This is a genomic window from Lacrimispora sp. YZC11 (assembly GCF_057543815.1).
The window spans coordinates 1-115343 of the sequence record NZ_BAAJYQ010000002.1 but is presented as its reverse complement, the minus strand read 5'-3'; the positions used below and the strand labels follow the sequence as shown (position 1 = coordinate 115343).

The window sequence follows — 115343 nt, the reverse complement described above, 5'->3', positions numbered from 1 at the left end:
TCCTGGTAGGTGGTTTTTGTTAGATCCTCTTCCTTGGCCTGAAGGCCGTCCCTGGTGATTGTAAAGGCTTCAAACTGTCCGGTCCTTCTTCCTTCCTGATCGGAAAGTATCACTTGTTCTGATTCCTTACATATGGGTGTTCCTGCCGGGACAGTTCCCCTCCAGGCATTCCCTTCCAGGGTAATATTTTTGGCTCCCATAGCTTCTAAAAATTCTTTTGATCCTTCGATTCGGGTATCCGTTTCATAAAACTTCACCAGGCCGTCCGCATTTTCCCCATCCTCCCTGGATGCTGCATAAAGGGCAAACAAAGCACCGTCATGGAGAAGGTTTTCCCCTGTTTCTGAATCCAGCTTTTCAATCCTCAGCTTTGCTTTGTAAAAACTGTTTCGAAACTTCGTATACCCAAAGCCTTTATATGAACTCTCTCCATTTGGTGAAAGGGCGCTGTCTGCTATCTCTGTAACTGCATTGTCAGAGGCCACGACCGTCCACGGCACAAGCATAGGGGCATATTTTCCATCATACGCAATCTGTACACCTTGCATGGTCGTCACATTATCTTTGTACTGGATTCCAGCATCATTGCTCTCTGTAATGGTTCCCCCTGGGAATGGAACATCATTTGCAATACCTTTGTTTTCTGTCACGGAACTGTAACGGTAGTATTTTGATACCGCTTCTCTTCCGCTTAAGCCCTCAGACAGGTAATAGGGAACATTTCCAGTGGTCCGGTTGTCCTGCTCATTGTAGTAGTTTTTATATGGCTTGAATCCGTTCTGGCTCAGTGCAAAATAGTCTCCTGATCCTGTCCCCGTTGCACCGTTTCTGATGTTGTCAATGTCCATGCCATACTTATAAACTTCAAAGTCACCCTCCGCATTCCTGCCCTTGATTATGTTTATACTCTCCTCATTGAAACGGATCTTGAATTTACTCTCCATATCTGGCTGTGTTATGCTGGCAGAATAATTGTAATAATTATTAGTCACCTCCGGTGTAGCCTGGGAGCCATCATAATCCGCATATACCGACGGGAGAAAGACTTCTCTTGGCTTATCAATCTGGTAATGTTTGTTCTTTAAATCCCCCAGATTACTGAACTTCGGCTGCTGTTCTGCCACTACATAGGTTCCGTATGGCAGATATTTCGATGTGGCGAAATAATAACCGTCGCTGCTTCCGGAAACGTCTCCGTAAAGCGTATCAGCTGAAAGTGTTGTGAGATCTGTATCTGAGCCACCGTCCTGTGCACTGTCCCATTCAATGGAATAAATCCGGTCAAGGTCATGTGCAAAGAAGGGTTTTAAATAGTTTTCTGCCTTTCGTATAGCTTCTGAAAGGGCTTTGTCGTAAACTTCATCGGAATAAGCATTGCCATCTGTGGCGCTTTCCGTTTCTCCGGCCTGATTTTTTTTCACCATCTTTGCCACTTCGTCATCCAGATACCAAGTAATTGCAAACTGGCGAACGTTATCAGAACGTAGGGCATTATCTGCAGCTATATCCGATGTGTTGCTATGATTCATAATTTCTGGATTATTGTGTACCGCTGGATACTGCTTTTCTGCCCCGCTTGTTCCGAATAGGAGCTTCTTTAGTAAGGCAAAGGGCTTAAAGGATGAGCTGCCGTTTTCTGTACGGTCCCACTTATCATCATTGGCCACAATTATGGCATCGAAGAACTTGTCATAATTGTAAAAAGAAACGATTCTTGCACCAGCACTGCTATCCGCCTTTGCCGATATAGTTTCCAGTACGGAAGTATAGCCGTTATTCTGGTTTCCGATAATAAAACCATTCGTATAACTGTACAAGGTGTTATTACTTACGATTGCATCCTCTGAGTCTTTATATAAAGGAGAGGTGACGTGCTGCACTTTTGTGAAAACCTTGTTTACCAGAGCCGGGAATTTCTCATTTTGATCAATCACATTAATTTCATTCCCCAGCCTGTCCTGCCAGATTACATTTCCATCATTGTCACGGTAAAGTCGTTCCAGGTTTGATTTTAGGTACACCTTAAAGCGGAAGTTATCCATCTTCTTGGCCACTGTGTCCCTTCCAAGTCGCCCGCCAAAGGTTCTGGTAAACCAGTCATCATGGACTTCAGCATAGGAGTTGGTGTTGTCGTATGTTTTTTCATCAATGGTCTTTGTTACCTTAATCTGCTGTCCGATGATACGTTCCAGCACAGGGGTTGGTGTTTCTCTTGTATTTCCGTCCTCAAGCAGATCTTGATATCCATTGCAAATCAAATGCTGATTCTTAATGAAAGTCTTATTCGAATCAAATTCTACGGAAGTAGAGACTCCTGCACCTGCTCCGGAAACACGGATTACATATTCTGCATTGGATATGCTGGCCCCGGCCGTATACCCCCACACATTATTTGAACCGATCTTACTTATATCTTCATTTGTTACAACGGTCTTTCCATTATTAAGTGCGATTGTAAAGTTACCTGATTTTACTCCGGTAAGGTCCATATCTTTTGAGCCAACATGAATGATGTACTGCTTTGCAACCTTGTCATAGTAATAATAGGTGCTGCCCACCCGGTCAGCCACTTCTTCCATGGAATTAACCTTTGGTATTTTAGAAGAGCTTACATTCTCCTCATTTACAATGACCTCTTTGTAATTCGGCTCCCAGACTTTCCTGGTTACGGGAGTATGGCCTAAGTAAGTGTCGCCATTTAAATACCAGTAATCGTAAAGGGTTTCTCCTGCAGCATAACGGAGGTATCTCTCGATATCTGTCGGGTACATGGTTTTGTCCGTTGGGATTCCATCATCACCCACTTCATAATCTGGTGTCACGTTGATTATATATTTGCCTGTATTACCAACTTCTGCGGCATTTAATTCATTCCCTGTATACTTTCTAATGACATATCTTCCGTAGGTTGTATTCAGCTTTGTTAAGTAAGCAGCAACAATGTCACCTCTGGAATTTGTCTGATACAGTAAGGTTCTCCCCGGATTCATTTCTACAACGACCGTTACAATGGCTTTTCCGCCACTGTATTCAATTTTTTGAAGTCCGCCATAGGTGAATACCTTTTCGTTGATGTAATAGTTTAAAATTGCTTCGATAATTGACTTATTAGTCGTGACATTATCGATCTCAAGAACCATCTCCGGTTTGCCATAAACAGTTTTACCATTCACAGTCCGGTTCTCATCATAGATAGGGGCATCTACCGTGGAATAATCACCATCTTTCGGAGTTTCCATATGGAGAGAGTTACGCATCATCTGCTCCAATTCGGCTTTTACATATTTCACGTTGCTATCTGAGCTCGTAAAAGTGCTGGTAAACTTTGCAGGATCACTGGCCGTAGCTGTTCCTTCCGTAGGAAGTTTATCTGCTTCAGTTCCGACTGCTTCGTATGGAATTTTTATACTTGCAGTAACCCCTGGTTTCTCAATCATGTATCCATTGATGTCACGCTTATAAACAGAGTCTGATTCTGCCGTCAGATAAAAAGGTGCTTCCTCTGCATCAACATACGTTCCTCCATCTACTTGCTGGATCACTACAGGTTTCAATGTAACGTTATTGAGATAAACATCTGCTCCTTCCGGAATCCCGTCAAGCACTACATTATAGCCATTTGTGGCATCCTTTGATTTTGTTTCAAGAAGAAGTAAGTTCTCCTTATTTCCATAAGCCTCATTTCCCTCCGGGAAAGTAACTGCATTATATAGCTGCTTTGATATCCATGCAGATCCTACCGGAGCTACCTTTGCATCAGCCGTGTCACCATAGGACCCACGGGTACTTTTTTCTGCATTCGTAACCTCCATATCCTTTCCGGTAATGGAAAGTTCATATCCTTCGGAACGGGAAAGCTCTTTGATATAGTAATTACCAAGAAGCAAAGGTCTTCCGATCCAGCTGTCCCCATTCATGGTCTTATTATCTTTGTAGATACGGCCCTTTTCTTCCTGCGGCTGAGCCTTTTCATATCCGTCCTTTACATACAGGTTCTCCGGATACCCTTTTCCGGTGTACTGGATCTTTCCTGCTTTATAATTATAGATACTATGAGGTCTTTCCGTTATCGTTAAGAAGGAACCTTCCCCATTTTTATCTGTGGCTGCGACTGCGACAAGATCATTTGCATCAAATACCACTCCGATACCGGATGTTACATTTCCACTGTCATCCCGTTGTGTATCTGGTCCGTAAATAGGATCTGCCACAAACAAACCGTATACCGCACCTTCTAAGGTTACATCTCCCTGGGAATCTCCATAGGAATCATAATTTCCAGACTCCCCAGCCTTTAATTCCATATCTTTCTTATTGAAATGAACCTGTCCTGGTACACGGTGATCGTATACTTTAAAGGTATGGGCCGTATTATTACTCGGTCCTTTTACTACTTCCGGTTGGCTGTCCTCTTCTCCTTCTTCAATCCCCTTGGAAGCTCTGCTGAGAGCACTGGTACCAAGTATTGTTGTCATAACTAGTTCTTCATCAGTATTTTCTGCCAAAAGACTAATTTGCCTTATTCCTCTTTCTTCCTTAGGAATAGATGCTTCAGAGTCTGTTGCCAGGTTATTATTTTTTTTTGCTAATGCAGAGCTTAATGAAAGGTTCATAAAGTTTTTCCTAGCCTGTGATGGAGTAGCATCATCATCGAAATACTCATCCGGAAATTCTTCTTCCTCTTCCGCATCAAACTCCTCATCATATAATTCTTCATCATCCTTAGCAGTAAGTTTAACGGTTATCTCCTTTTCCTCTGCAAAGGCAGTAGGAAGCCCTATAAACTTAAGTAATTTGTTGATGATTCTATCTCCCAATGGGAGGTCATAGGTTTCTTTCATGATTAAATCTCCGCTTTCCTCAGGAGCTTCAGCATATGTAGACGGACTTGCGACATTGGTATCATTATCATCAAGTAAGAATTCACTTTCATCTAACAGGTTGGAATCCTCTAATCCAGGAATTTCCACGTTAGCTGCAAAGCTCCGCATTGCTAATCCTGAAAAGCCCTCGATGTCACTTGAGCCGCCCTTTGTCAGGTTACGGACATATCCACTAACTCTGATATCTGCATTACTGGCACTTTTCCACTTTTTAGCCTTTCCGGATTCAGATGCCGCTGTCGTGATGATTTCAATCGGAACATCATCCGGATGTCCCGGATCATGAATGATATAGCCATCCCTTGGCTTGGTTTCCCTGAACGTGTAGTCATACTCAAGATTAATAAAGGTTTGATAAGCATTATCTCTTGCATCTTTACAGCCTGATGCTTCAAAAGCTTCATCCTCAGACGGCTCCTCTTCACTACCGCATTCCCAGTGATGGAATGTTCCTCCACTGGCTGTCGCACGTGCTTCACATTCGTCTACTGCCGCTTGCCATACCTCCATTAATCTTTCATACTCTTCTGCCGCTTCATCGGCTTCACCGCTCCCTTCCTCTCCTTCTCCACCTTCCGATTCATCAATTTGCGGTTCCGGGGGAATTGGATGGCCATTGCAATAGGCATGACCAAAATCGTAAAAGCGGGTATCTTTATGTGAAACTCGCCCACTGGCATCAGTTACCAGGTCATCGTCAAACACCAGCCAATCCTGCCAGGTTGTTGGGTCTTCTCTCATGTTATCTTCGATGATTCCACCATCTGATTCATCATCATTTAACTGACTATCATCGAAATGTTCCAAAACCTGCCATGTAGAACCCTGTAAAGGATTACCTGTTTCGTAATCTCTTTTTTCCAGTTCAACTTTATAATTAGATTCAAAGGTTTCGTTGTGCTGGTAAACTTTTAATGATATCTCTCCAACATCGCCAGGTGTCGGATTAGGTGCATTTGCGCTGTATTTTGTCGTGAGATAAAATTCACAGTTTTTCTCTAATACATTTCCTTTTGCCCGATAAAGCTGCTGGGAACCTGGAACATTACATTGAAAATACTCCAAGGTGCCTGTAACTTCCAGTACCCTAAAAATTGTTGGATTATAACTAATCTTCATAACAGCTTCGGTTGGTTTTTGCCCAGCTGGAGCGTTAGGATAGCTCCAGGTAAGATTCTGTCCTTCCGTGTTAATGACCAGACCTGGAGTTACAGCGTCAATACTGCAATATTTCTTAAATGTTTCCCAATCTGTAAGGCCAGTTAATTCATACAACTTTGTTGTATCTATCTGCCCGGGTCCACTCCTCAAATCATTGATATACATGGCCTTACTCTCGGAATTATATTTACCGACCAACTCAAGGATATCCTTTGGGTTTTTACAACCAGCGGGGATGTTTTCCAACGACATAAAACCGTCATTTGCATAGCTTTCTACCTTGTCCGACCCACCATTACTCTTTCCTTTCGACCATGCTACATCTCTTGCTTCTTCCGGGCTAATATGACCAAATTTATCAGTAAGAGAAAGATTTCCATCATGACTATCAAACCCAAATATATATGCCCAGAATAGCCTTTTTTGTTCTATGGTTCCTTTGTAATAATCAATATCTGCGTCAATCTTAGAATAATCGTAATTGCTATACGCCGAGGCTCCTGGGTTCATACATAAAAACCATTTATCCCTATTATCACCGGGAGCCCTTCCCATAAGATACGGATGTCCAGCTTGTCCTAAACTGACAAACTTCAAACTAAAGCCCCAGGAATTAAAGATACCAGGCGGTAAATAGGTAAATATAGGTGTCAACAATAAGACTATTGCAAGTAGCGTAGCAATTTTCTGATTTAATTTTGTACCTCTCTTCCAACTTCTGATCATCTATTCTCCTTATTATTATTATTTCTAATTGTTTTGAACAAAAAAAAGCTACCGATTATGATTAACCGATAGCTTTTCTTTGTAATGTAATATTCAATACTTATTTAAATTTGATAAACGGAGCACGTTCCCCATAAATGTATCCATAAGTGACATTAGGGAACTTTCCTTCCACACTTGATGGGATTTCGTAGCCAGTAGCCTCACAGTACTCCCCTAATTTTGCTAATTGCGGTTCACCACTTAAATAAATAGTTGGTGAATAGACATCTGCTACAGTAAAGTAATTATCTTTACTGGTTGGCTCATAAGCTAACCACACACCATCCACTAAAAACGCAGGATAAATATGATTGCCTGGACCAAGTCCACTTACAGGCAATCCGACACAGGCAGCTAGTAAACGAGCCGCATTTGTATATCCATCACAATTTGCTTTTCCGTCCACTAAACAACTGTAAGAATACTGTGTTCCGTCCTGATTTACATAATCCGCCTTTGTAATTCTCTTTGCAATCTGTACCACCTTTTCATAATCAGAGGAATTTCTCCAGTCAAAGCTATTCAAAAAGTTTCGAATTTCTGTTGTTAGACGTTCTAACTTTTCTTGGTCTACGCCATCCAATCCCGTGGCAGGATAATCTGTTAGTTTTGCAATAGCAGCTAATTCCATACCATCTCTAAAATAGGTTAGAGAATAAGGATCTCTGTTTCTTATGGCTAGATCCATAGCATACTGAAAACGATTATTGGATACGAAGAAGAAGTTATCCGGGTCACTCTTCCATGCAGTTGTACCAGTAACTGGACTCTGGACAAACCAAGATTCCATATGGCCTTTTAAGGGGTATTGCGGATCATACGTATCCGCAAAGGATGTTATTGCTATTCCAATCATTAACACTGCTGACATCGCTGCCACTAATAATTTCTTTTTCATACTCATATCCTCCTTTAAATCTATTTTAAAATCTCCGATTTGACAACTTTAAAAATTCGTGTTATTCTAAAGGTACAAAGGGTAGCCAACTCCACAGAGTGGCTTCCAATTATTGATTAATTATTTTAAAAATAATCACCCAAGGCTTTGGACGGCAGGGTGGTTATTTTTTTGTACCTTTGTCATTGCGTTTCACGTATGTAAGTATTGCAACGATTAACGCTGCAACATTTATGATCACCATAAATTCCTCATAAGTGTTCACAATCACCACCCCCTTTCGGAGATGGAAACCACCCAGCAGATTGACTACCACAATAATTATACCATTTCATGGTAGTTTTTACAATTTTTACTTATAACTCCATTCCTCTGTCTCTGCCAGGTATAAAACGTTCTTTCAGGACAAGGTCACGATTTCTTAATTGAAGCCCTTCGCCCGAAAGCAGATTTTTATAGAAATTTTCAAGGTATTGGTAGGTTTCTGTAATTCCATTCTTGTAGTCAGCAAAGTTTGCTCTCACAAGTGCATTTCGGAAATATTGACTGTAATCTTTAAATATAGTGTTGTCTACCTGGAAGCCCATATTATTTAGGTAGCAGTCCATAAATACTGCTGTTGTTCTGGTATTTCCCTCCATAAATGGATGTGCCTGCCAGATGGAGGAAGTAAATGAGGCAATTCTTTTTATCATCTTCTCCACAGTAAGTCCGGTATAACTTTTGCTTTTTTCAGTATCAAAATCGTACTCCAGCGTATCATCCAAAGCGGTATAATTGGTATACTTTACGGTATCCCCATTTAAGACCGGCTCTGGCTTATAAATATTAACTCTTCTAAATTGACCGGCATGATCATAGATATCTTTAAAAAGTTCCCTATGAATTGCCTTAAGTGAAGCAATTTTTAATGGATAACCTGGGCTGTCAAGAATACGTGCAATTCTGGCAGCTACAAGATCAGCCTCTTTGTTACGATTCTGGATGTCCTCTGCGGTTTCACTTTCATACCGTTTATATAGCAAATTTTCAATTTGCTGATATGTTAATTCACCTTCAATATTCGCTTCTGCCAGTTCAGACAGATACTTTGTAGGCTTAAGGCCATCAACTTGTTGGAGTCCTTTTGCGGCATCCCAATAGCTCCTTTTTGCTACTTTGTTTGTTGTCTCACTATAAACTTGGTATTCTTCAGCCAAAATATCACCCGCCTTTCTTTCAGCTATCTTTAAACTTGGATTTTTCGATTGTCCTCAAAGCCTTGGCATCCTTTCAGACGTTTTTGGGCTTTCTATATACTGTTCAATAACATTTAGCGGAGCGTTACCAACAGTGGACACAAAATAACTGTTAGTCCAAAGAGAAGGGAGCCGGGTTGTTAGTTCTTTAAATTCTTTGCGTAAAGCAGACGATGTATATCCTTTAATGCTACGAACCGCTTTATTAATTCCGAATTGAGGGTCTACTTCCATCTGTAAATGCACATGGTCAGACATAATTTCCATTTCCATTATATCAACTTTAATTTCTGAACATTTTGCTCTATCAGCTCCTTTAACCGTTCAGAGATTGCACCCACAAGTACCTTCCGCCGATATTTAGGACACCAGACCACATGGTATTTGCATGAGTAGACTACATTATTATTACTTCTATACTCCATACATGTATTATGCCACACCATTAAATCTAATGCAACAGACTAAATTCTTGTTCCATAGCCATGTGATACATCTGGTAATTTGTCAGGACACATTGGGTCTAAGTGATTTTACGGAATTACTTAAATCATTATATCTCTCTCCCAAGAGTTCAACACTAAATTCTATGGCTTGGATACTGGACTGTGTATCATCAAGCTTTTTGCATAATTTCTTGACTTCTTTTCTCTTTCTTCTTAATCCATCAAGAAATAATAAGCTAAAGGCTATACATATATCTATCAAAATATGGAAAAATAATTTGTTTTTCATAAAACATTCCTCTCATTACTTTAAGACTTTTATTCTATCGGTTAAACATATGCGGTTTTCAATGTACTGTTTGCTACGAAGTATGCACTATGTAGCTGATTTAGCTATTAAATGGACCTGATCCTCTACCCCTTCAGGGATATTCACAAAACCGTCACCTGTCGAACTAGAAGGATCTGGTCTGGAATTATCAGAAGAAGTATTTTTGCTGTCAGCAAATTCTTGATCATTCACAACAATATTAAAGGTATAAACTCTAACTCCATCTTTGTTTGTATAGCTTCCGGTCTGAATTCTTCCGGATACCAGAACTCTCATACCCTGACGAAAATACTTTTCTGCAAACTCTCCGGTTCTGTCAAATGCAACGCAATTGATAAAATCAGCTGTCTGCTCGTTACTGTCCTGATTCCTACGGCCTCTGCGATCAACTGCAAGAGTATACTTTGCAACCGCCATAGGCTTTTCTACCTCAGAATACTTTACTTCTGGATCACGGGTTAATCTTCCCATGATAAATACATGATTCATATCTTCCTCCTCTCCTCCTCTGCCTTTTTAGCAGAGGAGGTGTGTTTTCATAATGTTTTACTGTACCCACTGGCCTTTCTCATTTACTGAATAACCATCTGGTGTAATAGTATTGATCAAAAGCTTTCCTCTTGTTCCATCGGAAGCCGGGTTAAAGAAATACCATGCTGCCTGCCCCGCTTCATCAGGTATGTACTGCCACCCTGTAAGCATCTGGCCTTGGGTTCCGTCCATCGCAGTTTTTAAGTAAAAGGTATTTCCGTCCGGATCTGACTGCCAGCCTGTTACCATAAATCCCTCCTTGTCAAATCGAAACCATGAGGCTTTTTCCTGCTTTCCGGTTGCATAGGGATTACTGATATATGCCCATTCATCTGTATATGTCCGATTTGACGCAAAGATCCAATTCCCATTTGCCATCTGTGTCCAGGTTCCAGTTACGGCTCCTGCCGGAGCTGCCGGACCTTGGGTATTTCCTGTGGTCGTTACTCCCACGGAACGGGAACCTCCTCCACCGCCCGAAGAACCTTTACCTCCTCCGCCTCCGGAGGAACTACCAGAAGTGGTGTTATCCACTACTTTGAAATTAAGGGTTACAGTGACCGGATCGAACACCTTTCCGTCACTGATGGCTGCATAAACCGTAGCCGTTATGGTTCCAGTGTATGGGGATCTTCCCATAGCATCCTTGATCCAGCTGGCCATAATCTCTTGTTTCTCATTGAAAACTACAGGAGCCACGTTTCCTTCCTGATTCACCGTAAGAATTTTGGTATCAGAGGAGCGCCATAGAACATTCTTTTTCTCTTGGTTTCCTGAATATATGGAAGCATTGAACTTCTTACTTTCAAGTCCTTGCCATGAAATAACGGGATTGTTTGATTTTCCTGTCTTTGTAAGCACCAGATCGAATTTCTCGCTCTCCCGGTCTGCCTCGATGCATTCCGCTTGGAAGGTTAGTGTGATCTTACAGGAAGCAACCTTCTGGCCGTCTTTTGTTACGGCGGAGATCTCCACGCTCTTTTCTGCCCGGTACGGTGCTTTTGAAAGTGCTTCTTTGATCCAGGGTGCTGCGTCAACCGGAGTCACATTTCCTTCCTGATCAACCGTAACCGCTTCCGGATCAGAGGAGATCCAGTTAACGCTGCGGTCATAAGGCTTATGCTCTGCGGCATTCTCCACTTCCGGAACAACATTTGCGGTCACCTTTCTTGTCTCAAAGCCTTTCTTTTTAACTGTTTCAGAGTGGATATCCCCAGCCTTCTGAAAACCGAGATTATAAGAAAGTACCGTCTTATCCAGGGTGATCCCTTCCGGAATGATCCGTGTTTGGTCGTTGGTAACAAACTTTACTGTTACCTGGCATGTGGCTGTAGCTTGATTTCCCAGCTTATCCTTTCCATATACCGTAACATTTACGTCCCGGCTTCCGGTCCCGGATATCTTTGCGTACTTATCAGTCTCCCGGATACCGTTATCCGTTGCCATGACATTCCTGATCCAAGCAGAATCCTTCAAAGCTGAAACTGATGCTTCCCGGTATTCTTGGTTGTCCTGGGATACTAAAATCACCGCCGGGTCCGAACTTGTCCAGGTTACTTCATACCTGGAGAAAAAGTCCGGTGTAAAGGTTGCCGTTAATGATTGAGGAGCCGTTACCGTCACCGTTTCCTGCGGGTTAATCCGGTCCCCGGTTAAGGTCCTTGTTACCGTATAAGTAAGGGCCTGCTTATCAAGTGACGCCCCTTCCGTTGCCACTAAGGTATTATCCAGGATCTGGAATGTAACATTGATCCGGCTATTTGCCGTACAGGGCTTTCCTTCAAAGGAAGCGGAGGGCCTGGTTTGCGCTGTTAAGACCGCTATGCCGCCGTTCTGGTGACCGGCTCCATAAATCGTATTAGGGATCTTATACTGATAATTTTTATCTGCCTGGATTCTCTCTGCCTCTTCTATGATACTTGTGAAGAAGGAAGAAGAGAGATTCACGGAAAAGCTGGCCGATTTGACGGTATAGCCATCGGTTCCCTCATCATCGTTTTTCGCCAGATTTATAAGCTGGGAATCATCAATGCTCCATTTAACCCGGCCATCTTCCACATCATTATTAGCATCAATAATGGCTTTGATGTTCACCGGCTGAACTTCGGTTCCCTGCTCTAAGATTCCGTTGATATAACGGACAATGAGTTTTCCTTCCTTGTTCCGGATCTCCGTGGTCTTTACCGGATTCTTCCGGTTTCCAGTCCTCGTCTGTGTTACCGCAAAGGTATAGTTTTCCGGATCTACCTTGATTGACACGGCCACTTTTTTATAGACCGCTGATACGGATATATCTTCCTGCGGCATGGAAAAGGTATAGGCATGGCTGCCGTCTGAATAGGTAGTATTCTTCTTTATCCCTTTACCGTTGGTGTAGGTTGGAGTTCCTTCCATCTGGAACTTTTCTGTATCCGTATTCTTGGGAGCCGTTGTTACGTTTACCGTTGTCCCAGCTGCAATGGCCCCCCGGTGTTCCTTATCAAGTGGCTTGGAATACTGGGAGTTTCCCCTTACTTCCAAGGCAGCGATATCGTAAAAGTTCTGACCATTAGCCACCGTGTCGATCTGATTTATGTTCAGCAGATACCCTCTCACGGGACGGCCCAGGGAATTAGGGGCAAAATGATCCAGAATGTAATCTCCGCTTTCCTCATCCATGACGGTCAGGATGCCGTTTTCTAATTCTTCGTAAAAATACCGGTCTGATATGGTCTTTTTAGCCCCGCCTTGCACCAGAGTATAATAAAGGTCCCCGGTATGCCAGTACCCTACATGAGCAGCATAGGTATAGTCATTATCATCGTTGATCTCTGATCCGCATACATTGGCGCTGATCTTACTCTCGGAATCCGCAAACAGATAGGCCACATCCTCTATGTAATTAAAGTTTGTTGCGGCTCCCTTTCTGGTTCCAATGAAAGTCCCCTCTCTTGCCAAGGACCCAAGCTGAGAGTTTCCGATGCTCCCTTCAAACCGTGCCACTTTTATCTTCCCGGCTGCATATCTTCCGGTGATCCCTCCGATGGCTGTTGAATGATATCCGCCGATGGTTCCGCTGACATGGGTGTTGTAAATATTAGCTGCGTTCTGGTATCCAACGATCCCGCCGATGTAGCCGATTCCCTGAATTCTGGCCGTGGTACCGTCCCCGGTAGAAACATCTGAGTCTACGATATAGGAATCCGATGCGATCCCGGCAATTCCTCCGACATAAATCACATCCGTTCCGCCGGTGGCATCAATCATCACCTTTTCACAGGTTGCATTTTCAATAACGGTACCACTGACCTCTCCTGCAATTCCCCCGGAAATGCCAGTGGAACGGATATAGGCGTTTTTTACAGTTACATTCCGGATCTGGGAATTTTCTGCATATCCTGCCACAACTCCGGTCCGGTCTTTTCCCCTGATCTGGCTGCCATCCGGTATGATGATCACGTCATGGATTCCTGCGTCAATGATTGCCCCGAAGAGCCCCACGTTGTTATATGCAGCAAAGGAGGTAAGCTTTAAGTTCTTTATGGTATAGCCGTTTCCATCAAACTGGCCACTAAAGGGGTAAGGGACCGCACCGGAATTTTCTGAGGAATCCCGATAAAAGCCGATGGGGATCCAGTCTACCCCCTGTAAGTCAATATTTCCTCCAAGTGCAAAATAGCATCCGGAATAGTCACCGGCATACTTTACTCCTTCGGCTTCCGGGACCACCATTCCCATAGCAGCTAATTCTGAAAGGCCCATGAGCTGTTCCCTGTTTTTTATGAGATAGGGCTTTTCTCTCGTTCCCTCTCCCTGGCTTCCGCTTAAGAACTCAAAGCTGGTCTTTCCCGCCCAGAAATCCCAGATATCACCCAGGGAGCTGGAAGCTATGGCCTTTACCGCCATTTTAGCAGCAGGGAAGGCTGTTGCTGGAGACTCTTTCGGTATCTCCTCTGCTTCTGAAGAGGTGGCTTCTCTTAATTCCTCATCCACCATTTCATTAATTCTTAAGCCGGATTCCGGTTCTTTGCTGGCTTCTTTCTCTTCCTCCACCTTCTCATTAGCTCCTGTATCCCGATCCACCTCCGAAGGGGTGGCTGTCTGAACTGTTTTTACTGCAGTATCCCCGTTCTCCGCATATACCGCCCAGGGCGATACTGCAGTTATTACCAGGGCGGCACACACAGCGTATGCCAACCCTCTTATCAGTCTTTTTCCCATTCTTCCTCCTAATCTAGCCGATTCATACAGCCTTAAACTTGTCTTCTGATTCCTTGTTAAGCCTATACAGCTCCCGCCGCTGGTGGCCCAGCCCCGCAGATGTTATTATAATTGCGGCTGCAAGGCGCAAACTAATGATTCCTTTAACTTTTAACCTCATATTCCTTTCTCCTGCTTTATCCCGTACAATTTGTCTTCTGGTATCTTCTCAGCCAGTAATCTACCCTTTATCCACCAACTCCTTCCGCATGGGATTTACCACAAGAACATGGCCAAAGAAGAAACCGGATAATGCCAATATGGCAATTTAAAATAAAATAATAACGATACCAATAAATCCCTCCTATCCCTGCAGAACTGCCATGGCTGGCCTGATGCCAAAACCCGTCTCTTTTACGTTTACTGGCTGAATATTCCCATCGACCAGGCTGACCGCATAGATTCCCTCCCCATAAAGAAAGTCTTCCAATCCAACATCCTGCGGAGTGCGCAGATAATATCCTTTTGAATAAGCAGAAATCTGGGATTCCGGATTGTTTGTATCGCTTCCATAAAACTTCCAGAGAACATCCCGGTACTTAAGCGCCTCATCCACTGACAAAATAAATACCTTATCCTGCAAAAATTGAAACACCTCCTTCCTAGCCATAAGGCTATTGTCATCTAACTGCTCATAGCTTCCCTTCCATGTAGTCCCTATGTATGACCTGGTAATCCCAATATAGGTTTCATGAGCAAAAACATCAGAAGCATGATCCTGAAGCCATTCCCTAATATAAGAGTCTTTATAATTATTATTAAACCCAAAACTCAGTTTCTTTGCCGCACCATCCACGTCCGACCGGATCACGCTGTCACAAAGAAACAGAGCCGTCCGCTGACTGTTACCCATAGCATCCTCATAGTCCTCATCGATACAGCGGAACAGATAAATCATGCTTTCAAAGATACGGGCCTGTACATCGCCGATTCGGTAATGCACGGGTTCCGGCATTTCACTGGCCGATTTATAACAGATATCACAAATTCCGTCATGATCTGCATCCACATGTCCGGCCGCAGGTAGTATCACGATTTCTTCCTTACCGCATTTCCGGCACAGGACCATTTCATGGCCGTTTGACATACATGTGGTATTGACTTTATCTGTAACCTGATAATCATGATTGCAACTGTTTTCGTCATAGGATCTTTCAAATCCCACTCTCATAATCGTGTATTTCTCATAAGCTATAGTGAACTCGTCCATAATCAGGTCAGACAGATTTTTAACGTTCCGGAATGTCCGGCTTATGATCACGGTATTTGGTACATGCTTCTTTGCAATGAGATAGACCTCCTTCCGTTCTGTACCATCTGTCATTGACACCAAATTAAGAAGCCTGTCATTGCTTTCCTCTATACTCGTAGTAATGATTTGCTGGTCTGATGGCTCTCGGCCGCTAAGCCTAATATCCGCATCCTTTGCAATCTCCAGCCATCTCTTTAGCCTGTCTTTGGCCTCCTGGTCTGGATCAGCCTCTTCTGGAAGTCGATCCCCTCTCTCAAATTCAATGAAGTATTTCTGAGTTCCATTGCCGCTTACAATGACGCTCCATGGACTTGAAACAAGGGAATGATAATAATATCGGTCCGCACCTAAAATGGTTTCCGGAAAATCAATGATAAGTGACTTTCCTTCTTCTGTCCGTCCTTGCTGGGTTTTCAATATCTCGTTGCCATGATTTTCCCTTTCAACAAAATAAAGATTCCAATCTACTTTCCGGGCTTCCGATGGAGATGTCACGCTTTTTCTCTCGTAATAAATGCTAAGGACCATATGATCACTGCTCAGCTTAAAGCTTTCCTTCTGCCCTTCGCACAGCTCATATCCATCAATAACAGGCTGTATAATAGCAATTGTTCTCCCTTCCACCCCCACACCAGCTATAGCCTGTAATATGGTTTTATCTTTAACATCTATATACCTCACTGTGTAACTGCACTGTTTTCCTTCCACCTCCGGTTCTCTAATTCCCTCCGAGGGTTCTTCAAGTTCCGTAATCTCTGGCTCATTTTCTGCTTCTCCTTCTCCTGGTGCCGGATCCTTTGAATCACGGTCAGTCATAGTACCCTTATCTGGTTCTGCGTTGCTACCCCTGCTGCCTGATCCAGAACCGCCGGAACCTCCTCCAGAAAATTTACTTGACGATGCTGCCTTTTTAACAATGACTGTCTGTATCCCTTTTCCAGGTACATACTGCACCGTGCCGTTTTCATCAGTCCAGGCCCCAGAGGAATCTACTAAGTATCCATCAGGCGACTTTTCACTTAAGTACATAGCCCCTTCGGAATGATTATTTACAGATCGCTCAGCCAGGTAATAGCAGCGTCCATCTATCCATTGCCAGCCGATGAGCATCTTTCCCTTTGTCCCGTCAGAGACAGGATTTAAAAAATACCATTTGCCGTCAATCAACCTCCAACCAGTAGCCATATAGCCAGTATCATCAAAGTAATACCAGGCCCCACCTATCAGCTTCCAGGAACTCTTTTCATAAATTTGATTTTCCTCATATATCCAATGGTTTTCCTTTTGCATCCATGCGCCGTAGCTTGGAATTGGAACACTCGTTACCATTAGAACTGCACTTAATAAAGCAAAATATTTTTTTCTATTCATTGAAATCTATCATCACTCCTTACTATTTGTTTTTTTCTCCTGCCCATCTTACCTTTTCTTTGGCAAATCTCTTAGTTACTCATTTAACATCTTTCAACCACTGCGACTTTTCCATATTAAATAGAGCAGAAAGATATTCGGCAATGCTTTCGGTCTGCTTGCAAAGGAATGAATATATGGCTTCTGTAGGGTTTAATACTTTAGATATTCCTGGAAAAAGAATTTTTAGGAAAAAAGTTATATAATATTTTTAGTCTGGATTTATTAATAAAATTATGGAAAGTAAATGGAGAAGTAAATAAAAATCTAAAGAAAAAGAATTTGAATTGCCGGACTGGAAGATAAGCTTGATACGCTAAAGTTCACACCTTTTTATAGAGAAAAACTACGATGTTCTTTAGATCCACATAATTATCTTTTACGTAAATACCCAAAATACCTAATCAATTAATCGATAAACTTAATCCTATTGCTTATCCGTAAATTAATTTCATAGAAAAAGAGTATTTTCTTATAGCAGTATTTAAAGATAAGACTCTTTTCACTTAATATAACCATGCAAACTAGTCAGCCGCAAACCACAAAATACACTTATAAAGGAATAAAACGAAAACAGAATGTAAGTATGAGTAATAGTTCAGAAATGCAATTAAGAAAGTTATGTAAGCTTAGAAGTCATAATTTTCCGCAATCAATACGTTCCATGAGACTTATTGAAAATTCTCAAAAGAAAAAAATACACCACTCCTTTCAGACGGATATTTTACATAAAATAAAAGTAGAAAAATTGATTTTTAAAAATTTTGCAGCCACTAAACAGCAAGCTATTTAACGATTACTACGTGTAAATATAATGATAATAAAAACATTAGTTTTATGCGACAGTAATAAAGTGCTGCATTAAAGAGCACTAACATATTACTCTCCATATAGAAGAAACAATGAAATACACGGAATAAGCCTATTATCACCTCTGCAACAATAAACCGGAATAAATAAAACTTGCTAAATACAATTATTAAAAATGGAAAATTACGAAATAGACTTAGATATGGGAAAAGAATCTCCTGCTTTATCAGGCAATGATATAGTGTGGATTTGATAGGATTTTGTTCAAAGAAAACGGGAATATTTGTCGATACTGACTTGAAAAATAAAAGATCACTGTAATACTGTTTTTAAAAAATTCAACTGCATGCTTACATAATTCAAGAATAAAAATAAAAATCAACCAGGCCTTTTCTACTTTGCAAATCCGCTTTTAGCAATTGGACACCCCATCTAAAGAAAAAACTCCCTGCAATGCAAGGAACCTTCTAACCGTACATTTATCACATCTAACGGTAAAAGGAAACACCCTAACTGCTTATTTATCACCCAGCGATGAAATACCAAGCAAGCGGCTCACGACTTACATTAGCAGTATACAACAAACTGAGCTGAAAATCAACATGCTCATGAAGAATATATACAAGCTATATTCTAAAACAATATGTACTCCTTCCATAAAATAACACAGTTATCCCCAATGATCCATAACTATAGAAAACTTTTAAACTCCTCCCATCACGACCATTTTACAGTTTCCTATCCAAATTCTTTATTAAATAAATACCTGACATCCTCTGAAAGAAAAATTACCGACTAGCCAGAACTCTCAATATTCAAAGCCCCGGTTATCTCTTCTTTAGGAATCATCACACACTCCTCAATATTTCCCAAGCTCACTGACATAGCATCTGAATCCTGTCAATCAATCAGCAACTCATCGGCCGTAACAAAGGTATATCCCTGCTTTGTCAAAGTATCAATCACCTCCAGGGCTGCTTCCACCGAAGTCGGGTACGCATCATGAAGGAGGATAATATCCCCATATAAAAGAAGAGCTTGCTCCGGAGTCTCATTATGAAACTCCGGAGCAAGCCTTATCAATCCCATTCTGCACAAAAATCTACTTATGGGCTATCTTTTCAATTCTAAGTTTCAGAATCCCTTAATAAGTTCTCCATTCTTTGGTTCAAAGCGCCCGGTGAAGAAGCGCAGAACTTCTGGCTCATATACCCATGTAAGACCGCTGATGTCATGTCTCACCTGATACAACTGGATGATTGCATCAGCAACATAGTCCAGATGTGCATATGTATAAACCCTTCTCGGAATGGTCAGGCGGATTGTTTCCAGCTTCGGCACATGGTTCTCTCCTGTCTTATTGTCTCTTCCTGCGGAGATAATGCCCCGTTCCATGGTTCTAACGCCGGAGTACTCATAAACAGCTGCTGCCAGAGCCTGTGCCGGGAAGTCCGTTTTCTGATCCAAATGATCTAAGAATGCACGGGCATCTACGAAGATTGCATGACCGCCGCTCGGCTTAACCATAGGAACTCCTGCTGCGTCCAGCTTCTCTCCAAGGTAACGGATCTGATTTACGCGGTGACTGATGTAGTTGAATTCCATTGACTCTCTAAGACCAATTGCCATCGCTTCCATATCTCTTCCTGCCATTCCACCGTAGGTAGGCATACCTTCATACTGTACGACCATTCCAGTTGCACGGATATATAAATCTTTGTCATTCATGCATAGGAATCCGCCGATATTGGTCAGACAGTCCTTCTTTCCGGACATGGTGCAGCCATCGCCGTAGGAGAACAATTCGTGAACAATCTCCTTGATGGTCTTATCCTCATAGCCTTTTTCTCTTGTCTTGATGAAATATGCGTTCTCCACGCATCTGGTGGCATCAAACATTACCTTAATGCCATATTTATGGGCCATCTCGGATACAGCCTTTATGTTAGCCATGGAAACGGGCTGCCCGCCTGCTAAGTTTACAGTAACTGCAAGGCAGATATATGGGATCCTGTCTGCGCCGACTTCATCAATGAGAGCCTGGAACTTATTTAAGTCTACATTGCCCTTGAAGTCCAGGATTGCATTTGGATCATGGGCTTCGTCAATAACCACGTCGCGGAAGGTAGCTCCATTGTGTTCCTGATGGAAGCGGGTTGTGGTGAAGTACATATTTCCTGGCACATAGTCTCCTGGCTTAATGGTAAGAGAAGACAGGATGTTCTCTGCGCCGCGTCCCTGATGAGTAGGAACTACATATTTGAATCCAAACAATTCTTGCACAGTCTCTTCTAGATGGTAAAAGTTCCTGGAGCCGCCGTAGGCTTCATCACCCAACATCAGTCCTGCCCATTGTCTGTCGCTCATTGCATTTGTTCCTGAATCTGTCAGAAGGTCAATAAAACATTCCTCTGATTTTAGCAGGAAAGTATTGTATCCTGCTGTCTTGATAGCTTCTTTTCGCTCTTCTTTGTTAAGGTTGCCCATAGGCTCCACCATCTTAATTTTAAAAGGCTCTGGTGCAAATTTCATCATATCCATTATTATTCCTCCTTTAAAATAATTTTATTTTTCTTTTTAATTGAAAAATTCTTTTCATAATCTTTAAGCGATGCAATGGCCTGGCCTGACAACGGAATGATTGCCAGCATATTGAAAATGGTCATCAGCCCTACTCCGAGATCTCCTAAATCCCACACAAAGCTGTATGCAGCGATTCCGCCGATAAATAGCATCACCAGTGCAAAAATCTTGTATCCTGTCTGAGCAGCCCATGTATCCTTAAAGATATAAGCTACATTGCTGCGCGCATAGTATAGAATGCCAATAAATGTAGAAAAGCTGAACAGGAACAGGATAACTGCGATAAAAATAACTCCGAATCTACCCAAGTGATAGTTCATAGCTCCCTGTAAAAGATCCATTCCCTCTAATCCTTCGATAACCTCAGCTGGTGCCAAAAGCATCAGGAATGCAGTACAGCTGCAGATTGCCAGGGTATCGATGAAAACGCCCAGAGACTGAATCAATCCCTGTGTTACCGGGTGATCCACCTCGGCAGCCGCTGCTGCACAGGGAGCGGAGCCGCTTCCGGCTTCATTCGAAAAAAGTCCGCGCTTTACTCCATTCATAACAACGGCTCCCAACCCACCGCCTACCAGAGGCTTAAGTCCAAATGCATGAGAAAAGATGCTGCCAAACACAGCCGGAAGCTGAGTAATGTTCTTGGCAATGATGAAAAACGTAATTGCGATATAGGCACATGCCATAATTGGCACAACCATGTCGAGCACCTTCACCGAAGCATTCTTGCGGAGCACGATACATGCGGAAACTGCAACCAGAACCACAGTAGTAGTTATCTGTGGAATGCCAAATGCGTTTTTAAACGCAGTTGAAACTGAGTTTCCGATTACCTGGCTAATACCTGCCCAGCAAAGCAAACCTGAAAGCGCAAATGCAATTCCAAGGAATGTGCACTTGCAACCCTTTATGTAATACGTGTTGCCGTCCATTGCCACATATTCTGCTTCCTTCTGTACATCCTGTACAAAGATATCTTCACGCTTCACCTTTGTAATAAACCGGATTCTGTCCATGAAGTAGGCAGGTCCACCTCTGTACCCTCCATAGAGTGGATCCTTTTCTTTGTAAATCTGCGCCAGTGTTGATTCAATGAATGAGGTAGACGAACCTATAATAGCAGTCACCCACATCCAGAATACTGCACCTGCTCCACCAAATGAAATAGCCGCTACCACACCTGCAAGGTTCCCCATACCTACGCGGGTGGCCGTAGCGATAATCAGTGCCTGAAGACCGGAAATTGAATTCTGATCCTCTCCTGTTTTTTTCCTCAAAGTCGCTCGAATCATTTCAGGAAAAAGCCGGAATGGCAGGAATCTCGTTATTATAGTGAAATATAGTCCTGCGGGAATCAACAGGATTACCAGCAATGATATGCCGAACTTGGTTTCACCATTTGAAAATTCCAGAATGAACATGTCGCCCCACAACAGGTTATTTAGTGCCATTACAATCTTTACGATGCAATGCACTAGCCATTCAAATAGTTGCATATCCCCATCCTCCTTCTCTTATTTAATTTTCTGTAATTCACTATCAGCCCGCTCTATTGATGTGTGATGCGTGATGCATCATGCATCGTTGTGTTTATTATACATTAATATGCAAATATGTCAATATTTATTTTAAAATTTTCAATATATTTATATTCCTAAAGTTCTGGGAATTATATAGACATATCAGAGCAACAATTGTCCCTTTTATTGCTTTTAAGATAGATTTATAGTAAACTGTAAAATACAAACAATTAAGACAATCAGGAAGGAGAGGAAGATGAAGAATACTCTTGTGAAAACGACCCTAAGCGAACAGTTATACGACATTCTAAAAAATGAAATCATGAGCGGAACCATACCTCTGGGAAGCAAAATTACAAACAGAGAACTGCAGGAGCGTTTTTTAGTTTCCTCCACACCGGTGCGAGATACGATCAACAAGCTTTATCAGGACGGCCTCGTAAAAGAGGTTACAAAAACAGGTGCCCAGGTAATCAGCTTTGACTATGGATATGCGGCAGAAATCAATGAATTCATTGCGGCTATTTCATGTGTAGCCCTCACTATGACCACTACTAGGGGTGCAGACAAGGAAGTGACAAAGCATCTGAAAAAATATCTGAAAAAGCAGGCAATTGCACCGGATGACGATGCCTACTTTGAGGCAGACTTCCATTTTCATAAGTCGTTTTTTGACTTCTGCGGCAACCAGTTTTTGAAAGAAACCTACAAGAGATACAATCTTATCCGTTTCCTTCTGATAAAGTTTGCTATCCGCACAGCTGAGGACCGGTCCTGTTCCACCAAGCAGCACGGAGAAATTGTCGATGCCTACAGCTCCGGTAATTTTGACCTTGCGTCCGAGCTTCTTGAGCAGCACTATATCCACGGCCTTTCACTGATTAAAGGATACAATCCATAGAAAAAATCATCAGACGAAAGACTGTGCCCTTGCAGAAAAGCATTGATCTCATTAAAGGTTAGCCAGAATTTCACCTTTCCCTTATACATTTTGAACATGGTTTCCACATATTACAATCGAGAAGGAAGTAGCTGATTATCAGCTACTTCCTTCTATCTTTTTTCTATTCAGGCAGCATGTCCTCATATCTGTACAGCAACTATACTCTGTAAGATTTAACAACACCAATCATATCATCGGTGCTGATGATACTGAACTAAAAAACTGCCGGCAATGCTAGGCTTATCCGAACCGTCATCTAATATGAGATATTATTTCTCTAAATCCGTTATAGTAAAATTGAGTTTTTGATATTTTACCCTACATATATCATTCTCTTTTTCATGTTTTTTACGAGACGATAAAAAGTTGCCTGTTAAATTTTCAATACTCATTTCTAAATCTAAATTACAATCTAAAAAATCTCTGATACTGCATCATAAAGTGCGAACTGTCTCGCTATCTGACTTCCGTTTGTATTTTATAACGATAACCACACGGCCTCATTCACCACATTTTGACAATCCAGTTAACCAGCTATTACGTGGTCCAACATTAGAGGATACCTTCTGATTATTATTAAGCTTTCAGATTCTGGAATTCAGGCCTATGAATGACATTCTTACCTGATATTCCTCTATCTATGTATAGCCTTGGCTCACCCTTCACTTGTGTTTCAATGGAGAGACTGTCTTTTTTGTCAATAGACTGCCTAGCATAAATAGCATCCATATCTTTTCGATTAATTTCCATTCCTAAAATCAATGATTTGCTCATTATTTGAAAGAGCGCTACTCTTTTTTCTATCTTTATTATAGAAAATTAATTGAAGTTCTGTATATGCCTTCCCAAAACTTGCATAGAATCTGATTTCGGTCAATCTATCAGCAATTCATCGACCGTTACAAAGGTATATCCCTGCTTTGTCAAAGTATCAATCACCTCCAGGGCTGCTTCCACCGAAGTCGGATACGCATCATGAAGGAGGATAATATCCCCAGGTTCCACACGCTTTACAATATAACGCACCACTTTTTTGGTACTCTTTGTCTTCCAATCAAGAGGATCCAAATTCCAAAGAACCACCGTCATGTCGGTGGTACACTCTAGTTCATCATTCCAGGAACCATAAGGCGGCCGCAGATACTCAGGCCTTGTACCGGTGATCTCTTCAATCTGCCGGTTATTCTGTTCAATCTGCTCACATGCAGTGCCCACTGACTCCTTGCTCATTTGTACATGAGTATATCCATGATTCCCGATTAAATGCCCATCTTCTTTCATCTGTTTTAATATGGCCTCTTTCCCCTCCACATTTTCTCCAAGTATAAAAAAGGTGGCATGGACTCCTCTTTTGCGAAGTCCATCAAGAAGCTTAGGCGTATAAACAGAATGAGGGCCATCATCAAAAGTCAACGCGATCTGCTTATCACCGGAAAATTGTCTCCTGACCTCATCCTTTGCCTCAGCGTCCGCACCTACGGGAAGAAACAGGGTATCCTTCGCCTCTGTATATGATTGGTGCATGGCTTTTGTAAAAATAATATCCAATATAAAGACAACCAGTAAACAGGCCGCTTTCCATTTCATTTTCATAATCCCATAAGCCCAGCTTTCTGCCATTATTAATAAATCTATGGAGTACTTCAGAAAAATAAAACCAAAACATTTCTTTCTTTTTCTATCTTTTCTCTTAAATGACCCTATTATCAGGTTATCTCCGCGATACAAAAGAGGTTTTTATACACAATCTTATAGCATCATATCAGCAGATATCAAGATATAACCTCGGATAAACGCCTCTGCTTTCAACGTGGCCAAACACACCCTAAAACCTCAAGCCGACAAAAAAGGCTGTTCCCATTTTAAATGGGAACAGCCTTAAAGCTTACATATATATCGAAGCTTTTCTTAAGCCATGCAAACGTTAACTGCCTGCAGACCACGGTTTCCTTCTGTTGTTTCATAAGTTACTTTCTGGCCTTCTTCCAGAGTCTTGTAACCATCAGAAACGATGCCGGAGAAATGTACGAAAACTTCCTCGCCTGTTGCGTCATTTACGATGAAACCATATCCCTTAGCACCATTAAACCATTTTACTGTACCGTTGTTCATAACGTGTACCTCCTATAAAATAAAAAATATTTGATATATCGCCTGAAACAAAAAATCACATATTTTTGTAAATCATCATCCGAAAATAATGACTTACAAAAATATGTGAAATCATAACTCCATTCGATAATACACGTACATTCTAACCTGAATTTACAAAATTGTCAAGACTATTCTGTTATTTTAAACTAGAAAAAGACAGGGTCCTGTCCCTTTTTTAAAAGGTACAAACCCTGTCCAAAATAGCCATAAAATAAAATTACTTTAAGGTTACTTTTGCGCCTTCAGCCTCTAAGGAAGCCTTGATCTGCTCAGACTCTTCCTTGGAAGCGCCAGCCTTTATTACCTTAGGAGCGCCATCAACTACGTCTTTAGCTTCCTTTAAGCCTAAGCCTGTAGCTTCACGAACAACCTTGATAACCTTAACCTTGTTAGGACCAACTTCAGTTAATTCAACGTCGAATTCAGTCTTCTCTTCTTCTGCTGCTGCTGGACCTGCTGCTGCAACTACTACGCCTGCTGCTGCAGATACACCAAATTCTTCCTCACATGCCTTTACTAATTCATTTAATTCTAATACAGATAATTCTTTGATTGCTTCGATAAATTCAGCTGTTGTTAACTTTGCCATTATAATATACCTCCGTATTTAATATGTTTTTTAAGGAAGTTCGATTCGCCTGATAGCTCATCGAACGGCTAATCTTCTAAATTCAGGTGCGCTGTGCTTACCTTCATTAAGAATTTTACGCTTCTGCTGCTTCTCCGCCCTGAGCATCTGCAATCTGCTTGAGAACGCGAGCAAAGTTTGTGATAGGAGACTGGATACTTCCAAGCAACCTTCCAAGAAGGATATCTCTGGAAGGAATACCGGAGATCTTCTCCATACCCTTTGCATCATAATAATTGCCTTCTACAACGCCGCCTTTGATTTCCAAAGCCGGAGCAGTCTTAGCAAACTCAGCCAGGATTCTTGCCGGAGCTGTTGCATCTGTCTTGGATACAGCGATTGCTGTAGGTCCTTCCAGATTTGGATCCAGGGCTTCAAATGCTGTACCCTTAGCAGCGAAACGGATCATAGTATTTTTATATACTTTGTAGGAAATACCAGCCTCTCTTAATTTCTTACGAAGCTCTGTATCCTGAGCAACTGAGATACCACGGTAATCTACAACTACCGCTGACTCAGCGCCATCAAGTAATTCCTTGATCTCGCTTACAACTGGTTGCTTTAATTCAACTTTTGCCATTATGGTTTACCTCCTGTTTAGTCTGAGCCTCCCGGTTGCCCGTAAGGCCCGCTCGTATAAACCGCAAAGAAAAACCTCTCCGCCGGATGGACAGAGAGGTCTACAATTCATTTAAATAAAATGATTCTTGTACATTCCTCGGCAGGCGTTAACACCTTATGCCTTGCGGCACCTGCTGTCTTCGGCAGTCAATACTTGAGTAGTATAACATTATTTATAATTAATGTCAATCACAAAACAAAATTAGTTCATTAACTTTGCTACGTTAAGCTTTACGCCAGGTCCCATAGTGGAAGCCAGTGTAACACTCTTTAAGTAGGCACCCTTAACTGTACTTGGTCTTGCTTTGACGATTGCATCAATAAGCGTCTGGAAGTTGTCCGCTAACTGATCTTCTGCGAAAGAAGCTTTTCCAACTGGCACGTGGATAATATTTGTCTTATCAAGTCTGTACTCAACCTTACCAGCTTTGATATCGTTGATTGCTTTTGTTACATCCATGGTAACAGTACCAGCTTTTGGGTTTGGCATTAAGCCCTTTGGTCCCAGGACACGTCCCAGACGGCCAACAACACCCATCATATCTGGTGTAGCAACAACTACATCAAACTCCAACCAGCCTTCGTTCTGGATCTTCGGAATCAGTTCCTCAGCTCCAACATAATCTGCGCCTGCGGCCTGTGCTTCATCAGCCTTTGGACCTTTAGCGAAAACTAAAATACGAACAGTCTTACCTGTACCGTGGGGAAGTACAACCGCACCACGGATCTGCTGGTCTGCGTGACGTCCATCACAACCGGTTCTGATATGAGCTTCAATGGTTTCATCAAATTTAGCACTTGCATTCTGCTTAACTAAAGAGATTGCTGCTGGTGCATCGTAGAGAACAGAACGATCTACTGTTTTAGCTGCCTCTGCGTATCTTTTTCCTCTTTTCATTCTATATAACCTCCTAGTGGTATTGTCGGGGATTTTCCCTCCCACGTTCTAAAACTTTGTTAACTGCGATATTATAAGGAAGTTCGATTCGCCCAACGGCTCGTCGAACGGCTGTTTTTCTAAAATCAAGCTTCGCTCACGTACGCTTTCATTAAGAAAAATTTGCCAAGAAAATTATGCTTCTACTACCGTAATACCCATACTTCTTGCGGTACCGGCGATCATACTCATAGCCGTTTCAACGGATGCAGCATTTAAGTCTGGCATCTTCAGTTCAGCAATCTTCTGTAATTCAGCCTTGGTAATCGTAGCTACCTTAGTCTTATTAGGAACTGCAGATCCGGATTTGATCTTGCAGGCCTTCTTTAATAATACAGCAGCCGGTGGAGTTTTGGTTATGAAGCTGAAGCTTCTGTCAGCATAAACAGTGATAACTACCGGGATGATCAAGTCTCCCTGATCAGCTGTTCTTGCGTTGAATTCCTTTGTAAACTGTACGATGTTTACACCATGCTGTCCAAGTGCCGGACCTACAGGAGGAGCTGGTGTAGCCTTTCCTGCTAGAATCTGCAATTTGATATATCCTGTTACTTTCTTTGCCATAATTAGGCACCTCCTAAATAAATGTGGTATTGTCGGGGATTTCCCTCCCACGAGCCTATACACCGGTATAAGCCGCTTTTACTTGTTACATCTTTTTCACTTCGCTGAAGTTTAATTCTACCGGAGTCTCCCGGCCGAACATTTCAACGCTCATGGTGATGGTTTTCTTACCTTCGTTGATGGACTTGATAGCACCAACCGTATCCTTCCATGCACCGGAAGTTACCACAACGGTATCTCCCACTTCAAAGCCAATAATGACCTCTTCGTTCTTGAACCCAAGTTTCTCCATCTCTTCTTCTGTCAGAGGAACCGGTTTTGATCCAGGACCTACAAAGCCTGTCACTCCACGGGTATTACGCACCACATACCATGTATCGTCATTCATGACCATGTGAATCAGTACGTAGCCGGGAAACATCTTTTTATCGGCCTTCTTTTCGACGCCGTTCTTCAATTCGATGACGGATTCTAACGGTACCGATACTTCCAGAATCTGATCCTGTAAGTTTCTGTTTTCGATTGTTTTCTCAATGTCAACCTTTACTTTATTCTCATAACCTGAATAGGTATGAACTACATACCAATGTGCTTCTGACATAAACTCACCTTAACCCTTACGAATTATAAGATAAAACTGAGACCAAACTTGATGATCAGATCAAGAATTCCGATAATCAGTCCTAAAGCAATCGCTGCAGACATAACAGCGATCGTCTGTTTCGTTACGGTTTCTTTGTCAGGCCAAACGATTTTTACAAACTCAGATTTCAGACCCTTAAAAAAGTTCTTCTTCTGAGCACCCTCGTTATTCACTGTATCTCCCATAATTTCACGTCCTTTACAAACTGATTACTTTGTTTCCTTGTGCATTGTATGGCTCTTACAGAATTTGCAGTACTTTTTAGTTTCCATTCTGTCCGGATGAGTCTTCTTATCCTTGGTCATGTTGTAATTACGCTGTTTGCATTCAGTACATGCCAGTGTGATTTTTGTGCGCACGACTTCCACCTCCACTTAAATTTTCATTGTTGTGTTTTAAGTCCCTTTTTCTGCCGCAAGTAATTTTGAGCATAAAAAAAAGACCTAAGCTCTTCCATTCGCCCAATTACTATAACACACAGGCCAGGATTCGTCAATCTTTTTTTATGTAAAACAATGATATTTACGGTATTTCGCCATTATATCATGTAAGCAGAGAAATTGCAAGTCCGGTTAGTAGAATTTTATGGTTTTTTAAATCGGTTCCAGCCGGACCTGCTTCTTTAGTAATATGTATTCTGTATTTTTTTGCTATGGTCTTACAGGTGTTCCGTCGGGAAGCCTTGAAAAGAGCCAGCCATGATCCATATCAACCGCAGGATATTTTTCCGCTGCTTTTTCATCAAAACCGACTCCAATTCCCGGCTTGCCGTTTACGTAGGCATATCCTTCTCGGATCACCGGACAGCCCGGGAATACCTCCTGCTCCGCTTCGCTGAAGCCTGAAAATTCCTGTATTCCGAAATTGTGGCTGTTTAAATCCAGATGCATCTGCACTGCCATTCCAATAGGAGATAAGTCATTTGGCCCATGCCAGGCTGTCCGCACTCCATAAGCCTCACAAAAATGTGCCAGCTTTCTGGCAGGGGTGAGTCCTCCGATATCACTTAAATGAACTCTCATATAATCGATCCACTGGTTCTGTACGATGGACTTCCATTCATTGGGATTGGTAAACAGCTCTCCCATGGCCAGAGGAAGGATGGTATGATGCCGCAGGGTCTTAAAGAACTCCACATGCTCCGGTGCAAGAGAATCCTCCAGGAAAAACAGCTTGTACTGCTCCATCTCCCGGGCAAATTCCAGTGTCTCGGCAAAGCTTAAACGTTCATGAACATCATGCATGAGCTCCACTTCCCAGCCAATATCCCTGCGAACCCGGTCAAACAGCTTATAAACGCTTTGCATATACATTCTCGGATGGAAATATGCTCCCTCCGGTGCATTGTCAGGCTTTACGATTCTCTGTATTTTTCCGTCGAAGTTTCCGCCATAGGTGCCCATATGGCACCTGATGTAACGGTATCCTTCCGCCATATACCCACGGATGCATTCTTCCACCTCTTCGATGGAGCTTCCATCCGCATGTCTGTAAACTGCGATTCCTTCCCGGCACTTTCCGCCCAGCAGGCTGTAAAGCGGCATATTGGCCCGCTTTGCCTTAATGTCCCACAATGCCTCATCAACACCGGAAATGGCATTGTTTAGAACAGGTCCGTTTCTCCAGTAAGAGCTTCCCATCATGGTCTGCCAGATTCCTTCGATGTCATCCACAGGCATTCCCTTGAGCATGGGCCGCAGATATTCTTCAATGGCTGTCACAACCGCCTTATGCCTCCACGTAAATGTGGCGCACCCATATCCGTACAGCTCCGGCTCCGTTGTTTCCACCTTTACCACAACCAGGTTGATATTTCTTGGAGCTGTTACAAAAACTTTAATGTCATGGATTTTTATATGATCCATTTTTAGTACCTCCGTAAGTCATATTCTCTGCATATCAGCTCTTTACAGCTCCTCCGGTCATTCCAGCAATAAAATACTTCTGGAAGCTTACAAAAAGAATTACCAAAGGAAGACTGGATATGCTGGATGCTGCCATTAAGTCATTCCATTTAATTTGATATTGGGAATTTAATGAAATGATCCCAACAGTGAGCGTTTTTAATTCATCCTTGGATACCAGGACAGAAGAAAACATATATTCATTCCAGCCGTTAAACAGCACGAACATGGCTACAGCCGCAATTCCCGGAACGATCAGCGGAAGGATAATATTCCAAAAGATCCGGAAGCTGGAAGCCCCATCCACCCGCGCCGCCTCATCAAGCTCCAGGGGAATGGTCTTAAAGTAAGATACGATCATCCATGTACTGAAAGCAATATTTGTAGCCGCATATACGACGACCAGGCCAAACAGGGAGTTGACAAGATTATACCTGGAAAGCACCGCATAAAAAGGAACCACCAGCATGACTCCCGGAAACATCTGTGTAATAAGAAGAAAGCTCATCAGCTGTTTCCTTCCTTTAAACCGGAATCTGGTCACCCCATATCCTGCCAGGCAGGCACAGGCCACGCAGATCACCATGGCGGAAAGGCAGACCACCAGACTGTTCAAGGTCATGCGTCCAAAATTATAAGTGTTGAAGAATTTCCGGAAGGAATCCAGGGAAAACGGATCCGGGATCCATTTGGGCTGAGGATAATACGTCTGCGGCTCCGTTTTAAAAGCAGTGGATATCATCCATAAAACCGGGATCACGATAAAAGAAGCCATAAAAATTAATACGGCATAAGTAGCAGCCAATTTATTTTTTTTCTTTTTTGATCTACTCATTCTCTTTTGTCACCACCTTACTCACCAGACTGATCAAATAGCAAATGAAGAATACCAGGATACCCCAGGCAGACGCCTTTCCAAATCTTAAATCATTAAACGCCGTTCCATAGATGCTTAAGCTGATTAAATTGGTAGCAGTTCCAGGACCGCCTGCTGTCATGGTGTAAACCAGGGTATACTGCTTGAACCACCAGACGCAGTCCAGGATCAAAACTGTGGTCAGGATAGGCTTTAAGGACGGAACCGTAATGTAGCAGAATTGTGCCCATTTGCTGGCACCGTCGATTTCCGCAGCCTCATAATAATCCTTGGATATGCTCTGCAAACCTGCCAGGATCATGGTCATGACCAGGGGAAATCCCTTCCATATGCAGACAAAGACCACTGCCGGAAAAGCCAGCTCCTTGCTGCCCAGCCAGGAAATATTGGTAGATATAAGACCAAGTCCTTTCAGCGCACTGTTTAAGATTCCGTACATGGGATTCATGATCCAGGTAAATAAAAGTGCTACAACAGCTTCCGGAAAAAACCATGGCAGCATAAATATAACCCGGAAAACAGTTCTCCCTTTAAATTCCCGGTTGAGCAAAGTTGCCAGGATAAACCCCAAAATGAAATGTCCCGCTACCACCAAAATCATAAACATGGTCGTCAGCAGAACCGACTGGTAAAAGGCCGCTTCTTTAAATGCCGCTGCATAGTATTTAAGACCTACAAAATTCCATTTCGTCACCAGGTTCGTGTTGAAAAAGCTGATATAGAACCCATAAACCATAGGATAAATGATAAGGGCAGCCAGCATGACGACAATCGGCAGAGTAAAGTAATATCCTTGCCTCTGGGACTTCACTTTTATTTGGGCAGTTCCATTTATGTTCATGAAATTCATCTTACTCCCTTCTCAATTTTTTTGAGGGAGGATGATTCCTCCCTCATTCTTAATGATTAGTTATAATCCCCTAACAATTCATCAACATCGCTTACCAGGGTTTTTACTGCTTCTTCGTTTTTCTTTTCATTGGAGAATACAGATGCGTATGCATTTCCAAGGGCGCTCTTTAAGCCGCTGACACCGGCAAACTTAACCGTTGGACGGCAGCCGTCTGCGATTTGCTGTAAAAAGCCGGTGTAATCCTCTCCTGATATATAATCTGCTTTCTGTCCCTCTGCTGTCGCCGGAATCTTTCCGCTGCTCTGCCAGAACTGCATGTCCTTATCGTGCTCTACAAAAAACCTCAGATAATCAATGGCTGCTGCCTTTTCCGCATCAGTCGCATAGGCGCTGACGGAATAGCCTTCGGTTCCAAGCATGGTTCCAGGATAATCACCAGGCATCTTAAAAGATCCTAAGTTTCCCTTTAAGTCAGGATTGTTGGCATAAGCCACACCAAGAGCATTTGGTCCGGTAAGGAACATGCTTGTATAACCCATAGCAAAATAATTGGCGGCTGTCGGATAATCCACCTCAGTAATTCCCGTAGGAACGATGCCCTCTGCATTCATGTTGGTCCATCTTGAAAATGCATCCATGAATTTTTGGTCTTCTGTAATATCAGTGATCCATTTTCCATTTTCTTCTTTCACACATTCAATTCCGTTTGACCATAAGTATGCCATAAAACGGCTCTGTCCGGAGGAGTTATTGGATCCAACCATATCAAATCCCCATTCGTCCATCTGCCCGTCATTATTGGTATCCTTTGTAAGGGCCTTTGCAGCAGTTACAAACTCTTCCCATGTCTTTGGGGTCTCTAATCCGGCATCTTTAAACCTGTCTGCACGATAGATCACTGCCAGCGGCTGAACGGCAACCGGAAAATATGACATCTCATCTCCCAGCATACAAGAGTCCACAACACCGTTGGCAAATTTCGCTTTTAAATCGTCCGGCACAAGTCCGTTGATATCAGCTGTCAGCCCAAGGTCATGAAGTGTTGCAACTGCATCTGCCGATGTAAAGAATATGGTGGGAACATCCTTTGGCGCAGCTGCCATAGCTGAAAGCTTTGTGTAGATGTCATTGGTGCTGACAGCCTGTACATCAATGATCACGTTGGGATGCAGGGCCATATACTCATCTGCATACTGATAGATGAACTTTCCATGAGGATCTTCTCCCGCATAGCCGTCAAAAATGGTAAGTAAAACCGTCTCGCCTTCCGTTCCTTTTTCTGCTGCACTTGTCTGTGCTTGTTCAGTCTCCTTTGCCGCCGTTGTTTCATTCTGGTTCTTTCCGCTACAGCCTGTCACCAGGGACATTGCCATAACAGCTGAAAAAAATAATGCAAGAACTCTTTTCTTCATAACTGATCCCTCCATAAATTATTATTGCCTGTTTTTTAGCTGCTTTCATCATATCTTATTCCCTTTGTTTAATCTGCATAGATTTTAGTCAATAATCACCATTTTTTAATTACACTTTCAAGGATTTTCCTGTTCTTCTTTTCACTCAATAAAAAAAGGCTGTAATTGCTTACAGCCTTTGGGTCGCTTCCTTATTCCTTTTAAACAATTCATGGATCGCTTTCCGGTACTGCAGGGGAGTTGTTTCCATAACCGTTTTAAACTGCCTCAAAAATGTATTCACACTGTCATACCCGCATTTTGCGGCGACAGCAGTAACGCTCTCATTGGTGTTTTCAAGCAGCTTTGCGGCCTCACATACCCTGACGATGTTGATATACTTTATAAGCGTCTTTCCAAAATATTTATTAAACTCCCTGCTGATGGTAGCCGGATGGAGATAAAAAAGTTCACTTAAAATCTTCAAGTCCAGATTCTCCTGATAATGCCTGTCGATATATTCCTTAATTGCAATCATTCTCAGATTCATTTCGGATAGTTCGCTTTCCGTCCGCTCCAATCCAAATGCCCGAAACAGCAATACCGTAATCTCCGTGATGATCGACCGTTCCATCATGGACCGGAACGGCTGATGGATCTCCTGTTCCTCATACAATTTCTTTATAAGGCCGGTCACACGGTAAAATATCTGTTCATCCACATGCTTATAATGCTCCTGGAACGCCTGCTGGCTGGGCGTAAAAAAAACCTTTTTTAAGTCTTCCCCAAGGTTTAAGCTTTCATAATAGGAGGGTCGGACCGAAAGTCCATACCGCAGGAAGGGAAGGCCCAAAAGCCTTCTCTGATGATGCTCCTGCCCTCCGATGACCATGATGTCACCCTTTTCCAGAAGATATTTCTTTCCGACTACATAATATTCCGCAGACCCCTCTTCCACAAATAAGAACTCACTAGCCGTATGAATATGGTGCATCCCATTCTTTTCGTATTCACAGGATCTTGAGACATTGTAATTGTCTTCACTTAAGGCCCGGAAATGATCCGGTTCCCAGTAATCATTGATCTTGATCTCCATATCCCCTCCTGCTGATGCTTAACCGGGAAAAACAGCCTCCAGATACCGCTTTAAGGCATCCTGCCAGGAAGGCAGGCGAAGAAAACCGTTTTCTTCCAGCTTATCCTTATTCATACGGCTGTTGGAAGGCCGCTTTGCTTTGGCCGGATACTGGTCCGAGCTGACAGGCTCCACTTTTACATCCATGCCCGCCTGTTTAAAGATTTCACAGGCAAACTCATACCAGGTACAAAGGCCTTCGTTGGTAGCATGGTAACGCCCATATTTCTCCGTTTCTATCATGTCCGCCAAAAGCCGGGCCAGATCATAAGTATAGGTAGGAGAACCGGTCTGGTCGGCGACCACCGTTAATTTATCATGAGTCTTTCCCAGGTTCAGCATGGTCTTAATAAAGTTCTTTCCATTCACTCCAAACACCCAGGCGATTCTTACGATAAAATATTTACTGATGTTTTCTTCTACTGCCAGTTCTCCCTCATATTTGGTCTGACCGTAGACATTTAGCGGCTCCCTCTCATCATCAGGCTCCCAGGGACGGTCCCCCTGGCCGTTAAACACATAATCCGTACTGATGTACATCATCTTGATGTCCAGTTCCCGGCACACTCCGGCAATGTACTCCGTTCCCTTTGCGTTAACGTTCCGGCACACTTCCTCATTTTCTTCCGCCGCATCCACAGCCGTATAGGCGGCACAGTGTATGACCGCATCAGGAGCGGCTGCCCTAATGACCCGGTTTACGCTGTCCTTATCTGTGATGTCCATCTCATCGATGTCCACTCCGACTGCCTCATGTCCCCGCTTTTTTAATTCATTTACTACATCAAATCCAAGCTGGCCCTTTACGCCAGTAACAAATACTTTCATAGATGCCTCTTTTCTATACGGAAGTTTGGTTCGCTTAAGGGCTTCCAATGGGCAGATTTCCTGACTGAGACTGAAACGATCCGCCTTCAATCAGGAAATCATTGAAAAATTTATAAACGCTCACCGTACATGTTATTAAAATAATTCTGGTATTCTCCATTGATGATATGCTTCCACCAGTCCTCATTGTCTAAGTACCACTGGATGGTCTGACGGATTCCGGTATCAAAGTTATATTTCGGCTTCCAGCCAAGTTCGCTTTCCAGCTTCTTCGGGTCAATGGCATAACGTCTGTCATGGCCAGGACGGTCGGTAACGTACTTGATTAAGCTCTCCGGTTTATCAAGGGCCTTAAGAATGGTCTTAACTACTTCTAAGTTGGTGCGCTCGTTGTGTCCGCCTACATTGTAGACCTCGCCCACTTTTCCCTTGTGAATGATCAGGTCAATGGCTTCACAGTGATCAGAAACATGGAGCCAGTCTCTCACATTTTCCCCTGTTCCGTATACAGGAAGCTCTTCGTCTGCCAGGGCACGGCTGATGATAAGAGGAATCAGCTTTTCCGGGAAATGATAGGGTCCATAGTTATTGGAGCATCTGGAAATGGTCACAGGAAGTCCAAAGGTCCTCTGGTATGCCTGAACAAAAAGGTCCGCGCTGGCCTTTGATGAAGAATAAGGGCTTGAAGTATGAAGCGGTGTTTCCTCTGTAAAGAATAAGTCCGGGCGGTCCAAAGGCAGGTCGCCGTACACTTCATCAGTGGAAACCTGATGGTAGCGCTTGATCCCGTAAGTGCGGCAGGCATCAAGAAGGGTCGTGGTTCCCATCACATTGGTTCTTACAAATGCCTCAGGGTCTGTAATGGAACGGTCCACATGGCTCTCTGCTGCAAAGTTTACCACCACGTCGGGTTTTTCCTTCTCAAAAAGGTCAAAAACAAAGCTTCTGTCCGCAATATCCCCTTTTATAAATTTATAATTAGATTTATTCTCAACAGGCTTTAATGTCTCCAGATTTCCTGCATAGGTCAAGAGGTCAAGATTAATGATCTGGTAATCCGGGTACTTATTTACCATATGATGTACAAAGTTTCCACCGATAAAACCGGCTCCTCCGGTAACGATAATTTTCATTTATATAATCCTCCTTCTTTTTATTGGCATACCTTAGCCATGTAATTTGTCAATGTATTTTCCTGCAAGGACATCCATTAAATATTGTCCGTACTGGTTCTTCTTCAAAGGCTCAATGTTCTCCATCAACTGATCCTTTGTGATCCAGTGGCTTAAATAAGCGATTTCCTCCAGACAGGCGATCTTCCTGTGCTGGTGTGTCTCCATGGTGCGGACAAAATTTGTTGCATCCACCAGGGATTCATGGGTTCCTGTATCAAGCCAGGTAAAGCCCTGGCCCAAAAGCTCTACATCAAGCTTTCCTTCTTCTAAGTAAATGCGGTTTAAATCCGTGATCTCCAGCTCGCCCCGGGCCGATGGCTTCAAATTCTTCGCATATTCCACAACCTTATTATCATAGAAATAAAGTCCGGTCACACAGTAATTGCTCTTTGGCTTCGCCGGTTTTTCTTCAATGGATATAGCCTTTCCGTCAGAATCGAATTCCACGATGCCAAAACGCTCCGGATCGTCCACGTAATAGCCGAATACGGTAGCTCCGTCCTTTTTGTTAGCTGCATTAAACAGGCGTTTGTTAAGTCCGTGGCCTGCAAAAATATTATCTCCAAGGATCATCGCCACGCTGTCGTCTCCGATGAATTCTTCTCCAATGATAAATGCCTGTGCAAGACCATCTGGGGAAGGCTGAACCGCATAGGATAACCGGATTCCAAACTGGTCACCGTCTCCCAAAAGTGCCTCGAACCTCGGCGTGTCATCAGGGGTTGAGATGATCAGGATATCCCGGATTCCTGCGTTCATTAAAACGGACAGGGGATAATATATCATCGGCTTATCATAAATAGGCAGTAACTGTTTGGAAGTTACCATGGTCAGTGGGTAAAGTCTGGTTCCGGAACCTCCGGCAAGAATAATTCCCTTCATTTTTTTCTCCTCCGTATCAATTTGTGATATCATCATACAGGGTGACGTTAGGTCACTGTCAAGTCTTTTTCCATTAATTTTTCTTTACTTTCTGCAAATAAATGCCCCGGCCTGCTTTGTGATATGGATAAACCCCTTCTTTTCCATCTTCTTCTCGAGAAATTCCCGGAATTCCTCATAACGGTCACTTAAATATTCCTGCTGGTTGCCATGGCAGGAAAGAATGTATTCCATAAGCGCACCTGCGTCCCTGACTTCCAGGCTATCCTTATAATCTTTTCTTTCCAGATCTTTAAAATGGCTTTTTAAAATTTCCTCCCCATTCTCAAGTCCGAACACATCATATAAATTCACTTCGGAAAGAGCGATTCTGGAATCGAATTCCTTTACCAGCTGGCTGATCTCCTTCATATGGTCAGAACCGTAAGTGCTGCAGTAAAAAATGCCCCCCGGCTTTAAAATCCTCTGCACCTGATCCAGTACCCCATCCAGATTCGTTAAATAAAACAGAACATGATTAGCCACTGCGATATGAAAACTTTCCTCTGGCTTGGGTATCTGGCGGCAGTCAAACACTTCAAAGGCAAAGGAGCCGGGAACACTTTTTAAGTTTTCTTCTACATCCCGGATCATTCCTTCCGAAACATCGGACAGGCAGATCCTGGCATCTGCCGGAATCCTGTCCCTGTTTGCGCACCAAAGTTCTCCGTTCCCGCAACCCAGCTCCAAAATGCTTTTTCCATCCAAAGGTTCCATAAGGCCGTACAGCCACTGGAACCAGCCGGTAGGATTCTTTGTATATTTTTTATGAAGTCCGATTCGTATACTTATATTGGCTGCATCCTTATACTGTTCTACAAGAGACCGTTCCATATTGGTAATATGGATTAAGTGAAGAATTTTATTCCAGTCCACGGACTGGTTTTCCGTTACCAGCTTTGATGTTTCCGTAAGGGTCTGCTCCACCAGTTTTAAATGTTCAATTCTCTTCCGGATAAGGTTTAACTGAAGCCGGAGAGACCCCTCAACGTAGTCGTTATCATTGTCATTGATGGTAATCGACCGTATCTCGTCCAAGGAAAAGCCCAGGTATTTTAAGGAAAGAATCTTCTGAAGCTTTGCAAAATCGGAATCCGTATAAAGCCGGTATCCTCCCTCGCTCATACCGGACGGCTTTAACAGCCCCTGTTTATCGTAATAACGGACGGTGCGTATGGAAACATTGGCCTTTTTTGCAAACTGGCCTGAAGTGTAGTATTGATTCACCGGCCTTTCCACCTCCTTTTTTCTGAATTATCATATAGGTATTATATAGGGTGACGTATGGTCATGGTCAAGTGAATTTTTAAAGATGGTGTAAAAACATATAGAATCTCCCAAAAACATATAAAATCCCCTGTTGGCTTAAAATATCTTTGAAGCCAGACAGGGGATATTCTTATGAACCGGTCCAAACATTAAAGTACCGAGTCTATACCATCAACTGAAAATTCTCAATATTAAGCATCTTCCCGAACTTCAAGCCCACTTCATTTATGGTTCCGCAGTGAATAAAGCCCAGACGCTCATGGAGGCGGATGCTCGCCTCATTTTCTCCGGTTATGACAGAAATAACCGTATGGATGTCATTCCGTTCTCTTGCAATCTCAAGAATGGCAGAAGCCAGCTTCCCGGCTATACCTCTGCGGCGGTAGTTCTTATCAATATATACGGAAAGTTCTACTGTAGCTGCATAAGCCTCTTTGGGACGGTAAGAGGAAAGGCTTGCATAACCGACTGATTTCCCATCTTCTTCTGCCACGATCAAAGGATGGTTCCCCACATTATGATCCCGGAACCAGACCAATCGCTCCTCCATGGTCTTAGGGTTTAAATCAAATGTGGACAGTCCATGTTCTACTTCATAATTATAGATGTCTAAAAGTTCCGGCATATCTTTTTCTTCTGCGGTTCTGATTATCATATACTTTCCTCCTGGGACTGATTGATTTTATCACATGTTATCATACATCAATCTACTGTCCTCGTCCAATACAAATCGCAAGAAAATATACCCTTTTTATTCCCGCCTTTTTCAGTGCGCGGGTACAGGCCTCTATGGTGCTTCCCGTGGTATAAATATCATCCACTAAGATCACACTTTCCACCTCTTTTATCATTTCTCCCGCCGAAAATGCCTCCTCTAAATTCTTAAGCCTTCCTGCCGGGTCAAGCCCCTTCTGGGGCATGGTTTTTTTATTTCTGACCAGCATTGTGGAGCAAACGGCGATTCCAAGGTGTTCTCCGATCCTGCGGGCTAAAAGCTCAGCCTGATTAAATCCCCTTTCCTTTCTCCGGGAAGGATGAACCGGAACAGGAACAAGGACGTCAGCCTCCATGCGCCGGATCAACTTCCCATACCGGGCGCAGATTGCCTCCCCATAAAAATCCAGGTATTCCCGCTTATTCTTATACTTGATTTTCGCCATGGAGCTTCCTGCGTTTTCGTCATAATTTATAAGAGCCCTGCCATGTTCAAAGGTGCGCTTATGTCTGACACAGTCAAGGCAATATTCTATATCAGTACTTATGACCTCTTTTCCGCATTTTTTACATACAGGGTTCTTGACAAATGATAATTTTTTAACACATTCCGGACAGATCAGCCTGCCCTTTGGCATGACGATCCCGTCACAGACCGGGCACCGTCTGGGAAATAACAGATCAATAAAAAAAGATGGGTACATATCAAACGATTCTCCTTAAAAAGAATAGAAGCAAAAGAAATAACAGAATTATAAGATGGCAGACCCATGCAAAGCATGCCTGCCCAAAGAATTTACTCAAGTGACGGGCCGAACGAACATAACAGCATGTTCACCCGGCGGCCACCGCGAAAACGGGAAAAACACGCAGATCGTGTTTCTCTCGCTTAAGATAATTGGCTGATTTCGCAGATCCGGTCTTTTAAACCCGAATATCTCCGCTGCTCCATTTCATTGTCCACCATTCCCCCGAAGATTTCCGGCATTCCCACCAGGCAGACACAGGATTTTGCGCGGGTCACCGCGGTATAAATCAGATTCCTGGTCATAAGCATCCTGGGACCGGAAAAAACAGGGATGACTACTGCCGGATATTCGCTTCCCTGGGATTTGTGAATGGTAATGGCATAGGCAAGCTCCAGCTCCTCCAGCTGTTTGAAGCTGTAGTCCACCATGCGCCCCTCGTCGAATTCTACAGTCACCAGCTCGGCAAAGGTGTTGATCTCCCGGATAATTCCCATATCCCCATTGTAAACACCCGTACCCTTGTCCATGGGAATCCCGTACTTGTTGCGGACCTCCCACTCAATGTTATAATTGTTCTTGATCTGCATGACCTTATCACCCACCCGGTAAGTGACTCCGGTTGCTTCCTTCTCAGCCTTTCCTTCTCCAGGGGGATTTAGATATTCCTGTAAAATGCCATTCAGCCGTTCTACGCCGATGGCCCCTTTTCTCATGGGTGTCATGATCTGAATATCATAGGTCTTAGCATGGACATAACCGGGCAGCTTATCCTGAACCAGTGTGATCATGGCATTGATGATCGCATTAGGGTCATCTCTCTTTATAAAGAGAAAATCATTGCTCTTTTTCCCCAGGGGAACCTGCTCACCCCTGTTGATCTTATGGGCATTGACCACAATATCACTTTGGGTGGCCTGACGGAAAATCTTAGTCAGCATAACCACGTTAAAGCTTCCGGAATCAATCATGTCCCGAAGTACGTTACCGGGACCAACGCTGGGGAGCTGATTCACATCCCCCACAAGGATAAGTCTTGTCCCCGGATTGATTGCCTTTAACAGAGACTGCATCAAATGGATATCCACCATGGAGGTTTCATCAATGATTACCGCGTCGGCATCCAGGGGATTTTCTTCATTTCTCTCAAAATGCATTCCCATGGAACGGTCATCACTCGGAACTCCGGTCAGCTCTAACAACCGGTGAATGGTTCTCGCCTCATACCCGGTGGCTTCCGTCATCCTCTTTGCCGCCCTGCCGGTGGGAGCCGCAAGAAGAATTTCCATCTCCTGACTTTCAAAGAAGCGTATGATGGTGTTGATGGTGGTCGTCTTACCGGTACCCGGGCCTCCGGTGATGATGAGAAGCCCGCTGTTTACCGCTTCCACCACCGCCTGGACCTGCTTTTCATCCAGTTCAATCTGCTCTTCTTTTTGAAGCTTAAGAAGCGGGGTCCTGATCTCCTCTTCCGACATCTTTCCCCTGATATTTAAGTCATGAAGCATCTTCGCCACATTCAGTTCCATGTAATAGTACTGGGAGGCGTAAACAATCCGTTTTCCTTCTGACTCCCGGATGACAAGGCGTTTATCCAGCTGCATATCCATCAAATGTTTTTCGATAAAAGAGGGTTCTATTTTAAGAAGCTCCGAAGCCTGGGATAACAGCTCTTCCTCCGGCAAAAAAGTGTGTCCGTTTGCAGTAGCCTGGAGCAGGGTGTACAACACCCCGCATTTGATGCGGAAATCCGAATCCGTGAAAATTCCTGCTTTTCTGGCAATTTCATCCGCCATTTTAAACCCTACGCCGGGAATATCATCCGCCAGCTGGTAAGGGTTTTCCTTTAACACGCTGTAAAGCCTGGGACCGTACTCCTGATAGATCTTCACCGCCAGGTTCATGGTAATTCCATACTCCTGAAGGAACATCATGGCCTGGCGCATCTCCTTTTTCTCCTCAACCTGCTGAGAAATGGACATGGCCATCTTTTCGCTGACTCCCTTCACCTCGGAAAGCCGTTCCGGCTCCTCTTCCATGATGCGGAAGGTATCAGCTTTAAAACGCCGGACGATCCTGGCAGCCAGAGCTGCCCCGATTCCCTTGACGGCCCCAGATCCCAGGTACCGTTCCATGGCCGCAGTATCCTCCGGGGCTTTGATCTCATAGCTCTCTACGGTCATCTGCTCCCCATAAACCGGATGCTCGGTCATGGAACCCACAGCCTCGATCATTTCTCCCTCGCTTATGTAGTGGAAGCTTCCCACAAGGGTATACTCCTCTCCCGCCTCCACGAGACTTAAGACCGTATAGCCGTTGTCCTCGTTCCTGTATTTAATTTTCTCTACAAATCCGCAGACTGTTGCCATGGTTCCTCCCGTAAACGATAAAAAACACGATTTACAAATTTTTTATCGTTATCGCGGCAGCCGCCGAAGGAAGATATAAGCATCTTCACCCGGCTCGCTGCACGCACAAATACAAGCGGACTGCCGTAAAACCAGCCCCACCGGAATCTTGCGATGCCGCCAGGGTCGTTCCAAAGCAGTCCTGTCAACGTTAGGCAGGATTGATATTTCTATCAGCCCTGTCTTTTGTTTAAAATTCTGTTTTATTATTTCCGCCATGCATGAATTCAATGAATTTTCCTGTTCCAATGGCTACTGCAGTCAGCGGATCCTCCGCTATCATGGTGGTGATTCCCGTCTTTTCCTCGATCAGGGCATCCAGGCCGCTTAAGAGAGAACCGCCTCCGGTAAGCACGATCCCCCGGTCAAAAATATCGGCTGCCAGTTCCGGTGGAGTTCGCTCCAGCACGTTATGAACCGCATCTACGATCTGCATGGCCGGTTCTTTTAATGCATCCAAAGTCTCATCGGAAGTTACAACAATAGTCTTTGGAAGACCGGTAACCAGATTACGTCCACGAACTTCCATGGTCAGAACCTCTGGCCTTCTGTATGCCGCTCCGATGTTGATCTTGATTTCCTCAGCCGTTCTCTCACCGATCAAAAGGTTATGTTTCTTTCGCATGTAACGGACAAGGGCTTCATCAAAATCATCTCCTGCAACCTTGATGGAGGTGCTCACTACCGTACCTCCCAAGGAAATAACGGCGATATCAGAGGTTCCTCCGCCAATATCAACGATCATGTTTCCGCAGGCCTTTGAAATGTCGATTCCTGCGCCAATAGCTGCTGCCACCGGCTCCTCAATGATCGCTACCTCTCTGGCACCTGCCTGGTAGGTCGCATCTTCTACCGCTTTTTTCTCCACCTCAGTGGCGCCGCTTGGGATGCAGACGCTGATCCTTGGCTTTCTCAGGGTCTTTTTACCAACCGCCTTGTTAATAAAATACTTCAGCATTTTCTCCGTCACGGTATAATCAGAAATAACTCCTTGGCGAAGAGGTCTTACCGCCACAATGTTGCCCGGCGTTCTTCCGATCATCAGTCTGGCTTCCTCTCCAATGGCTTTGATTTTATTGGTGTCACGGTCAATGGCTACAACGGAAGGTTCCTTTAATACAACACCCTTTCCCTTAATATAGACCAGTATGCTTGCTGTACCTAAATCGATTCCAATATCATTGGACATCATCATCTTGCTTCCTCCTGTTCGCTGTATCCTGTTCCCAGGGCTTCTTTATCTTCAAAATTATGTCTAATTCGTAAATGAAGTCACAGTATCTATCTTATTATATACAATAACCCTAGGATTTTAAAGGTTTTTTTTAATTTTTATGATGTTTATTTTTTTTTAATATATGGTACACATTTTAGTCACATTTTCTACGTATACTAATAGTACGTTATCTGAAAGGATAACGGGCCTTTTGTTTCAAGTAACTTACTTGAAATCACAAAGCTTTTTCATACTCATACCGGACGGCGAGAGCCGTCCGGCCCCCCTAAAAGAATATTTTCTAATTTTATTATACCTACCAATCCCAATCGCAATACTTTGAATTGAGGCCCGGTTCCCTAAGGAAGCCAGACCCCAATTTTTTTATTTCTTTATCAGGATAATTTAAGCGCCCATTCTCTGCAGTCTATTACTCTGGTTGCAATCCCTTCGTAAAATTCCGGTTCATGACAGATTAAAAGAATACTTCCCTTATACTCCTTTAAGGCTCTCTTTAACTCTTCTTTTGCCTCTGCATCCAGGTGGTTCGTTGGCTCGTCCAAAAGAAGAACATTGGTTTCCCGGTTAATCAGTTTGCATAGTCTGACCTTTGCCTGCTCCCCGCCGCTGAGTACCCGGACCTGGCTCTCAATGTGATTGGTGGTCAGTCCGCATTTGGCAAGGGCCGACCGGACCTGGTACTGGGTATAGGAAGGGAACTCCTTCCAGATCTCCTCGATGCAGGTGGTGGTATTTCCGGGAGCCATCTCCTGTTCAAAGTATCCGATGGAAAGATAATCTCCAAGCTCCACATTTCCCTGTAAGGACGGCACAATCCCCAGGATGCTCTTTAACAAAGTGGTTTTTCCGATGCCGTTTGCGCCTGATAAAACCACCTTTTCCCCCCGTTCCATGGAAAGATTCAGTGGGCTTGACAAAGGCTCCTCATAGCCGATGACCATATCTGTGGTTTCAAAAATATATTTTCCGGCTGTGCGGGCTTCCATGAAATGAAACTCCGGCTTTGGCTTATCCCTTGCAAGCTCAATGACTTCCATTTTATCCAGCTTCTTTTGTCTGGACATGGCCATGTTCCTTGTGGACACGCGTGCCTTGTTGCGGGCCACAAAATCCTCCAGCTCCGCGATCTCCTGCTGCTGGCGCTTATAAGCCGACTCCAGCTGCGCCCGTTTCACCGCATATACTTCCTGGAATTTTTCATAGTCTCCTACGTAACGGTCCAGGTTCTGGTTTTCCATATGGTATATGATATTGACCACGCTGTTTAAGAACGGAATATCATGGGAAATCAGGATAAATGCATTTTCATATTCCTGAAGATAACGCTTCAGCCATTCAATATGTTGTTCATCCAGATAGTTCGTCGGCTCATCGAGAAGAAGGATATCCGGCTTCTCCAGTAATAGCTTTCCCAACAGAATTTTGGTCCTCTGGCCTCCGCTTAATTCCGTTACATCCTTATCTAAGCCCATATCGCTTAAACCTAATGCCCTGGCCACTTCCTCTACCTTTGAATCGATAATATAAAAATCATGGGCCATGAGAAGGTCCTGAATGGTCCCAAGTTCCTCCATCATAGAGGTCATGGTTTCCTCATCAGCCTCCCCCATTTTGTCACAGATCTCATTCATCTGCTCTTCCATCTGGAACAGGAATGCAAAGGCACTTTTTAGCACGTCCCGGATGGTCATCCCTTTTTCCAGCACCGTATGCTGGTCCAGATAACCGACTCGAACCCGTTTGGCCCACTCCACCTTTCCTTCGTCCGGCTGTAATTTTCCAGTTATTATATTCATAAATGAGGATTTTCCTTCCCCATTGGCTCCGATCATGCCTATGTGCTCTCCCTTTAACAGGCGGAAGGATACATCCTGGAATATAGCACGGTCTCCAAATCCATGCGTCAGATGTTCTACGTTTAATATGCTCATTGAAAAACTCCTTTATGAATTCGTTTAAAAGTCCAAATACGAAACATCATAATTCTACATGACTGACGCAATTAAGGCAAGCAAAGGTTGCAAAAAATGACAAAAACGTTTATGATAAACCCAACAAGAAATTTCTAGGGAAGGGTTATGTCTATGTACTTGTATACTTGGTATCAATGGCTGCTGTTTTTCTTCATATATTGCTTTATCGGATGGATCATCGAATCCACTTATGTTTCCGTAAGAAGCCTTCATTTAGTGAACCGCGGTTTTCTCAGACTTCCCCTTCTTCCCCTCTACGGAAGCGGGGCAATTATTATGCTGTGGCTGTCCCTGCCTGTAAAGGGCAATCTGTTCCTGGTGTTTCTTTTTGGCATGGCTGGCGCTTCCGCTCTGGAATACGTGACCGGTTATTTCATGGAGCGCCTGTTTAAGATGAAATACTGGGATTACAGCAACAATCCCTTTAATTTAAACGGATATGTCTGTCTTACCAACTCCATTGCCTGGGGATTTCTTACCCTTTTGCTGACGGAAGTTATTCACCGGCCTTTAGAATGGCTGGTCCTTCGCCTGAACGGGACGGCGTGCATCCTCCTTGTGACTGCGGTCGGCATCGTTTTTGTCGCCGATGCCATACGCTCCACCAAGGAGGCATTAGATCTTGGACGAATCCTGGAATCCATGACAAAATTAAAGTCAGAGCTGGAGGAAGTGCAAGTGCAGATCGCTCTGTTAAAAGCGGAAACTGCCCAAAAGATGTCCGATATAAAAACCGAGACCATGCAGAAGGCTGCCAGCTTTAAAGACGAAACCATGGTAAAGATTTCTTCTTTGAAGGCCGAGACTGCCATCGCTTTAAAAGAATCCACTTTGGTAGAACGCCTTCAGTCTCTGACGGAAACCAAAGAAAAGCTGACCGGACGCCTGACCTCTTACCGAAAGGGCATCCTCCGCCGGAACCCTACCGCTTCATCCCGGATGTTCGGGGAAGCCTTAAGGGAATTAAAGGAATATTCCAAAAAATACAAAAAGTCATAGCATACAAATATAAAGACGGAGCCTGGTCAAAAGCCAGGCCCCGTCTTTATTCTATCTAAAATCCCTACATCATCTTATCCACCATAGCCATGACAGCCTCTCCAAGTCTTGCGGACCGCTCATCCGCATCAGCCATGGAATCACCCTTAACGCCATAGTAAAATTTAATTTTCGGTTCCGTTCCAGAAGGCCTTACACACAGCCATGCATCCTCAGTTAAGTCGTAATAAAGTACATCGGACTGGGGAAGCCCGGTAGGTTTGGTTTCTCCGGTACTCATATCCTTCACGGTGTCAAGCTTATAATCCCTTGCAGAAAGGACGTTATACCCGCCAACAGCCGTTGGGGTCTCCTTGCGCATGGTCTCCATGATCGCCCGGATCTTTTCCTGGCCCTCAATGCCCTTTAAGCCGATGGCTTTTACTGCATCTTTATAATAGCCGTATTTCTCATACATGGCAATCATGGCATCCCACAAGGTCATGCCCTTTGTCTTATAATAAGCCGCGGCCTCACACAAGGCGGCTGTTGCGGAAATGGCATCCTTATCTCGGGCATAGGTTCCGATCAGACAGCCGTAGCTTTCTTCCAAACCAAACATATAGGTTCCGTATCCGGTGGCCTCTTCCTTTAAAATCTGCTGGCCGATGTATTTAAAGCCGGTTAAAACCTCAATAAGCTCACAGCCATAAGCCTTGGCTACCGCATCCACCAGATTGGTGGTAACAATGGATTTGATAACCTGTCCATCTGCGGGGATCGCCCCTCTTTCCTTCTTCTGGCTCAATACATACTCGCACAGAAGAGAACCGGACATGTTGCCGGTCAAGGGGATGTACCCGCCGGATTTCTCATCCTTTACATACACCCCAAGACGGTCAGCATCCGGGTCCGTTGCCAGAACCAGATCCGCATCCTTTTCCTTTGCAAGGGCAAGGCCCAGTTCAAAAGCTTCCTCGGCCTCTGGATTGGGATAGCTGACTGTGGGAAATTCCCCATCCGGCAGTTCCTGTTCAGGAACCACATATACATGGGTAAATCCGATTTCCTTTAACGCTCTTCTTGCGGGAAGATTGCCTGTACCATGGAGAGGGGAATAAACAATTTTAATATCATCCTGCATCTGGTCAATGGCACCCTGGTTTACTACCTGGGCCTTTACGTGAGCTATGTATTTATCATCCAGAGCAGTTCCGATGATTTCATATTTTCCTGATTCCTTCGCAGCTTCCACAGTAGTCGTCTTAACCGTTGAAATATCCGTGATATTTAAAACCTCTGCAGTCACCCCTTTATCATGAGGCGGAGTAAACTGGGCACCATCCTCCCAGTACACCTTGTATCCGTTATATTCCGGAGGGTTATGGCTGGCCGTAATATTGATGCCGGCAATACAGCCTAACTCTCTTACAGCAAAAGAAAGCTCCGGCGTCGGACGCAAAGATTCGAATTTATATGCTTTTATCCCATTGGCAGCCAACGTAAGCGCCGCTTCCTCTGCAAACTCCGGAGACATATGCCTGGAGTCATAGGCAATAGCCACGCCCTTGTCGGCACCGCCCTGGCTTATGATATAATTTGCAAGGCCCTGGGTCGCTTTTCTCACTACATAGATATTCATCCGGTTTATTCCAGCGCCGATAATGCCTCTTAAGCCGGCGGTTCCAAATTCCAGATCCTGATAGAAACGCTCCTTAATCTCATTCTCATCATCAGCGATCCTCCGGAGTTCTTCCTTTGTCGCCTCGTCAAAATATGGATTTAAAAGCCATTCCTCATAAATACTCCTGTAATCTTTCATAAGCAAAATACTCCTTTCCCTCCTTTTCTGTTATGGTTATTATAAATCATAACATGGTAAAAGAAAAGCGTATTTCCATTATTTCGTATCCTGATTGAATCAACTGGATATACAGGCATATCCGCTTGATTCATAATTTCCAGATTGAAAGACGCTTTTCCTTCAACTTTGAATTCGTGACAGGAAAAGATTCCGCATGGGCTGCTGAATCTCTAAATCCTTTAGCTTTTCAATATTCCGTGCGGGAATCCAGGCTTTGTTGGCATTATAATAAAAGTTGATCTGCTTCCAGTATTTTTCAGGATATAAAAACAAATAATAAAGGCATATCCTGTCTGCATCCGAAAGAGGGAGAATCTTTGTATAGGTTTCCAGCATGGCCATACCAAGCTTCAAATTCCAGTCATGTTTTTCCATGGCCTTGCGCATGAAATGATACAGGTCTTCCATCTGCAGCCCCAAGTGCATGCGGTTGAATTCTACGATAGCCACATCATGAAAGCACATCAGGACGTGGTGCTGATTCAGATCCCCATGACACAAATACACCTCTTCGTTCTCCCGGTTTTCATAAAAGCCTGCCATCCCTTTGCAGGCATCCATGGCCTGTTCGAAAAATACATCATAATTCCCCATGACACATAGCTCAAACTCAGACTTTTTTCTTTTATTCCGGATAAACGTGCGTGCACGCACCAGCTCCCTGTTGTGGCGTTCCATTTCCTCAGCCGGCTGTTGTACCAAAATGGATCCCAGATTCCATTCCTCTCTAAAATCGATCCGCCGCAGCACTTTATGTAAAGAAGCAATTTGTTCGATGGCACATAATACCTCTTTGCTATCCTTTAAATTACATTCCCGGTCCGAATACCAGTCTTTAACGATCCACCGGGTTCCATCCTCGGCACTGGAGAGAAGTTCACCATCTTTATTCCTGACGTAACGATCCACTTTTAAGCGGCAGGATTCTTTCATCTGTGAAAATACCTGATCTTCAAATTCCAGGCGCTTTAAGGTTCCTTTATATTCCCGAAGCAGTTTAAGCCCCTGATTTGTCTCACACAGCCAGGCGCCCCGGCCGCGTTTCACATCCAGAATTTCAAGCTCATACTGCGAAAGCACCTCTGTGTATTTCTCGTTCACAACCACCCCTCCAACTCTTAGCTAATCAGCTACTTCTAGGGTATGAAGAGGTGGAAAAAAATATGCAAAATCCGGTAGAAAGTTATACGTGCCTTATCCTTGTTCCTTTAATAAATGTTCGGCTGATTTCATCAAATATTCCCTGTTATTGCATTCCGGCTGTTCCAGGACCATCTGGAAGAGATAGTTTAAGACTGCTCCCATCTCAGGCCCCGGCTTCATGCCCGCATCGATCAATTCCCTGCCCGTAACGGCCATGTCCTTTAAGCGGACACACTCCCCATCCCTTAAGATTTCCTCCGAATACTGCTCAACCATTTTTAACCGGGTATTATCTGGTGGTTGGAAGAATACCTTCTGGAAGCACAGAAGATCCTTAAAAAGCTCCGGGGAAAGACCGCTCATGACCTGCCTGATGGCCGGCTTATGAACGGGGATCTCCGTTTTCCACAGGCTGACCAGGGTCTTTGTCTGTTGGATGGTCTCATTATCCAGCTTTAACTCCCTAAGGATCCTTACCGCATCCTCAGGTTCCTCCTGCCTTAAAAAGCCAGACCAGCGCATGTGTTTTTTAAGTGGCAGCCCGACGATTCTCTCCGCTTCAAAAAGCCGCTTTCCTGCAGCCTCAAAATGCTCTGAAATATAAGGGCCGATCCCGTTTTCATATACATCCTTAAGCCTTCCGGGATGATCGGAAAGGAGGAGCTTCGTGAGCTCCACCTGGATCCGTTCCTTACTGACCTTAGCCATGTTGGGGGCGATGACAGAAATTGCCGCCCTTGTCTCCCCTTCCATGTCAAAGTCCAGCTGGGCGGAAAAACGGATGGCCCTGAGAATTCTTAAAGCATCCTCAGTAAACCGGTCCAGGGCGTTTCCCACGCAGCGGATGACCCGGCTCTCCAAATCCTTTACCCCGTCAAATGCATCCACCAGCCCCTCCCGGTCGCTGTATGCCATGGCATTAATGGTAAAATCCCGGCGTTTTAAGTCCTCCAGCAAGCTTCCCGTAAATTCCACGGATTTCGGATGGCGTCCATCCTCATACTCTCCGTCTATGCGGTAAGTGGTCACTTCATATCCTTCATGGTCAATAAGTACCGTAACCGTGCCGTGCTGGATTCCCGTATCAACCGTTCTATTAAAAATTTCCTTTACTTGTTCCGGCTTCGCTGAGGTCGTGATATCCCAGTCTTCCGGCTGCCGGCCTAACAGACTGTCTCTCACGCAGCCTCCCACCACATAGGCTTCAAAGCCGCTGGTATTCAGTTGTTCGATGATCTTCCTTGCCGCCTCCGGAACCTGAATCTTTATCACTTCTTTTACCTCCTGGTTTTTCTGTCCTGCTGTTTTTAATAAGCTCTGCCCCAGTAAACCATTTTTACCGCGGGCTTTCCGCAGCATACGCAGGTATCGGCCAGTGTTTCCTGCTTAAAGGGCATACAACGGGATGTTGCTCCTGTAATCTCCTTGATTTTATCCTCGCATTCCTGGGAACCGCACCACATGGCTTTTACAAAGCCCGGCTTTTCCTCCACAGTTTTAACAAAGGTATCCATATCCGTTGCCTCATACGTATGGCTGTCCCGGTGAATTCTGGCTCGTTCCAGCATATCCTTCTGAATGGCTTCCAGAAGCTCGCCTACCTTTGCATTTAACTCATCTAAGGATACCGTGATCTTCTCATGGGTATCACGGCGTACCAAAACTGCCTGGTTTTCTGAAATATCTCTCGGACCGATTTCCACACGAACCGGAATGCCCCGCATCTCTGATTCGCTGAACTTCCAGCCCGGGCTCTTATCGGAATCGTCAACCTTTACTTTATAATTAGAAAGAACTTCTTTTAACTCATAAGCTTTATCAAGAACGCCTTCCTTCTGCTGCTGAACGGGTACGATGATCACCTGGGTCGGAGCGATCCTTGGAGGAAGTACAAGACCGCTGTCGTCGCCATGAACCATGATGATAGCGCCTATCATCCTGGTGGTCATGCCCCATGAGGTCTGATGTACATACTGGAGCTTATTTTCCTTATCAGAATACTGGATCTCAAAGGCCTTTGCAAATCCGTTTCCAAAGTTATGGCTGGTTCCTGACTGAAGCGCCTTACCGTCATGCATCAAAGCCTCAATGGTATATGTTGCCTCTGCTCCCGCAAATTTCTCCTTATCGGTCTTCTGGCCCCGGATAACAGGCATTGCAAGGACTTCCTCACAGAAATCCGCATATAAATGAAGCATCTGCTCTGTTCTCTCTTCCGCCTCTTCAGCCGTTGCATGAGCTGTATGGCCTTCCTGCCATAAAAACTCTCTGGAACGTAAAAACGGCCTTGTGGTCTTCTCCCAGCGTACCACAGAACACCACTGATTATAAAGCTTCGGTAAATCCCGGTAGGACTGGATCTCTCTGGAATAAAAATCACAGAACAGGGTTTCAGAAGTAGGCCTTACGCAAAGCCTTTCCTGCAGCGGCTCCAAACCTCCGTGGGTTACCCAGGCAACCTCAGGAGCAAATCCCGCTACATGGTCCTTCTCCTTTTGAAGAAGACTCTCCGGAATAAACATAGGCATGTAAACATTTTCAACCCCTGTTTCCTTAAACCGTCTGTCAAGCTCGCTCTGAATGTTTTCCCAAATGGCATACCCCGCCGGTTTAATGGCCATGCAGCCTTTTACGCTGGAATAATCAATTAACTCCGCTTTCTTTACAACGTCTGTGTACCACTGGGCGAAATCCACATCCATGGATGTGATCGCTTCTACTAATTTCTTGTCCTTTGCCATAACAAATCTCCTTTCATCTCCTTGTCCACGCTCTTTGGACATCAAGGGAAACCCGTAGGATGTTTCTTCTTCCCCTTCCATATTTATGGGCAAGGGGGATACCTACAGAACGGGTGTTTTCATAAAATTAAAAAGAGCCATTCGTTCCCTATAAAAGGGACCGAACAGCTCGGCGGTGCCACCCAATTTAGCCATGGGTAATGCCATGACTCACTTTTTATCCGTTAACGCAGGAACTGCGCCGCAGTTTGCTGCGGGACTCCGAGGTAGGTTGGGTCATGAGGGGTATAAAGGCCTTCCAGCAATCGGCCTTCTCTCTGGGATACATCATCACCTACTGGTCCTCTTCAACGTCTTATTGCTTCATTATAAAAAAGATTGTATGGTTGATTTTACGTTATTTGCAAATGTTTGTCAAGAGGGTCCGGCGTTGTCTGCCAAATTATGAAATTATCTCATTCCTCTGGATCTGCCGTTTCCTTTCCGTCATGATAGCACCAGAACTCATACACCTCCACAATATCTTCCACAATCAATAATCCGATCGGACCTAGTATAAATCCTAAAAGCCCGAAGAGCTGAAGCCCTACGTACATGGAAGCAAGGGTTTCCAAAGGTGTAAGGCCGACCTTTCCTCCCATGATCTTGGCCTCCAGGATCTCTCTTAAAAAATAACAGATCACGTAAATGACGATCAGCCCGATTCCATATTTCCAGTTTTTATCGATCATGGAGAAAAGGGCCCACGGAATGAACACCGTACCGGTGCCGAAAATCGGAAGTGCATCCAAAAGCCCGATCCCGATTCCAAATAAAATAAAATAGGGATTTCCCAGGAAAAACAACCCTATGGAACACACCACCATGGTAAACAGCATGATAGCCCCCTGAGTCTTTAGCCAGGCGCTTCCAACCGTCGCAAGCCGTCTCCCCAGCATGGCATATTCAAAGCAGAACATGGAATTGTCCCGCCTTTGCCGGATGTCATCCATTTCCTGAAGGGACAGTACCGTGGCAATAAGCAATATGATGATGATTACCGTTGCCTGGACAATCCATTTCATAATGGTCATAGAATTCAACATAAGAAAGGGCATGATCCTGCTTTTTATGGCAGTTTGTCCTCCCGCTATAATATCTCTTACTATTTCTACCGCATATCCGTCAGGCAGCTTTAAAAACCGTTCCGCAAAGGAACAGTTATCCATGAGCCAATGGTCCATGCCTTCCAGGATGGCTGGAAGATTTTGAAGCAAAAGCCTGGCTTCCAAAAACAACTTTCTTCCCCCCACATAAAGAAGGACTCCAAAGGCAATCATGAAAAGTATGACCTCAATACCGCCGATGACAGCCAGGGGAATGGATATCACCTTTCCTTTTACAATAAAGCGGGTCTTTTTCTCTATCCAAAGGGCCGAAGGCCGAAGGGAGAGGGCAAATACATATGCAATCAAAAAGGGAATTACGAGGGGCAGCAGATAGCGAAAACATAAATACACTGCCCCTGTAACTCCCAATATTAATAATGTTTTCTTCAGTTTCCTGCTCGGTTTCACCATGGACTCACCTGTTTCTGATTTGTACTTCTTTTGTACAATCACTATTATGAGCCGTATGGAAAGAAAATATGCGAAATTTGTTTAGTAAAAAATTCCTTCTTTATGCCATTTCCGGCAATGAAAACATCTCAAAGATTTCTCCCTTGGGCTTCACTGAAAAATTCATCCATTTCTTTGTGACCGGATGGGAAAAAGATAAGCTGTAAGCAAACAATGCTACATTTCCGCTGGCAGCTCCTCTATGAACATTGGGATTATACTTCCGGTCGCCCCACAGGGGTGTGCCGTGACCCGCCATCTGCACCCGGATCTGATGGTGGCGTCCGGTTTTTAACGTGATCTTTACCAGACTGCATTCCTCATTCCCTATGTTTCTGTTTTCCACAACCTGATAATGGAGCTCTGCGAGTTTTGCACCTTTTATCCCCTTATCCACAATTTTAGAACAATTATTTTTTCCATCCTTCCACAAATAATCCACGTAGGCACCAAAGTTTTCCACAGGTTTTCCACAAACCACTGCATAATAGATTTTCTCCATTTGATGCTGGGATACCTGCCTGCTTAAAGACTCTGCGGCTCCTTTGGTTTTTGCATACACCATGACGCCTCCAACCGGCTTATCCAGTCTGTGGATAACTCCCACATAAGGCTCCCCTTGCTTTGGGGATAACGTGTTGATATGTTTCTTTACCTCACTGACCATATCCGGGTCAAAGGACCTTGCGGATTGGGATTCTATTCCAACTGGTTTTTCCACCACCAGTATCTCTTCATCTTCGTATAATATGTTAAGATCCATATCTGCGCTTTACTCCTCTTTTTTCCATGCAGCCATCATAGCCTCCACGGACCGGCTCATCTCAGCGCTGAAATCGGAATTCCATTTGCGTTTGCAAAAAGCCTTTACCCAGCGCTCAAAATCCTCTTCTCTGCCCTGGACCTTTATTAGCTCCTGGGAAAATTCCCCGGGACTTAAACGGCGGTAGGAATTCTCAAACACCACAGCCTCAGGCTTAAGCCTTTCCGGTTTTTTCCTCTCCTGCTGCTGCATGGACGGATATCCAAAGACCACCATTGCCGCTGGTACCGCATACTTTGGAAGACCGAATAAGTCTCTGTGGGTTTCATACTGCTCCATAATATCCCCAATGTAGCAGGAACCAATGCCCAGGGATTCTGCTGCCACAACCGCATTCTGGGCTGCGATAAGGGCATCATCACAGGCCAGCAAAAGATCTCCCATTCCGGGTTGGCGGACCTCTTCTTCATAATGGCAGAACAGCTCATACCATCTCTGGTAATCTGCAACAAAAACCAGCACCAAAGGCGCCTTTGCGATAAATGGCTGGTTATCGCAGGTCATTGATAAGGTTTCCTTCCGCTCCTGGTCCGTCACATCAATGATGGAATACAGGGTCATGTTTCCGGCCGTAGGCGCCTGAAGAGCCGCTTCTATAATAGCCGCCTTTTTCTCCGGTTCAATAGCCCGGTCCTCATATACCCGGACAGATTTTCTTTCCATAAGTTCTTTAATCGTCTGATTCATAGGGCGGTTATACCTTCCTTTTTATAAATTTCATTTTTATCTATTCATTATATTTTATTATTCCAATTATGGCAAACCCCTTTTTATCATTTATCTTTAAAAAACAGTTGCATTTTTTTCCCCAAGAGTGTATAGTAAGTAAAAATACAATACATAGTATTGATTACTATGTTAAAAGCTTTTACTTTCTACAAGGAGGGTTTCCATGAAAATTAAGATTAAAGATCCGGTCAGTGCCATCACTCATTTTATCGCCATGGTACTGGCGCTTATTGCCGCAACACCACTGCTTCTTAAGGCTTCTTCCGACGGAAGGCTCCATCTGGCCGCCTTAACGGTTTTTATCATCAGTATGGTCTTTCTCTACGCGGCCAGCACCATCTACCATACTCTTGATATCTCACCGAAAATCAACCGACTGCTGAAAAAGATAGATCATATGATGATTTTCATCCTGATTGCAGGAACGTACACGCCAATCTGCCTGATCGTTCTGGGAGATAAGACCGGCTGGAGCCTGCTGTCTCTGGTTTGGGGCATTGCCATTTCGGGAATTGTCATAAAAGCCTGCTTTATTATGTGCCCCAAATGGTTTTCGTCCAGTCTCTACATTGCCATGGGCTGGGTATGCGTTCTGGCATTCTCCAAGATTACGGAGACCCTTTCTCCTGCCGGGTTTCTCTGGCTGCTTGCCGGAGGCATCATCTATACCATAGGCGGCATCATCTATGCCTTAAAGCTTCCTCTTTTCAATGCCAGGCATAAAAGCTTTGGATCCCATGAGATCTTCCACCTCTTTGTCATGGGCGGAAGCTTATGCCATTATATTTTGATGTACCACTTTGTTGCATAACGCCGGAAAACCGTCAGTCCCGCACACTCGCGGCCTTGACGGTTTTTCTTATACTATTTCTCCCATCAGTTTTAACTTGTCCTTCCTGGTAAGCTTTTTAATGGCGGCTTCCCTCCGCATAGCCTCTTCCTTTGTGGAAAACTCCTCCCAGTAGGCCAGAACCACAGGTCTGCGGGCTTTTGTGTATTTGGCTCCTTTTCCCTGGTTGTGGGCTATTAAACGTTTCTCTAAATGGTTTGTCCAGCCGCAGTATAGGGTATTATCTGCACATCTTAAAATATAGGTATAGTTCATGTTCTTTATTCTCCGGTATAGGGAAATTCAGGGTATGTAAACGGTAATAACGCCTTGCAATCACGTCACTACCGTCCAGGGTAACCTGTCATCTATCTTAAGCACCAGCTGGATGCGTTTAGGCGCCGTCGATGGTTGAAGCTATAGCTCAGCTATAGTATATTATATAACAGGGCAAGCTGATATGTGAATAGTAATCTTTATCATTCCCTATTTTAAAAAAATCATTCAAAAGTGTAAACAAATGTGCCAGGCAAAAGAAACTCCTTCTGCCTGGCACTTCAATGAAAGAAATGCTTGACTAAAAAAGTAAATTATGCCAATTCCTTTACAAGAATCAGCCGGTCGCCCGGTCTTACGGATTTATCCGTCAATCCGTTGGTCGCTATGATGGTATCAATGGTCGTATGGAATTTTTTGGCAACATTCCAGAGGGAATCCCCAGGCTGCACGATATATCCCACGATTCCTGGAAGCTTCTGTAATCTATTTAAATCCATAGGCGCTTCCGACGCATTTGTGATGATCTGCTCGCGGACCGGCTGCAGGGCCAGTAAGTCAAGGGAAATGGTCGCTTTTACTTCAATGGTTCCTCCGCCCATCATAACGGCACTAAGCTGCTCTAAGCCTGAATTCAGCTGACAAACCGTCTGCTCATTGATTCCCGGAGCCTCAATCATGAAATGGAAGGGGATATCCTCCACAGTGGACTGAATGGGCTGTGCATCGTCAGAGGCCATATAAAGGATCTGTACCTCTAAAACACCCTCCACATGAAGTCCGTCCTCCTTGATTTCCGTGTCATCGATTTTAACAGTTCCTTCACTGTGACATATCTGAAGGACCCGGTCCGCCTGATCGAGGCTGACCTTTTCTACAATCTTGCACCTGCTCATATTTTTCGTCAGGATCTTATCAAAATAGGCTTCCTCTGTCTGCAGCGTCAGCTCCCGGTTGGTGGAATATAAGTCGCTGAGCAGTTCCATATTTTCTTCCCTGTATAGCTTCATATCCAGCTCTAGAACCGAATCCACATCCATTTCCCGCATCTCGCCGTCAGAATCAGGCTTTGCCTCTATATCCTTATGGATTATATGGACTGTAACCAAAGGAACCATATCCTCGGTCATATCCGGAACATCCAATTCCCCTGAAAACGGAATGCTTTCCTCCACCCACTGGATTGGAGCGCCTTCCCCTTCTCCCTGATAAATGACAAATACCATAAGTTCCCCGTCAAGCATCATCTTTCCATCCATGGGTCTGATGGAGACACCTCTTAACTTCATTTCAGTCCATAAAATATGGTCAATGTTTGGCTTGTTCCCTGACAGGGTAATGGTATCCTTGATCCGGAACGTATCCTTGTGGCGGAGGACAATGGATGCCACATCCATATTGCGGCGGAGGGTTTCCACCACAGGTACATCTGATGCCGGGCCTCCCGTGTCCACTTCCACGGCAGGGTTTATATCGCAGGCAGTTTCCACTTTCACCTTAAGCGATACAATTGCCTTTACGCTCAGCTTCCTGGAATTAATGATCCCAGCGTTTAAATCCTCAAGCTCCCACCCCAGCTGGACATAATCTTTTTCATCCAGTCCGGGCACATTGATGGGTTCCTCAAAGTTAATACTTCCTGAAAGGGTCTGAAGCCCTCCATCCGCTCCCCGGTAGAGAATCATAAAGTCCAGCTTGCCCCGGACCACGACACGCTCTGTCTGGGCTTTTACGGAATCAATGGTAATGTCGCCGGAACTTAAAATAATCTGATCCACATCATCCATACTGTCCGGGACGATGAAGTCATCGTCAAGAGTTATCTGAGATGCGGCATATCCTTTCCAACGATTCATATGTATGTTTTTCTTCACCAGCTCCAACATAAAAAAGCACCTGCCTTACCTTCTTTATTCCTTTAAGAAAGTTTATGCAGGTGCATGTTTCATTATACTTTTTTTGTTATCATTCCCGGACTTCCTGAAATACTAGAGAATTTTAGCCCTTCTATTCCTCAATTTTCTTCTCCAAAGGTGCCTCCGCCTGATCAGAATGCTCTTTTTCCCGGTAGGAAGACAGCTCAGTCTGCAGCTTAGACAGCGTTTCTTCCAATTCCTTGACCCGCTCCTCCATCTTGCAGTAGTGATCCATGGTCACCAGATTGCTCTCCTTCTTGGGAAGGGGCACACCATCTATCTTAATCGGGCGGGCGGGAATTCCGACCGCTGTCACGTTGCTCTCCAATTGCTTTAAAAGCACGGCATTGGCCGCTATGGTACAATTATCTCCTACCTCGAAGGACCCCAGAATCTTAGCCCCTGCTCCCACGGTCACATTATTTCCAAGAGTGGGATGGCGCTTTCCCTTATTAAGTCCCACGCCGCCTAAAGTCACTCCCTGGTAAATAGTACAATTATCCCCCACCACCGTAGTTTCTCCGATCACCACTCCGCTGCCATGGTCAATTAAAATCCCATGCCCCAGCTGCGCGCCGGGATGGATCTCGATCAGTGTGAAAAATCTGGCCAGCTGGGAAATAAACCTGGCTAAAAAAAACATCTTATGCTGGTAAAACCAGTGGGCAAAACGATGCCAGATCAAAGCATGAACTCCCTGATAGAGCAAAAGCACTTCAAGCTTGCTTCTGGCCGCCGGATCCCGCTCTTTTACTGCCGTAATATCAAGCCATATATCCTTTAATATCATATTACTCTTCCTCTTCTCCTTATTGCCTTTTCCTATTTGAAGTAGTATATCATATGACAGCCTAAGAAAAAAGGGGAATTTACGTTTTATCGCTCACAAAAACAGCCGTTCCGCTTTTACTATCAGCGAAACGGCTATTTCATTCTTCCTTCTACTGAAACACCACCGGAAGCTCCGACATCTCCGTCCTAATGACGATAAATGGATAAGAGGCTTCCGACCCTGTAACCTCGCCCTTCTCCGGCCCGATCAGTTCCGTATCCAGGACAATGGAGTTATCTGTCAGATAAAGATCATTTACTGCGATGCTATATCCCCCGCTTGCCTGCTTTCCGTGGCCAACCACTATGTAAAGGTTCTTATCATCGCTGTAGGTCAGCTTAAAGGGCGACTGCTGCTTCTCAGCAATGATCTGTCTAAGTTCCTGCGGAATATCCGCGTCAGCTACCACGGTAAATTCCAGATCCCGCACCTTATCACCATTATCCTTGTTTAAAGTACACCCGCTCAAGGTACGTACCACCAGTACCCACATGGCCAGGCCGAAAAAAATCATCCATTTTCTGCTTAACAGTCTCTTCATAGCACACTCCCCAACTTATTTATTATTACTATATATATGGGAAGATAACGGGTTTTATGAAGGGATTTACGCCTTTTTATGGACCGGGATCCAAATTTCGCTCCTATATTCCTCTGAAGTGATATCCCCCTCAGAATACCATTCCAGCTGTGGTCCGTCCGCCATCTCATAACCGGAGGATGGAAACCACTCCGTAAAGATCCGCTTCCAAACCTTCTGCTGTCCCTCCGGCATACTTCCCACGCATTCAAAAATCACGTATTTGCCGGCCGGTACCACCAGTTCAGCCATATCTTCCGGTATCTCCTGATTGGAACCGGTCGCAATGTAGTAATCGAATCCCTTATCATCAGAATTGGCGCACACTCCCATGAAAAGCAGATCCTTATTGTCATTAAACTTCAGCATTTCCTCGCACCTGCTCTGGTTGTAGAACTCATTCCAGAACTTCGGGATCCTTTTAAAATTCTCTCCAGTATCCATGGTCATTCTTTCCTTAATTCCTACCAGCCGGAATTCTCCCAAATCTTTTACGCAATAATTCATAGCCTCCGCTCCTTTTATGGTTATTTCAAAGGAGATGCGGGGATAAGATTTGATCTTCCTTCCAGATTTTCTCACCTCGCTGGGATTCATTCCGTGGACGGCATAAAATGCCCTGGCAAAAGAAACCGGAGACTCGTATCCATACTTTAAGGCAACGTCAATGATCTTCTCACCTGTTGTCAGAAGCTCCATCGCCGCCATGGAAAGCCGCCTTCTTCTGATATAATCCGCCAGAGACACATCTGCCATAAAAGAAAACATCCGCTGGAAATTAAAGCTGGAACAGCAGGCCCGTCTGGCCACTTCCTCCAGATGAATCTCTCCGTTCAAATTGTTTTCAATGTAATCCAGTGCCCCGTTCATTTTATCCAGCCAATCCACTCTCTTACCTCCCGCTCTCTTTGATAGCCTCAGTATAATATAGCTTAAGGACATTATCGCAACTTTCCCTGCACAAAAAAGTGAGTTTAAGATTTACCTGTGATTTTCCCGTACATTTCCGGCCTGCGGTCGCGGAAAAGCCCCCAGTTTCTCCTGTCAGTCATCATCTGATCCAGATCAAAGGAAGCGCATATTACGCCTTCTTCCTCCCGGCCCATAGAAGCTATGACAGCCCCGGTATTGTCCGTAATAAAGGAGGAGCCATAAAATTTAAGAGAAGAGCTTTGATTCCCGTTTGACATACAGGGAACAACTGATTCTATCCCAATCCGGTTAGCCGCTATAACTGGAATGATATTGGCAGCAGCATGCCCCTGCATGCAGCGCCTCCAGTGCTCCATGCTGTCACATTCCAGGATGGGCTCGCTTCCAATGGCAGTAGGGTATAAGATAAGCTCCGCCCCCTGTAACCCTAAGCACCTTGCTGTTTCCGGAAACCACTGGTCCCAGCAGATCCCTACGCCTATTTTCCCGTACATGGTATCAAATACCCGAAAGCCGGTGTCCCCGGGAGTGAAATAAAATTTCTCCTGGTAGTAATGGTCATCGGGGATATGGGTTTTCCGGTATATCCCAAGATTTGCTCCGTCCCCGTCAAGGACTGCCACCGAATTAAACATGGTATTTCCTGACCGCTCATAAAAGCTGACGGGAAGAACCACTTTAAGTTCGGCCGCAATCCCGGCGAAATGCTTAACCGCCTGGTTCTCCTCTGCCGGTTCTGCATATTCATAAAAGTCATAACGCCTCTCCTGGCAGAAGTATTGCCGTTCAAACAGCTCCGGAAGGAGAATGATCTTTGCCCCCTCCCCTGCTGCCTGCCTAACCAGTCTTTCCGCATTTGCAATATTCTTTTTAACATCATCGCAGCAGCTCATCTGAACTGCCGCCACGGTTACCTCTCTCATGAAATTCTCCTCCCGGTATCGTTTTTATAGGGCGGACAAGATATCCAGCGGAGTCCGGCCCGCCAATCTATGAATGGCATGGCCGGACTACAACGGAATTTGTTGTGTAATGCAGTGAATGTTTCCGCCTCCCACAATAATATCTCTTGCATACACCGGATAGATTCTTCTCTCAGGAAAGCACTCCCCTAATATCCGTACTGCCTCTGAATCATGGACATCCCCAAATTGAGGAACAATCACCCCTCCATTGGATATGTAAAAATTCACATAACTGGCAGCCAGGCGCTCTCCGGTCTCCCTCTCATCCTCTCCCGGCTCAAAGGAAAAGCCTGAAAGCTCCTCTTTCGTAATGCAGACCGGTTCCTTAGGTATGGGAAGCTTGTGGATCTTAAAATGTCTTCCCTCTGCATCCGTTTCCTGTTCCAGTATCCTTAAATCAGCCAGGGACATTAAATACTGTGGATCAGCTTTATCATCCGTCCAGGCCAATACCACTTCCCCCGGACGGATAAACGCGCAGACATTATCCACATGCTCATTGGTTTCATCCTGATAGATGCCTGCTTTCAGCCAGATAATCTTTACAGCCCCAAGATAGTCTTTCAGCTGTTCTTCAATCTGGAGTTTAGAAAGAGACGGATTACGCCCGGCGCTTAAAAGACAGGTTTCCGTCACTAAAATCGTGCCTTGCCCATCGGAATGAACGGAACCTCCCTCCAGGACAAGATGGCCTGCATCATAAACCGGATAGCCGAACCGTTCACAGAAACGCCCTGCAAGAAGGTCATCCTTTTGCCAGTCAGGATACAGACCGTCAAAGGTTCCTCCCCAGGCATTAAACCGCCAGTCGATCCCCCTGGCCTTACGTTCCTTATTGACCACAAAGGTTGGCCCCACATCTCTTGCCCATGCGTCATCGGATTCCATGACAACCACCTGGATCCGGTCCGAAAGCATTTCTCCGGCGCTTTCCTTCACATCCGGCTCCGCCAGCATGATCACCTGCTCGCTGTCTGCAATGGCCTCCGCGATTTCGGCAAAGGCCTTCCTGGCCTTCCCTGCCCCAAAGGGCCAGGATCCGGGCCGCTTGGGCCAGATCATGATACAGCCCCAATGAGGCTCAAATTCTCCCGGCATGTAAAATCCATCCGCCGCCGGGAGGCTTTTTAATTTTTCCATAGTTTGTCTCCTAATGAATCAAGAGGATATGCTTATATCTCTTACGACAACCGGTTCTTAAAATCCTCATAGCCGAACCTTTTTATGACATGGCAGTCTCCCCCTTTATCCATTATGGCAATGGCAGGAAGAGGCATCCCGTTAAAGGTGTTGTTCTTCACCATAGAATAAATGGCCATATCCATAAAATACAGCTTGTCTCCAGGTTTTATTTCCCTGTCAAAGGAATAATCCCCGATCACATCCCCCGCCAGACAGGTACAGGAAGACAGCCGGTAGGTAAAAGCCTTTTCTCCCGGTTTCCCGCTGTCCTTTAAGGGCGGCCGGTACGGCATCTCCAGCACATCCGGCATATGGCAGGCTGCGGAAGCATCAAGGATCAGGGTCTTTATCCCATTTTCCACCACATCCATAACCTCTGTCACCAGGTACCCGGCATTCAGAGCTACCGCCTCCCCAGGTTCCAGATAAACCTGAAGCCCATATCTTTCCTGCATTCTCTTAATGCAGGCTTCCAGCAGCCCGATGTCATAATCCTCCCTGGTGATATGATGTCCTCCGCCCATGTTCAGCCAGGAGAGTTCTTTTAAATACTTCCCGAATTTTTCCTCCACCGCATCCAGGGTCCTTTTTAAATCATCGGAATTCTGCTCACACAAAGTGTGGAAATGGAGCCCTGATATCCAGGGCAGCCACTCATCCTTAAAATAATCAATGGGAACGCCAAGTCTTGAGCCGGGGGCGCAGGGGTCATAGATTTCATGGCCCTCCTGGGTGGAGCACTGGGGATTGATCCTGATACCGGCGCTTACCCCGTCTAACGTATCCTTATACTTCTCCAGCTGGGAAAAAGAGTTAAATATAATGTGATCGCAGATCTTCACCAGCTCTTTAAAGTCCTCTTCCTTATAAGCAGGGGCAAAAACATGGTTTTCAAGCCCCATCTCCTCCCTTCCCAGCCTGGCTTCATAAAGCCCGCTGGCCGTAGTTCCATCCAGATACTTACCGATAAGAGGGTACTCTGCAAAACAGGAAAACGCCTTCTGGGCCAGCAGGATCCTGCACCCGGTATGATCCTTTACCTGCTTTAAGATTTTTAAATTTTTCTCCAGTCTTTCCTCGTCAATCACATAACAGGGAGTTTTCAGCTCTTCAATCCTCATCTGTTTCCCTATCTCCATACCGTAACAGTTTCCGGGTCCTCACATACCACCCATGGAAGCCCCCATTTGTTTAAAGCCTCCATATAGGGATCCGGATCAAACTCTTCCACATTATATACTCCTGGCTTCTTCCACTGGCCGGTTATTACCATCAGACTTCCGATCATAGCCGGAACTCCTGTGGTATAGGAAATCGCCTGGGATTCCACCTCTTTAAAGCATTCCTCATGATCGCATACATTGTAGATGTATATGGTCTTTTCCTTTCCATCCTTTACTCCTGTAAAGATACAGCCAATATTGGTCTTACCTTTGGTTCTAGGACCAAGGGAAGCCGGATCCGGAAGCAGGGCTTTTAAAAACTGGATGGGCACGATCTCCTGTCCGTTAAACTCCACGGGGGAGGTGGAAAGCAGACCTACGTTTTCCAGGCACTTCATATGGGTCAAATAACTCTGCCCAAAGGTCATAAAGAAACGGATCCTCTTTACCCCCGGAATGTTCTTTGCCAGAGATTCGATCTCCTCATGGTGAAGCAGGTACATGTCCTTTTCCCCTACCTCAGGGAAATTGTATTTGGATTTGATCTCCATTGGTTCTGTCTCGATCCAGCGGCCATCTTCCCAATAGGAACCGTTAGAGGATACTTCCCTTAAGTTAATTTCAGGGTTAAAGTTGGTTGCAAAGGGATACCCATGATCCCCTCCGTTACAGTCTAAAATGTCAATGGTATGGATTTCATCAAAATAGTGCTTTAAGGCATAAGCAGAAAATACGCTGGTCACTCCAGGGTCGAATCCACTTCCAAGCAATGCGGTGATACCTGCCTTCTCAAAACGCTCCTTGTAATCCCACTGCCAGGAATAATCAAAAAGGGCGGTAAATTTAAGGCTCTCACAACGCTTCTCATAGATAGCTCTCCACTCCTGATCATCGGTATTCTCAGGCTCAAAGTTAGCGGTATCAATGTAATCAACCCCTGTTGCAAGACATGCATCCATGATGGTTAAATCCTGGTAGGGAAGAGCCACATTTAACACGGCATCCGGCTTGTAATCCTTTATGAGGGTGATCACCTCTTCCACATGATCCGCATCAACCTTAGCAGTCTCAATCCTTGTTTTTGTTGTACCCGCAAGCTTATCCCTTAAGGCATCGCATTTCTCCTTTGTCCTGCTCGCGATACAGATGTCAGTAAACACCTCACTGTTGTGACAGCATTTCCGGATTGCCACAGAGGCAACCCCTCCACAACCGATAATCAATAATCTGCTCATTCTTTTTCCTCCTCTTTCAGTAAATCTTCCACGTATTTAGGCAGCATGAAAGCACCCGTATGAAGATTCGTTGTATAATACCAGGTTTCAATTTTTAACTGATTCCATAGTTCTGGCTTAAAATCATTGATGGGATGATATTTTTTCGAAGCAAACCCAAACAGCCAGTAGCCCGACGGGCAGGTGGGAATATGGGCCTGATAAACCCGGCTTATAGGGAAGGAGCGGAACACCTTCCGGTGCATGCTCCTGCACGCCGCCTCATCCTCATCGTAAAAAGGACTTCCATGCTGATAGACCATAATGCCGTCGCTTCGCAGCGCCTTATAGCAGCTGCCGTAAAATTCCTTGGTAAAAAGCCCTTCCGTATGTCCGAAAGGATCCGTGGAATCATTGATGATAAGGTCATATTCCTCTTTTTTGCTTCTTAAGAAGCGGAGTCCGTCATCGTAATAGACCTTGACCCTGGGATCAAAAAGACCGCAGGATACCTCGGGAAAAATATCCCGGCACACGTCTACAAACAGCTTATCCGTCTCAACCACATCTATGGACTGAATGAACGGGTATTGCAAAAGCTCCTTGGCCACCCCTCCGTCGCCTCCGCCAATGATCAGTACATCCCTTACATTGGGATGAACCGCCATAGGAACATGGGTCACCATTTCATCGTAAATAAATTCATCTTTTTCTGAAAAAACAATATCTCCATCCAAAGATACAAACTTTCCAAATTCCTGGGATTCGAACACGTCAATTCTCTGGTATTCACTTTCACCGGAAAAAAGCTGTTTATCGATCCGAACAGAAAGCTTTACATTGGAAGTGTGAAATTTCGAAAACCATATCTCCATCTTTTCTTACCTCTCCCCTTCTTAGGCCCGCTCCGTTAATACCATCAGCCGTTCTACCGCCGGATCCTCGGTTCCCTGCATGGAACAGCCTATTTCCCTGGCATAAATGATGTACTCCACGACCTCTTCCGTAATCATCTCTCCCGGCGCCAGGATGGGAATTCCCGGAGGATAGCACATGACAAACTCGCCGCTTATCCTTCCCGCGGATTCTCCTACCGGTACGGAAACCTTTTGGGAATAAAATGCTTTTTGAGGCGATACCGCCACTTTAGGTGCTATGTATTCTCCTGACAGCATTCCCGTCCGGTCCTTTTTATAAAGGCGTTCAATATCCGCCAATGCTCCCACCAGACGTTCAATATCCTGAATCCGGTCACCGATGGAAATGTAAGCAAGAAGGTTGCAGATGTCCCCGAATTCAATCTGAATATCGTATTCATCCCGAAGGAGGTCATAAACCTCAATTCCTGCCAACCCATTTCCCAGGGTATAGACGGAAAGCTTTGTCACATCGTAATCAAAAATACTGGTTCCATTGATCAGATCCCTTCCGTAAGCATAGTAACCGCCGATGGAATTGATCTCCCCCCTGGCATATTCCGCCATTTCCACCACCTTTGCAAAGGACTCTTCCCCCCGCAGAGCCAAGTTCCTTCTGGATATATCAAGGCTTGACAAAAGCAGGTAAGAGGCACTGGTGGTCTGGGTTAAATTTATGATCTGACGCACATAATCCCCGTTCACTCCCTTGTTTAAAAGGAGAAGGGAGCTTTGTGTTAAGCTTCCTCCTGACTTGTGCATGGAGACCGCTGCCATATCCGCACCCGCTTCCATAGCGGAAACCGGAAGACCCTTTCCAAAATAAAGATGGGTTCCATGGGCTTCATCAGCCAGGACCTTCATCCCATGTGCATGGGCCAGCCGGACAATAGAGCGGATGTCAGAACAGATTCCGTAATAAGTGGGATTGTTAACAAATACCGCCACTGCATCGGGATTTTCCATTATTGCCTTTTCCACCTGGCTGATTTCCATGCCAAGGGAAATGCCCAGCATGCTGTTCACTTCTGGGTTTACATAAATCGGAACCGCTCCGCATAATACCAGAGCATTTAATGCGCTTCTATGGACATTTCTTGGAAGAATGATCTTATCCCCTGCCTTGCAGACAGACAGGATCATGCTCTGCACTGCCGACGTGGTTCCTCCCACCATTAAAAAGGCGTCTGCCGCCCCAAAAGCCTCTGCCGTTAGCCGTTCTGCATCCCGGATCACAGAAACCGGATGGCATAAATTATCAAGAGGCTTCATGGAATTTACATCAAGTCCGACGCACCTTTCCCCCAAGAGGCGGGCAAGCTCCGGATTTCCCCTTCCCCGTTTATGGCCCGGCACATCAAAGGGAACTACCCTCTTTTTTTGAAATATTTCAAGAGCTTCATAAATAGGCGCCCTCATCTGATCTTCTTTGTTCATATGGCTCTTACCTCTCCTTGTCACGGGAATATCGCACCCTCTTTTGTCGCTGAAACGTAAGTGGCGCCTTATAGGCGCAGATTTTTTTCATAGCAAAAAGGCAGGTGATTATCCATCACCTGCCTGCAATTACATGAATGATATTTCCAGTAAGGGCATTTTGCCCGTCTTTTATTCATGATAATTATCGTTTTCGAGTCTACATAGCAAATATGTTGTCCCTGCTATTATTGATCGTTTCACAAGTGATGTGCAATTGCACGGATTATAAAGTAATCAACTTATAAAATTTGAGCTTTTAACTCAATCAATAATGTGGTTTCCCACGCTCGGCAGCTGACCCGCCTGTCCGTCTGGGCTTAACTTCTTACGAAGTGGTCAATATTTGCATGAAAACGATAATGTCTCTTCATACCGGGGTAAAGAATAACATATTTTACAGCTTCATGTCAATAAAAAATTTAATTTTTTCTTGAAAACAGCCACTGATGGGAATCTGTATCATTCCCACCAGCGGCTGTTTTTCAGTTTTTTGTCCTATCAATTCTTTTTGCTGCACATCTGTAGGCGATGCTGGTATTTTTCTTTGGTGGCAAGGCCGCCTCGTATATGACGCTCGGATTTGTTAATATCAAGGATCACCCTGGCCCGGGCTGCCAGGGATGGATTAATGTGTTCCAGACGGTCCGTAACATCTTTATGTACTGCTGTCGCAAATTGGAATGGTGGTTCCCAGGCGTATTTCACTTATCGGTTTCATGATGACGTCTACCTTCCCATCCCGATCTACTTCAATCCGATCTATAACCTGTTTTAGCATTTCATTGGTGATAGTGTCCGCAGATAAAATATCTTCCATATTCCTAAACAGCGTATTCAAAAGCTTTTCTATCTTCTCATCTGTAACGGATTCTTCCTGCAAGCATTGAATCCGCTCCTTTATCTGGAAAATCTGTTGGTTCATCTCTTCTGATTTTTCTTTCAGCTCGTCCATAGTTATTATATCATTGACATACATATCTTTCAATCGGGAAAGTTTATTTTGAAGCCTTTGCTCTTCTTTGAAAAGTTCTTTCAACGAAACCTGTCCACCAGAACTAGAAGCACATATTTTCCTATACTCATTCTGGGTTTTTTCAATAATTACTTTTTTATCTTTCTGCCATAGAAGCAAATAATTTCTGATTTCAGCCAGTAGCTCCCCTTCATTTATTTTTACTGCATTGTCACACGCATCCATTCCGTCTCCGTTCCGGCTACTGCACACCCAACGGATATAGGTATTTACATAAGTTCGCTCTAATCTTCGGAAGGAACGACCGCAATGCTTACATTTAATCATAGTACTGAATATATATCGATTGCTTTGACGGCTTCTGTTCACGCAAAACATATCACGCCTGTTAGCAATAAGTTTCTGTGCCTGCTTATACAACTCGTCCGAAATAATTCTCAAAGCTTCATTTTTTGTTATGAACCAATCCTCCTTTTCGTTTTTTACTCTCTGATTACTGTATATCTCCTTTGTGGACTCTCTGCCATTAATGACTTGTCCAATATAAATCCGATTTTTGATAATCCTTGTGACAGCATTCTGTGTCCATAAACACCCACGTTTTGTCCGGGAACCTTCACTATTTAAATCCTTTGCTATGGAAAGACACCCATCTCCATCATATACATAACGTTCAAAAATACGTCTTACTATTCTTGCTTCCTCTTCATTAATATGAAGGTTAAAAAGTTCACCAGCTTCCTTGTCATAACCGAAAACCAGATTTGGAACCTTTCCATTCTGCATATTCTGTCGTTTTCCAAACTTAACACGTTTCGATGTATTAACGGATTCTTCCTGCGCCATTGCTGACATAATCGTGAACATTAATTCTGAGCCTGTTTCCAGAATACCTTGATTATTAACAAAAACAATGTTAATGTTAAGACTCTTTAATAACCGGACACTTTCAAGAGAATCCAAGGTATTACGGGCGAACCTTGATATATCTTTTACAAACAATACATCAAACCTATCATTTTTTGCATCCTCCAACATTTGCAGAAATGCTTTTCTGCTACGTTTTTTTGTGCCTGTTATCCCTTCGTCCGCATAAATCTGAACCAGTTCATAACCACTTTCTTCCATATAAGTACGGAAATACTCTCGCTGTGCACCCAAGCTATTAATCTGATCTTCCTTGTCTGTAGATACACGGCAATATGCTACTGCTCTTTCTTTCCTCATTTCGATTCACCTCAATATTTTCCAAAAATTTAATGTGCATAAAGGGGAGGCAATTACCGCCTCCCCCTAATTTAGTCTATTTCATTTAAGCTGTATGTATCTTTTTGTATGTATCTTTTTTAAAGCTAGCAATACCAATAGCTCCGTTACAATACGCTCTTTGTCTTCATCTACATTAGGGTCAACAAAATGTACCTGAATTGCCATGAATCCTACCTCCTTTTTGAGCACGTCCATCTCCTCATGTTCCATGGTATGACTTCTATAATATAATTATGCATACAGCTTTTATACCTTAAACATTAACTTTCAAGGGCCTATTATAAGCAGTCTCATCTACTACCAGTGATCCCACTGCTACACATTCCCCCACTTTCAATGTTTTCAAGACCATTTGCCAATCTTTATACCTTGCCGCATGAATCAACTTTGCAATTATAGATGACTCTCCTTCCGAAGGCATGAAATATAATTGCTGTCCTGTCTGCAACAGGCATTGCGCCGCTCTGCTCCTGGTATTTCCTCCCAGCGACTGCGTAATTAAGATCAAATGCAGACCAAGTTTCCTGCCTTCGGCTAAAATCCTATCAATAATACCACTCCTTCCAAGATTTAAATTTTGGCATTCGTCGCAAAAAAGATATAACCCTTCTTTCAAAAATAGTCCTGTATTGGCTAGACGCCATATATATGTCAACAGAATTTCTGCTATCAATGCCTGCGTTGTCTCTGTAAATTTCGATAAACGTATGACATTAATCTTATTATTTTCTATAAAACCAGTTCCGTGACGGAATACATTTTTATTGAGGATATACCGCATTTTATCCTGGACGTTTGCCGCAACTTCCGAATCTACCATGTAAAGCGCTTCATTTAAAGCAGAAATACCCTGATTCCCATAAACATTCTCTTCCGCCACATACTGTAACGCCCTAAACAAATCTTCTTTCTGCCTGCATTTTAACTTCATGGAGCCAGTCAGTATATCGGTAATCGATGTGACAACATCCAATTCATCCTCCATAGTGCCATCCGCATAATTCAATGGAGTAAATAATGGAAAAGAAATTCCTGATGAATAGGCATCTGTTTCATTCATCATACTTTCAATATCTGTTCTAATTGGTGAAAAAATGTGATCTGGGTCAAACAACCAGTGCATATCAAATACAACTGCTGTTCCTCCACTCTCGATAATGCTTTTGATGATTTTCTGACCTGCAACAGATTTACCCGAACCTGATTTGCCACAGATCGAGATATGCTGATTGCTGCTTCTTGCTAAGTCAAAAGCTACATCCCCATTTTTGCTTCCTCCAATTTTTATAAACTTTTCCATATTATTTTTCATCCTTTCTACAATTCACTCGTTCTTCCAGTGTCATTTCTGTACAATCACCATCCAGTTTTCTTCTTTTTAACCACACAAATCTTGGTGAAATATCCGTACCTCTTATGGATAATTTTATCGTTCTGTAAATCCTCCCTCTTCCCTGCGTGCACAGGATTCCCTCTTTTTCCAGTGCTTCTTTTATCTGATTCAGTGAACAAATCGCTTTAAGCGGCTCACAAATACGTGCAAACAGCTCCTCTGGAATATAATAGTATTCCTCATCAAATAGAACTGTTCGTTTCTGATGCTCTCCAGTCAATACAGCAGCCTTTGATTTATTCACCATTTTTTCCATATTTGGAATAAATGCAATAAATTCCTCTACAAAAGCTGTCGGTATTTGCCTGACATATTCATACGCATCAGACATATCATGACCTTTTTTTATAGCAGTCTCAAAACGCGGTCTCATCCTCCAACGACTTTCACTTGCCATCCCCTCTTCAAAAATAAATTCCTGCATAGCAATGACTGCATTCCAAAAAACCCCATCTTTTACCTGGATAAGTTCACAATTAGCGGACTCCTTTCGAAGCATATGTTCCAAGAGCTGATTTTTTTCAAGGATATAATTTTTCAATGTACTGAAAAAAATATCTCTACAAGCCTTGTCCCCAATCTGAGGACTTTTTTGTTCTGCTGAAAATACGAATGAAAATCTCCCCTGATACACTTCAGGAATCATTTTCTGAAATACCAGCAGAAAGGGAGAGGAAACTTCACGGTCTCCGACTCTTCCGCACGTACAGATGCCAAACAGAGCTTCCATATTTTCTTCCGTATTTCTTCCAGGCATATATACAATCGCAACGACATCGTCATGATAGCTTGCTAATTCCCGTATGAAAAGCTTTGGTGAAATATTCGTATTTACCAATCTTGAACTGAAAATTCCAACCATGTCTGCTAACACAGTTGCAATTTCCTGTTCTTTCACAATAGCCGCCACAGGATAATGCATCCGATATCCCCATCTTTGCAAAACACTATATGAAAATGCACCGCTTTCAATTAAAAAGAGCAATTCTCCCGTTACGGATTCACCAATTGCTTTACAATAATTTAGAAAATCCCACTTGATTTCATTTTGCATAATCTAATACCTCTTTCCAGAGCATAGTTTTTTTATCCGCATACTGTAGCGTACCTTCTACCATATAAAAACCATATTCTCCAGGCACCTCCAGGGTTCGGGAGAGACCTATAATCGCCTGTAATATATCAAAATAGAATTCATCTCCATCCTTTCTTTTTTTCCTGAAAATAATGCCTGCGTTACGAAATTTACGGCGATAGTAATTGGCATCATCCTTTCTTAAATCAAAGTATAAATCTTTTTCGCCTAACCGTTCAATTCTGGTTCGCATATACAGCACTGCAAAGTCAATCCCTGCCGTTTTAAATTGAACCGGTTGTATAGGAATAGAAAAATTTGCAAAATAATAATCCTTGCTCGCTTCCAGCATAAAGTCCTGTTTTCTCCTAAGCATTCCCTGGTCCGTAATCATGATTGTCTCGGACAACATGTCACGTTTAATTTGTAAGTCCGTTTTGATTCTCATCAGTTCAGCGAAGTTCTCTTTTTCGATGGCCTTTTTTTCTTTATGCTTATCTATTTCTGTGAACGCTTTCGTTTGTATTAAACTTGCTTCCTTCTCAAAATCTACTTTAGCCTTATATTCATATAAGGAATAAGGCTGGACTTTTGCGGGGTGTGAATTTAACCCGCCATTGTACCCAACTAAGTTATATTGTGTATAGGGATTATATTGATTCTCTTCCATAAAATCATTCTCCTTTACTTTTTAGTGGGGAATTTCGTTTGCGCAAACCTTATTTCCCTGCCGTAACATAAGTATGGCATATATTTTCTATAAATAAAATGTGACAAAAATCATTGTTTTTCAATTTTATATATAGTATTATTCAAAATATAAAGTTAAAAAGGAGAAGTTACTATATGTACCAGTCTATAAATGTCGAAAATTTTGAAGCACAAATTACAGAGGCACGAAATATTCTTATCTATGGCGCTAACATCTCTTATCATTCAAAGAAATATCAATCATCTCTTCAAAATGATGAACCTATCCTGGAACAAATATTTGAGGATATGCATGAATCCTGTAAAGAAATTTTAGGCGAAGGAGGAGTTAAATTTTTTGGAAAAGAGAAAACGGATATACCCAGAGGGGTTTCACTTCCTCCAATAGGAGAACTTGGCACTGTCCATGGTTATCACAACGTCTGGAACAAAATGATCAACGACCACTGCATTCTTGCAACGTTTGATGAACTTCATCATATGATTTTCCATGATATATCTATTAATCCATATCAGCTTGCCCGGCATATCAATTATTTTGGATTCAATTATGCCTATGACCATGACTATTTTAAAATATCTGAAGGTTCTGATAAACCTTTTATCTTTAACAACGATGACAACTACTGTTCGTATGGCGCGGTAGATCCCGATAAAGCTTCAAACGATTCCTATAATTCCTATCCTAAAAGTTTTAAAACGCTAAAAAAATTATTTGACAAATACCCAAACTACCATTATATTGGTGAACAAATATCGTTCTCCAAATCAGGAGATAAACAGGGAAAGTTTACTATACCATTAAACAGTGTACCTCTGTTAAAGTCCTTAAGAGGCAATGTCCCTCTATTAAAAAATATTTTCAGACTGTATGATGTAACACAAAATATTACACCAGCAAAGATAACGCAATTTATAAAAAGCGTAGCAGAGCTTCAAAATATAATTACAACGCCGCCAGCCGGTGACATTGAAAACTTTATGACCCGCTCCGATATTATATATTATAAGTATAAGCTGGAACAAACGTTTCATTTTGATTTTATCTACTGTCTTACAAAAAATATAGAAGCGCTTTCTAAAAGGCACAATCATCCATTTAACGATGACGCTTTTATCGAATTTGTAACAAGCGGCATGAATCTTCCAAATACATTCAGCCGCCATTTGTTGCTTCAGATGGCATTTGATTGTTGTACGGATTATCGTGATTTCAATTCTTCTTTTTTGATTGAGAAAATTCTCAAACCTGATACTATGGCTTACTTTGATAAACGAACCAATAAAATCACCGACTCGTTTGACACGCTTAGTCAATGGAAAAATTGTTATCGTAATTTTATAAACTACATGGTCACATTCGCTTTTCCCATTTATGAAAGTTATTTTTTTGTATCGCTCTATGATACATTTTCGAAGCCTGGACAATCAACAGCACAAAATTTACTGGATCTATATAAAGTTTTAAATAAGCATCTTTCAGAGAGTAATACTTTTAATGATATAACGGTAAAAACGAAATATTTGATGGATAAAGCCAATGCCGTTTGTTTTCCTATAAAATCAAACGCAAAGGAGGTAATACAAAAACCAGTACAGGATAATTTTATCCTCCCGGATTATCCTAACACTTCCATCGACTATGATATATTAAGAAAGGTCATTCTAAGCACATACAATCACCAGTCAAAGCCTATGCCTGTGTTAATCAGCCAAAAATATTTAAATGAAAATTTTATGCGGTTAAGCGAGAGCTTTATCATTTCATGTACTGCCGAATTATTAAGTCGTTAACCAATCAAAACCCACATGTAGTTTCTGCTTTGTTTCATTTTTTGCACAAAAATAAGATTTTAGACAAATATATAAGAGCATGTTGTAGTATATGTGGGTTTTTAATAATCACAGGTAAGCCTGTCTTTGTAATTATGAAAGAAATCTATTCGGCTTTGCCTGATGAATATGATTTTCCTGAAACAGGTTCACACAAGTATATGCACCAATGGTAAATACGCCATGCCCAAGTTTCTATTTTATTTTATGCCACTATTTCAATCGAGGAGGCGGTGACTAACCGCCGTCCTCTCAGTGCACCGTGAATCAGACTGTCTAACAAATATGAAATATGTTATAATATATATTAATAGATAGACAAATTATCATGGCGTATATAGTTGGAAGAACTAGAAATCAAGTGAATATTGTAATGATACCTCTGAATAAATTGATATATCATAATAATCTTGTCCAAGTAATATATGTCTATGTAGGTTCTATTGATTTAAATGAGCTAGGATTCATTGATTCAAGGCTAACAGAAAATGTGGATTCGCAACGTTCCTCTACATAGGCCTCACTGTTACCCCCGGAATAGGTATTGCTCTCTCCTGTTTATCAGACATTGGTCAGAATGGAATACAATCTCAATCGATCTCGAAGAGCGAGAATACCGATATATCTGATTTGATAGGCGGTCTTCTTCCGAAACCTCACTCTGATTGATTTCAGTAACCATAGCGCTGAGTTCTTTATAGGATGTCTCTTCTCGCTCTGGTATCAGTAGTGTCTCATGAATACTCGTTGGAAGAATAATGATATCCCCTCCCTGTTCCGCAGCAAATCTCTCCAGGCAGTTTTCATATAAAATACAACAGGCTCCATTTACTTGTCTCTTATTGGACAAGATGTATATGGGGACCTCTTTCTCTCCCAGCAATCCATCTATTATTTCATCATCGCCAAATTCCCCCAAGTTTCCTGTCAAAAGTTCCCCTATAATCTCTCCCATGGTTCTAATCTGAGCGGGAAGCAACTCCGGTGTATTTCCCTTTGCCAGTTGATACAACTCATCTTTCGTTATACCCCAGGAATACATATGTGAATTATGAATCAGAGCCGTAATCTGCCCATTCTTACTCTCATCTAGGATGAGATAAAACACGATAGCCATATCCAAAAACGATACAAATGGAATATCCTTTAAAAGTTCCTGATTAGTATCTCTATGTACGAGCTTATAGGCCACCTTTTTTCTTAAATTGCTAAAGTCAGCCAGTTCCTCTATATTTCCATTTTCTAACGAAATATCAGAATTCTGATCATAGCTGCACATGATCCGATCTATAATTCCCTTCATTTCCATACCCTGTTTGAAATCTTTATAATAAGAATTCAAATAAATCGTAGGTGCAAGCTGCTCCTGTTCCTTCCGAATGACCAATCCGTCTAATAATGTGTCGTTATTCTTAACGACGCGCTGAATCCGCACATCGAAACCATTCCCTAACTTTTTCTTTATCTCCATCTGAACCGTTAATAAAAACTGGTTATAATATTCCATTTGATTTTCCTCCATCTTTTTTATATTTAGATTTCTTGTCTGTTAAAAAAAGAAGCATCCTTTTTTTCGAATGCTTCTTTCCATGCATCTTCCCGACAGTTCAAAAACGTTATGCCGTTTCATCAGTAGACACAATTCAATTTAATAGAACAGATTTTTCTATGGCCTAAAGTGCTCCGGTTCCGTTCCAAGTTTTATCCATTTTCCAGCATCATTTTATAGATCCTGAAGCCGTCCTTCACGCCAGCGAAATATAAATACCGGTTTTCGTCAGCGCAACGGACGATCCAGTCATCCCAGAACCGTTCCATATCCTCCTTCCATTCCTTTCCCATTCTCTCAAGAAATGCCTCCATTTGACGCCCAAAAGTATCTTCTCCCTGGGCGGATTCTTTCGGCCGTGCATTTAACAACATTTCAATTCGCTCGCAGACCATCTGTTCCAGTAAATCTTCCACACTCATTTTTTATCACCTCACTTTTTTCCACAGCAGGAATACCCCTGCGGCCCAACACTGGAAGGGTATGTCCCTGTGGTACTGCTCATCCAATTGATTTATCCTCTGCATAGTGGACAGCTCTTTTCCATATAGCTCTGGTAGATACGCCCGCAAGCAGGGCAGAAAGCCAATTCCCCGATTCGGAACTGTTCGTCAAGCCATGCTTCCGGGTCCTGTCCGGCAATACTCAGGAACATTTCCACTGCGATCTCCTTCTGCCCCAGGCTCACTTCCAGAAGCTCCTCTCTGGTATAGCAGCGCCCGGCCATATACGGGATATAACAGGGGGGCGTCCCGGGAATGGCGGAACGCTTCCGGGTCCTTATAAGGACCGTTTGTAAAAGAACACTTCCTTGGAAGCTGCCCGGACTGCATGGTGTCCTGAAAAACAGAATTGTCACTGAAACCGCCTTTTCTCACGCTGCCTCTCCGCCTTCCGGTATCTCCGTCAGACATTCATTCCTGATCTCGCTCATATCCACCGAAAGCTGTGTTTTCACGGTCTCATCCAGAGTAATGGCTTTCTGAAAATCTGACTTTAGCGGAGCAAACTTTAACAGCTGTTTGATTACTGTCTTTTTCGCCATCCCCTCATAATTGCTCTTCCATGGACTGAAATCCGAAGTAAAGGCCTTGGAATAGCGGGCGGCAAATGCATCCACATAGCTTTTCGTCATGACTTCAAAACGGAATCCCCCGTTATCCAGCCGGAATATTGCATAAAAAGCCCGTATCTCCCCCTGCTCATCAAAACATGGTTTGTGGTGCAGGACAGGGTGAAGTCCCAGCTCATATGAAAATTCATCATTTTCATAAACTGCCTGAGCTTCAATGCTCTGCATCCGCTCATTGCGGTATGCAAGATCAATCATCCCGCGATACCCCAATTGGAACTGGCACTCCAATACTCCCTTATTTTTGTAAGGGATCAAATATGCCTGTCCCAATGCGGTATTCGGCTCTAGCCCTAACTGGGCGGCATTCATCAGAGCCGCGATAAAGCTCATGGGCGTACACTCTGCGAGTTTCGGAGTATTATTGATTGCCGATAATGCCATTCTGGTGAACCGCTCCGGTGTCAGTATTGCAGGCAGTGCCCGCTTGATTTCAGGTTCTAAAGCTTTGACCATATCAACGATTGTCATATTTTTTGTCAATTTCACAGATTGGTTTCCGTTCCCCGACACCTTTTTCTCCAACTCCTGTTTTAGATCTGTCATATATCTCATTCCTCCATTAAAGCAAAAAGAGGATCACCTTTTTATTTCTAAGATGCCCCTGTTCTTCACGAATCAAATAATCATTTTATTAAGCTGCTTTTACTGTAAAACGTCTTGACTGGCTACTTTTCGCAAAAATCTGATAGAGATCTGGTCGTTCCTCTTTCAACCGTTTACTGTCAATCCTGACCGCATCCACATTGCTCCAGGAGACTCTGTAGTGCTCATTAAACGCCATTTCATATTCGCCCATATAAAGCTTAAGCTGCTGTTCAATCTGATTCTGCTCCTGTGTCAATTTCTTTGCCAAAAGAATAATTTCTTCCCTTCTTTTTAACTGCTCATTTAAATGGGCTGGAAGAGGAATCGTCTTTTTAAGCGCTGATGGAAAATACCGGTTAATCACTTCATTTGAAATATCACTGCCGTCCGGGTCCGGCATATTTCCTGGCAAAACATGTCCCTCCCAGAATTCCTTCTCTATGGCAATCAAATTTTGAATCAACTCTTCATCACGTTCAATCTTCTTATACTTAAATTCCCTTCCCAATATTACAACAGCCAGATACCAGGCCTTCGCCCCAGTTACCGCCATATAATGATGACATTGGATTTCATAATGAGCTGGTACTGAATCTTCGGTCCATTTATCTGCATTGTAGGCGCTGGCTGTTTTGCATTCAAGCCCCATACTTTCCCCTAAAATAAGGCGATCAACATTTGCCAGCATAAAGGGATATTCTTCACTCTGATACATAACATTGGACCGCCGTACCTTTAAGCCTGTCTCATCCATAAAACGCCGGGCAACATATTCTTCCAGGTCACGTCCCTGCCTCATGGATTCATTATCATAATCTTCTACTTCTGAACTTGTTTTTTCATAGAAAACACTCATAGGGCTCACATAGGGATTAAGGCCGCAGATTGCACCTGCATCAGACCCGCCGATTCCCTGTTTTCTGTATTTCAGCCAATCTTCATGAGATAAGCCGATTGTTGAAATTAACTTTTTCATTTATGCCGCACCCCCAATCCCAAAAGGCTCAATCCCTTCTTCCCGGAAACTTACATATCTGCCCTCTGAGCCAATCACAATATGGTCAAGCAATTCGATTCCCAGCAATACCCCAGCTTCCTTAATCCGACCTGTGATATGAGAATCTTCCCGACTTGGTTTTGGCTCTCCGGAAGGGTGATTGTGAAAGCAAATAATTTTTGAAGCATTTGAAAGAATCGCATGCTTAAATAAATCTCTGGTATCTACCGCACAGGCACTCACCCCTCCCACTGCCACAACCTCCAGAGCTACAGGTGTCATTACCGAGTCCAATGACATAACCATTAGAATTTCCCGATCTGAATATTCGAAAAGGGGTCTTACAATATCTGCGGCCTCTTTTGCTGCATGAAAACGCTGAGTACCATAGACAGCCGTTCCTTCCCGGATCATTTTCAGCTTTATGATTCCCACTTTTTTCTTGGGAATAGGCCGCTTCATCATACTGATTAACTTATCTTCCTGAGTCATACTTTTCATATACGTTAGATCCTTTCCATAGAAAAGAAGCATCCAGTGTTAAAACAAGATACCGCCTATCTATACAACTGTTTTTTCTACTACTTTTGCAGGATATTTTATTTCTCGCTAAAATTTCATAAAAATACATAATCTTTCATTTCCAATAACAACATTTCTGTGTCAACAAGCCCCTCATACCAGCATACGCTTAGAGGAACATTATTCAAATAGCTTTCTGTAATTTCACTTAAACTCAAATATTCATTGATCTGCTTTTCAAATAAATCCAGCACTCCAGGGCTTACGTTCTGCTTCAAAATAAAAAAATCCCTACAATCACACAATATCTTCCATTTCTTACTTATTTCCACCTCTTCCTTTCAATCATCATACTACCAAAAATTATAATAAGGAATTCGGATATATCTGGTCCAGAAACAATTTCAACAGTTCTTCCAATTCTTTTTGTAAATTATGCATAGGCCATACACTTACAACATCAGCAAGTCATCACTCAAAAAACCCTCATGCTTATCCAAAATCCAATCAGACAAAACTACTTTTTAAGGTACACAATAATACGCCCATTTTTCCTGGTTTCTATCCGGTAAGCTCGCCTTAATTTAATTAAAACACCAACGCCACCGCCCGCTACTCCAATCATAACAGCGGTCACTGCAACCTCGGTTCCTAAAATAGCAGCTGCAGGCGTCCCGGCAATCAGACTGACAATACCGGAAGTGCCACCCGTTATGGGAACCTGCATAAGTGCTATGATGGCAACAGCCAGGCAAACAAGACAAAAGCTCCAAAGACTAAGGTTAATCTTATACAGCTTTTTTACCTTAGATGCAAGATCTCCCTCTAGTTCGATTCCAGCCTTCCCCTCTCGTATTGCTTCTCCAAATTCTTCTTCATTACGAACATACATAGCTCTTCCCCCTTTACACTGCAGTTACCAGCGCATATGCTTTATCAATCATGGCATTTCCATCCACCGTCCTGGCGAATAAATTTTCCCGGTAATTGACCCGTTCCCGAAGCGGCTTTGAATGAGTAGCGAAATCAGAAACGGCATTGACAAAACGGTAGGCCGTTTTCCCTACATGCTGCAAATCGGGAGCAGAAAAATACCTGTCCTTTACTTCTTCTTTCATCCGGCGCAGATTTTTAAGCTGCTGTTCAGTTGCATTATCAATCAAAGGAAAAAGAGCATCAATATATTCATATACCTGCTTATCCGTCAATTTCTGCCGGTTCATCTGATCAATGCTCCTTCCCAGCTCCGCCATGTAGGTATCTGCATACAGAAGTGTGTATCTGGCATCCTCCATCTTCCCTCGGATATCCCCTACATGATGGGTGGACCAGGAACGCTTTGCTGTAGACAATGCCAGGTTTAGTGTGTTCTGGCAAACAACACGGATAGGTGTCATAACCGCCTTGATTGCTCCCGTTCCATCATGAGAGTTCATGAACACTAGGTAAGGAGTGACCTCATCTCCGCTGATAATATACCGCTGTGGAAGTTTTGCAAGAATCCAGGTCCGCTTCCCCTCCTGCAGAGAACCAGCCGTTTCATACGTAACACCTTCGCCTAATAACTCATCCGTAAATGCAAAAGCTTCCTGATTCTGTACCACCTTATAACGATCTGTCACTACGCCCAATATACGTTCATCACTGCCCCTTACATTTGCTTTAAAGCCCAAAACGGGTATGCCGTCATCAGTTATGAGATCTTTCTGGATGACCATCCAGTTAAGCCCGGCAAGTTCCAGTGCTGATTTTGAGGTTGGAGCCTCTAATACCGAAGTGCCGAGGCCATGCCAGGGTGCCTTTCTTCCAGTGTAGAACATTGTTTCAACATTTGCTGCCATAATCATTTCCTCCTGTCTTTTCATTCATTTAATTTTGTTACCTGTCATTTGCACCTGTAAAATGATCTTTCATGTTCCTTAAATCGTTTTACCATTCTTTTTCTTCATTTCCCATGTTTTGTTACCTCCTTTCCGAGAAATAAAAAATACCCTCCTGTAAGCATTTCAATAACTATAAATACTTTGAAATGCTCACAAAGAGGGTTAAAGCATGTTGTTTGATGATTACGGAGAACTTTTAAAAATGATATCTGCATGATTTTAGATATAAGGTCAGCCACCGCTGCCAAACTCTGCCAGAGTGGTCGGTTAAAAACCTTTAAAGCAGGATGGGAATGGCAAATTACTCGGCTGGCTCTGGAAAGCGGCATTTTATTAGAAAGCCATTATTCCCCTCATGCCTGATATTTCTCCGCAGCAACATAAAATCCCCAGGCCGCTAAGTGCCTGGGGAATCCTTTGGTTATTCATCTTTTCCTAAAAGCTCAAGAATGCAGGTGATTGCCTTCAGAATAACCGTGAGAATTTCTTTGTACATGAAGTTTACCTCCTGAAGTATTCTCACGGTTATAATATTTCATTAAAATATATTACTTTTTATCCTTACAACTTCAATCCGATCCTAAATCAAATAAAAGCTATTGCCGTATTTTATAGCAAGACTAGCATAAATGTATGAATATAAACTGATTATAAACACGGGAAATCAAGACAAAAAATGGCGAATATGTTATACTGGAAATCACTGGGCGAGTTACTTTGTATATCCAAGAGGTAATGCAATCTATGTCGTTATCAGCACCACATGCGGGACTACCAATAGGTCAAATGAACAATTGTGCAATGTAGCAAAAATGCATAGATGAATGGTTTATTTAGTTCTGCATTGGATAAAAAGATTGTCCTATACAATGTTTAAGGCAACGATATAACTATTCTTTTCATTGCTGAATGATGAATACCAGAATTTTATAAAGCTAAAACAGGAGGACAATTGAATTGAAAATAGAAATGGGCGAATCCCTCATATACTCGTGGTTACGGCATGAAAAGCATTGCCAGCTGGTTCAGACCAATTGGAAAGCTTCTCAATATTGGATTATGGAAAATTATGCTGAACTGCAAACACTTATGAATAATTTCGCACAGCACTATAAAACAAAATACGGATATGACATTTTTAAAGGTCGCTCTCTGGAACAGATATTGAAACAGGCTGAAATTGATGTCATTGGAATTTCTTTTTCTCCCTCTTCACAAAGTACTTTTGCCGTTGATATTGCTTACCATGAAGCAGGTATAAATTATGGGGATAAGAAAAAGACACTGAGTAAAATTATTCAAAAATGTGTTCGCACAGCTTTGTGCCTATATGGCTTTTTTAATATTTCCACAGGCGAAATCATCTTTGCTTCTCCCAAAATAAATCCTGCACTTGAAAGAGAATTAAGTCCCATGTTTCTTGATTTATCAGAGTTGTTTAGGCAGCGAGACCTTGAATTTACTGTGACATTGTGTTGCAATGATGAATTTTTGTCCAATATTCTACAACCTGTAATCGCCAAAGGTACAAAGGTTGCAGATACATCCGAATTATTTCTACGAAGCATCCAGATGTATCAAATGTTTGCTGTTAACTCCACAACTGTCGATTCGACCTGTATAAGAAACCAAAATTCAGTTCCTCAGCAAGCTTCGCCGCTACAGGAAGATTATAGTGTAGGTAAAGCTATTGACAGAATTCCAGATTGGGCATTCAGCCCCAATCAGAATAATTATAGACTCATCAGAGCTTATTTTCAAATTTTAAAAGAACGAGGAAGGGTTAATCGTTTTGAACTTGAGGCACGCTGCCAGGACCCTTCCGAACATCCTGATGTATATGTGCGAGATTTCAGAGTAAATTTTAATTCAATGAAAACCGATAAGGGCAAAAATTATGGCAGAGTGTTTATGGATGATGGATATAATATAAACATCTGGAGTGAAGTTTCTGAAGTTTTGGAAAAGTATTATAGCAAATTCGTTGAATAATTAATATTTTCAAATTCTTAACGTACTGTTTTAGTAGCAAATTAATAGTGGATATAAAAAATAAGATATCTTATTATATTGACTTATATTAATAATTCTGAAACAGCATGTGTTCACTTGCCTGCAAAATGATGTAAACTTCACACTATTTACTGCATTACAGACGAGAATACGCTTCTAAGTTTGGCTTGCGATACCATTTTAATTTTATCATAGGAGGCTTTCTCGTTATTCCTCACCATTTCCACTTACACTATTCTCTCCAGCATAGCTGGGGAGTGGTAATATTTTCAATTAGTCTAATGAATGATGATAACTTTCAAGAAATTCTTGTTGCTCCTCAGTCAGTTCATAATATTTTTCATTAAAAACTATCTCCTGTTCACCAATAGATTCGATACATGGAGATGCCCATTCCATATCCTCAAAAGTCAGTCCATATTTTAGCATCCAAATTTCCCTTTCTATATCAGTACCAAAACGGATGTACTTTGCCAAACGTAAAGAACGTTCATCTTGAGTAGACAGGTAATACTGGTGAAAAATAGCATAAAATATATCACTAAGCTTAAATCCAATTAGTTTATCTAGATAATCATAGGTATCATAAATTACAAGGTCATAGTCTACCAATTCTGCAGGGGTATCTCCAAACAAAGAGAAATTAGAAAGAGTTTTATCAGGTATGTCATCATAACCACGCAGGAAATTAGCTGTAAGTCTTAATGCTTCTGACGTGTTATCCTGATCCTTCCGTTCCTTTTTTCTAGAGGCATAATCGTATCGATATTGGCAAATTAATTTAAATGATTTTTTGAACACACGCCACATCATGATTTTTATAGCCTGACTCAAAATACTTTTTTCAGCCTTCGTTAATTCTCTACCGCCAAGATATTGCCGATATAAGCTATGAAAATCGTCATACATCGCCTTACGATCATTATTTTCTTCTGATTCCCACTTTGGATAAATGGGGTTTCCATCGTCATCAAACATTAAATCAAGCAATGTTGCCACCGTTGCAGTAATTTCATCACTTGACAGTTTTTTAACATCGGTGTTTGTTAGATTATACTCATCATTAAATTGGTCTGTTTTTATTGCTTCTTTATATTCTTCGTACTTATCATCCAGATTTTCATCTTCTTTATCAAGATGAGATTGTTCATCAATTCTCTCTGGTCTTTTAATTAATTTACGAAAATTACTCATATTGGACTGCTTGATGATAACGACTCCTACGTCAAACACACTATGAGGGGTTGAACGTCCAGCCCTTCCGATTAAATTCTTTATTGAAAGGGGAGAACTTGCCATAAACCTATCTAAATATACGACATCAAATGGCATATTTATGCCTTGCTCTAAGGTAGATGTTGCAAAGCAAATACGGCAAAATCCTTGTTGAGTAAAATGTTCTAAAATAAGTCTTGCACGAAGAGGTATTGAACCATGATGAATAACGATTCCTCGTTTAAGGCATTCAAGGGTTTTCGAGACATAATTAGTATTTTTCCCATTACTTGCCCCAACATAGTCTTGTAATCGGGCAATAAGTTCAAGTGCTGACGGATCAGTTATTTCCTTACATAAAGCAATATAATTACCAAAATCTTCAAATATTTTTTCGTTATAAATATGAGTCTTTGGAACAAAAATGAGAACACTGCCGCCATTTTTTATTACTTTTTCAATAGGGTCAAAAAAAGACTTAACTTTATTTTCACCCATCAGCGATTTTTCAATACCGAAATGATAAAACTCATTTTTAGCTTTGTCATGTGTATAAAATATCTGACCAACATTTTTTTGTTCATAATGCAATGCAGCAGCATTTTCATCTATATCAATATGATTTTTTTTGAGCTGAGCTTCTGGATTTGCGATAAAAGGATGAGCAAAGACACACTTTGCATTTGGAAAAGACTTTTGCATTCGTCGTACAATACTATCAAAATATAAACCGCGAACAGAATCTTCATCGCTTAATTGAGCTTCATCAAATAAAACAAGCTCAATATTTAATGTATCCTTCTGTCTAAATAATTCTCTGGCTCGCTCTGGCGTCAATATAAACACATTGCGCTTGGCGTATTTAGTATTTATTACTTCTACAAAAGTTAATACATTGACATCTTTGTCTTCAATAATACCACGGACTTTGTCGTAATATTCGTTTATGAGTGCACGAGAAGGTACTACTACCACTACATCATAGTTGGCATTTTTGATAAGTTCCCTAAAAATGAAGGATTTTCCTGTACTGGTTGGTGCAGAAAAGCTAAACGTATGCATAGTTCGGATTTTTTTCAGAATATCGGCTTGGATAGGAGTAAAGTCTTCACCGTAGGTTTCTCTAATGTAATGACCATAATCAGAAAAAATCAAGTTAACAAAAGAACTTGGTTGAGGCTGTTTAAAATAAAGCCCCATCATTTCAATTATATCATTTTCATGTGCAGAAAAAAATCCAGGCTGAAACAACTTGAAATATGAAAGGATTTCAAGCACAGCAATATCGACAGAGCCTTCCTTAAATAAGCGTTCTCTTGCAAAGGCAAGATGTTCATGCAAACATTTTCCTTCACGAATTTCAGAAATTATATTACGTCTTATTTCTATCATATGTTCACCGCCACTATAATAATTTCCTCAAACGGTAACAATTTACCGAAGTCCGTGTGTGCAAGGATACTGGAAATCATATTGCCGCTTGGTGTTGATTTTGCAGAAAATGCAATAGCAAATCCTTTGAAACCATCGTTGGCTCTTTTTAATGCTGTTGGAGTACAGAATCCATGAAGATCAGCTATTTGCATGACATCCTTTTGGTCAGAAATAAATTTAGAGACTTGAGTGATTGCCGTTGAGTATGCGCTTTGACGCGAATTGTATTTTGCCTCTCCAAAAATAACTGTATCAGTACTATTATTTTGACTAAGAAAGTCAAACCCAGGATTACCTGAAATTTTCATACCTAACAGTTCGGATAATGGGATATGTAAATAACTCATTTTACTAACTAAAGATTCTCTAGCCAATTCAGAAACCACATACTCACCTGCTTCCTTTGTAATGGAATCATCAGAACAGGCATCAAATTTTTTCTGTATGTCAACAATAGTCTTTTCTGCGCGGATTTTAAAACTACTTTTCATATAATCTTCATCAAAATGACTGAGCCATGATAAATCCATTAATGCATTCAGAATGTCAGCAAGCGTATCATGCAAATTTTCGGGATCAATGCGAATAAAAGTTATATGACCATTTTTTATGTGTGGAAGAGCATGATTTTCTATAATTTTCATCGCATTCGCCTCCCTAATTGAAAATATCACTTAACGATGACCATGCTTCACTTGAAATATCATCGCTGTATTCCTCTGTACAAATACAAAGCTCACAACTTTTTTTATCCTCCCTGACAAATCCACCTTTCATTGAATATCTCTTTAGATAATCCTTTAGTACAGTGAATTTACGTGAAGAAAATTTGTCGATATCTTGGCTATTTCCATACCTATCAAAACCGCCCTTAGTTTCGATAATCCATATTTCTCCATTAACACATAAAATATAGTCGGGGAAAAACACACGCAATTTTTCAAATCCATCTTCGTAAACGATAGAGAAGAATTCTGAGCCCTTATCGCCATTCTTATATATCCACTCCACATTTCTGGCTGATTCGCAGAATTTTTCAAATTGTTTTTCAGGCGCTGAACGGGGTGCTGCAGACGACAAATAGCCATTATAAACACTCTTTGTATATACACGTTGTACTTTTTCGGTAGCATCATATGTGAATAAGCATTCGCGTGGTAGCCAAAAATCCTTCTTAGATGTTCTATCAGCTTTTGCTTTTGAATCCAACATCAACTGAGATACTAATTCTGCAGATGCCTCACAAACAATATTTTTCAGCCTTTCACGATTGTTAAGAACGAAAGCATAAAGCTCTCGGTTTTCAAGCAAAAGTAATTGGTCACCATTTCGGCTTATCCCTTTTACAAATAAACGACGGAAAATAGCATTTAAAGTTTCGTATTTTAAACCTACCTTCGCGGCAATTTCAAAAACAATATGATGATATTCTTGACCATGTTTGTGGGTATTAATTGGTTCTTGAACATATGTGGTATTTAAATCTTTATAACTACTACTTTCGCCAGCAACAACTATAGTACTTTCTTCTGCCACATATTGTCGAACAAATTCAGAGAATAAAAAATCATTTGCTTTAAGTCGCTTTTTATTTTCAACTGTTCTCGTGTCAAGATTATAATGACGTAAAAAAAATGTATGAATCGCCTTGAGTGCTTGCCTTTGGTCGCGCCCCAAAAAGATTGCAGATACTTGTTCACTGATTAATTTGATCGATTTTAAGTCTTCACGCAAATATAGTGTTGTCGCCTCAAGTGCACCTTTGCCAAGACTCTGTTTTACGCTTTCTGTGAACTTTTCATCCAGCGTGAACAAATAACAACTATCAAGAAGGGGGACCTCATAATGCTTTTGCTCCGGCATACGGCGAATACGCCCAATGGTTTGGATTTCGAATGTTTCACTCATATGGTCGCGCAGCTTCACAAGAATATGCGCACGAGGGCAATCCCAGCCCGTTGCGATGGCTTGTTTGATAATGATGGCTAACGGCTTAGCATTTGGGTCGTCAATGTCATCAAGGTTTTCATATTTGCCAGAGAGACGAACGGCAAGTGAACCATTTTCATAAGTAATATGTTTTTTAGCAAACCATTTCTCCACACCATCCAATAAGACATCGTTTTTGTTTGGTAGCTGCACAACAATCAGGGGATTAATGTGAGAACCTTCATGAGTAAAAGCAGAATACAACTTACGTTGTTTTTCAAGCGCTTTTGTTAATAAATAATCGATCTGGTCAGTGACTTCATCACCTCGCTTAACTCCTTCGTTGATAATCAGAACTTTTTTGATAAGTCCAGCGGTGATTACTTCAGCTTCAGGAATAATAACCCAAACAGCGTCCGTATAGTTTTTCGGAGTAGCTGAAGCGCGTATGATTTTATTTGTCTTAAAATAGTCAATGATTTCTTTGCTTTTTATGGTATCGCCTTCATGGCTCTCATCTATAATAATTTTAAAATGTAACCCACTGTCAAAGGCCTTCTCTATATGTTCAAGAAAATTAGTTCGTTCTCCTTCTTTCAAGGCATTATTGCTCTTTTTATTGAGAATTTCCCAGTTAATAAAGCAAACATCGTTTGCTTCAAATCCCACCGTCATAACATCCGCGAGTACTTTAGTATGTGAACCATGAACATATTTGTCCATTTTCTTTTTACTCTGCTCCTCAAGGTCACCCTTGCCTGGAGTAAGCCAAATAAACACCGTGTTTCCAAATGACTTTAGATACTCATCCATGAAATGCGTCAGTATAATAGTTTTTCCACTTCCAGTACAGCTTTTTAAAATTATCTCTCGTTTATCGCCGTTCATTGCATCAAAGAGGTCGGCAATCGCCTTCAGTTGGAATTCAGCTAATTCAATGTTCATTACTTAACCCTCCAGTTCTCTGTAATAATAATTGGGGATTGTAATCAGTTCAATGCTGCGAGATTTAAGTATTTCTTCCTGTTCTCTGGTCAGTAGTACATCATATCCTATATAGATTCGTTTAGATTGCTTCAATAATTCAGCATTATCAAAGAAGTCATCCGTTTCTTCATCCGTTAGCAAAATGGCGATTTCTGCACTACTTGAAAAGTTTACACCATTTTCTAGTTCTACAAGTTCCCGCACATAGAGTAAAAGTTCATCAGCATACTCATAATACATCTTAGCGCTGATTGGAACGAAGTCCACGCGATAGTATTTGAGGCTATCACTATAGCCTTCACGTTCAATTACGCGTTTGATCCGTTCATATGTAACTTCACGACAAATGTCGTTTTCGTTGTTTGTACAAAGGATAAACCGGCGATTCCCACCATCTTCAGCGTTAAGTTTCATCACAGCATGTCCGGTTGTACCAGACCCAGCGAAGAAGTCGAGAATTGTACAATCTAATTTATCATATGTAAAGGAATCAATTAAAAGTTGAATAAGAGTTACGGGCTTTGGATATGCGAATATACTTTTCTTCTCAAAATGTTTTTCCAATTCAATTCCGCCGTCACTTTTTAAACTAATAATAGAACGTAAGAGCATTCTGTCAACTTCGTCTAAATACTTAATCGAACTTGGCTGCATATTTTCATCCTTTGAGAACCAAATTCCGCCGCAAATAAAACTACCATCAAAGCGCTTTTTGACATTTTCATAATCCACAACTTGTCTAAATGTATCTTCACTCCAGCGCCAACCACGATCAGGTACCTTTACTGGAACACCTGTTGCTGGATGAATCACATCATATCTTGGTCCGAAAGTATTTCCGTTCGGCCAACTCATATTGATTTTCCCCCAAATGCGATAGTCATCATCCACAGCATTGTAGAGAGTGATTGCTCTGTCATACGATTTCTTTTTATATAAATCACGTAGTTTTTTTTCTGATTCTTGTGCAGAAAGCCTTTTCTTTTTGCATTCTTCCATTAAGTTATTAATTTCATTTAATCCATCTTTAGGCATCATAAACTTGTAGCTATAATCCGATTTTCTTGTGTATAACAAAATGTATTCGTGTATATTTCCAATGCCCTTGTCATTTTTGGGAACTCTTTTATTCCACACAAGGCATTCAACAAAACAATCTTCGCCAAAAATCATGTCGCAAAGCAGTTTGATTTGTGCAAATTCATTTTCATCAACACTAATAAAGATAACTCCTCTTTCGGAGAGCAACCTTCTTGCAATTCTCAATCTTTCGTTCATGAAAGAAAGCCATTTTGAATGCCGAAACGAATCATTACCGTCTACTCTTGCATCGGAATAAGTAAATCCGTCTTTTTCAGTGTTATACGGAGGGTCAATGTATATTAGATCAATCCGTTCGCGGTGCGTTTTTAGCAGCAACTGCAATGTAGCAAGGTTATCTCCCTCAATAAGGTAATTCATCTGTCCGCTATTATTAATAAACAAGCTTTTATCTTCTACTAATACTGGAACATGCGTATCAAGAATCTCGTCAATACCTTCACGATGTTCTTCGAATACTAGACCATATTTCTTCGACTTTACTTCCTTTTCCAGCTCACTGAGATAGATAAGCAATGTACCTGTATTATCATCCTGTGGCGCTTCAGCTATATATGTACGGATAGATTCGATTTTTGATACCAAATCATCTCGTTTCTGTTTAGAAGTATTGGTACTCACTTATTTTCCTCCTGTCCAGGTAGAATTTCCACAACATCCTCTATACCACAATTTAGCGCAGTACAGAATTCACCAACACATCAGTTTGCACATTTTCTCCTTTTGTAGGTTTGTAATCGAAGCCGAACTAATTTCAGCCATTTGGTACAAATCACACTTAATTAAATCTTTCTATAGTTTTTTTAGCTTTCTGACATACTGGCACTCCATTCATGTCATCTTTTGTAATATTATATCTTGATTTTACTAAAAAATCAATTAAATAATAAATAATTGCAAATTGTAGTTTTAAATTTCTGCATTTTTATATTGTTTTTTTACAATTACAGTTTTAAATAGATGGAAACGTATTTTTTTTATAAATTAAGTTCAAAAAAAAATTCCCTATGAGAATTAACCCATAGGGGAAAGATCGTAGATGAAATTATTCTTTAACAATCAATTATAGCTCAAAATGCTTTTACGTTCCTACATAAGCCCATCAAGGCTCGAAAAATTTACTCCTCCAAAATATCCCCAAACGCCATATATTTGTTCTATATGGACTGCAAGATATTTACCTGTAAATCCTGATATATAATTAGTAACCTGTTCCAAGGTATCCCAAATACGTGCCATCTACATATCCCTCTAGCCCATCTTCGGTCATGACATAATACCAGCCATCATCTGTGCTATCAAGTGACATGACATATGAACCCAAAGGAAGTTTAGCCGTCTCGTCTGATTTCGGGTCTGGTGATTGTCTTAATGTAGCATAATCCTGTACATTGATAACGCACATATTGGGATTGTAATATGTGTTTTCATATTCAATCTCAGATTCTGCCGTTGGTTCAACATATCGGTCGGCATAAACTAATTGAATACCAACATAGGCTTCAGAATCTCCCAAGGCATTTACAGCCGACGTAGCGTCTATATATATTCCATATATATCTAGCTTATCACCGACCATAAAGTTTTCGCCTTTCCAATCATCTTCACCAATGACATATGTTCCGCCGTAATCAGAACTAATCATGAATGCACCATCTTCAACTTGAAAAACAGTACCTTGAACATGAACTTTTTTATCTTTATAGTTCTTGGAATTTCTGTATGCGTCTTCAAATTGGAGATACACACATTCATTTTTAAATGCTTCTTCTTTTTTCTCTTCCTTTGACAACTTTTTATCCTTAACAGATACAGCCGCCGTTGTTTCAGAGACAGGAACGGCAGTGGTTTCTGGAGCAGCGGCCGTAGTGGTTTCAAGAACCGGAGAACCGTAAGATGATGTTGTCTGCGCTGTTTCTGCAGTTGAAGTTGATGAACAACCAGTCATTATAAAAACGATACAACCAATTACCCATAACACCAGTAAACCTTTTCCTATAGACTCAAAAAAATCTTCTCTACTTTTAGCAATGTATTTCATGGATAACTTCCTTTCTATAATTACTTTGTGAGTGTTAATAGTTTCATAGCAGGTCAATTTATTCTTAATACCAATAGCTCAACAATACGTAATCTATATATTGTTTATGCGAGAATTAACCCATAGGTGAAATATCATAAATGAAAATCACTCCATAAAAGCCAAAACAAATATCACCATATACAATATCAAGATCAGGCCGTCTGTAATCGTTAATGCTATGATCAACTTTTTATGAAACGCATGGTTTTTCCAGGCAATCAAGCACAAGACAAAGGATGGAATGACCATAATTATACTAACTACTATCAGAGGGCATATAATCATCGTGGCAATTGTGATACCCGAAAAAATGATTGCTAATAATTCCAGTTTTTCCATTGCTCCTTTTTGCTTTTCTGCAACAGGAGTATGATAATTTGTTTCTAATCCAGCCGTTTTGGGCATTGGGTCTACTTCCAGGTTCTTCATTGGTACACTTGCTTCTGACACCTGCATATCCGGATTAAAACCCAGACCCTTTGTTAAATCCTCCACAATCTCGTTTAATGGCATACCGTCTGACAGCTTCCATTTTATCTGTTTCTTGTCTTTTAAGGTAAACTCAAGAATATTTCTATTGACCACTTTTACAGCTGAAAGATTACCAAGCTCTATACTGCTATTTGATAGGGGGATCACGTTCATCAGGTTATAAATAAAATGTTCTGTAATCACAAGACCTTTCGTTTTGTCCTTTGCTGATTCATTATATACTGCAATGACATAAGGGTCCCTCTCAACTGTCAAGATATTTTTGTTTTTTAATGCCAAATTGGCTTGTTCCAAAAATGAATTGCTTCCATATGCATATAGATTAGGCACATCATTTTTTTGAAATGAATGTTTTAACCGCTCTCCCTGTCTGAATACTTCCGTATTCTCATGCTCCTTCAGCCGTTCCAGTTTTTTCTTCAGTTCATTCACTCTCTGCTTCATTTCATCATCATGAAATTCAATCCCATCTAGCTGAACTATTTTTTCACTTAATTTTTCACTCTCATAATCTGCATAGTCCGTACCGGGTATGTAAATATCTCTGAATCTCTTAAGCTCTGCTTTGTAGCGGTTGGCTTCCTCCAGTGTCTGAAAGTTCCTCTTTTCCACAACACAGGCTTTATCATACTCCTTTTTCAACATTCCCAGCAAAGAAGATAGTTCTTTAAAGAAGTCCATTTTTTTACATTTGTCAAATTTCCTGGCAATGATCCAGCCATTTGATGTATCCAATACTTGGTATTTATTGCATATCAAAGTAATTTCCTTTTTCATTTCCCCTAGCTTCTCGCTGGTTACATCAGAAATCATATGCAGCATGCCTTGATCATCATTATATTTCAACCGGATTTCCAAACAGGAAAGAGCAATGACCGAATAGAGTGACATGGCATCCGAATACGGATTCTCATGATGAAACAGATTCCCATTCTCATCCATATAGTCATAGGCAATAGCTTTCTCTTTCACCGTATCAAAGCCCATTTCATCACTGATCTTATGACCGTAAACAGCATCAATAATAAAATTCATTTCAGTAAATGCCCATATGGCAAACTGTTTAGGGCATACGAATTGAGTCAGCTGCTTAGCCTCTTTAAAATCAACTTCTAATGAACTATAATTATTTAGTAAGAATAACCATGCCTCGTCATCCAATGGAACGGTCTCTATGATCTGCTTAATCAAGTCATATTTTTCAGCCCAGCTGTCTATCTTATCTAAATTAGCCAGAATACTGTCCGCTTTATCATAATCACATTCCATTACACTTGAAGCATCCATTCCCAAATGTTTTTCGAATATTCCCAGGATACAGGACGGTAATACATTCCCTACAGTAATGAGCACGATATCTGCAAGGCTTTCTAAATTCTGGGAATTATTCAATGTATTCTTTTCATTTTCAAACTTTGCATTGTCTATACTATCATTAAACATGTCACCTATCCCACGTACAGTGCCGGTGACTGCATTCATCGCTCCGGCCTTTAAGCTTCCTTTAATGGCTCCACCTATTCCAAAGCCACCGCCCTGCCATTTCGACCTGTTATCACGTTCCATTTTCTTTAATGCATCGTATTGTCCTTTTGCCTCATTAAGTTCTGAATATCTTTTCAGCAATTCCCGGTATTGAGAAGTATTTTCATAGTTCAGGTTTTCAAAATCCGCTTTTAACCGGGCAGTACTATACTCATAGATCTTAGATTTTACAAGGAGATCAATCCCCTTCTCTATCTCTTCATCAATATACCTCTGCCCATAAGTGGGAGCCTGGGTCAGAATCTCCTCAATTGATTTACAGTTCTCCATTGCTTTCTTAAATTTTTCTTTTGCAGTAACTGCATGGTCTTGAAAATAATTCACACAAAGCAAGCAAGATTCGGTATCATCATTGTATACAACCTGGCCTTTACCGAACGGAAAAACTTTCATACACACTTGTCCCCTTTCGTAATTAATTATTTATTATCTCTTCTATAATATATAACTGCATATAGGAACTTTCTAAAATGAACAAAATTATGACAGTCTGCAACCTCCAACTGATATCAAAAAAGCCCGATGGCCTCTGTTCCATGAACCAGAGAGGCTTTCTCAGGCCTTTGATAATCTTCTGCTACATTTTTTATTTTAATACTTTACATTCTTCTTCCATTCCTTTTCTGCTCTTTTTCTTCTTTTCTCTTCTTTTTTATCCAGCGGATTGAGCACGTTATGACTGCCAATATATAGATCGGTTTTCGGAGGTTTCCGTTGAGTCGGTTTTACAATATTATTAAACGTCTTCATGATCACTTCTCAATCACCTGCCTGTTTTTCAAATTCCTTTGCTAGAATCCAGCCAATTGTTTCTGTTAGCCCGGCCGCCGTAGTCGCATTGACTATATTTCCAACTCCAGGAAGCCATCCGATCAAAAGCTGGGAAGCAGTCCTTCCGACCGTTGCAGCTGCAGCCGATGCTAACGCAGCTTTAGCAGCGCTTTCCCCAAGAGTAAGATCAAAGACCTTTCCCAATGATATAGTCATGGTCAACTGGATCGGAGTAATGATCAGATTATCACTTCCAGGCACTTGTGCCAGTCCCGCTCCAACACCGCCAGCCGCCACACTTGCAGAATGAATGATTGCATGACATTTTGCTTTTTGATTATCAGTCATCATTTGTTCCTCTCTTTTTCTTTTCATTCGTAGCGGGCACCGCAGGTTCGGCATTTGTTATCAAATACCGTAAACTGTCCACAATTAACACATTTCTGACCCTTTCCTCCTTTTCCTGAGTTTACTGGTAGAACCATCTTAAATCCGCATTTAGAACACTGCCGCCCATTCACCGTTTCAAAAAAGGTAAATTGCCCACAGCTGGGACATAATTTTCCTGCCATTTCGTTTCCTCCCTAGCATTCACATACATATGTATATATCGTATTTACGATATATATTATACGGCTTTTCCAGTCTATTGTCTATCAGTTTTTCGATATATTATTATCGTATACATGAATTAGTGGGAGGTATTTTCCTTGTTTGATGTTTTAGGTAGAATTACTGAATTAAGAATAGAAAGAAGGTGGACGGTTTACAAATTATCAAAGCTTTCCGGCATTCCGCAATCGACAATTGCAACATGGTATCAGAAAAACTTGCAGCCGCCCATAGACAAATTAGAGCTTCTTTGTGAAACATTCGGAATTTCTCTTTCCGATTTTTTTAGCATTAGCACACAAAAGCAATTGACTGAGCAGCAATTGTTGATGTTGACAAAATGGGGGGTTTTGACCCCTCCTAAAAGGCAAGCTGTTCTGGAAATACTGGATCTGCTCATTCGAGATGATTAAATGCCGCCATAAATCAAATAGGGAGGCCTACGCCTCCCACAATTCTATAACCGATCTGTTTATTAGCTTTTAATGCAACGTTTATTCACAACAGCATTCATCATTCACAGAACTAAAACATCTTACTTTACTCATCAATAGCTCTTTATTGGTAAATAGAAGCTTCACCGTCCTCCCATTAGTATCCATTGTCCTCCTTTATAAAATCGAATTATAAAGAACGCTGATATTATCATAAATTCCAGGTTTAATTTATTATAAGGCTAAAGGACAGTTGAAAAAACAAATGTAGAATGTTATAATCAAAAAAATTCACTATAACCATTGTTATTTGACCATATAAAGGAGCTCTAATAATGATAAAAGAATTTTGCTATCAGAAACAAAAAAGAAAATTTAAATCTATCCTACTCATATTATTATTCTTATTGAATCTAGGTATCATGTTTTTGGTAAAGAACCACTTTTACCCTTATAAATACAGAGTCCTTATGAATTCCTATGAAAAATTCATAACAACTTTCTTCTTATTATCCAGCCTTATAATTATATATGTTTTATTACGTAATGAATATAAAAAGACCAAAAAATTTTCTATCACATATATTATAGGTTTAAATGTTATAAGCATGATCAATTTTATAGGCTCTTTTCATGTGGAATTCAATATCTGCTCGTTATTATTTCGGAGCATTGCTTTTCTTTCGGTTATCACGTTAGGTCTATTCATTTTATGGATTGCGAAAACGGAGCCATTTGAAAAATTTACGATTTTTTTAATTATAAGCGTGCTTACCGTCATTTTAAATTTTGGCGGGCTTTATGGTTCGTTCTATTCTATGTATGAGCCGTATGGGCAAGAATGCTTTAAAATTGACCAGGGAATGGACTATTCTCAATCCATAATGGCAACCGATCTTATTTATTACAGCTCAGATACCTTTTTCGGAACAAGTATAAGTGATATACATATTCATTATATTGACTATACAAAATGGTATGAAGAAGGAAGCATGGAATCCATACATATTGGCAAATATGAACAGGCCTACATAATAATCCAGCTTGTAAAAATATTATCATTGCTTGAATCCGTCACATTTTTGGTCTACATTTCTCTGATCGTTATGAACGCAAACAGTAATTCCAAAGAAAATTCTCTCAAATCCTGTTAGCATTGAACTTCGATTGGTGTAATAACTCCCAAACCAATCGAAGACCCCTTTTATTAAATTCCTAGCCTCTGCTTCTTTATAATCCGCGGATAATATAATGAAGTAAAACTCACCTAAATCAATCCTATATCCACTGTTTTTCATTTCAAAATAAGCTTTCTTCAAAAAACATCTCAAGCAGGTAGACTATCTGCCTCAAGTTTTTCCGATATCTATCCCATTCCATAGCTACCAAGTATAAAGCTCATATTAAGAACGAAGAATGAACACAAGTGTTCTCTAACCGTTCGTAATATTGCGGTGTCCAACCAACGTCATCGCTTCGATAAATCAGCATTCTATGTCCCATCACTTCTGCTAAGACCCGGAATAAATATTCCTCCCTATGCCCTACATCAGGCAGGTTCCGCCTAAATTTATGGCCATCCATAAAATTTGTAGCATTTATAATATAGTGAATATGTGGACAGGCTGAATCCATATGTATGCCATAAACAGCCTGAAATCCCCCCAGATAATAAATGGCACAAAATCGATAGGCAATTTCTTCGATACGGTTATTTCCATGCTTATCAAGAATTTCCCAGGGGTGAAAGCTGACTATTTCATGTACAACTCTCACTCCATAATTTTCTTTACCTTGATAATGTTGAACCCTCCGAAACTGACAGCACATATTAGACGGATTTTCTTCATCAACTCCCACACCCCCAATTGCATATGCAGGAATTCCATCACACTCTCGTGTTCTTGTAATATACTGAATCGTCCTCTCTACTGCATCCTTATTCGTATAATTCGTCGGCATATCCGAATGATTCCTGCCTCTTCTTGCTTTTACTAAAACCGCCATAGCATATCCTCCAACTCTTTTAAACTCTTTAATTCCGATTCGCAGCTTTCACCAAAACCCGCTTTTCTTCTTACTATATTTTTAAGGTTCTCCATTACTACCATCAATCGCATACGCTCTTTTTCTCTTCTGGTCCGCCTTTCATATTCTGCCCTGACACTATCAACCACTAAGTCTCCTATGCTGCAATCTTTGGATTTTGTTTTCTCTAATATAAAATCTTTATCTCGTTGAGAAATACGGAATTCTATTTTTTCATCTTTTCTAATATCTTTAGGTTTTCTATTCATACTATTTTCCCTTTTTTACTATGTATAAATATTAATAATACAAATTATTTATATAGTACTTTAGTTACTATTATCATTAATCCGTTTTAATATTTAATATATATATCAAGACGACTAAATGTACGACTTTTTGGTTTTTTCATCAATTTTTATTTCCTGGCTTTCTATACTTTTTTTCATATAGCGAACTCTCCTTTTTCTTCTATTTATTAGTATGTATTAATAATAATAAAATTTAAATTCCTATCACTATAAAAAAAATATAAGGATTTAGATGTTTGTGGTTCGTTTCCTACAGGATACAAAACTTTACATAATTATTGCAACAAAACCAGAGAAAGTGGACTCTCAAGATTGCCTGCATTGACAAAGTTTGTCAAAGATAATACAATATGGCTATAAAAAGTTGGTCAGTTACACAACTCTCCTCAGCCTTGCTGAAATCATCATGCAACACTTTTTTATTATTCAAGTGAAGTAGATAAGGTGATTGAGGGGGATAACAACAAGGCGAGCCCAAGTACTGAGTTCCCAGTATAAAATTCCTAAAACATTAAAATTTAGATGTGACTGGACTATACCGGTGCGCACTAATCGTCTGAGAGTTAGTAGAATCACTACCAACGCATACAAGGAAGAACATAGAAAGAAAATTTGGTTGAAAACCCCAATTAGGAGGTGTGAATAAAAATGACTTCTGCTATTGATTTTTATAATAGATTGAAATTGGAAATTCCATTTCTTGAAGATCCTATAGATTTGGATAATATAGAAATCAATTTGTTTGATAAACAAATCGAGATGTTAAAAGATTTATTGATTGCTTGGTCAAAAAACAGAACTGAAAAAGATGTAATAGTTTTGTTAAAGGATATACTAAAAAAGCCTAATAATGCAAACGGCAAAGTGTATGAAGCCCTTGTCTATGCGTGGTTGAATAAGAACTGTATTTCATATGAGCCTCAAGTTCATATCGATAGTGAGGATTGCTTTAAATTAAAAAGCGGATATGATGCCGATGGGGAAATAGTTGAACATAATATAGTTTTTGATGTTAAACAGTTTGGATTAACATTACCACATATAGAAACTCTAAGAAAAAATCTGCAATCAGAAATTCCCGAAGAATACTATTTAACTATAAGTGGCTGTCAAAACATCTCAGCAAAAGATTTACAAAAACACTTTCTTGAGAATACAAAGGGATTAGCCGCTATCATCATGAACCCTGATAATAAAAATCATACGGACTATATATATCAAGATAAAGAGTATGGACTTGAATTTCGTGCATGGCATAAAAATTCAAACAGAATGATTACATCAATTTCAAGATTTAATCTTTATGAATGGGCTGAAAGTAATCAATACTATTTTATGCATCATGCATCACAGTTTTGCTCAAATAAACCATATATCTTGTTCTGCCCTTTTGATAAATCACTAACTCCTATGTTTTCACAAGAAGATTCAGCTTTCCAATTTTCTGCCTTTCGTGCGTTATCTCGTAGAATATTTGTAAATTTGCTTAAAATGGAAAACAGGAAAATAAACGATTTTGATGGCAAAGCGAGAGTTGATGTCTCAATTGCTACTGCATCCAGAAAAATATCAGCAATAATATTTATTGATGTGAGTGAATATTCTGATTATGAACATTGCCGTATATTTGTATATCAAAACCCTAATGCAGACCATAGAATTCAACGTTATCAAATAGACTCTTTATTTAGGTTTGCTGGAGCAACGGTAGAGGATTTCCAGTTTGATAATTATTAAAATCATAGGTGGAACCCTTCTATATATAGAGATACGGAATTTTGAAAGAACGCTGAGCTAAAATAACAGCAAAATGTTTAATCAGAGAACATCTCCAATCATGAACTTCTGAAAACTCAAGTAAATAAAAATTGATATGAGGAACTATATGAAAAGTGAAGAACGTAACGACCATCCAGGCAAAGCAGCAGGTATAATAAATGCACAAGCAAACACTGGAGCAGAAAATACCCAAATGGAAAGAATTCACGCATCGCAAGGACATGGATTTGCAGCAGAAAGAGCAAACCACCTGTATGACACACTTCTGGGAAAGGACTCGGTAATTATAGGAGATGATAATGCAAAAAATGGCGCTGACCGCATGGTGGATAATTTTCTTATTCAATCCAAATATTGCCGAACTGCATCTAAAACAGTAGGTGAGGCTTTCGATAACGGTCGATACCGCTATCTAACACCAGATGGTCAACCTATGCAATTGGAAGTACCGGCCAACCAATACGAGGCTGCCGTTGAAGTTATGGAACGACGCATTGCTAAAGGCGAGGTACCAAATGTCACCAATCCCGAAAAAGCAAGAGAAATCGTTAGAAAAGGACACTTCACATATGAACAAGCTCAAAGACTTGCCCAATCTAACACAATTGAATCTCTTACATTCGATGCAATAAACGGAACGATTGTTGCCACAAATGCCTTTGGAATTACAGCAACCATCACGTTTGCACTTTCCTGTTGGAATGGCGATGACTTGACTACATCTATTGAAAGTGCAGTTTGCGCTGGATTACAAGTTGGTGGTGTATCATTCATTACCAGCGTTGCTGCCAGCCAATTGGCTCGTGCTGGGTTTAACCGTGCATTGATACCTGCCACTGATGCACTGGTAAAAGTTATGGGAGCTAAATCAGCCGCCATAATGGCCAATGCTTTCCGTAGCAATGCTAATATTTATGGACAAGCAGCAATGAACAACGTAGCTAAGCTGATTCGTTGCAATGCCATATCCAGTGTGGTTATGACCGTTGTTCTTTCTGCTAAAGATATCAAAAACGCTTTTCGTGGCAGAATATCTGTTACGCAGCTTTTTAAAAATGTTGCTACAACCACTGGAGGAATGGCCGGGGGAACTGGTGGCTTAATAGCAGGGACAATGTTAGCTGGTCCAATCGGCGGTTTCGTAGGTACGATGGTTGGTGGTGTGGCCGGCAGTACTACAACAAATGCAATTGTTGGAAAATTCGTGGAGGATGATGCGATCAAATTAGCAGCAATCATCGAAAACACATTTTGTGATCATGTCATTAAAGAATTGCTTACTATTGAAGAGACAAACCTGACATTAACGGAACTATCGAACATTATCACCAGAGAAACACTGATGGAAATGCATGCTGCATCTTCACAATATACCTTTGCTGAGTGTGTTGTTTGCCTGGCTATTAACAAAATTATAGGTTTTCGCAACTATATTTCAATGCCAAGTAACAACCAGATGATGGAAGGTATACAGTATCTAACCGATGATTATGAGCGAGAAACTGGAGTTTTCAGTAAAGAAACAGCGATATGTGCTGTCGAAATCGGAAAGCAACTAACTGGTATTACCTTTTCTGAAAATCCAGCTAAACGTGCATGGTATGCAACCAAGCAAATGAATGCAGTTCAGAAGTGTACAGAAAACAGACTGCGGTCAATGCAGGAAAATAATAAAACAGAAGAAAATCAACTTTCTCAAATAAGGGAGCTTAAAAATCTGAAAAAAAACGAACTAAAAGAATTATTAGACGGGGGAATGCTCTGATGGGATTCAAGGAAGCTTTAAAAAACAAAAGTACAAAAGATAGTTTTGATATTTCTGTTCTCTCTTCTAATGAAGCGAGCGAACTGGATAGCAATATAAATTCTATTATTGAACAATATAAAGGCAATCGACAGGCGGTAAACAGATTAGTGTTTGAAAGTGTTGCTGCGATGACTGCCGGCGAAGAATATGAGAGAGAGCTATCAAACAAACGTGGTTTAAAACATTTTGTAGGAAGTATCACTGGTAGTAATAAGGCATTACAGGATAAAATCAATCATAATCGTTCTGTGGCACAATACGCCGCGCAGCAAACCCTGCAACGGCTTGCTGAGCAAAATACTATGTCTTTTGATTTAATTGCAGCAGTAAACAATAAACTGAATACTTCTATGATTGCAATAGAAAAAGAGTTTGTTCAAGTTTATGATTATTTGATTCGTTTTTTCAAGCAGACACGTAGTGATATGATTCAACTTGAAAGCCGTATTGAAAGACTAGAAAGAAATGTAAATTTATTAAATTGGCAAAATGCCATTGAATATCAGGTTTTCAATGGCATTGAGTATACGGAATTAGAAGATACCGAAAAAATAGTCTGTCTTGCCAGAGATTTCTTTGAAATTACTAAAGGTGATTGGACAACCTCTGATTTGCTGTTGCTTAAAGCAGCAATGAATACGATTAATATATCTCCAAAAGGAGAGGTGTGCTATTTTGATTTTATTAGAAAACTTTGCTATGACCAAAACTTAAAAGGAAAACTACTGGGACATCAACAGATTCTTAGTCAACCTAATACGGACTATCTTACTATGTTTGGCGGTTTGAAAAAGCTGGAACTACTGAGAACAACAGAGCACTATGTAGTCAATATTGTATCGAAACAAATTGGGCAAAATGCCGATGAAACAACTATTTCTGAAAATCTGACAAAATCATATCTAGAGCAGGAGGCGCAGATAAATGTAAACTATCCGATTCCTTATTTTGATTTGATTTTGGAATTAATTTATAGCTTGCGACAAGCCAAAGCCGAAGGGCTTATGGGGGATTGCCTGGAAGATGAAACGGAAATTTCTTTATCTGTAAAATTCAATAAAGCAAGTGAATTGTTCCGTACTTATCATCCCAAAGAAGCGCTACCTCTGTTGAAAGAATTGTCTGATGCTGGCTATGGAGAAGCAAATGCATTACTATATTGGCTCTACTCTGATGGATATTATGAAAATCAACAATACTGTGGTGACAATAAAATTGCACAAGAATATCTTAAAAAAGGTTATGATACAAGCGATAGCATCAGTACATTGCTTTATGCAATATTTTGCTGCGATCCTCATAATGTAGAACTGGTTACAGAATACTTACCAAAGGTACAGAAGCTCGCTGAAAGCGGTGATATTTACGCTGAATATACTTTAGGAATTGTTAGTATAAATGATGTCTGCGAAGATAGAGATTACCTCTCTGCTGTTCAACATTTTATGAATTCTAATCAAACCGGGTTCTATAGAGCTGTTGGTTCAATTTTCTTAAGATACTATCAAGGAAATGAACCTTTCAAAAAAGATTGGGTGCAAGGTTCACTATGGGCAACAGAAGTGTTGAGATATATGCATCCTGATAGAGTATTTTATGTTGCCTGGATGTATATGCACCTTGAAGATTATGGCTGCACAAATGATATTGAAAAAGAAGCAGGCTATGATTTGGCAATAACTTTGTTTGAAGCACTTTCAAAACTAGGTCATAAGACTGCACCGACCAATCTCGGATGGATGTATGAAAATAGTCGAGGCACAAAATGCGATCTTGAAAAAGCCTTTTACTACTATTCCATCGCAGCAAACCGGGGTGATGATGTAGGACAGTGCAATTTGGCATATATTTATGAAAACGGAAAAGGTACTTCAGCAAACAGAGAGAAGGCTATAGAATGGTATCATAAATCTGCGGAACAGGGATTTCAAAGAGCCAAAGATTCATTAAACCGATTAGGCGTAAGTTTTTGAGAAGCACTTCAGTGACATATAATATAATTATTGGAGAGTAAACTATTACGATACTTTAAGGAGCTGGAAAGTAAAATCGAACAGAACTAACCTAGGTTTGGTAAATATGAACACATTCGACATCGAAACACAATCGATTACAAGGCCCCTAACAGGCCTTTAAAGCAGCTTTCTCTAGATCAAGGCAATTATTGCCCATACATATAAACAAGGCGAAATTCAATAAAATTTCGCCTTGTAAGTAAATATGAGAGGCCGATTACCAGTACGCCTGACTCCAGGAGAAGAACTTTCATTTATATTATACCTATATACTAATTACCGGCTCGCCATTTTCATCAAAACACTTCTTTGAAGTTCCAGGAAATGCTTTTATTAAAGAATTTCTAACTTCGTTTTCATTTTCAAAAATCATCATCCAGATAGAAAAAAAGCCATATCCTTTTGCTTGATTTACAATATTTGTAATCTGATTATTTTTGAATTCAGAATTTTTACACCTTAACCATATTTCTTTCGCTTCTTCTGCTACACCTAACGTTTCAATCCGGATCTTCCACCTTTTGTCTTTATATTTTTCCTTTTTAGCAGTTTCAGACTCTTTAGCCGGATTATAATCCAAAGCAAGGTCATCAAAAAGCGTTTTAGCTCTTTTATAAGCTTCCTCACTTATACTTTTTAAATATTTCTCATTAACTTTTGGCAATGCATCTTCATAAGTAAAGCCCAAAAAAGTATTATCCTGATCTGGCCACAACCATTTATTTAACTCGCCTTTTTTTACCTTTTCGGATTTTCTGGAATTGCAGTAAACACAGCTTAAAAGCAAATTACTCCATTCCGTCAAAGCTCCTCCACTGTTTTTACTTTCTTTGTGCTCTACCGCAAGAGCATTATTAATGCGCATTTCACAAAATGAACAATACCTCCCAATTCTTTCAACTAAATATGGTTCTGCCTCCTGATATTCCTTTATTTTTTTATATGGAGAATCCCCCTTATCTATTGGCCTAATATGCATCACTCCAGTTCCGTAGCTTTTTCAATATACTTTTGGCTTAAAAACGCATAATATGCTGGGTTATCTCCAAAGCGCGCAGTTAAAACTTCCAGCTCTCTCTTTACGGATTCCAACTCTGTTTTTTTTGTGATCTGATTTAACTTTGCAAAATATTCCTGAGCCAACTCATACATTTTTTGTTTTTCATCACTGTACTGTGGATTTTCAATTCCCATGATGTCTTCAGCTATGTCCTCAATACTTTGTCCTGCATACTCTTCGTCAATCTCTCCTTCCATTGAAATTAACTGTCCGTCTTTTAAAGATTGTATAATAAAAGGTGAATGACTTGCGCAGATGAATTGTATCTTAGGAAAAATCGAAGTTAATGTATTTACAATTCTTTTTTGCCAGCTTGGATGAAGACTGAGGTCCAATTCATCAATGACAACAATTCCAGGAGTCTTTTCCAATGTTGCCTCTTTTAAGTATGGGTTTAAAATACACATTCTTGTTGCAATATCTGCAACTATTTTAATTACATCACGGTACCCATCACTTAAACCCTCGAACGGTATCCATGTCCCATCTTTATCAACCATAGCTAAACCATTGTAACGCAAAGAATATTCTATCATCTGTCCTGGCTTCAACTCCTCTTCCATGCTTTTTCTAATCGCGCCCATAATCAATTTATACGCCGGAAAATCTACACCATTTTTTTCTTGTGTTGAAATTTCAACGAGATGACGAATGTAATTAAACGATAGCTGCATACCACGCTTTTTATCTAAGCAGCGATTATAGGCATCTGTTCTATTTGGAATATCATAGTTAAACTCAGAATTCTTATTTTCATTCCAGAGTCGTGCAGAACTTAAATAGATTACAAGCGGGAAGATTAAGTTTTCGTCACTTCCATCCCCATTTTTCATTGCAGTTTCCCAATCTATTACTTGTCTCTGCATCGGATTATTTCCATCAAATTTTGTTCTGCCTTCTTTTTTTTCTAATATCCTTTTAAATCTATAAGTTTTTTTATCCCACATCAGTTCTGCCTCAATTCTGCATGGAAATTGGCCAATTTCCGAACTAATTAAGACATTACTTTGTTCAGTTCTTTGATTTTTACGTAATACATCACTTTCAGATATATTAGCCACAAAACGGCTTGGAACATAATTTTTATAAGCTGCCAAATATGCACCTAATACCACATTAGCAGCCTCTAAAACAGTGGTTTTGCCTGATGCATTCATCCCTATCAACAAATTCATTTTTTTATCAAACTGAATTTTTTTATCTGAAAAACGTCTATAATTATGAAGCTTTATTTCTTTAATGTAAAATTGCTCCATTACACTACCTCCTCCAAATGATATCTATTTAAAATTATACCCTATTTAAAACCTCGTTACAACCATCTTATTTTTATCTATAATAGCTTTTTTACCTTTAACCATACCTATTCATTAAAAACAAAAAGCAAAGGTCTCACGGCCTTTGCCAAATTCTCTCTTTTCATAATATTGCAATTCATTCCAGCTTCACCAGTAGCCTGTCCATTTTGTTACAACCGTATGTACCGTAGATTTGGATATTCCAAATTTCTTCGCTGTCTGCCTCACGGTCGCATGATAGTCTATGATGTAGTTGGCGATCGCAACCGCGCGTTCTTCAATATATTCCTTCAAGAAAATCCCCCTGCTAGGACGTTTTTACATACTTATGCAGGAGGAGGAGCAAGTATGAATGGTTATCCCCACTGTTTTCAGATGAAATTTTTTTCTAAAAAAAGAGGACAGGATTCAAACGAATCCCGCCCTGAAAACAGTCTCAAAGGCCCATTATTCCATTTTTTTAGGCGTGCTGCTCTTCTGCAGAATGTCATAAAATTCTTCCAGAGCCAGATCATTTTCCGTAAGGAATTTAGCCACGGTTTTCCCTACGTAGCGGAAATGCTCCGGTTCATAACGGATGCCTGTAATATTCTCCTTATCCTTGGGATAGCGGAGCACAAAACCAAAGCGGCAGCTGTTTTCAGCCAGCCACACGGCCTCTTTCTGTCCTCCACGTTCCTCATCAAGATAAAAGTAAGCCTTGGGTGCAATATCCACCGCCAGTCCTGTCTGATGCTCACTGGTTCCCGGCAATGCCAGTTTGGCCTTGCTTTCATAAAAAGACTGCTGGTAATCCAAGCCTTCTTCCTGAAGGCGCTTTAAACAATCATTAAAAAGAGACTGCTGCCTCTTTAAATCACGGAAGGAAGAATAAATATGAAGCTGATATCCTTCGTTTTCAGCCGCTGCCATCATGTCCTGTAAATCTTTCACAATCCGTGCATCCACACTTTGGCCGGGCTGTATCTCAACCAAATTCACTTTAAATTGGGGGCTAAGGGGATGGGTATCATTGACAAGCAGCAGTTCCCAGGAACTTGTGTCCACCAGTATCTCCCCATATTTCCCGGAGGAGAGCTGAACCGGTTCCGTCTCCTTAACCGCCTCGCTGTTCTTAGCCATATCTGACTGGCTCTGAAGGGCCAGGTTCTCACTGTAAAGTCCATAGCTTTCCTTCACCAGTCTTTTGTTCTGTTCCTTAAAGTATAAAGCCATACCCGCAGGAATGATGATAAGCAATGCAATTGTCGTAAGTATCAAATGCCGGAAAAACCGTACGCTGCCAAAGTAGGGTTTGCGCCTGCTATTTTTTCTTTTGTTCATAATATTCTCCTTGGCAGCCGCTTATCAATCGTAGGTAGTCATCATACCCTTGATTCTGGCCCCCTGTATAATAGCAAATGCTTTGGCATAAACCTTACCGGTCACGACGGAGCTTCCACCCAGATGAATGGTGTCCTCTGCCTTAATATCACCCTCGCTTATGCCCTCACTGAAAACATTGGAGGCCGTAATATCTCCCTTAATCCTTCCGCCGGGTCCCACATCCACCCGCTTATCCACTGTTAAATTTCCGTTGACCTCACCTTCCACTCTTACATTGGCGCCGGAAAGATCTCCAGTCACCCGTCCCAAGACTAAAACATCACCTCTGCAGGCAATGCTGCCGGTCACCTGACCGAAAATATTTAAATCTGATTGTGTGGTAATGTCACCATTAACAATCATATCCTCCGTAATTACTGCTACTTTGGAAGACACCTGGTTCATCGCCTCCATAGATAATGACCTTGTCTCCACAGTATAGGAGGACACCTTGCTGGTCTCGGCTGTCATACGCATGGGGCTGGGACTTGCAGCAGGGTTTTGGTTACTGACAGGGTTAAAAAATGAGTTTTGAATAGGGTTCTGTGGCTGGCTCCAAGCCGCTTCCCTATCCGGTTCTTCTTCCATCACAGCCTGTGGCTCCTCTTTTTCATCCGGAATATCGATCTCATCCTCTGCTTCCGAGGAATAACCCAGCAATTCATTGACAGCTTTTTTGAAATTGCTCTCTTGTTTTTTGATCATACGGCCTCCTTTGTATCAGTTCTTATATAATAATGCTATATTTCCCAATTTTTAACATACTGTAATATTATAATAAAGTTTCATATTAAAAACAAGTAAAATATGATAAAATACTTACAAAACTCTTATTGATTTTCCCAAAATTCTTCATTTTGTTTCTAAAAAATTTAGTTTTTTTACATTTAACCGTTTAAATTTGCCCTTTGTAACCAAAAAAACGCTGTCTCAGACTTCTCAGCCTGCAGACAGCGCCTCACACCATTTTATGTAAATCGTTATATTTCTCTATTTTGTAACTGTCATAGGTACCGCAGATTTGAATATTTCACTGTTTTTTAAATGCAGCATTTTTCCAGAACGGCACGCTGGTCTACGGATACTGTCATGAATTCCGGTGCTTTCCCTGTAAGCTCCTGACTCCTTTTATCCGGCTGCTGTGTTCCCACATATACCTTGTACGTACCGGCTTCCATTACCAGGTCACCATGTTCATCTCTTAGGGCAAAGGCTTTGTCGGAAAGGGTCACCTGCAATTCTTTTTCCTCACCTGGCTCCAGCTCTGCCTTTAAAAGTGCCTTAAGCTGAGCATTGGGTGTCTGGGATTCACAAGATTTTACATATACCTGCAGGGTTTCCGCCCCCTTCATAAGACCTTCGTTCTTTAACACCGCCTTTATGGTTACGGTATCGCCTGCCCCTATCCGGTCACGGCTTAAAACCACATCCCTTACGGAAAAATCGGTGTAGGATAGCCCGTAACCAAAGGGATAAAGAGCATCCTGTTCCATATAGCGGTAGGTTCTGCCCTTCATGGAATAATCCGTAAAGGCCGGAAGCTCTTCTGTGCTCCGGTAAAAGGTGACGGGAAGTTTTCCTTCCGGTGCATAATCACCGAACAACACGGCAGCCAGTGCACGGCCTCCCTGGGCTCCCGGGTACCAGCCTTCAATGATGGCTGGAATATGGGCATCTGCCCAGGACACTTCCAGGGCGCTGCCGGATAAAAGCATTAAAACCACAGGCTTCCCGCTCTTATAGATTTCCTCCAGCACTTGTATCTGCAGACCTGGAAGGGACAGATTTGGTTTATCACCGCTGGCGTATTCATTTCCCTCATCCCCCTCTTCTCCTTCCAGACTGGAATCCAGGCCCATGCAGGCAATGATCACATCGCTGGCTTCACATACACCACGAACCTCTGATAACCGGTCGTTCTCCTGGCCCAGACCGCTTACCCTTGGTTTACATAAGTGACAGCCCTCTGAAACCATAACACGGACATCTTCTCCAACGTAATCCTGGATTCCTTCGGAAATCGTATAATACCTGGAAGCGGTGCCCTCATAATTTCCTATAAGCGCCTTTCGGTTATCACTGTTGGGCCCGATGATGCCAATGGTTTTCAGCCTGCTCTTATCAAGAGGAAGCATATTCCCCTCATTTTTCAGCAGCACAAAGGATTTTCTGGAAGCTTTAAAATTCAGCTCCTTATGCTCTCTGGTATCATTGCCCGCATAAGTAATTTTATTGTACTCCACTGCCTCCGGCTCCTCAAACAACCCAAGCTTCAGCCTGGTCATCATTAAATGTTCAACTGCCTCATTTAACCGTTCCTCAGACACCAGCCCCCGGTTCACTGCCTCCGTCAAATATAAAAACAGGCTTCCGCAGTTTAAATCACAGCCGTTTTCCATTGCCATGGCAACAGATTCCAGAGCTGAGCCTGTGATTCCGTGATGTTCATGAAAATCCTTTACTGCCCAGCAATCTGATGTCACGTGCCCGTCAAATCCCCAGTCCGTCCTCAAAATATCCTTAAGCAGGGTCTTGCTTCCGCAGCAGGGTTCCCCATTGGTCCGGTTATAGGCTCCCATAACCGCCTCTACCTTTCCTTCCTTTACGCAGGCCTCAAAAGCAGGCAAATAGGTTTCAAACATATCCTGTTTTGTCACCACAGCATTAAAGGAATGACGTTCATCCTCCGGACCTGAGTGTACTGCAAAATGTTTGGCGCAGGCTGCGGTCTTCATATAATTTTCGTCATCTCCCTGCAGCCCCTCAATGAAACGAACCCCCATACGTGAAGTCAAAAATGGATCCTCTCCATAAGTCTCATGTCCCCTTCCCCAGCGTGGATCCCTGAAAATATTAACATTCGGTGCCCAGAACGTAAGTCCCTTGTAAATATCCGTGTCTCCGTATTTCTGCTGCATATGAAACTTTGCCCTGGCCTCCGTGGAAACCGTATCAGCCACTTCAAAAAGCAAATCCTCATCAAAGCTTGCAGCAAGTCCAATGGCCTGGGGAAATACAGTAGCCACTCCGGCCCTGGCCACACCATGAAGTCCCTCATTCCACCAGTTATAGCCCTTTATCCCCAATCTTGGAATCGCCGCTGCGCAGTGTACGGTCTGTGAAACCTTTTCCTCCAGCGTCATTTCTGCAACTAACTCCTTTGCTTTTTTCCGGTATTCCTTCAACTTATCCTGATTCATGGAATTCACCTTGCCCTTTCTGCTTAATCTAATATCCTGATGTCTCCTTGTATTTTTTCCATGATCCCATCATAGCATTTCATAACAGATCAGGCATCCCACTTCTTGCTTCCAATGGCGCATATATTGCTCTAAAATAAAAAATCCCTTTACAGGAATCCACCGTAAACCCGGTATTCCCATAAGAGGAATTGTAATTTTAATCCGTTTCTTATCCTTCCGGCTCATATGCCTGCTGTCTGATTTTTCTGTAATCACTTGGCGAACAGCGCTTTATCATCTTAAAGGTACGGTTAAAAGCGCTCATGGATGAAAAACCGGAGCCCATAGCAACATCTGTAATGCTCATTTCCTTGGTATTATACAAAAGCTCCTCCGCTTTTTTTACCCTTCTGGAGTTTAAGTATTCATAAAAGGTCATATTCATATACTGTTTAAAAATCCGGGTAAAATGGTATTTGGAAAATCCGCTTTTAATTCTTATTATGATACAGACGAAGTCCTAATGAGCATTCATAATGAATGGTCTCATGCATTCCGTTTAAGATTTTAATCATAAAAATCCCTTTCTTTAACCCTCTTTTTTAAAGACTATTCTATGCCCATTCCAGAGTCAATCCTCTTTTTTATGATTTGTAGAGATTAAAGAATTATTGCATAAAATATTGACTGATTTTTCTCTGCCATACTAGTGTTTAAAATTAAAATTTCCATTGACGCATTGGTAAATTCCCACTATAATTTAATGTGTCATTGTGCATATATTTCCAACTTTAACATAAAAAGGAATTTAAGGAACAGAAAGAAGAGACTGAGTTTTGGTCTGTTGAGGTGAAAGAATTGATTTATCTTCCTATTGAGAAATTGACTGAAGGTATGGAATTAGCCCGAAACATCCCGGGAATAAACCCAATGCTTCCTTTTGCGGTAACCGGCTGCAAGCTGAGTGAGCGTATAATCAATCGCATGAAAACCATCGGAGTACAAGGGGCTTATATCTGCACAGCACTTACGGAAGGCATTGAACCAGAAGATTTCGTGGAGCCGGAGTTAAAGGCCAAAATGCTGACAAGCATCCGCGATGTCTTTGACCAGAGTTTAAAAAAATTTACCTTTCAGTCCAGCAGACAGGTTTACGAGGAGATTGCCAAGGTGGCAGAATCCGTTGTTATGAATGTTCTGAACAAGGACAGGTATCTTTTTCAGATGATCGATATCAGGGATTACGACGGGTATACTTATTCACATAGTCTTTATGTCGGCATTTTAAGTGTTTTATTAGGAAAATACATCGGACTTTCCATTTCCAATTTAAATGACCTGGCCCTCTGCGGCCTTCTTCATGACATTGGGAAAACGGATATTCCTATTGATATTACCAACAAACCAGGCCCTTTAACCAGCGATGAATTTGAAATCATGAAACAGCACCCCAGCCTTTCCTACAAAAAACTCGGCGAGCACATCATAATTTCCCAAGCGGTATTACAGGGAGTTCAGACTCATCACGAAAAGTATGACGGAAGCGGATATCCCTTCGGTCTTATGGGCAAGGATATCCCCCTTTATGCCCGTATCCTGGCCATTGCGGATGTATATGACGCTCTCAATTCCACCCGGCCGTACCGGAAAGCGTGGTCTCCAAGAAGGATTTTTGACTATCTTACCAGCTGCTCCAACGCTCATTTTGACCCGGAACTGCTGACAGCTTTCCTTCATTGTGTTTCCGCGTATCCCATCGGTACCATTGTCCACCTTAGTGACGGGAGCTCAGCAGTTGTCAAGGATAACACACCCGGATTTGCCCTGCGCCCCATTATCCGTTTCATCAGTCCTGCTTTTAAGGCAGGAAGGGATGTGGACTTATCCTGTGAATGTCTTAATCTTACTATCGTCGATGATGACGATTATTAATAATCCTTTTCCTCCATCAGCATGGGACGGGCTTTTCTTACTTTACGGAAAAAGCCCGCTCTTTTCAATCAGCTCCAGACCTGCGTTTTTGATTCTACCGCCTGACCGCTATTAAGGGCCTGCTCCATAAGTATCCTTACATAGGCATCCTGCAGCCCCTCCGAAAGAGGATAAACCTCCACACCTTCCTCTATAAACCGTCTCATTCCAAGCATTAGGGTTCCTATTGCCGTTTCATCCTGAGAAAGCCCACCTATTTTTCCTAATTCATAAAACGGATTCCGGTAAAGGAGTTCCTGTCCCATGTAAATTTCATTAATTCCTTTTCCTGTATCAAAGGGTTCTTCCACGATCTGATACTCTCTGTACCGGCTGTCTTCCCCTACATAACGAAGTGTCCAGTCATCCAGTTCCCCTTTCGCTCCCTGAACATTTAGATGACGGCTCCTTATCCTCGAATGGTATTGTATGCCGTTAAAATCATAAAAGGCTGTTTTTCCGCCCTCAAATTCAAAGGTCAGTCTGACCCGTTCTCTCTCACTAACCCTGCCATCCTCAATAAACCCGTACCTGGAATCTGTCTCCACCACCGGATACAGAAATTTCTTTCCGTACAGTTTCATATTCTCAAAACCAATCCCTAAGAGCCGCCGGATTAAGCTGGCTCCATGGTAGTCGTGGACCGCGGAGATATTAACCATATACGGATCTCCAATATGTCCCCGTTTTACGACCTCAATCGCCGCATGAAAAACAGGGTATTCAAAATACTGCTCCGCCACCTGGATCCTGGCCCCTTCCTGGGTTCGAAGACGCCAAAGCTCCTGCAAATCTCCTAATTCCATGGCAGCAGGAGTCTCACAAAGCACCGGATATCCTTTCAGCGCCCATTCCCTTGCCACCTGAAAAATAGAATCCTTGTTTACAGCCACTACAACAAAATCCGGGTTCTCTAACTCACATTCCTCTGGGCTTGTCACAGCCTTGATCCCGGTTTCCGCCTGCATCCGCTGAGCCTTTTCTTTTGTCCGGCAAAGGAATGCTGACAGATGAAAACAATCCGGGTAAGCTTTGGCAATCCTGGCATAGAACAAGGATCTCCAGCCGGAGCCTACTACAACCAAATTAAGTGGTTTCATAAATAATCCCCCCTTGCTGCCTGTAATTCCCTGCGGATTTCTGTTCCAAGATATAAGATAATAGCGCTTCGCAGCCTTCATAAACATCTTCATAAGTGCGGTCAAAATTCCTGGTATACCATGGATCTGCAATATCCCTTGAATCAGAGGAAAAGTCCAAAAGCCGCTTTACCTTTCCTTCCGGATCTCCTCCCAGAATTCTAAGCATATTTGTCACATTCCGCTGTTCCATGCCAATGAGGTAGTCGTATTTGTCATAATCCTTCCGGGATAACTGCACCGCATATTTTCCTTCTGTGGAAATCCCATATTCCTTTAGCTTTTTTCTTGTCCCAGGATGCACCGGATTCCCGATTTCTTCCGTACTTGTAGCTGCTGACGCAACATAGAAGTGATTGCCTGAATGCTCCTTTTCTATCATATCTTTCATAACAAACTCCGCCATGGGAGATCTGCATATATTTCCATGGCAGACCATTAATATACGGATAACATCCTGTTCTCTCTTCATCTCATACATCTCCTTCATCCTTTAAAAGGTTATAAAATCTGGATCCTCTCTTAATTTACCCCGGAACACCTTCTGATGCAATACTATCTTTATTTTATTTTTAAAAACAAAAAAGCGCAAACCCATTCCTGGATTTACGCATTAAAATTCTGTGCTATGCATCATAACCTGCTGCATATACCCTCAAAACCACACATTGTTATATATCTATTTTCATCCGTT

The 115343-nt window shown here is 41.9% G+C and carries 94 protein-coding genes, 4 pseudogenes and 2 other annotated features (1 of these 100 running past the window's edge); of the genes and pseudogenes, 10 read left to right on the top strand and 88 right to left on the bottom strand.

Annotated elements, in window-relative coordinates; all coding sequences use genetic code 11:
- From AC27IJ_RS00495 to AC27IJ_RS00440, 12 genes and pseudogenes are all read right to left on the bottom strand, one after another.
- Positions 1 to 6770, bottom strand: partial view of a SpaA isopeptide-forming pilin-related protein gene (locus AC27IJ_RS00495; protein WP_487147248.1) — the 5' portion only. It extends 7336 nt beyond the left edge of the window; 6770 of the gene's 14106 nt are visible here — the first part of the coding sequence; its start codon is at positions 6768 to 6770; its stop codon lies off the left edge, out of view.
- Positions 6771 to 6870: 100 nt separating this feature from the next.
- Complete coding sequence (locus tag AC27IJ_RS00490; RefSeq protein ID WP_313256964.1) at positions 6871 to 7710, bottom strand: transglutaminase-like domain-containing protein; 840 nt, start codon at positions 7708 to 7710, stop codon at positions 6871 to 6873.
- A 356-nt stretch (positions 7711 to 8066) separates the two neighbouring features.
- Positions 8067 to 8909, bottom strand: a complete 843-nt coding sequence (locus tag AC27IJ_RS00485; RefSeq protein WP_313256961.1) for a Fic family protein — start codon at positions 8907 to 8909, stop codon at positions 8067 to 8069.
- 54 nt (positions 8910 to 8963) lie between these two features.
- Positions 8964 to 9373 (bottom strand): annotated as a pseudogene (tnpA, locus tag AC27IJ_RS00480) (IS200/IS605 family transposase).
- 82 nt (positions 9374 to 9455) lie between these two features.
- Positions 9456 to 9683, bottom strand: a complete 228-nt coding sequence (locus tag AC27IJ_RS00475; RefSeq protein WP_312444974.1) for a hypothetical protein — start codon at positions 9681 to 9683, stop codon at positions 9456 to 9458.
- An 87-nt stretch (positions 9684 to 9770) separates the two neighbouring features.
- Complete coding sequence (locus AC27IJ_RS00470) at positions 9771 to 10214, bottom strand: single-stranded DNA-binding protein (protein WP_487147247.1); 444 nt, start codon at positions 10212 to 10214, stop codon at positions 9771 to 9773.
- A 57-nt stretch (positions 10215 to 10271) separates the two neighbouring features.
- Positions 10272 to 14456 carry an Ig-like domain-containing protein gene (locus AC27IJ_RS00465; RefSeq protein WP_487147246.1) on the bottom strand — a complete coding sequence of 1395 codons (4185 nt, stop codon included), beginning with the start codon at positions 14454 to 14456 and terminating at the stop codon, positions 10272 to 10274.
- A gap of 22 nt (positions 14457 to 14478) precedes the next feature.
- Positions 14479 to 14616, bottom strand: a complete 138-nt coding sequence (locus tag AC27IJ_RS00460) for a hypothetical protein (protein WP_312444977.1) — start codon at positions 14614 to 14616, stop codon at positions 14479 to 14481.
- A gap of 183 nt (positions 14617 to 14799) precedes the next feature.
- Positions 14800 to 17118: a DUF6273 domain-containing protein gene (locus AC27IJ_RS00455; protein ID WP_487147245.1), complete on the bottom strand. Its 2319-nt coding sequence runs from the start codon at positions 17116 to 17118 to the stop codon at positions 14800 to 14802.
- 1749 nt (positions 17119 to 18867) lie between these two features.
- A pseudogene (locus tag AC27IJ_RS00450) lies at positions 18868 to 18990 on the bottom strand (polysaccharide deacetylase family protein); the annotation flags it as partial.
- A gap of 111 nt (positions 18991 to 19101) precedes the next feature.
- On the bottom strand, positions 19102 to 20508 hold the full coding sequence (locus AC27IJ_RS00445; protein WP_312444981.1) for a tyrosine phenol-lyase: 1407 nt from the start codon (positions 20506 to 20508) through the stop codon (positions 19102 to 19104).
- Positions 20509 to 20510: 2 nt separating this feature from the next.
- Positions 20511 to 22046 carry an alanine/glycine:cation symporter family protein gene (locus AC27IJ_RS00440; protein ID WP_312444983.1) on the bottom strand — a complete coding sequence of 512 codons (1536 nt, stop codon included), beginning with the start codon at positions 22044 to 22046 and terminating at the stop codon, positions 20511 to 20513.
- Between the two features lie 280 nt (positions 22047 to 22326).
- Here AC27IJ_RS00440 and AC27IJ_RS00435 point away from each other — a divergent pair, with 280 nt between their 5' ends.
- Positions 22327 to 22971, top strand: a complete 645-nt coding sequence (locus AC27IJ_RS00435) for a GntR family transcriptional regulator (RefSeq protein ID WP_312444985.1) — start codon at positions 22327 to 22329, stop codon at positions 22969 to 22971.
- Positions 22972 to 23886: 915 nt separating this feature from the next.
- On the opposite strand, the gene AC27IJ_RS00430 is transcribed toward AC27IJ_RS00435, so the two are convergent.
- From AC27IJ_RS00430 to AC27IJ_RS00320, 23 genes are all read right to left on the bottom strand, one after another.
- Positions 23887 to 24606 (bottom strand): polysaccharide deacetylase family protein, encoded by a 720-nt coding sequence (locus tag AC27IJ_RS00430; protein WP_487147244.1) that lies wholly within the window; start codon positions 24604 to 24606, stop codon positions 23887 to 23889.
- Positions 24607 to 24921: 315 nt separating this feature from the next.
- A complete protein-coding gene (locus AC27IJ_RS00425; RefSeq protein ID WP_158377501.1) occupies positions 24922 to 25125 on the bottom strand; it encodes a cold-shock protein in 204 nt (67 codons plus the stop codon).
- Between the two features lie 259 nt (positions 25126 to 25384).
- On the bottom strand, positions 25385 to 25756 hold the full coding sequence (gene rplL, locus AC27IJ_RS00420) for a 50S ribosomal protein L7/L12 (RefSeq protein WP_312444988.1): 372 nt from the start codon (positions 25754 to 25756) through the stop codon (positions 25385 to 25387).
- Between the two features lie 115 nt (positions 25757 to 25871).
- The gene (rplJ, locus tag AC27IJ_RS00415; RefSeq protein ID WP_312444990.1) at positions 25872 to 26375 is read right to left on the bottom strand and encodes a 50S ribosomal protein L10; all 504 of its coding nucleotides are present in this window, start codon (positions 26373 to 26375) and stop codon (positions 25872 to 25874) included.
- A 59-nt stretch (positions 26376 to 26434) separates the two neighbouring features.
- Positions 26435 to 26578, bottom strand: a sequence feature (ribosomal protein L10 leader region).
- Positions 26579 to 26618: 40 nt separating this feature from the next.
- On the bottom strand, positions 26619 to 27314 hold the full coding sequence (gene rplA / locus AC27IJ_RS00410; protein ID WP_312444992.1) for a 50S ribosomal protein L1: 696 nt from the start codon (positions 27312 to 27314) through the stop codon (positions 26619 to 26621).
- Between the two features lie 174 nt (positions 27315 to 27488).
- Complete coding sequence (gene rplK, locus AC27IJ_RS00405; RefSeq protein ID WP_487147243.1) at positions 27489 to 27917, bottom strand: 50S ribosomal protein L11; 429 nt, start codon at positions 27915 to 27917, stop codon at positions 27489 to 27491.
- 85 nt (positions 27918 to 28002) lie between these two features.
- A complete protein-coding gene (nusG, locus tag AC27IJ_RS00400; RefSeq protein WP_312444993.1) occupies positions 28003 to 28518 on the bottom strand; it encodes a transcription termination/antitermination protein NusG in 516 nt (171 codons plus the stop codon).
- A gap of 23 nt (positions 28519 to 28541) precedes the next feature.
- Complete coding sequence (secE, locus tag AC27IJ_RS00395) at positions 28542 to 28745, bottom strand: preprotein translocase subunit SecE (RefSeq protein WP_312444994.1); 204 nt, start codon at positions 28743 to 28745, stop codon at positions 28542 to 28544.
- A gap of 24 nt (positions 28746 to 28769) precedes the next feature.
- Positions 28770 to 28919, bottom strand: coding sequence for a 50S ribosomal protein L33 (gene rpmG, locus AC27IJ_RS00390; protein ID WP_024838263.1), 150 nt, complete (start codon positions 28917 to 28919; stop codon positions 28770 to 28772).
- Positions 28920 to 29210: 291 nt separating this feature from the next.
- Positions 29211 to 30425, bottom strand: coding sequence for an enolase C-terminal domain-like protein (locus tag AC27IJ_RS00385; protein ID WP_487147242.1), 1215 nt, complete (start codon positions 30423 to 30425; stop codon positions 29211 to 29213).
- A gap of 34 nt (positions 30426 to 30459) precedes the next feature.
- Positions 30460 to 31299, bottom strand: coding sequence for a carbohydrate ABC transporter permease (locus AC27IJ_RS00380; RefSeq protein WP_312444998.1), 840 nt, complete (start codon positions 31297 to 31299; stop codon positions 30460 to 30462).
- Positions 31292 to 32191: a carbohydrate ABC transporter permease gene (locus AC27IJ_RS00375; protein WP_312504306.1), complete on the bottom strand. Its 900-nt coding sequence runs from the start codon at positions 32189 to 32191 to the stop codon at positions 31292 to 31294. Before AC27IJ_RS00375 ends, AC27IJ_RS00380 begins: the two co-directional genes overlap by 8 nt.
- 56 nt (positions 32192 to 32247) lie before the next feature.
- Entirely contained in the window at positions 32248 to 33606 is a 1359-nt protein-coding gene (locus AC27IJ_RS00370) for an ABC transporter substrate-binding protein (RefSeq protein ID WP_312445000.1), read from the bottom strand.
- Positions 33607 to 33775: 169 nt separating this feature from the next.
- On the bottom strand, positions 33776 to 34681 hold the full coding sequence (locus AC27IJ_RS00365; RefSeq protein WP_487147241.1) for a helix-turn-helix transcriptional regulator: 906 nt from the start codon (positions 34679 to 34681) through the stop codon (positions 33776 to 33778).
- Between the two features lie 18 nt (positions 34682 to 34699).
- Positions 34700 to 35548, bottom strand: coding sequence for a dTDP-4-dehydrorhamnose reductase (rfbD, locus tag AC27IJ_RS00360; RefSeq protein ID WP_312445002.1), 849 nt, complete (start codon positions 35546 to 35548; stop codon positions 34700 to 34702).
- A gap of 110 nt (positions 35549 to 35658) precedes the next feature.
- Positions 35659 to 36681, bottom strand: coding sequence for a dTDP-glucose 4,6-dehydratase (gene rfbB / locus AC27IJ_RS00355; protein ID WP_312445003.1), 1023 nt, complete (start codon positions 36679 to 36681; stop codon positions 35659 to 35661).
- A gap of 33 nt (positions 36682 to 36714) precedes the next feature.
- Positions 36715 to 37605 carry a glucose-1-phosphate thymidylyltransferase RfbA gene (gene rfbA, locus AC27IJ_RS00350; protein ID WP_312445004.1) on the bottom strand — a complete coding sequence of 297 codons (891 nt, stop codon included), beginning with the start codon at positions 37603 to 37605 and terminating at the stop codon, positions 36715 to 36717.
- Positions 37606 to 37689: 84 nt separating this feature from the next.
- Positions 37690 to 38871: a MerR family transcriptional regulator gene (locus tag AC27IJ_RS00345; protein ID WP_312445006.1), complete on the bottom strand. Its 1182-nt coding sequence runs from the start codon at positions 38869 to 38871 to the stop codon at positions 37690 to 37692.
- A gap of 205 nt (positions 38872 to 39076) precedes the next feature.
- Positions 39077 to 39568, bottom strand: coding sequence for a GNAT family N-acetyltransferase (locus AC27IJ_RS00340; protein ID WP_487147240.1), 492 nt, complete (start codon positions 39566 to 39568; stop codon positions 39077 to 39079).
- Between the two features lie 52 nt (positions 39569 to 39620).
- A complete protein-coding gene (locus AC27IJ_RS00335) occupies positions 39621 to 40331 on the bottom strand; it encodes a ComF family protein (protein ID WP_312504311.1) in 711 nt (236 codons plus the stop codon).
- 185 nt (positions 40332 to 40516) lie between these two features.
- Positions 40517 to 42742 (bottom strand): SF1B family DNA helicase RecD2, encoded by a 2226-nt coding sequence (gene recD2 / locus AC27IJ_RS00330; RefSeq protein WP_312445011.1) that lies wholly within the window; start codon positions 42740 to 42742, stop codon positions 40517 to 40519.
- A 229-nt stretch (positions 42743 to 42971) separates the two neighbouring features.
- Positions 42972 to 43976 (bottom strand): rod shape-determining protein, encoded by a 1005-nt coding sequence (gene mreB, locus AC27IJ_RS00325; protein ID WP_312445012.1) that lies wholly within the window; start codon positions 43974 to 43976, stop codon positions 42972 to 42974.
- Between the two features lie 416 nt (positions 43977 to 44392).
- The gene (locus tag AC27IJ_RS00320) at positions 44393 to 45949 is read right to left on the bottom strand and encodes an ABC-F family ATP-binding cassette domain-containing protein (RefSeq protein ID WP_312445014.1); all 1557 of its coding nucleotides are present in this window, start codon (positions 45947 to 45949) and stop codon (positions 44393 to 44395) included.
- Between the two features lie 153 nt (positions 45950 to 46102).
- Between AC27IJ_RS00320 and AC27IJ_RS00315 the strand changes: the two genes are divergently transcribed.
- A complete protein-coding gene (locus AC27IJ_RS00315) occupies positions 46103 to 46990 on the top strand; it encodes a putative ABC transporter permease (RefSeq protein WP_312445015.1) in 888 nt (295 codons plus the stop codon).
- Positions 46991 to 47054: 64 nt separating this feature from the next.
- Here AC27IJ_RS00315 and AC27IJ_RS00310 read toward each other — a convergent pair whose 3' ends face one another.
- From AC27IJ_RS00310 to AC27IJ_RS00280, 7 genes are all read right to left on the bottom strand, one after another.
- Complete coding sequence (locus tag AC27IJ_RS00310; protein ID WP_312504314.1) at positions 47055 to 48791, bottom strand: phospho-sugar mutase; 1737 nt, start codon at positions 48789 to 48791, stop codon at positions 47055 to 47057.
- Positions 48792 to 48953: 162 nt separating this feature from the next.
- Positions 48954 to 49934, bottom strand: coding sequence for a spore coat protein CotS (locus AC27IJ_RS00305; protein WP_312445019.1), 981 nt, complete (start codon positions 49932 to 49934; stop codon positions 48954 to 48956).
- A gap of 93 nt (positions 49935 to 50027) precedes the next feature.
- On the bottom strand, positions 50028 to 51245 hold the full coding sequence (locus tag AC27IJ_RS00300; RefSeq protein ID WP_487147299.1) for a CCA tRNA nucleotidyltransferase: 1218 nt from the start codon (positions 51243 to 51245) through the stop codon (positions 50028 to 50030).
- A gap of 38 nt (positions 51246 to 51283) precedes the next feature.
- A complete protein-coding gene (gene proS, locus AC27IJ_RS00295; protein WP_312445020.1) occupies positions 51284 to 52717 on the bottom strand; it encodes a proline--tRNA ligase in 1434 nt (477 codons plus the stop codon).
- Positions 52718 to 52869: 152 nt separating this feature from the next.
- Positions 52870 to 53077, bottom strand: a binding site (T-box leader).
- A gap of 95 nt (positions 53078 to 53172) precedes the next feature.
- Complete coding sequence (locus AC27IJ_RS00290) at positions 53173 to 54276, bottom strand: AI-2E family transporter (protein WP_312445021.1); 1104 nt, start codon at positions 54274 to 54276, stop codon at positions 53173 to 53175.
- Between the two features lie 100 nt (positions 54277 to 54376).
- Positions 54377 to 55078, bottom strand: coding sequence for an RluA family pseudouridine synthase (locus tag AC27IJ_RS00285; protein ID WP_312445022.1), 702 nt, complete (start codon positions 55076 to 55078; stop codon positions 54377 to 54379).
- A gap of 9 nt (positions 55079 to 55087) precedes the next feature.
- Positions 55088 to 55825, bottom strand: a complete 738-nt coding sequence (locus tag AC27IJ_RS00280; RefSeq protein WP_312445023.1) for a nitroreductase family protein — start codon at positions 55823 to 55825, stop codon at positions 55088 to 55090.
- A 205-nt stretch (positions 55826 to 56030) separates the two neighbouring features.
- Between AC27IJ_RS00280 and trhA the strand changes: the two genes are divergently transcribed.
- Positions 56031 to 56678, top strand: coding sequence for a PAQR family membrane homeostasis protein TrhA (trhA, locus tag AC27IJ_RS00275; RefSeq protein WP_312445026.1), 648 nt, complete (start codon positions 56031 to 56033; stop codon positions 56676 to 56678).
- A gap of 48 nt (positions 56679 to 56726) precedes the next feature.
- Here the strand turns inward: trhA and AC27IJ_RS00270 are convergent, their stop codons facing one another.
- The 17 genes and pseudogenes from AC27IJ_RS00270 to AC27IJ_RS00190 form a co-directional block, all read right to left on the bottom strand.
- Positions 56727 to 56972, bottom strand: a complete 246-nt coding sequence (locus tag AC27IJ_RS00270) for a GIY-YIG nuclease family protein (RefSeq protein WP_312445028.1) — start codon at positions 56970 to 56972, stop codon at positions 56727 to 56729.
- Between the two features lie 314 nt (positions 56973 to 57286).
- Complete coding sequence (locus AC27IJ_RS00265) at positions 57287 to 58858, bottom strand: DUF3794 and LysM peptidoglycan-binding domain-containing protein (RefSeq protein ID WP_312445029.1); 1572 nt, start codon at positions 58856 to 58858, stop codon at positions 57287 to 57289.
- 121 nt (positions 58859 to 58979) lie between these two features.
- Entirely contained in the window at positions 58980 to 59678 is a 699-nt protein-coding gene (gene cysE, locus AC27IJ_RS00260; RefSeq protein ID WP_312445031.1) for a serine O-acetyltransferase, read from the bottom strand.
- 151 nt (positions 59679 to 59829) lie between these two features.
- Positions 59830 to 60234, bottom strand: coding sequence for a protease complex subunit PrcB family protein (locus AC27IJ_RS00255; protein WP_312445054.1), 405 nt, complete (start codon positions 60232 to 60234; stop codon positions 59830 to 59832).
- A gap of 93 nt (positions 60235 to 60327) precedes the next feature.
- A complete protein-coding gene (locus tag AC27IJ_RS00250) occupies positions 60328 to 61188 on the bottom strand; it encodes an AraC family transcriptional regulator (protein WP_312445033.1) in 861 nt (286 codons plus the stop codon).
- An 86-nt stretch (positions 61189 to 61274) separates the two neighbouring features.
- Positions 61275 to 62156 (bottom strand): N-carbamoylputrescine amidase, encoded by an 882-nt coding sequence (aguB, locus tag AC27IJ_RS00245; protein WP_312445035.1) that lies wholly within the window; start codon positions 62154 to 62156, stop codon positions 61275 to 61277.
- An 87-nt stretch (positions 62157 to 62243) separates the two neighbouring features.
- Positions 62244 to 63338, bottom strand: coding sequence for an agmatine deiminase (gene aguA, locus AC27IJ_RS00240; RefSeq protein WP_312504316.1), 1095 nt, complete (start codon positions 63336 to 63338; stop codon positions 62244 to 62246).
- Between the two features lie 41 nt (positions 63339 to 63379).
- Positions 63380 to 64501 carry a carboxynorspermidine decarboxylase gene (gene nspC, locus AC27IJ_RS00235; RefSeq protein ID WP_312445056.1) on the bottom strand — a complete coding sequence of 374 codons (1122 nt, stop codon included), beginning with the start codon at positions 64499 to 64501 and terminating at the stop codon, positions 63380 to 63382.
- Positions 64502 to 64509: 8 nt separating this feature from the next.
- Positions 64510 to 65778, bottom strand: coding sequence for a saccharopine dehydrogenase family protein (locus AC27IJ_RS00230; RefSeq protein WP_313154929.1), 1269 nt, complete (start codon positions 65776 to 65778; stop codon positions 64510 to 64512).
- Complete coding sequence (speE, locus tag AC27IJ_RS00225) at positions 65775 to 66632, bottom strand: polyamine aminopropyltransferase (RefSeq protein ID WP_312445040.1); 858 nt, start codon at positions 66630 to 66632, stop codon at positions 65775 to 65777. The genes AC27IJ_RS00230 and speE overlap by 4 nt, the downstream gene beginning before the upstream one ends.
- A 21-nt stretch (positions 66633 to 66653) precedes the next feature.
- Positions 66654 to 68111 (bottom strand): aminotransferase class I/II-fold pyridoxal phosphate-dependent enzyme, encoded by a 1458-nt coding sequence (locus AC27IJ_RS00220; RefSeq protein ID WP_313154927.1) that lies wholly within the window; start codon positions 68109 to 68111, stop codon positions 66654 to 66656.
- 540 nt (positions 68112 to 68651) lie between these two features.
- Positions 68652 to 68822: pseudogene (locus AC27IJ_RS00215) on the bottom strand (sporulation transcriptional regulator SpoIIID); the annotation flags it as partial.
- Positions 68809 to 70353: a recombinase family protein gene (locus AC27IJ_RS00210; protein ID WP_487147239.1), complete on the bottom strand. Its 1545-nt coding sequence runs from the start codon at positions 70351 to 70353 to the stop codon at positions 68809 to 68811. The gene AC27IJ_RS00210 and the pseudogene AC27IJ_RS00215, both read right to left, overlap by 14 nt.
- An 81-nt stretch (positions 70354 to 70434) precedes the next feature.
- Positions 70435 to 70560: a hypothetical protein gene (locus AC27IJ_RS00205; RefSeq protein WP_487147238.1), complete on the bottom strand. Its 126-nt coding sequence runs from the start codon at positions 70558 to 70560 to the stop codon at positions 70435 to 70437.
- A gap of 88 nt (positions 70561 to 70648) precedes the next feature.
- On the bottom strand, positions 70649 to 71695 hold the full coding sequence (locus AC27IJ_RS00200; RefSeq protein WP_487147237.1) for an ATP-binding protein: 1047 nt from the start codon (positions 71693 to 71695) through the stop codon (positions 70649 to 70651).
- 1 nt (position 71696) lies between these two features.
- Entirely contained in the window at positions 71697 to 72842 is a 1146-nt protein-coding gene (locus AC27IJ_RS00195; RefSeq protein WP_487147236.1) for a hypothetical protein, read from the bottom strand.
- Positions 72832 to 73533, bottom strand: a complete 702-nt coding sequence (locus AC27IJ_RS00190) for a hypothetical protein (protein WP_487147235.1) — start codon at positions 73531 to 73533, stop codon at positions 72832 to 72834. The genes AC27IJ_RS00195 and AC27IJ_RS00190 overlap by 11 nt, the downstream gene beginning before the upstream one ends.
- Before the next feature lie 176 nt (positions 73534 to 73709).
- Between AC27IJ_RS00190 and AC27IJ_RS00185 the strand changes: the two genes are divergently transcribed.
- Positions 73710 to 75368, top strand: coding sequence for a hypothetical protein (locus AC27IJ_RS00185; RefSeq protein WP_487147234.1), 1659 nt, complete (start codon positions 73710 to 73712; stop codon positions 75366 to 75368).
- A 565-nt stretch (positions 75369 to 75933) separates the two neighbouring features.
- Here the strand turns inward: AC27IJ_RS00185 and AC27IJ_RS00180 are convergent.
- From AC27IJ_RS00180 to AC27IJ_RS00140, 9 genes are all read right to left on the bottom strand, one after another.
- Complete coding sequence (locus AC27IJ_RS00180; protein ID WP_487147233.1) at positions 75934 to 76914, bottom strand: DUF5688 family protein; 981 nt, start codon at positions 76912 to 76914, stop codon at positions 75934 to 75936.
- 194 nt (positions 76915 to 77108) lie between these two features.
- On the bottom strand, positions 77109 to 77378 hold the full coding sequence (locus tag AC27IJ_RS00175; RefSeq protein ID WP_487147232.1) for a hypothetical protein: 270 nt from the start codon (positions 77376 to 77378) through the stop codon (positions 77109 to 77111).
- Positions 77379 to 77470: 92 nt separating this feature from the next.
- Positions 77471 to 77815 carry a hypothetical protein gene (locus AC27IJ_RS00170; RefSeq protein WP_487147231.1) on the bottom strand — a complete coding sequence of 115 codons (345 nt, stop codon included), beginning with the start codon at positions 77813 to 77815 and terminating at the stop codon, positions 77471 to 77473.
- Positions 77816 to 77830: 15 nt separating this feature from the next.
- Entirely contained in the window at positions 77831 to 78634 is an 804-nt protein-coding gene (locus tag AC27IJ_RS00165; RefSeq protein WP_487147230.1) for a recombinase RecT, read from the bottom strand.
- 88 nt (positions 78635 to 78722) lie between these two features.
- Entirely contained in the window at positions 78723 to 79652 is a 930-nt protein-coding gene (locus AC27IJ_RS00160; RefSeq protein ID WP_487147229.1) for a YqaJ viral recombinase family nuclease, read from the bottom strand.
- Positions 79653 to 80174, bottom strand: coding sequence for a JAB domain-containing protein (locus AC27IJ_RS00155; RefSeq protein ID WP_487147228.1), 522 nt, complete (start codon positions 80172 to 80174; stop codon positions 79653 to 79655). It lies immediately after the preceding gene.
- A gap of 116 nt (positions 80175 to 80290) precedes the next feature.
- Positions 80291 to 80473 carry a hypothetical protein gene (locus AC27IJ_RS00150; RefSeq protein WP_487147227.1) on the bottom strand — a complete coding sequence of 61 codons (183 nt, stop codon included), beginning with the start codon at positions 80471 to 80473 and terminating at the stop codon, positions 80291 to 80293.
- 239 nt (positions 80474 to 80712) lie between these two features.
- Positions 80713 to 81087, bottom strand: a complete 375-nt coding sequence (locus AC27IJ_RS00145) for a hypothetical protein (protein WP_487147226.1) — start codon at positions 81085 to 81087, stop codon at positions 80713 to 80715.
- 13 nt (positions 81088 to 81100) lie between these two features.
- The gene (locus tag AC27IJ_RS00140) at positions 81101 to 82036 is read right to left on the bottom strand and encodes a DUF932 domain-containing protein (RefSeq protein WP_487147225.1); all 936 of its coding nucleotides are present in this window, start codon (positions 82034 to 82036) and stop codon (positions 81101 to 81103) included.
- 999 nt (positions 82037 to 83035) lie between these two features.
- Between AC27IJ_RS00140 and AC27IJ_RS00135 the strand changes: the two genes are divergently transcribed.
- Positions 83036 to 84070: a hypothetical protein gene (locus tag AC27IJ_RS00135; protein WP_487147224.1), complete on the top strand. Its 1035-nt coding sequence runs from the start codon at positions 83036 to 83038 to the stop codon at positions 84068 to 84070.
- Between the two features lie 294 nt (positions 84071 to 84364).
- On the opposite strand, the gene AC27IJ_RS00130 is transcribed toward AC27IJ_RS00135, so the two are convergent.
- The 8 genes from AC27IJ_RS00130 to AC27IJ_RS00095 all read right to left on the bottom strand — a co-directional run bounded on the left by AC27IJ_RS00130 (position 84365) and on the right by AC27IJ_RS00095 (position 96220).
- A complete protein-coding gene (locus AC27IJ_RS00130; protein WP_487147223.1) occupies positions 84365 to 86698 on the bottom strand; it encodes a DEAD/DEAH box helicase in 2334 nt (777 codons plus the stop codon).
- On the bottom strand, positions 86695 to 87384 hold the full coding sequence (locus AC27IJ_RS00125; protein WP_487147222.1) for a hypothetical protein: 690 nt from the start codon (positions 87382 to 87384) through the stop codon (positions 86695 to 86697). The genes AC27IJ_RS00130 and AC27IJ_RS00125 overlap by 4 nt, the downstream gene beginning before the upstream one ends.
- Positions 87385 to 87397: 13 nt before the next feature.
- Entirely contained in the window at positions 87398 to 89614 is a 2217-nt protein-coding gene (locus tag AC27IJ_RS00120) for a DEAD/DEAH box helicase (RefSeq protein WP_487147221.1), read from the bottom strand.
- 3 nt (positions 89615 to 89617) lie between these two features.
- Complete coding sequence (locus tag AC27IJ_RS00115; protein ID WP_487147220.1) at positions 89618 to 91378, bottom strand: site-specific DNA-methyltransferase; 1761 nt, start codon at positions 91376 to 91378, stop codon at positions 89618 to 89620.
- Between the two features lie 580 nt (positions 91379 to 91958).
- Positions 91959 to 92798 carry an SH3 domain-containing protein gene (locus AC27IJ_RS00110; protein WP_487147219.1) on the bottom strand — a complete coding sequence of 280 codons (840 nt, stop codon included), beginning with the start codon at positions 92796 to 92798 and terminating at the stop codon, positions 91959 to 91961.
- Positions 92799 to 92945: 147 nt separating this feature from the next.
- Complete coding sequence (locus tag AC27IJ_RS00105) at positions 92946 to 95270, bottom strand: hypothetical protein (protein WP_487147218.1); 2325 nt, start codon at positions 95268 to 95270, stop codon at positions 92946 to 92948.
- A gap of 366 nt (positions 95271 to 95636) precedes the next feature.
- Positions 95637 to 96023 carry a GTP-binding protein gene (locus AC27IJ_RS00100; RefSeq protein ID WP_487147217.1) on the bottom strand — a complete coding sequence of 129 codons (387 nt, stop codon included), beginning with the start codon at positions 96021 to 96023 and terminating at the stop codon, positions 95637 to 95639.
- Positions 96020 to 96220 (bottom strand): hypothetical protein, encoded by a 201-nt coding sequence (locus AC27IJ_RS00095; protein ID WP_487147216.1) that lies wholly within the window; start codon positions 96218 to 96220, stop codon positions 96020 to 96022. The genes AC27IJ_RS00100 and AC27IJ_RS00095 overlap by 4 nt, the downstream gene beginning before the upstream one ends.
- A gap of 138 nt (positions 96221 to 96358) precedes the next feature.
- Between AC27IJ_RS00095 and AC27IJ_RS00090 the strand changes: the two genes are divergently transcribed.
- Positions 96359 to 96673, top strand: a complete 315-nt coding sequence (locus AC27IJ_RS00090) for a helix-turn-helix domain-containing protein (RefSeq protein ID WP_487147215.1) — start codon at positions 96359 to 96361, stop codon at positions 96671 to 96673.
- Positions 96674 to 97752: 1079 nt separating this feature from the next.
- Here AC27IJ_RS00090 and AC27IJ_RS00085 read toward each other — a convergent pair.
- From AC27IJ_RS00085 to AC27IJ_RS00075, 3 genes are all read right to left on the bottom strand, one after another.
- The gene (locus AC27IJ_RS00085) at positions 97753 to 98013 is read right to left on the bottom strand and encodes a hypothetical protein (RefSeq protein ID WP_487147214.1); all 261 of its coding nucleotides are present in this window, start codon (positions 98011 to 98013) and stop codon (positions 97753 to 97755) included.
- Positions 98014 to 98092: 79 nt separating this feature from the next.
- Positions 98093 to 98701 (bottom strand): relaxase/mobilization nuclease domain-containing protein, encoded by a 609-nt coding sequence (locus AC27IJ_RS00080; RefSeq protein ID WP_487147213.1) that lies wholly within the window; start codon positions 98699 to 98701, stop codon positions 98093 to 98095.
- Entirely contained in the window at positions 98689 to 98991 is a 303-nt protein-coding gene (locus tag AC27IJ_RS00075; RefSeq protein WP_487147212.1) for a hypothetical protein, read from the bottom strand. The genes AC27IJ_RS00080 and AC27IJ_RS00075 overlap by 13 nt, the downstream gene beginning before the upstream one ends.
- Positions 98992 to 99681: 690 nt before the next feature.
- On the opposite strand from AC27IJ_RS00075, the gene AC27IJ_RS00070 reads away from it, so the two are divergent.
- The 3 genes from AC27IJ_RS00070 (at position 99682) to AC27IJ_RS00060 (ending at position 104592) form a co-directional block, all read left to right on the top strand.
- Positions 99682 to 100770, top strand: a complete 1089-nt coding sequence (locus AC27IJ_RS00070; RefSeq protein ID WP_487147211.1) for a hypothetical protein — start codon at positions 99682 to 99684, stop codon at positions 100768 to 100770.
- A 148-nt stretch (positions 100771 to 100918) separates the two neighbouring features.
- Complete coding sequence (locus AC27IJ_RS00065; RefSeq protein WP_487147210.1) at positions 100919 to 102577, top strand: hypothetical protein; 1659 nt, start codon at positions 100919 to 100921, stop codon at positions 102575 to 102577.
- Complete coding sequence (locus tag AC27IJ_RS00060; protein WP_487147209.1) at positions 102577 to 104592, top strand: tetratricopeptide repeat protein; 2016 nt, start codon at positions 102577 to 102579, stop codon at positions 104590 to 104592. The genes AC27IJ_RS00065 and AC27IJ_RS00060 overlap by 1 nt, the downstream gene beginning before the upstream one ends.
- Before the next feature lie 307 nt (positions 104593 to 104899).
- Here AC27IJ_RS00060 and AC27IJ_RS00055 read toward each other — a convergent pair whose 3' ends face one another.
- From AC27IJ_RS00055 to AC27IJ_RS00025, 7 genes and pseudogenes are all read right to left on the bottom strand, one after another.
- Complete coding sequence (locus AC27IJ_RS00055; protein ID WP_487147208.1) at positions 104900 to 105613, bottom strand: HNH endonuclease; 714 nt, start codon at positions 105611 to 105613, stop codon at positions 104900 to 104902.
- Positions 105613 to 106950 carry an AAA family ATPase gene (locus AC27IJ_RS00050; RefSeq protein WP_487147207.1) on the bottom strand — a complete coding sequence of 446 codons (1338 nt, stop codon included), beginning with the start codon at positions 106948 to 106950 and terminating at the stop codon, positions 105613 to 105615. The genes AC27IJ_RS00055 and AC27IJ_RS00050 overlap by 1 nt, the downstream gene beginning before the upstream one ends.
- Before the next feature lie 210 nt (positions 106951 to 107160).
- Positions 107161 to 107286, bottom strand: a pseudogene (locus AC27IJ_RS00045) (sporulation transcriptional regulator SpoIIID); the annotation flags it as partial.
- A 153-nt stretch (positions 107287 to 107439) separates the two neighbouring features.
- Positions 107440 to 108315, bottom strand: coding sequence for a M15 family metallopeptidase (locus AC27IJ_RS00040; RefSeq protein ID WP_487147206.1), 876 nt, complete (start codon positions 108313 to 108315; stop codon positions 107440 to 107442).
- 24 nt (positions 108316 to 108339) lie between these two features.
- Positions 108340 to 109062: a bactofilin family protein gene (locus AC27IJ_RS00035; RefSeq protein WP_312445044.1), complete on the bottom strand. Its 723-nt coding sequence runs from the start codon at positions 109060 to 109062 to the stop codon at positions 108340 to 108342.
- A gap of 335 nt (positions 109063 to 109397) precedes the next feature.
- Positions 109398 to 111557, bottom strand: coding sequence for a glycoside hydrolase family 3 C-terminal domain-containing protein (locus AC27IJ_RS00030; RefSeq protein ID WP_487147205.1), 2160 nt, complete (start codon positions 111555 to 111557; stop codon positions 109398 to 109400).
- 211 nt (positions 111558 to 111768) lie between these two features.
- The gene (locus tag AC27IJ_RS00025; RefSeq protein ID WP_487147298.1) at positions 111769 to 112035 is read right to left on the bottom strand and encodes a helix-turn-helix domain-containing protein; all 267 of its coding nucleotides are present in this window, start codon (positions 112033 to 112035) and stop codon (positions 111769 to 111771) included.
- A 398-nt stretch (positions 112036 to 112433) separates the two neighbouring features.
- Between AC27IJ_RS00025 and AC27IJ_RS00020 the strand changes: the two genes are divergently transcribed.
- Entirely contained in the window at positions 112434 to 113471 is a 1038-nt protein-coding gene (locus tag AC27IJ_RS00020) for an HD-GYP domain-containing protein (protein WP_312445047.1), read from the top strand.
- A gap of 68 nt (positions 113472 to 113539) precedes the next feature.
- On the opposite strand, the gene AC27IJ_RS00015 is transcribed toward AC27IJ_RS00020, so the two are convergent.
- Together AC27IJ_RS00015 and AC27IJ_RS00010 are read right to left on the bottom strand one after the other, a co-directional pair.
- A complete protein-coding gene (locus AC27IJ_RS00015; RefSeq protein ID WP_312504319.1) occupies positions 113540 to 114610 on the bottom strand; it encodes a Gfo/Idh/MocA family protein in 1071 nt (356 codons plus the stop codon).
- Positions 114597 to 115121, bottom strand: coding sequence for a low molecular weight protein-tyrosine-phosphatase (locus AC27IJ_RS00010; RefSeq protein ID WP_312445050.1), 525 nt, complete (start codon positions 115119 to 115121; stop codon positions 114597 to 114599). The genes AC27IJ_RS00015 and AC27IJ_RS00010 overlap by 14 nt, the downstream gene beginning before the upstream one ends.
- Between the last annotated feature and the right edge of the window lie 222 nt (positions 115122 to 115343).

Bases quoted from the DNA above. Each gene is read 5' to 3' on its own strand.
- AC27IJ_RS00490 (WP_313256964.1), bottom strand. From the start codon at position 7,710: ATGAAAAAGAAATTATTAGTGGCAGCGATGTCAGCAGTGTTAATGATT.
- AC27IJ_RS00475 (WP_312444974.1), bottom strand. From the start codon at position 9,683: ATGAAAAACAAATTATTTTTCCATATTTTGATAGATATATGTATAGCC.
- AC27IJ_RS00470 (WP_487147247.1), bottom strand. From the start codon at position 10,214: ATGAATCATGTATTTATCATGGGAAGATTAACCCGTGATCCAGAAGTA.
- AC27IJ_RS00465 (WP_487147246.1), bottom strand. From the start codon at position 14,456: ATGGGAAAAAGACTGATAAGAGGGTTGGCATACGCTGTGTGTGCCGCC.
- AC27IJ_RS00460 (WP_312444977.1), bottom strand. From the start codon at position 14,616: ATGAGGTTAAAAGTTAAAGGAATCATTAGTTTGCGCCTTGCAGCCGCA.
- AC27IJ_RS00455 (WP_487147245.1), bottom strand. From the start codon at position 17,118: ATGAATAGAAAAAAATATTTTGCTTTATTAAGTGCAGTTCTAATGGTA.
- AC27IJ_RS00445 (WP_312444981.1), bottom strand. From the start codon at position 20,508: ATGGATATGATGAAATTTGCACCAGAGCCTTTTAAAATTAAGATGGTG.
- AC27IJ_RS00440 (WP_312444983.1), bottom strand. From the start codon at position 22,046: ATGCAACTATTTGAATGGCTAGTGCATTGCATCGTAAAGATTGTAATG.
- AC27IJ_RS00435 (WP_312444985.1), top strand. From the start codon at position 22,327: ATGAAGAATACTCTTGTGAAAACGACCCTAAGCGAACAGTTATACGAC.
- AC27IJ_RS00430 (WP_487147244.1), bottom strand. From the start codon at position 24,606: ATGAAAATGAAATGGAAAGCGGCCTGTTTACTGGTTGTCTTTATATTG.
- AC27IJ_RS00425 (WP_158377501.1), bottom strand. From the start codon at position 25,125: ATGAACAACGGTACAGTAAAATGGTTTAATGGTGCTAAGGGATATGGT.
- rplL (WP_312444988.1), bottom strand. From the start codon at position 25,756: ATGGCAAAGTTAACAACAGCTGAATTTATCGAAGCAATCAAAGAATTA.
- rplJ (WP_312444990.1), bottom strand. From the start codon at position 26,375: ATGGCAAAAGTTGAATTAAAGCAACCAGTTGTAAGCGAGATCAAGGAA.
- rplA (WP_312444992.1), bottom strand. From the start codon at position 27,314: ATGAAAAGAGGAAAAAGATACGCAGAGGCAGCTAAAACAGTAGATCGT.
- rplK (WP_487147243.1), bottom strand. From the start codon at position 27,917: ATGGCAAAGAAAGTAACAGGATATATCAAATTGCAGATTCTAGCAGGA.
- nusG (WP_312444993.1), bottom strand. From the start codon at position 28,518: ATGTCAGAAGCACATTGGTATGTAGTTCATACCTATTCAGGTTATGAG.
- secE (WP_312444994.1), bottom strand. From the start codon at position 28,745: ATGGGAGATACAGTGAATAACGAGGGTGCTCAGAAGAAGAACTTTTTT.
- AC27IJ_RS00385 (WP_487147242.1), bottom strand. From the start codon at position 30,425: ATGGATCATATAAAAATCCATGACATTAAAGTTTTTGTAACAGCTCCA.
- AC27IJ_RS00380 (WP_312444998.1), bottom strand. From the start codon at position 31,299: ATGAGTAGATCAAAAAAGAAAAAAAATAAATTGGCTGCTACTTATGCC.
- AC27IJ_RS00375 (WP_312504306.1), bottom strand. From the start codon at position 32,191: ATGAATTTCATGAACATAAATGGAACTGCCCAAATAAAAGTGAAGTCC.
- AC27IJ_RS00370 (WP_312445000.1), bottom strand. From the start codon at position 33,606: ATGAAGAAAAGAGTTCTTGCATTATTTTTTTCAGCTGTTATGGCAATG.
- AC27IJ_RS00365 (WP_487147241.1), bottom strand. From the start codon at position 34,681: ATGGAGATCAAGATCAATGATTACTGGGAACCGGATCATTTCCGGGCC.
- rfbD (WP_312445002.1), bottom strand. From the start codon at position 35,548: ATGAAAGTATTTGTTACTGGCGTAAAGGGCCAGCTTGGATTTGATGTA.
- rfbB (WP_312445003.1), bottom strand. From the start codon at position 36,681: ATGAAAATTATCGTTACCGGAGGAGCCGGTTTTATCGGTGGAAACTTT.
- rfbA (WP_312445004.1), bottom strand. From the start codon at position 37,605: ATGAAGGGAATTATTCTTGCCGGAGGTTCCGGAACCAGACTTTACCCA.
- AC27IJ_RS00340 (WP_487147240.1), bottom strand. From the start codon at position 39,568: ATGATAATCAGAACCGCAGAAGAAAAAGATATGCCGGAACTTTTAGAC.
- AC27IJ_RS00335 (WP_312504311.1), bottom strand. From the start codon at position 40,331: ATGTACCCATCTTTTTTTATTGATCTGTTATTTCCCAGACGGTGCCCG.
- recD2 (WP_312445011.1), bottom strand. From the start codon at position 42,742: ATGGCAACAGTCTGCGGATTTGTAGAGAAAATTAAATACAGGAACGAG.
- mreB (WP_312445012.1), bottom strand. From the start codon at position 43,976: ATGATGATGTCCAATGATATTGGAATCGATTTAGGTACAGCAAGCATA.
- AC27IJ_RS00320 (WP_312445014.1), bottom strand. From the start codon at position 45,949: ATGAGCATATTAAACGTAGAACATCTGACGCATGGATTTGGAGACCGT.
- AC27IJ_RS00315 (WP_312445015.1), top strand. From the start codon at position 46,103: ATGTACTTGTATACTTGGTATCAATGGCTGCTGTTTTTCTTCATATAT.
- AC27IJ_RS00310 (WP_312504314.1), bottom strand. From the start codon at position 48,791: ATGAAAGATTACAGGAGTATTTATGAGGAATGGCTTTTAAATCCATAT.
- proS (WP_312445020.1), bottom strand. From the start codon at position 52,717: ATGGCAAAGGACAAGAAATTAGTAGAAGCGATCACATCCATGGATGTG.
- AC27IJ_RS00290 (WP_312445021.1), bottom strand. From the start codon at position 54,276: ATGGTGAAACCGAGCAGGAAACTGAAGAAAACATTATTAATATTGGGA.
- AC27IJ_RS00285 (WP_312445022.1), bottom strand. From the start codon at position 55,078: ATGGATCTTAACATATTATACGAAGATGAAGAGATACTGGTGGTGGAA.
- AC27IJ_RS00280 (WP_312445023.1), bottom strand. From the start codon at position 55,825: ATGAATCAGACGATTAAAGAACTTATGGAAAGAAAATCTGTCCGGGTA.
- trhA (WP_312445026.1), top strand. From the start codon at position 56,031: ATGAAAATTAAGATTAAAGATCCGGTCAGTGCCATCACTCATTTTATC.
- AC27IJ_RS00270 (WP_312445028.1), bottom strand. From the start codon at position 56,972: ATGAACTATACCTATATTTTAAGATGTGCAGATAATACCCTATACTGC.
- AC27IJ_RS00265 (WP_312445029.1), bottom strand. From the start codon at position 58,858: ATGTTGGAGCTGGTGAAGAAAAACATACATATGAATCGTTGGAAAGGA.
- cysE (WP_312445031.1), bottom strand. From the start codon at position 59,678: ATGATATTAAAGGATATATGGCTTGATATTACGGCAGTAAAAGAGCGG.
- AC27IJ_RS00255 (WP_312445054.1), bottom strand. From the start codon at position 60,234: ATGATTTTTTTCGGCCTGGCCATGTGGGTACTGGTGGTACGTACCTTG.
- aguB (WP_312445035.1), bottom strand. From the start codon at position 62,156: ATGAGAGAGGTAACCGTGGCGGCAGTTCAGATGAGCTGCTGCGATGAT.
- aguA (WP_312504316.1), bottom strand. From the start codon at position 63,338: ATGGAAAAATTAAAAAGCCTCCCGGCGGCGGATGGATTTTACATGCCG.
- nspC (WP_312445056.1), bottom strand. From the start codon at position 64,501: ATGAGGATTGAAGAGCTGAAAACTCCCTGTTATGTGATTGACGAGGAA.
- AC27IJ_RS00230 (WP_313154929.1), bottom strand. From the start codon at position 65,778: ATGAGCAGATTATTGATTATCGGTTGTGGAGGGGTTGCCTCTGTGGCA.
- speE (WP_312445040.1), bottom strand. From the start codon at position 66,632: ATGGAGATATGGTTTTCGAAATTTCACACTTCCAATGTAAAGCTTTCT.
- AC27IJ_RS00220 (WP_313154927.1), bottom strand. From the start codon at position 68,111: ATGAACAAAGAAGATCAGATGAGGGCGCCTATTTATGAAGCTCTTGAA.
- AC27IJ_RS00210 (WP_487147239.1), bottom strand. From the start codon at position 70,353: ATGAGGAAAGAAAGAGCAGTAGCATATTGCCGTGTATCTACAGACAAG.
- AC27IJ_RS00205 (WP_487147238.1), bottom strand. From the start codon at position 70,560: ATGGCAATTCAGGTACATTTTGTTGACCCTAATGTAGATGAAGACAAA.
- AC27IJ_RS00200 (WP_487147237.1), bottom strand. From the start codon at position 71,695: ATGGAAAAGTTTATAAAAATTGGAGGAAGCAAAAATGGGGATGTAGCT.
- AC27IJ_RS00195 (WP_487147236.1), bottom strand. From the start codon at position 72,842: ATGCAAAATGAAATCAAGTGGGATTTTCTAAATTATTGTAAAGCAATT.
- AC27IJ_RS00190 (WP_487147235.1), bottom strand. From the start codon at position 73,533: ATGGAAGAGAATCAATATAATCCCTATACACAATATAACTTAGTTGGG.
- AC27IJ_RS00185 (WP_487147234.1), top strand. From the start codon at position 73,710: ATGTACCAGTCTATAAATGTCGAAAATTTTGAAGCACAAATTACAGAG.
- AC27IJ_RS00180 (WP_487147233.1), bottom strand. From the start codon at position 76,914: ATGGAATATTATAACCAGTTTTTATTAACGGTTCAGATGGAGATAAAG.
- AC27IJ_RS00175 (WP_487147232.1), bottom strand. From the start codon at position 77,378: ATGAGTGTGGAAGATTTACTGGAACAGATGGTCTGCGAGCGAATTGAA.
- AC27IJ_RS00165 (WP_487147230.1), bottom strand. From the start codon at position 78,634: ATGACAGATCTAAAACAGGAGTTGGAGAAAAAGGTGTCGGGGAACGGA.
- AC27IJ_RS00160 (WP_487147229.1), bottom strand. From the start codon at position 79,652: ATGAAAAAGTTAATTTCAACAATCGGCTTATCTCATGAAGATTGGCTG.
- AC27IJ_RS00155 (WP_487147228.1), bottom strand. From the start codon at position 80,174: ATGAAAAGTATGACTCAGGAAGATAAGTTAATCAGTATGATGAAGCGG.
- AC27IJ_RS00145 (WP_487147226.1), bottom strand. From the start codon at position 81,087: ATGTATGTTCGTAATGAAGAAGAATTTGGAGAAGCAATACGAGAGGGG.
- AC27IJ_RS00140 (WP_487147225.1), bottom strand. From the start codon at position 82,036: ATGGCAGCAAATGTTGAAACAATGTTCTACACTGGAAGAAAGGCACCC.
- AC27IJ_RS00130 (WP_487147223.1), bottom strand. From the start codon at position 86,698: ATGATAGAAATAAGACGTAATATAATTTCTGAAATTCGTGAAGGAAAA.
- AC27IJ_RS00125 (WP_487147222.1), bottom strand. From the start codon at position 87,384: ATGAAAATTATAGAAAATCATGCTCTTCCACACATAAAAAATGGTCAT.
- AC27IJ_RS00120 (WP_487147221.1), bottom strand. From the start codon at position 89,614: ATGAACATTGAATTAGCTGAATTCCAACTGAAGGCGATTGCCGACCTC.
- AC27IJ_RS00110 (WP_487147219.1), bottom strand. From the start codon at position 92,798: ATGAAATACATTGCTAAAAGTAGAGAAGATTTTTTTGAGTCTATAGGA.
- AC27IJ_RS00105 (WP_487147218.1), bottom strand. From the start codon at position 95,270: ATGAAAGTTTTTCCGTTCGGTAAAGGCCAGGTTGTATACAATGATGAT.
- AC27IJ_RS00100 (WP_487147217.1), bottom strand. From the start codon at position 96,023: ATGAAAAGAAAAAGAGAGGAACAAATGATGACTGATAATCAAAAAGCA.
- AC27IJ_RS00095 (WP_487147216.1), bottom strand. From the start codon at position 96,220: ATGGCAGGAAAATTATGTCCCAGCTGTGGGCAATTTACCTTTTTTGAA.
- AC27IJ_RS00080 (WP_487147213.1), bottom strand. From the start codon at position 98,701: ATGGCGGTTTTAGTAAAAGCAAGAAGAGGCAGGAATCATTCGGATATG.
- AC27IJ_RS00075 (WP_487147212.1), bottom strand. From the start codon at position 98,991: ATGAATAGAAAACCTAAAGATATTAGAAAAGATGAAAAAATAGAATTC.
- AC27IJ_RS00070 (WP_487147211.1), top strand. From the start codon at position 99,682: ATGACTTCTGCTATTGATTTTTATAATAGATTGAAATTGGAAATTCCA.
- AC27IJ_RS00065 (WP_487147210.1), top strand. From the start codon at position 100,919: ATGAAAAGTGAAGAACGTAACGACCATCCAGGCAAAGCAGCAGGTATA.
- AC27IJ_RS00060 (WP_487147209.1), top strand. From the start codon at position 102,577: ATGGGATTCAAGGAAGCTTTAAAAAACAAAAGTACAAAAGATAGTTTT.
- AC27IJ_RS00055 (WP_487147208.1), bottom strand. From the start codon at position 105,613: ATGCATATTAGGCCAATAGATAAGGGGGATTCTCCATATAAAAAAATA.
- AC27IJ_RS00050 (WP_487147207.1), bottom strand. From the start codon at position 106,950: ATGGAGCAATTTTACATTAAAGAAATAAAGCTTCATAATTATAGACGT.
- AC27IJ_RS00040 (WP_487147206.1), bottom strand. From the start codon at position 108,315: ATGAACAAAAGAAAAAATAGCAGGCGCAAACCCTACTTTGGCAGCGTA.
- AC27IJ_RS00035 (WP_312445044.1), bottom strand. From the start codon at position 109,062: ATGATCAAAAAACAAGAGAGCAATTTCAAAAAAGCTGTCAATGAATTG.
- AC27IJ_RS00030 (WP_487147205.1), bottom strand. From the start codon at position 111,557: ATGAATCAGGATAAGTTGAAGGAATACCGGAAAAAAGCAAAGGAGTTA.
- AC27IJ_RS00020 (WP_312445047.1), top strand. From the start codon at position 112,434: ATGGAATTAGCCCGAAACATCCCGGGAATAAACCCAATGCTTCCTTTT.
- AC27IJ_RS00015 (WP_312504319.1), bottom strand. From the start codon at position 114,610: ATGAAACCACTTAATTTGGTTGTAGTAGGCTCCGGCTGGAGATCCTTG.
- AC27IJ_RS00010 (WP_312445050.1), bottom strand. From the start codon at position 115,121: ATGAAGAGAGAACAGGATGTTATCCGTATATTAATGGTCTGCCATGGA.